Raw genomic sequence first — 115,343 nt, 5'->3', positions numbered from 1 at the left:
GGAATCCATAGTCCAGTTAGCTTGCCTGACGCAAGCTGACCCAGCTTCTTGTGCAGCCATGGTGTCGCAAAACGCTGGATGACCCAGCCAAGTACAGCAACAATCACAGAGCCTCCAAGTAAATATCCCCAGCCCATCCATGCTGCGGATGATGTGTAAGTGGTGTTCAGTTCAAGGCCCAATTCGGTCACAGGTGCTGATATTAATAACGAGACAACACCAGCGATTCCGAGCTGTACGATCCATAATATCTGTTGTACAGGCTTTAGGAATAGGAGTAGCAAAATGAATACAACTGGTAGCATGACTAGCCCTCCGCGCGAAAGCGTCAGCAGAATAGATACAATAATCGGAACTAACATGAACCCATGCATCAACTGGCTATACCATTTCTGAGAGCGCACTAGCGCGAACAGGGCCACGAATAGAAAAGCCATCAGGAAGGCTGCATATGTATTGGCATACTGGAAGATCGATGTTAGCCGCAGTCCGTTGGAGTCGATCATCACCGCTTCTGTATATTTCCCTTCACGCACTGTGCTGGAGAACCAGCCTACCAGCGCACCGGCAAATTTCCAGCTTCCAAGCCAATTCAGCAATCCGAAGGATACAATGAAATATGCAATCGTGAGAATAGCATTCTGCATGACAATATTTAGTTGTTTTTGCTTTAGCAAATATAACGCTACAATGAATATTGTCGCATACATGCTCTGGATGAACATCATATTCATCGCCATATAATGCGACACAGCGACAAACACCGACAAGATATAAGTGATCGGTAGCAATACTGCCGCCACTGTCATTAGATCCCGTTGTTCGGTCAATTTAAACTTGGTGAAATCTAGACCGATCCAAACTAACAACATCAGGCCACTAAGCAGAGCAGCAATATACAGAGGCTTCTCGAAATCTACCGACTGGCCATTAAACAATCCCGCCTGAAATGGAGTCCAACCTAAAAATAAAATAATTGCAACAAACAACGCCCACACCGGGCCTGATATCTTCTCAGCATTTTTCGACTGTACCGTATTTTTACCGTATAGCGGTTTCGACATGTTAGACTCTCCTTTTCTTGTAGGTACTAGAATATTCTAGCATAAACATATTTATATAGTCTTGTACTAAATTACTCTAATGTGAAATGATGGATATGATAGTTAATATATTTAAAGATTTCGGCAACAAAAAGAACCTCTTATCCTCAATCAAATTGGGGATAGGAGGCTCCTTTTTTCATACGGACTGTTTCGATAGTCTCAACTCATCTGTTATTCCGCAGGGGGCGTGAATGAACGCGTTGCGAATTCAGCGTCTAGCATGTAGAATGCGTTGCTGTCTCTTTCAATACGCTTCAGCTTCTGAATGATGTTATCAAAGAGTGCTTCTTCTTCAACCTGTTCGTCAATGAACCACTTCAGAAAGTATATCGTTGCATGTTCGCGTTCATCGGTAGCTAAATCAGCCAAGTCATAGAACCTACTCGTGTTCTGTTTCTCATGTGCATAGCCATGTTCAAAAACATCAAGCATGGAATCATACTCATTCTTCGGTTCTGGTAATGCTTCCAATGTCGCACGCTTTCCGCGATCATTGAGGAATTTATATATCTTCATTCCATGAAACCGTTCTTCTTCGGCCTGAACTGTATAGAAGTTCGCAAATCCATCCAGACTTTTACCCGAACAATATGCAGCCATAGCGAGATAGACATGCGCCGAATAAAATTCAAAATTCATCTGTTTATTTAGAGCTTCCACTAATCCGTCTTTCATTGAACAAGTCACCTCTGCTTCTTCTAATTTGTGATCATTAATAACATGCCATCTCATTAGGAAAAGATCACCATGCTTATCCATCGTAACATGCTAACAATTCATCGGCAAGTATTGATTCGATTACTTTTGGACTGTTGTGTCCATAGCAGACTTAACCGTTTTGGCAAGAGATTCAAGATCGCCAGTACCCTGAAAATGTAGATATAGAACCTGTGGTTGCTGGTCAATCCAATGGTTGTGCAAGGCGGACACTTCTAAATGCCCTTTTCGAAGGGCATCGATAACAGGATTCACTTGCCTTTCTAAAAGCGCAAACTCTCCCGTAACAACCGTTGTACTTCCAACCTTTGCAAAGTTAGCTTCTAACGATAGTCCGATCATTTCTGGAGATACCTTTAAACCCATAAAGGAGCCATTAAGATCTTGTCGAGGAATCGCCACTATACAGATCTTGTCCTCCTGTTTAACGTCTACATTAAATACGCTTTTAAGCGTATTACAATCGTTCTTTTCTGCTCCGAATGTTGTAGTAGCTGGCATAATCATCATTAAACTCAAAATCAAGAACGGTAATATCTTTTTCATGAACTAGACCTCCTCGGTAATCATACTGGTTTAGTATGTTGCCGGATATTGATGTCTATTCATCTTCTATTACTTTAGCTACATTTCCCACAGAACACATTGTTTAACGTCATCTCCCTATTAAACATTCTAGTCAAAAGGTACCCAAATTGCTCTTGTCCATGCCATTTGCAACCCGATACGTTCCATATTATGTTGGCTGGTACTTCCGAAGCCCGCTTGGGCGACCACGAGGTCACAGTTCCCTTTATAAGCTTCGTGCATCCGTTTATGTAATAGCGCTGTTTGCAACCCTTGTTGTCTATATTGAGGAACCGTTGTTGCCAGCGTGAGGGAAGTCGTCTCATTATTCAGGTGCATGACCGCCACAGCTGCCGGTATATCATTCAAATAGGCCAAATAAATCTTCCAACCCGGTCTATTCAACAAACCTATATTATTATTCACAAAATGAGGTTTGTCAGCTATAGACATGCCCGAGCCAATGCAATGTATCTCAGCATACTCGTCGAATTCCTGTTCATTAACAACCTCTATGATCCTAATATTTGAAGGTGCAATGGGTAATTCTGTACTAGGTAACCCATAAAGAACAGAGTGAAAACTATGTTGATATAAACCAAGCTCCGCACATTTGTGTAATAACTGCGGACTACTGTGGATCGGGTCTATTTCTAATTGAAAGATTCGTTTCCTGACACGATAGAATTCAACAATTTCTTCCACATGGTCGATATCCTCAGTCGTTATTCCTTTAACAGCATTAAATAATCCCCACGGCATTGTCTTAATATAGGACGCTGTGGCATGACCAAACTTTTTTATTTCAACACCTTCAGGATTACCCTCACGTTCACCAATCGAGTTCATTCTAGATGTAAAAAAGTCGACCTCCGATTGATGTATTCTTATGGCCATTTCTCCGTTAATTACGGGAAGTTTCATCTTATTCACTCCTTCCTTACATATTAACACTATTTACCTATCTTCTATATTAAACAAAAAAAGCCTCGAAATTCGAGGCTTTCTTCTCTTAACTATAAACCACACTTTTTTTCTCCACAAGAATACCATCTTGTAAATAAAGTACACGATCACACCATTCCAGCATCCGCTCATCATGCGTAACCATGACAGCTGCTTTACCATCTCTCTTTACTTCTTCCGCTAACATTTGAACGACTTCCTTGCCACGATTGAAATCTAGGCTTGCTGTAGGCTCATCTGCGAAGATAATGGCCGGATTGTTCATCCATGCTCGGGCAATCGCTACACGTTGCTTCTCGCCACCAGATAGCTTCTCAGGATAATGACCTCGACGTTCCCAGATGCCTAACCGTTTCAGTAAATAAGATGAGCGCTTCTTGGCCTCACTTGATCCTAGTTTCGCAATTTTACCCACATATAGTAACTGTTCCTCCACCTTCATGTAAGGAATGAGCTGCGCATTTTGAAACATAAATCCTATTTTATCCAATCGGAATTGCGTCAGTTGCGCTTTATCTTTCGCTGCAAGAGATTCCCCATCAATAAGTATTTCTCCACTAGTCGGACTCAAAAGCGCTCCCGCCGTTGAAAGAAACGTACTTTTCCCAGAACCCGATGGTCCTAGAACAGCAACGAATTCTCCTTCATTAACTTGAAGATTTAAATTGTTCAATACGGACAGCGTTGAATCTCCATCACCATAGGTTTTCGTTACATGTGTCATTACTAATTTTGCCGTCATGCTCCAACCCTCCCAATCGCTTCTAAAGCATCAACTTTAGCTACCTTCAGTACTGAAATAAGTGATCCTATCAACGACATTCCTACAAATAAACAACTGGTTGTAATCATCGTAGGAATACTTAATTGGAATGGCATAGATTCGGGTAGAACCATCTTCATTCCGCTTATTAGAATAAGACTGATGCCAAGACTCACTACAGATAACATTAACACTTGCCCAAGAACACTCCACGCAAGGTACGTCGTCTTCGTTCCCATAGCTTTGAGGATCCCGAACTGACTCGTCTTTTGAATGGTAATAACATAAAAGAAGACAGCTAGTACCACTGCAGCAATCGCGAATAAAAAGACAATCATCATCGTTAGTGAACCCTGTTCCTCTGCATAACCAGGAATACTGGCTATAGCTTCTTTTTGCGAAATGACATCTGCGCCAACAAGTTTGTCTTGTAAGCTACTCACTTGATCTGCTGTTGCATGAAGGGCAATCACGTTGAATAGTTGAGCATCCACAGCGTCACCTGTTGGATCAGCACCTAAGGTCATTTCATTCCATTCCTGCTGATTCACATAGATGACGGGAGTGTGACTGTACGAGTTATCTTCAACAAATCCCGCTACGCTCCATGTCATTCCTGTCTGCTGATCGCGAATTTCGCTTCCAATCTTTATTCCTGACTCCTCTAGCTTCCGATCTACAATGACTTGACCTTTCGTATCATTGGTAATCGCTTCTCCTTGAACAACCGAAGGCGCTATTGGACCTGCCATGTCGACTGCAAAGAATGTTACATCAGCCTTCGCATCAAGATCGATTGCCGTAATAGTACTCATTTGAATACTTAATGGCGTTGCATTATCATTTCCAACGATGGCACGAACATCTTGTAATTTCGATTCATCCAGCTGAGAACGTCTAAATTTATGTTCAGCATCATCCTGAACGACGTAGTAATTAGTCGGCAGATTCTCTATCGCTGATATGTTTGCATATGCCAACCCTTTTGCTAGGCCTGTTACAAACAGGACAAGAAAAGAGACCAACAACATAATAACTACAATCAGTGCGTATCTAGCTTTCGAATGTCGTAACTCTCTTAGTGCTAAGAACATGGTATCACTCCTTCTAATCTGTATACACTCAGTTTAGAAGATGAATATGAACGGAGAATGAATAACAAATTACAAATAAGGAAGAGTGATCGTGAATATCGTTCCTTGCCCTAATTCACTTGTGACTTCAACCGATCCTTTATGTGAATGAATAATCTTTTGGACAATGGAAAGCCCTAGACCGGTACTATGCGTTTCTCGAGTCCGTGCACGATCCACTTTGTAGAACCTATCGAATATCATTGGGAGTTCTTCGGCAGTCATGCCTTCGCCTGTATCAGATACACTGATTATGCAATGTTCACCTTCAACTTTTGCAGAAATGGTAACAGTCCCACCTTCAGCTGTATATTTAATAGCATTCGATATTAGATTCACCCACACCTGATATAGCATGTTTGCATCACCATGAATAGTCATATCCGGCAAGGTTAAACGCAAAGCCAATTGTTTATCCGTCAGCTTCCACTCCATCATTTGAATGACTTGCCGTAGTTGCGAGCGGAGATTGATAGATTTCATTTGTAGCGCATTGTCATCATAATCCAACATAGATAAGGTCAGTAATTGTTTACTAAGCATAGACAGACGCTGGCTTTCCTCTTCAATGATGGAAAGATAATGATTACGTTGTTCATCAGATAGCGATGTTTCCTTAAGCGTATGTGCAAACCCCTGTATTGAGGTCAGCGGAGATTCAATTTCATGAGATACATTAGCGACAAATTCCTGCCTTGAGCGATTCGTCCGCTCTAATTCTTGAGTCATCGTCATGAAATGTGTCGCTAACTGCCCAATTTCGTCCCTCCGCCACGTATTCAGTTTAATATCATATTGACCTTTTACAATACTCTTGGTGGCCATCGTAAGTCGCGATATAGGTCTAACAATATGAAGTGACGTAATTAATACGAAACCTAAGCACAGCAGTATAGTAATTCCAATTAGCAGAACAATAAAGACACGGAATTCACCGAATTGTATCTGTGCATCTGGACGAAGAAATAACGCATAACGTTGATCATTTATTTGGAGTGGCACACCTATACTATTCCTTAATTCATTATCAAAAAAACCAGTGATAAACAGCCCACTCGGAAACTCAGCAACGCCATGGTAGACTTCACCGTTTAGAACCCATTGCAAATCATCCTCTTTTAAATCCATTTTTTTAAAGGGTTTGCCATAGAACCACTCTTCCCCTTGAACATTTCTCAAATATACTTTGTACCCTAATGAAGCTACGCTCTCTAGATAATCATCAAGCGTATCCGGATGAGATTCGTTGAATTGTTGTAATTGAAGAGCCATTTCTGTTAACTTCGCATCATTTAAAGACTTAAGCTTTTTTTGATAAAAGATATTTGTTGCCAGGAATCCGAGAACACTACTCACGATAATAACCGAACAAAAAATGAGGCACATTCGTACATACAATGATTTCATGAGGTGATCACCTCCAACTTATACCCTATTCCCCGAACCGTTCGAATCATAAAGTCATCTTGATAATCCAGAAATCTCTCGCGCAGTCGCTTGATATGAACATCTACGGTACGTTCGTCTCCTTCATAATCCGCTCCCCACACGAGTTCAATCAATTCACTACGAGAGAATAAGCGTCCCGGATATTGAGCTAATTGTGCTAGCAACTCAAATTCTTTCACTGGCAATAGAAGCGTTTCTTCTCCAAATGTAATTTCATAATTCTTTCGATCAATCATAAGCCGATTCAAGCGAATCATGTCCTGTGAAGCCACTGAATAACGACGAAATAACGCCGTAATCCGAAATAGCAACTCCTCTGGTTCAAACGGTTTCGTTACATAGTCATCCGTACCTTTTAAATAACCTTGTTCCTTGTCACTTAGCTGTTGGAGTGCTGTAAGTAATATAATCGGGATATCATAGGTTTCACGTATGTATTCACACAGTTCTAGACCATCCACATGTGGCATCATGACATCTACAATCGCCAAATCTACCGTGGTTTCCTTCATCTTATCTATCGCTTCTCTACCATCGCTAACTTCTATCACTTGATACCCTTCTCTTGTCAGAACATGTCTCAATAACGTGCGAATATTCGGATCATCATCCGCGACTAATAGCTTTCTCATCATTTCACTCTCCTGTATCATTCCACATCAAAATCGAAATATTGTTTCGGAAAAGGCTCATTAATTAACGTATAATGCCACCATTCCTTGCTATAAGCCTTGAAGCCATATTTGATCATCGTGTTCTTTAGTAAATTTCGGTTGGATGTCTGCTGCTTGTTGATAAGCTTCGTACCATGCATGGATATATCTCCGAAGAAATCAAAGTTACTTCCCATATCCACTACTTTTCCCGTTGTCTTGTGCACTAATGTTAAATCTAAGGTACTCCCTCTCGTATGTCCTGATTTCATAGAAATGAAGCCAAGCTTAAATAAGTTACGCTTATCCAGCAGCGGATAATATTGTTTCTTCATCTTTATATCTTTGGGATCCTGTGACCATCTCACGAAATGATTGACCGCTTTCTGTGGTCGATAAGCATCCAGAATGAGAAGCTCATAACCCTTCTTACCCAGCTCATCGCCTACTTTCTTTAAAGCTGTTGCCCCTTGAAGGGACATAATAGCATGTGGTGCTTTGTAGCCATCTATTCGTTTACCTATAAAATTATTATTACTATAATACCTCAAGTCGTATCGTGCAGTAGGAATCATCTCGTCTAAATAGACAAATCCCTTTGGCAAGGGCAAGATGTCTTGCTCCGTGACCTTCTCCTGCGTTACTATCTGTGATTGAGCACTCATGGGTTGTCCGAAGGTTAATGAGGCTACGAATAGAATAATCGCCAATGCACCTACAGATAACTTCCATCCCCAAGTCAATGGTCTCATAATTTATAATCCTCCTATATATTCTTCTCACTTATCGTAGGTAATATAGCTATTGTAACATTCATTTAATCTCCTTGAATGCATTGATAAATTCTCTTGGATCAGTCCTTATCGAATAAGGGTACACTCCTTGCTTCGTGTGTAGATATAGAAATCCTCCCTCGCCTCCCATTTTTCGATAAGACATATCAAATACATCTTCAATGGGAAAAGATCGATATTGTGTCATCACTTTATGCTCATACAAATACATGGAACGTTCGTGAACGACCGTTGTTTGTTCAGTGCTGGTTACTTTTCTATGAATTTTGTAATACGATTGTTTGGCTATCCAGGTCATCTTCATTCTCCTTCATTCAAAATTACTGGAATATGTTTCTTCAAATTATGATAGAATAATTATAATCTAATTCGGGGTGGTGTTCAGATGCCTTACTCAATACTGTATATTCTTATAATCGTTGTCGCTTTAATCGGTGGTGTTAGCACATTCATGGTAGGCTACTCCAAGGCAAATAAACAAGCAGACTCTGATTATAGTAAAAAAACAAAAAGAAACCTAACGAGTCTATCCATTTTTTATCTATTCGCATCCATTGCTTCCATTGTAGCTTTTCTGTTATACCTATATCTGAAGGATTAATACATAGATAGAGCAAAGACCCTGACGGATCAATGATCGTCAGGGTCTTTATTATGGTAACTTACATCATACTTTTAGTTCTTTGGAGCATTAACCCAGTCAGCTGCGAATTTCTCCATACCTTGATCTGTTAGAGGATGTTTCGTTAGCTGCTCAATGACACTATAAGGAACCGTCGCAATATGAGCACCCGCCATAGCTACACGTGTTACGTGATCTGGGTGACGTACAGACGCGGCAATGATTTGTGCATCCAAGTTATGAATACGGAACAATTCAGCAATCTTAGCTACCAATAACACACCGTCTTCAGATATATCATCCAAACGACCCAAGAAAGGTGATACATAAGTAGCACCCGCACGAGCTGCTAGAAGAGCTTGGTTCACAGTAAATACTAGGGTAACGTTCGTTTTAACACCTTTTTTAGCTAGGTAACGACAAGTTTCAAGACCTGCAATATTCATAGGAACTTTGATCGTAATGTTCTTATCTCCACCATTGATCTTGATCAACTCATTGGCTTCAGCAATCATTTCTTCAGCAGTTAGAGCATTAGGTGTTACTTCCGCAGATACAGATTCAACGTCAGGTACTAAATTCAAGATTTCTTCAATACGATCTTCAAATTTCACGCCTTCTTTGGCTACTAGAGAAGGATTGGTTGTAACTCCAGATAAAACACCAATCTTATATGCCTTTTTTATATCCTCTACATTTGCTGTATCGATAAAGAACTTCATGAACAATGACCTCCTAGTTTTTAATAACTATTTTATTATAGTATTAAACACGGTTGATTTCTAGGGAATGACCTCTAAGTTACTATCAAACTTATTGATACATATTCTTAGTATCGTTAATAATAACACGCTTGATGAAGAAAGAAACAATCAGACCTATAATAGCGACTATCATAGCGAAGATGAATGCACCTTGTACACCTTGTGTAAATGCCGGTAACATATTTAATGGATCATCAGGATTACTTACACTACTCATGTAACTCTTCTGTCCTGCTGCCATAATACTAACAGCAAGAGCTGTACCGATTGCACCAGCCACTTGTTGTAATGTATTCATAATAGCCGTGCCATCTGGGTAGAGTTCTCTAGGAAGTTGATTAATCCCATTCGTCTGGGATGGCATGAAAATCATAGAAACTCCTATCATTAGTGTGCTATGCAACACAACGACAAAAGCGATAGTTGAGGTTGCTGAAATACTTGAGAAGAACCACAGTGTAACTGTAACAATGGCTAGACCAGGAATCACAAGCCACTTCGGACCATATTTATCGAATAACCGTCCCATGATGGGTGACATAATCCCGTTAATAATTCCCCCAGGTAGAAGGATTAGACCTGCTTTGAACGCAGAATACCCTAGTCCCTTTATCAAATACATCGGAAGAATCAACATAGAAGACAATATAATCATCATACATAGAAACACCATTAATACTCCAATAGAGAACATTGGGAATCTAAATGCACGTAGGTTAATCATCGGCTCCTTCATCGTTATTTGACGAATACCAAACAGGACAAGCGAGACTATCCCCACAGCGATCGTGATGATCACCTTCGGACTAGCCCATCCTGCACTTTCACCAGCACTACTGAAACCGAAGACAATACCACCGAATCCAACAGAAGATAAGAGAATCGATAACGCATCAATTCTAGGCTTTGTAATCTTCGTTACATTTTGCATAAATACAATTCCAAAGATAAGTGCAAATATAAGGACTGGCAAAGCCAACCAAAAGATCCAGTGCCAGCTTAAATTCTCAATTAAAAGTCCTGCAATGGTCGGTCCGATCGCTGGCGCAACCATAATAACAAGACCAATCATTCCCATGGCAGCGCCACGCTTCTCAACCGGAATAATAATCAGTATCGTATTGAACATAAGTGGCAATAACAATGCAGTCCCAATCGCTTGTACGACCCTTGCCATTAGCAAGATCTCAAATGATGGAGCTAACGCTGCCAATAATGTACCTAGAATGGAGAAAATTAGTGATGTAACAAATAGCTGTCTTGTTGTAAACCATTGAAGTAAAAGTCCTGATACTGGAACAAGTATACCTAGCGTTAGCAGGTAACCTGTCGTTAACCATTGTGCCGTTGGCGGTGTAATACTAAGTATTTGCATTAAGTCACTCAAAGCGACGTTTAATGCTGTCTCACTAAACATGCCAATAAATCCACTAAGTAATAATGCGATTAGTATTGGTAAAGCCCTAATAGGCTTATTGTCTGTCTTTGTTGTTCCTTGCATCGTTGCTTCCAAACTTCCCATCCTCCTAATAATCTTGCTCTATATATTGATTTGGTTTGTAATGCTTATAGTACTTTAGCCGATTGAATAAAATGTGTTACGTATTTAGAAGCAGTTACAAGAGGGCTCTTATCTCGCTTGGTTAGGGTAATAATAAGAGCCCCTTCCAGCAGGGATATCACAATGGAAGCTACCTCGGATGACTTCACCATATCCATCTCTTCCTCTTGTAGTTTCTTAGCAATCAGATCTTCCCAGTCTTTAAAAACCGATTGACAAGTTACTCTCAGCTTTTCGCTAATACATGAAGTTTCAACAGACATCCAAAAACCAAACGGTATCAATCCCTCGAACTCGAACTGAACTGCATCTTCACCTACGCTCAATATGAACGCTTGTATTGCTGTGGCTGCATTGCTCTCATTTGTAAAACAGTCATTTAATTTCTGCAAGACTAATACACGCGTACGCTCAATACATTCAGACACAAGCTCCTCTTTCCCATCAGGGAAATAATAATAAAGAGATCCTTTGGGAGACTCACTTTCCTTAATAATCTGATTCAATCCCGTGGCGTGATAACCTTGTGTGAAAAAAAGCCTAGTAGCGGTGTCCACAATCGTTTCGCGTGAATTTGATTTTCCGGACATATTCCTCCCACCTTCTCAATTATAACAAATGGTCTACATAATATAAACATAATGAAGGAAGTGGAGTCAATCATTATTTAATTCAATTTTTTTAATATTACATTGTGAAAATAGAACCCCTGATCATGATAAACCTCTATACACTCCAGTTCTGAGCTCTCTCTTGTATTCACCAAGATGGGGCATATCCGTTTCCATGGCTTGTCGAATAGCTAGTTCAATATCATAAGGCACTCTAATAAACTGAATATTAAATGGAGCTATTGCAGTACTATGCATTTCGCCTTCCATGATGACATAAGATGCTTGCGTCATATCGAGCGGATTCCCTACACTTCCGACATTTATTAGTGTTTTCCCATTAAGATGCTGCATATAGGCATTGTGAATATCCCCGTAGGCTACGACATCTGCTATCTTCTCTTGCACGCAACGATCAGAACTCTCAAATAAAGATTCCCTTTGTTCTTGATCGTCCCAAGGTTGGACTCGTTCATATAGGCTTCTAGGTGAGGCATGGAATAATCTTATGAATTTCCCGCTCATGACAAACTCAATAGAGAATGGGAGTTGATTTAAGTATTGAAGGCGCTCTTCTCCCAGTATAGCTTGATGCCAATGTACAACGTCTAATTCACTTTCCTTTGAAATAAAATCATCCCAATTGCCACTGACAACTTGTTCACAATGGGTTCTGACAGTATCCACAGCTAGGTCCGAACTGGGTCCTTTACCAATCAAATCCCCTAGACAATAAATGCTAGTTATTTGGCGCTCCGCAATGTCTTTCAACACAGCTTCTAAAGCTGGCATATTGCCATGTATATCAGAAATGATTGCAATTCGCTTCACGAAGCCATCTCCATCCTTAGTTTCATTCGGTCTGAACAGAATCATCCGAGAATAAAGGGAAAACACCCTCATTAGAGAGCATTTCCCCTTTGTCGACTTAGAAATTAAAATTATCAGGATCTGAACCTACTCTACGATCCTCATTTAGTCCGTCGATCTGCTTCATATCATCTGATGTTAGTTCGAAGTTAAATATGTCTGCATTTTCTTTAATACGCTGTTCACTAGTGGACTTGGGAATCGTGACAACGCCATTCTGTAGATCCCAACGCAAGATAACTTGAGCCACTGATTTTCCATGTTTATCTGCGATCTCTTGTAGTGTTGAGTTATCCAAAAGTTTACCTTGCATAAGTGGAGACCATGCTTCTAATTGAATGCCTTGTTCCTTACAGAATGTACGTAATTCGATCTGAGTTAGACGTGGATGATACTCGACTTGATTGACCATCGGTTTGATTTGAGCATCTTGCAGCAGATCATTCAGATGATGCACTTGGAAGTTACTTACTCCAATGGCACGAACACGTCCATCATTATAAAGTTTCTCAAGCGCTCTCCAAGTTTCTTTATATTTACCTTTTACTGGCCAATGTACAAGATATAAATCCAATTGCTCTAAACCTAGTTTACTCATCGTCTTCTCAAAAGCAGCTAAAGTCGATTCATATCCTTGCTCAGAGTTCCATACTTTGGACGTAATATATAGATCATCTCGTGATAGTCCCGTTTCTTCCAAAGCTTCATGTACCGCTTGACCTACACCTTCTTCATTATTATATGCAGCCGCCGTATCAATACTACGGTAACCATTCTTAATCGCTATTTTAACTGCTTGAATAACTTCGGCACCCTCTGTTGCTTTGTATACACCTAATCCGAACCATGGCATCTTTACACCATTGGAAAGTGTCGTTGTCGCTTGTAAGTTAGTAATCATATGAATGAACCTCCTAAAAGTTTGGTAGCTATTGCTCCAAGTAATACTTCGTAAAACTACTTCGGAAGCATCAACTAGTAATTATACTCCTATTTATATTACACTTAATTTGATGAACATACCCAATGTTTGCTAAGGTTCATAATAATAACGTTATAAGGCGGTGTACAATATTGACTTCTATTATTTCGAAACAGTGGTTGCTTGCACGATTGTATGAACCAGATCTTATCATTGTAGATTGCCGATTTGTCATGGGGCAACCTCAAGCAGGACGTATGGCTTATGAGGAAGAACATATTCCCGGAGCAGTATACTTCGATCTAGATATAGATCTCGCAAGTAAAGTATCAGATCATGGGGGCCGGCATCCCCTACCTGATATGGAGGAATTCAGAAGAACTCTTGAACGAGTAGGAATTAATAACGATACACGGATCGTAGCCTACGATGATCAAGGGGGTGCCATGGCATCTCGCTTCTGGTGGCTACTTCAATACATCGGACATTCCTCTACATATATTATGAATGAAGGATTTACGAATTGGAAAGGGTCCGGCTATCCTCTTAGTGATAAGCAACCTATTCGAATACCTCAGTCCTTCACCCCACATATTCAACATAACATGGTTGTAACTATGGAAGGTGTGAGTAAGGCTTCGGTTGATCACACCTCCCTCTTGATCGATTCCAGAGAACCTAACCGCTACCTCGGTCTGGAAGAGCCTATTGATTCTGTCGCAGGTCACATACCCAGAGCTATCAATAGATTCTGGAAAGAACTTAAGATGGATAACGGCACTTGGAAATCAACCGAAGAACTACGGAACCATTTCAAAGATATTCCGAGAGATCAAGATATCATCGTCTATTGTGGCTCTGGAGTGACTGCCTGCCCTAACATTCTAGGACTATATGAAGCAGGTTACACCCAAGTGAAGTTGTATGCGGGGAGTTGGAGTGATTGGATTTCTTACAGTGAAAATCCGATTGCTACTGAAGAAGAATAAGTGATGATAACCAGCACAAAGGATTCCGAATACGCGTTCCTGTCTTTCTCTAGTACGTACAAAAGTTCAGTGACCTATTGATCTGAGGTGCTTGATCTTAAGGAAGTCCAATGAGAAAAAAAGGATGGATGAAGGTTTCCATCTTTCAATTGGGTATATTTACAAAGGAATATTTTTGATATTACCCCAGTTTTACACAACGGATATCATGAACTACCTGGATCTCTTCTCCGGAAAACCCTATCTTCATTGGGGGAAGAATAATCGAGTACGAAGGGGCGGTTAGCCCCTAATCCTCTAGCTCATCCAACTTCGCTTCCAGTTCAGCCAGCTGTCGATTTGCTTGATCCAATATTTCCTGAAGCTCTGCGGCTTCTGCTCGTTTTATTTCTTTTTTGACGGCCTTAATCTGCTGTTCCAAATAGAGAATATCGGATTCATTTCCTGAGTTGTTCCAGATCTGTGAATAAGTCATAGCCAGCCTCCTTTTTTCTCTACACATGGGTTTCAAGTCCACGATTCAAGCAAAATCAAGTTTCCACTTATCCAGATTAATCGATGTTACTCTTGGAGTCTAGCTAATCTGCTGTCATGCGATTTAGACCGGTAGCTTTGCGTCTTCCGTCTTTCCAACGGAGTTGCCTTTGTTCATCAACTGGCGCCTCAGAATGAGTTTGTATATAGTGGTTTTATTATATATGAAAAAAGCCCGCATCCGCGGGCTTTTTGTTCTGGATTTATGATGTATCACTGTTCTTGAGGTTCAATCACTTCAGGCGTTACTGTCCGAATCCGTTGTTTCTCCAACTCCTCTTTCAGATCATCCTGCCCACTGTGATTCCATAACGGAACACCGGAGCGATACGCTGCTCTGCCAGTCAGGTGGGAAGATAGTGGCACAGTTATAAATACGAAAAGAATACCTAGTAGCAGCTTGGTGCTAACATGATCGAGAAAAAAGGCAAAGTAGAGAAAGACGCCACTAAGAACACATAACACACCGAGACTAGCACTTTTGGAGGAGGCATGCAATCTCAGATATACATCGGGCAGCCGAATCAGTCCATAAGCACTAACGGCACTGAGCAGTGCGCCAAATAGAATCAACAACGCCAACAGCAGTTCACCGACTGTCTTGATCATTTCCATGTTCAAGTACGACCCCCCTCTCGATATATCTGGCAAAGGCTGTCGTTCCGATAAAGGAAAGAATCCCCATCAGCAAAATAATTTCTATAAAGGCCTGCGTTTGGAGTAAGACAGAGAGAACAGCCACCATTGCTAGCAGATTAATTCCCATCGCATCCAACGCTGCGACCCGGTCCAGTAAGGAAGGTCCCTTCACCAAACGCCAGGCACATATACCAATGGCCAGTGACATGATCGTGAGCGATACTATAAGAATAAAATGGATCATTAGCGGGTCACCTCCAGTATCGCACGTTCAAAGGTATCACGGATATTCGCTCTGAACTGTGCTGGATCATCAACATCCATCGCATGAATATACATTGTCCTCTTATCATCCGACAACTCAAGCACCACCGATCCAGGAGTAAGGCAGACCAACGTCATCAACGTAGCCACTTCCCAATCCGAAGTTAACTCTGTCGTATATTTCAGTATAGTTGGATGTATATTAAGCTCCGGTCTTAGCACGACTTTTACCACTACATAACTAGAAACGACCAGTTCCCGTAGCAGCAAAAGAATAAGTTTAATAAGCGCCCACACTTTTTCAAGATACAACCTAGTCCAGATGCGCCGCATCCCGAGCAGTACAAGAATACCTAGCAGGAAACCAATGACGAAGCGGGACCCAGTCCAGTCATTGTGCAGGAACATCCACAGAAAAGCTATCATGAAATTCAATAATAATTGAAAAGCCATATTCATCTACTCCTTCATGACAGCGTTAATGTATAGTGCTGGATCAGCCAATACGGCTCCGGCTTGCCCGACATATCCGTTTACCTTCTCAGCACCTACACCCAGCAGAATCACAATAACGAACAGGACAGCTGCCGGTGCCATCATAGCTTTATAACGAAGAGGTCGGACTTGCTCCTCCCCCTTTTCGCCCCCCCAGAATACCTGCTGGAAAACCTTTATCAGCGAGTAGAGTACAATCAAGCTGGATGCCAGCGCGATCAGAGCTAGAGCAACGTGATGCTCCCCGAGGCCACTGCGTACCATCATCACTTTTCCAGCGAAACCACTGAGCGGTGGTACACCAACGAGCGCCAGAGTCAATATGAAAAACATCCAGCCGGTCCAAGGGTAACGGCGGATCAAACCACCCATATCCTTTAAGCGTTCGGTACCTGCGGCAGAGATAATTAAACCACCGAGAAAGAACAGTAATGCTTTGGCTACCATGTCATGCATTAAATAAAACACTACACCACTCAATGCATCCTGAGTAGCGATGGAAATACCAAAGGCAATAAAACCCACGCTGATAATGATATTATAATTAAAAATTCGACTGAGATCGTTGTAAGCCATCGCACCGATTGCACCGAGAACCATCGTCGCTCCGGCCATCCAACCAATCAGTGTATGGGTCAGCCCAGGATCGTGAATAAAAATGAGTGTAAAAGTACGCGTAATGGCATACAACCCCACCTTGGTTAGCAATGCACCAAACAATGCTCTGACCGCCAGAGGAGGCGCGCTGTAAGAGTCTGGTAGCCAGAAAAAGAGGAGTAGCCCCGCTTTGATCGAGAATACAAGCAGTAGCAGCACCGCAATGACGTTCAGTACACCGCCCTGCCCTATCTCGGCCACACGCATGGCTAGATGTGCCATGTTCAATGTTCCGGTCGCTGCATACAAATAAGCGATTGTTGCCACAAACAAGGTTGAGGAAATCACGTTGATTAAAATGTACTTTAAGGTTTCCCGCAGTTGAACCTTCGTACCGCCGAGCACAATCATCGCGTAAGAGGCTACCAGCAACACCTCGAAGCATACAAACAAGTTAAAGAGGTCCCCGGTAAGAAAGGAGCCAAATACGCCGGTCAATAGGAAATGGAAAAACGTATAGTAGTAGAAGCGTTCCCGTTCTTCGCCGATGCTCGCGAAGGAGAAAAACAGGCAAGCTCCACCAACAACGGAGGCGGTCAGCACGAGCAGCGCCGAAAACATGTCGGCAACTAATACGATGCCATACGGCGGAAGCCAGCCGCCCATATATAGGGTCTGAATGCCATACGTACTCACTTGGTACACAATGATTCCGGAAACAGCAATATTTAAAAATACGCTGATTGCGCTGATGAAACGTTGCAGTTCAATCCGTTCTTTCAGAAAAATCAGTATAACTGCCGTAATGGCCGGAATCAGCAGAGGCAGCACTAACAAGTTGTTCATTGTCTCTCCTCCTTGATTCCTTCCACATCATCCGTACCCGTCGAGCGGTAAGCTCGGTAAGCCAGAACAATGAAGAAAGCGGTAACCCCAAAGCTTATAACAATGGAGGTCAAGATGAGCGCCTGAGGCAAAGGATCGACATAGGCCTCTGCTTCCTCTCCAAGTAACGGTGCGGCTCCGGTCTTGAGACCCGCCATTGTCAACAGCAGCAGATGAACACCATGGGTTAGCAAAGTAGTTCCTAAAAGGATGCGCAGCAAGCTTTTGGAAAGAACCAGATAAACACCGATGGTAAACAATAGACCAATCGCCAGAGCTATAAGGAGTTCCATTAGTTATCCCTCCCGATCGTAAAGATTATATTCATGGTGACACCAATGACGGCAAGGTATACGCCAAGATCGAATAACATGGCTGTCGTAAGTTCCGTTATGCCAAAAAGGGGCAGATAGAAATAACCGAATGCCTGGCTGAGAAATGGAGCACCGAACAAAAATGAACCCAGCCCTGTAAGAAAAGCTATCGAAACACCAATCGCTATTAGCTTACGATAATTGATAGGCAATACCTTCTCAACCATGTCCATCCCAAAAGTAATGGCGAGTATTACCAGCGCAGCGGAAGCCATTAAAGCCCCGATAAAGCCGCCTCCAGGATTGTTGTGACCGGCAAAAAACAGGTAAATCGAAAATATAAGAATGACAACGAATGCCACTTTGACTACTGATTCCAGCAGTACATCGTTGCCTCGGGAATAACGTGGCTTATTATCGTTAATTGCTCTCTTCAGCGGAGCGGGCGCTTCACCCGTCTCCAACTTCAGCTTGATCATGGAATAAATAGCAAGCGAAGCAAGACCGAGCACAGTAATTTCAAACATAGTATCAAAACCGCGGAAATCAACGAGTAAAACATTTACAATATTTTTACCGCCGCCTAGAGTATAACTATTCTCCACGTAATAATTCGAGATGGATTCAAACGGGCTACTGCCTAGAGCAGCAAGTGCAACAAGTGTCATTGTTACGCCGAATCCGATGGAAATGAGTAGTTTCGGTAAGCTGGTCCGAAGTTTGAACCGTTCTCTCTTCAGCTTAGGTAAATGCCGGAAACAAAGCAGGTACAATGCGACGGAAACTACTTCAACAATCATCTGCGTAAGCGCCAGATCAGGCGCCCGAAACAGAACAAATAACAAGGTAACCATGTAACCTACCATTCCTGTTAACAGAATCGCAGTTATTCTGGAGTGTACAAACGGGATTGCCAAGGCACCCACCAGCATAACCATAACAACAACTACTTCAAAGAAAGAAATTGGGGCATATTGACTCATTCCAAAACTGATTCCGTCTGTGTACAGCATTGTTCCGCCAAGCACAACAATCATGAAAGTGAAAATGTACATTAAATAATGACGCATGGAACCTGTCATATAAGCCCCAGTCAACCCTCTGGACAACTTCTCAACCAGCCGGATTCCTCCGTCATAGACTTGAGTTAAAGTGTAGCCTTCGCCCCATTCTTTATCGACAAGATTCCAGCGACCATAGATTCGGTAAACAACTATTCCGATGACCACGACACCCAGAGTCATAAATATCTCAGGTGTCCAGCCGTGCCAGAAATGAATGTTCACATCAAATGGTTCTCCCGTTTGCATGACAGGGTGAATTGCATTCATTGCAGGGATAATGATCGTATTGGACAACACGTTCGGGAAAAATCCGATTAAAATCGACAGCAGCGCCAGCAGGCATGGAGCTAACAAAAGGCCAATCGGCGCTTCATGTGGTTTTTTATCCAGTTTCTCAGGCTGATATTTGCCGAAAAAGGTTTGGAACACCAAAATCATACTGTATGCAAAGGTAAATATACTGGCAATCCAGGCTAAAATCGGAAAGAGTATAAATAACGAAGGTATAGAAAGTATATCCAGCTGTCTGATATTCAGCACAGCCGTAAAGAACATCTCCTTACTCAAAAAACCAGAAAATGGAGGCAAACCCGCCATCGAGAAACTGCCGATCATTGCTATCGTAAAGGTAATCGGCATAAAGGAAATTAGCCCCCCCAACTTGCGCAGGTCGCGGGTACCCGTTCCATGATCGACTATACCAACCATCATAAACAAGGAACCTTTAAATATGGCATGGTTAATAAGATGAAAGATAGCTGCCGTTGTTGCAGCGGTATAGAAAACCGACTCTTCACCCGTATAAAAGGCGGCCGCTGAACCCATTCCAAGCAATCCCATAATCAGTCCAAGCTGACTGATCGTTGAATAGGCTAACAGAGCCTTCAGATCCGTCTGCTTCATCGCCTGGATAGAACCATAGATCAAGGTGATCAAACCGACGACTGAAACAATCCAAAACCACTCATGTTGCCCCGCAAAAATAGGACTGAAACGAGCGACCAGATAAAGGCCCGCCTTAACCATAGTTGCCGAATGAAGATAAGCGCTGACCGGTGTAGGTGCTTCCATAGCATCCGGCAGCCATATATGAAATGGAAACTGGGCCGATTTGGTGAATGCACCCAGCAGAATCAGCAGCATTGCCGGAATAAACAGCGTTTGTCCACTAATATCGCCAACCTCACTCCAAATTTCACGAATGCTGAAAGTGCCTGTCATCACATAGAGCATCAGAAAGCCGGCAAACATCGCCAGACCGCCGAATACGGTAATCAGCATGGATTTCTGCGCACCATAACGAGACTTCTGCCTCCGATGCCAGAAACCGATCAGTAGAAACGACGAAACGCTTGTCAATTCCCAGAAAGCGTAGAGCACCATCAAGTTATCCGAGAGCACAACACCAAGCATCGCTCCCATAAACAACATCAGATAAATATAAAAAGGGGTTAGTTCTTCTTTGCGCTTGTCCAGATAATAAATAGAATAGATTATTACAAGACTCCCCATTCCAGTAATTAACAAGGCGAACAATAAACTTAATCCATCTAAATGGAAAACCAGATCAATTCCGAGTGAAGGAATCCATGATATGGTTTCATACCCCAAATCCCCTCCCTTAATAAGCGGAATCCGGGTCAAGAAATAAACGAACAGAACCAGTGGACCGAGAAAAACAAGCCAACCTCTATGTAGGTTGGGTGCCCTCTTTCTTAAAAGCGCTATTATTAAGGCCAGTAGAAAAGGGACAAGTATAATTATATGCAGCAAAAGCAAGCCTCCTTTCCCATTTAAACATATCAATTTGTGAACATTAGTACATACTTTTTCACCAAAAGCCAAAAGCCAAAAACATATGGCTTTGGAGAGGTCTTAAGTAATAGGACCTCTTCTAGATAAGGGCACACCCGATTATAAAGAATCGGTCAATGTACCATCGCAAATATGCAAATATCTTAGCTTTCCATCTTCTTGCTCAATTCTGAATAAACCATTCTCAAATTCTGTATGCAGTTCGTGAAAAAACTTTCCTTTAAGCGAATACTCTCCCTTTGGTTCATCACTGAGCTGATATTCATCCCCGTTTTTGACCAGGTAGGAGATAACGCCTTCCTCATGTGTTTCTTCCAGCTCGGCGCGCATCCGTTGAACAGCCACTACATGCAGGTCGATCATATTCATTTTGCCGATAAGTTCATTGATGAAATTACGTTTTGTAAGCTCCTGCCATCGCGTCTGGGCAGATTGTCCAATTATAATCTGTGTAACTTCCTTCTCTTCAGCAGCTTTGACAATAACATCTGTTGTTTTTCGGCCTTCGCGTTTCCGAATCATAAACTCCGCGCCAACTTCCTCAGCAAGACGTTTCCAGACCGTCATATACATTTCTTTGCTCTCATTATATTCATCGCTGTCCGAACTATCGACGTTTAATATAAACAATGGCGCCCCTATCAATTCCGACAACCGGACACCACGCTGGATTAAACGCTCCCCATGTGGACCATAATGAACACAAACCATAATTATTTCATTGTGAATGACTTTCACCCTCCTGTAACATGGCCAAGAAACACAAAAGGAGCCCACTGGCATTAGGCCCCTTATGTATTGCTAAACCGATAAGTATACTTAATTATATCTATTCTTATATTCCTTGTAAAGTTTACTGGTTATCATGGAACATCATTCTTCGTAATACTTGTAACATGCCCTTCTCTTGAAGTTATCATTCAGAGCACTACGGACGCGGGATACTGCTTAAGATATTCAATAAAATATTGCTTACTTACGACTTTCATTTTATTAATGGCTCAGTTCTCCAGAACAAGAACAATATACTTCGTATTATCTGTAACTTTAGGGGATCCCTATAGGTGTATTTGTGAGAATCTAAATTCGGTTAACGACCAAAGTGCATAGGAGAAGATTTTGGAAGCTTTTCTGAGCAGCAGCCTACTCTGGACAGAAGATGATAGATCCATGAACGTGAAGTTGTATGCCGGTAGTTGGAGTGATTGGATTAGTTTGAGTCACTGAACCAAAGTCCTTGCATTTGTCCCATGCAGCAAGTTTATCTTTGGTTAGTAGGACCTTTATCATTTCATATCTTCAATGGTCAGTTTTTTCATGAGCCGAAACCTAAGGCTGGAATACGAATGATAGCTATGCCCCAAATACCCCTTCTCTGCCCACGCATACCAATGATTCACTATTATTTAATTTTGGTTCGTTCTAACCATAATACTTCAATATTTTCAATCTTGTTTTCTATTAAGTAACTTTGTGTGCTATTCTCAATATTTTCAATTAATTCTAGCCATGAAGGAGTTGTTAGTCTGTAATTAAGGTTTTTATCAAATAAGCCTATAGCAGAGTTCCATTCTGAGTTCAATTCTTGAACTTTACTTATGACATGTTCTTTTTCAAGATTAAATATAGCTTCATCCCATTCTAGAAATAAGAGTGCTAACTTTTGTGCATTTAACGTAGTCTGATTATACTGGAAACCTTCTTTTCGCATGTTGAACTCAACTGCAAGGGTTGCATATTTTTGGATTGTACTGCTTATTAACTCATTATTAGTCATTAATGAATTTATCTGAGATTTTGATATTGTTCCTGTATTCAAAATTTCACCATATGAAATATTATTATCTGAAATAGAAGTGACGAGTTCTTGGAAATCCGTGGTCAGTTCTCGGGAGATATGGTCCTCATACATTTTCCTAGTATTATATTGTGAAAAGCTTACTATTATAAGGATAATTATGAAAAGGAGACTAAGTGTTTTACCATAATATTCAATAAGAATCGACTTTAATCTCATCGAAGCACCTCGATTATGAATTGATCTAACCTACGAAAAAATGATTATGTGTCAACTATAAAATATAGACTAAATATTATTCTTTATGAAAAAATCGGCGACCAAATAATCGCTGCTTAAATCATTTTTGTTAGAATAACATTATTTAGAAACGTTATATTGGAATGTGATATCTTTGCTACCGGAATTCATACTTTCAACTACTGTAGGGCTTGAATTCAGTTTAATATTTGAACTACCAAGAATTACAGTTTTAGAGCTTCCCGCATCAACAATCGCATTGATCCATCCTGTAATATCACTAATTGAAGGTGTGGCAGGTAGAGCCAGAGACCATGCCTTTTCTGCAATTTTCAATGTCAAATCGGTACCCGTACTAGCACCTGATATCCTACCATCAGAAATAGCATTTATAATCGTTGACTTAGCTCCAACCCCTACACTAAGTCTTACATTTCTGTACTTAAAGGATTATCAACACTTCTGTTAGTAGTCCTATTTACATCAACATGCTCAGCAATTTTAAAACTGTTTATCCAATTTGATTGATTAGTAACATTTAAAGCTTTCCAAGAACCATATGCTAGAGACTAAGCTTGAACGTAATCGTTACCAACGTAAAATGATACGTTGTACGTTGTACATTGTACTATTTACTCAATAGGAACTGCCGGAACCTTATGTAGTTACATACCAAGGCAATCAATTTTAAGCGAAGAACCTTCATAAATAAGTGGCAGTCAATTTCCTCTCCATATGTGCTCCAAGTATAGGTGAAATTACGTATGAGTTTTGACTTTATCCCACTCCTGATCCATATCACGGATTAACCAGTTTAGAGCACGGTGCCTCTCATATACGACCCCATGATCTAACTGACTTGGAGTCTCCCTGCTATGAATACGACTATCCACACAGACCCAATGATAGCGGTAGATCAGATCGGCAGCGTCCAATATTTCAACTTTACTTCGTAGCTGTGCATTGGTCATAAATCCTTCGTAGCTGTCAAACTGGTTCAGAAGAGAGACCACCTTAGGGACATCACAAAGACCAACCGGGTCCTCCAATTCATCCACGTATCCTAGAGCCCACAGCATAGTAAGGAGCCCTTCATAACACCAGGAAAATGTTGCCCCCTCCTCTTCCTCAGCCTCATCATCTTCAATAAATGCTTTCTCGGCAGGAGAAAAGAACTCCGTTGCTCCATATTGTTGGATCACCCGTTCAACCAGGGACTTTGTCTCCTCTACGCTTTCGTTAGTGCAGATACATTCTCCCTTCAGCGCCACAATGCACAAAGCCACCGATCTCTGCGCGATCTCGTTAAGAATACGAATGCTAGTCCCTTCGTCTCCAATTCTCGCAGGTAATCCTTTGTTATACGGAATTTCTTTTGCAAATAAAATAGTCTCCGAGCGTTCTTTACGACTAATGGCTGATTCCGTGGGGTTCTGATCTCCGTGCAGGAAGCTCGCATGTGCAGTAACAGTGTAATCCTTAACCTCGGAAGCCCCGTTCAAATCCATGAGCAGTTTCCCTCTGGCATCAAGCAGTTGATCACTTCCCCAAAAGATCAGTCCATCCAATGGATCAACGACTCTCAAGAGTTCAGCGAAAAATGTATCGGAGATTTCATCCTCGGTCTCAATACCGATCACCATGTTCAATGTGGAAATCTTGATCAGTATCTTTTCCAGAATCTCTCTGTTCTCCGCTGGAATCTGACTGAAAAAATTGCCCATGCCGTTCATCATCACCGCGAACTCTTCCGGATGGGTATGGCTCGTCATGAGTTTAAAGCCCTTGATCTTTTTGCTGAACCATTTCTTGGTGATCACTTGAATGTATGTCTTGTCATCATTCACTTTAACATGATCTTTCGGATAAATAGATTTCAAGATACTTACGACCTGATCTAGGTCAAAATAAGAGCTATACAACGCACAATTTCTCACAAGGGAACCTTCTTTCATTTATAAATTCAAGTTATGTATCAACATAAGTCCATATTTTATTATCGGTTTTTTATGAAATGAACTTTAATCTTACATTTATTCTATTATCTTCTTTACATTCACAGCCGTCCCATCACTTTTTCTTCTTGGATAGATCACGTGTTCTGGCTGATCGGATGGGAAGATAACCCTATTCCCACTGGATATGAATGATCGAGTAGCCCCATGAATATATTCATGGGGCTACTCGTATACGTCTCCTCCACATTTATCACCTTTGGGGATTAGATCGATGACTTCGTTCTAATGCATTTAACTCACTCTGCCGCTTCTATAGATGTAATTTCAGAATCATTATGAGCTCGGTTGAAGTAGCACTACAATCGATTTATTTCACTCGGAATGTGTGGCTTCCGTGTTTTCGAACGAGAATAAGGGAAATAAGTAAGTAAACCAGCGTAAGAGTAACCACAATGGCAGTAAAAATATCTGCTGGCGCTCGTACGATAATGCTAATACCGCTTGCGAACGATACTAACATGTTTATAACATAATACAGCGGATTCTTCACATTCAATTCGGTAGCATAAGGCTGAAAGATATAATACATGAATAGATGATGAATGGAAAAAAAGACGGACAGTGAGAGTATGCACACCCACATCATGAGTAGCTCTTTGCTTAACCATTCTCCGCTCGCAGCTATCGTAATAGCTGTTAATGCCGTAGCCAGAGTTGTTGCAATTTTTAGATTCAGGACCGTTATTTTAATAAGCCGAATCCGAAAATGCTCGAAGGACGAAGCTCGATAGAAGCTATACCGTAACAAACTGAGATCACAGTTATAGAACATAGCTCTGCACATTTTTTCTCCCACGGACAAAAAATACATAGCCATAACTAGGAAGGGAAAAATAACTCCCAGATTCGGTACTAGGAATTCATCTCTCTGTGATAGCATCATTACGACTGCCATTGCCACCGCTCCAAATGCGCCTAAAATGGCCATCCTCATGTATACCGGCTTGTTAATAAGACTGCGATGCCTGGAGAAGAACAGAACGTTCAGATAGCCGTAGCCTTCCTTTTTTTCGATATTTTCCTGATTCTTCCCATTCAAGGTATAGTCGCTTTCTTTCGATTTCACACTCGTTTTCTGCGCCTCCGACATCATACGCCCTAAATCCAACAAGGGATCATCCCTCTTGGTTGCGGCATCGACGGCCCCTCTGTAGTTGGAATACCGGATAAGTCGAACAACTGCGAAGGTGCCTCCGCCCAAGAGGACGAGACAGACAGGCAGGCTCAGCAAAAGCGTCGAGGTTACCGGTACCAGGTCGAACTGCAGCGGTAGATAAGCGGCTGCATAGCCAAGCCCGATGACGATCCAGACGATCACGTTATTTTTTATCAAGACCATACCTGTTTTGTCAAAGAGCTTAAGATGCAGGTACTCCGTTAGAATCCTCCAGAAGGTGACCGACGCCACTAACAAGATAGTCTCTGTGATGGAGGCTCCTAGCAATGAGGCGAATAGAAGCATCGCAGGCAATAAATAGACCATGAACGTAACATAACGGTAACCAAGAGAAGCCTTCATATATCTTGTAGGAGACTGCCTCATTAGCTTCACAGCTACGTACTTTTCCCTTTTCGGCTCCAATATGGTGGCGTTACTGACACCTGCGACCACAAAGCTGAGTAAAAAATAAATATGTACAAAATGCTGAAGCTGATCTTCCGCAGAGAGTTCCTTACCTAATCCGACTACAGGCAAGTAGATAAGCAGACCTACATAGGCTAGCCTAATTACAAATCCCCATAGTAGACTTATAAGAAATACGGTAACGGTAATGGCCTTTTTCAAGTTTAAATTGGCGTAGATACTATCCGTTACATGCTTGCCAATCACCGGTAGCTTCTGGATGTAATAAATGAACAGATTTGCTAAAGTGGATGTCCTAATGGCAAGAAGCGTACTAAGAGTTCTCAGCATGGCTCTCATCTTTCAGCAAGTTAATAATGTTCTGTTCAAATTCCGCGCTGTGCAACAGCTCTGTCGGTACGGCAGACAACCGTCCATTGTTCAAAACGACCAACTCATCGCATAGATCGGAGGCCAACTGCAGAATGTGCGTGGAGAACACCAGAATATGATTCTGCTTCATCTCCCGCAACATCTCCTTCATCTCTAGCGCTACGATGATGTCAAAAGAGGTAAGCGGCTCATCGAGTAAAATCACGAGTGGTTTCGTAATGAGGAACAATAGCATCTGTAGCTTGTTCTTCATCCCGTGAGAGTAACCCTTAATGAGCCGGTGCCTATCCTCCTCTGACATACTCATCATGTCAAAATAATCGTCTATGCTTTGATCCATTCGCAGCTTATCACGGTTAATATCCATAAAAAACTTTACGAATTCATAGCCAGTCAGGAACTCAGGCAGAATCGGCAGTGAATAGACATACCCAATATCCTGCTCGCTCAACTCCCGAACATGCCCATTCTCCTCTAATAGCGCTTTCCCTCCGTCCATGGCCATCTCTCCGCTCAAGCAGTTGAACAACGTCGTTTTGCCTGCGCCGTTCCGGCCCAGCAGACCGTAAATCTTTCCTTTCTCAAAGGTATATCCAGCTCCCTTGAGTACCTTTTTTCCGTCAAATTCTTTGACAATATCTTCTATGATCAGACGCAATTACAAATCCCCCCATTCGTCTAAAATACCATTTGATTTTTACTTCTATACGTAATAGGAGACAGTATAGTTTCATTAACACATTGACTCAACAACGGAAATAGAGAGGTAGACTTACCAGATGGACTGTGGCTATTGGGGAAGAGTACATACGTAAATAAGTACAGTGGTTTATAAACTCTGAATACAGAGTATGGCGGATTGTTATTGTTAGGCTCAGATTTTCGGATCTACTCTCCATATTTCGGGTTGTTCACCGAAAATGGTAGTCATGTGCTATATTTTGTGAGAACGGTAGCTGAAGTTGCCGATACAAACTTAGAGGGAGGGCATCCGATTATGAGCATACATATGGGCAACATTGACGTAAGCGGATTCATTAGAGCCGATGGGAACAAGATTATCAATGGAGATGGTAAAGAAATTATTCTCAGAGGTGTAGGCTTCGGTAGTTGGTTGCTACCTGAAGGATATATGTGGAAGTTTCCAATAGGCGGAGACCGACCGCGAAAGATCGAAGCGATGGTAAAAGATCTAATCGGGGAAGAGAAAGCAACTTTGTTCTGGGATACTTATGTGGAACGTTATATAGATGAGATTGATATTCGTGAAGTGGCGCAACAGGGCTATAATTCGGTACGGCTTCCAATCAATGCTCGCGACATACTCGTTGAAGGAGACGATATTACCTTTAATGAAAAACGCCTCGCACGGATTCACCAAGTTATCGAATGGTGCAGACAATACAAGATATATGTCATTTTGGATCTACATGGAGCATCTGGTGGGCAGACAGGGGCCAACATCGATGATTCCGAGAATGACTTGCCAGAGCTATTTACCAACCGTCATAACCAAGAGCTAACGATCGCGATTTGGCGAATGTTTGCAGAACGTTATAAGGACGATTGGATTATCGCCGGATACGATCTTTTGAATGAACCCCTTCCCGACTATTTCAGCCAGTACAATGATCTGGTGCTTCCACTCTACAAGGAAATTACGGCAGCTATTCGTGAAGTGGACAAGCAGCATATGATCATTATTGAAGGGGTCCATTGGTCGACAGACTGGAGTATTTTCACAGAAAAATTCGATCATAATCTGATGCTGCAATTCCATAAATATTGGAACAATCCTGATACAGAGAGCATTCAGAAATATTTGGATAAGCGAGATGAGTGGAATGTGCCTATCTTCATGGGTGAAGGTGGAGAGAATAACGCGCAGTGGTACACCGGAGCATTCCAAATGTTCGAAGACCATCTCATATCCTGGAATTTCTGGACATGGAAGAAGATGAATACATCGAATTCCCCCTACTCTATTCGCATGCCAGAAGGCTGGGATCTGCTGACAGCTTATTTGGAAGGTGGCGCTAAGCCAGATGCCGTGACTTCAGAAACTATATTGAATCAATTTCTCGATAATATCAGACTGGAGCAGTGTGATGCTTTTCCTGAAATATCTCGTTCACTACTGCGTCATCTTCCACTCCAGATACCCGCTGAATTTTACGGACAGGGTGAGAATGTCGGCTTCGGTATAGTGCAGAAGAAAGAGAACAAGGTCGGGTTCCGAGCAAGTGACCATGTTCCTATGAGAATGATAACGGGTGAGACTGAAAAGCCAAGCTATCACTCAGAGGGCGGCAAACGATGGGCTGAGAATAATACAGTCTGTGTAGAGCTACACCAGGGTGATTGGCTTGCATACGATGCCTTATGTGTTGAAGCACATCGGTTCGACCTCCATGCTCGATTGCATGTGGCTTCGGAGCAGGCAATACTATCCATAGAATTGGAAGGTCATGAGCCAGTGAATTGTAAGGTAAGCGGTGAGAAATGGCATGAAAGCTTGCTTATGGGGAACATCAATGTAGCAAAGGGAGCCGTTCAAATGATCATTCGCGTCCTTCAGGGTCAAGTAGATTTAGATTGGATTGAATTTTCCTTTATTGAATAAAATGATCAACTGAAACAAGTAGGCAACACGCATTCGTTAAAATCCATTGAGAATTTTGCCTTCCTCTGTTATGATGATGTCATAAATTGACTGTGTGTGACTGGCGGAGCATGGATAACCATGAGGAAGCACATAGATAACTGGCCGTACGCCTGGGCGAAGGTAAGGGGAGATTGATCCCCTTGCCTCTTTATGTTTCTATCAAACTAAAAGGTGATGATGAGATGACAGCAACAACATTAATCTTGGATGGAAATCAAGTCGCAACTAGAATTAAGGAATCTTTGATAGGAAGAATCAATCGTCTGTCTGAAAAAGGTATTGTCCCATGTTTGGCGACCATATTAGTCGGCGATGACCCGTCATCAGCCACCTATGTAAGAATGAAGGGTAACGCTTGTAAGCGTCTTGGGATTCAATCCATTCGTATTGATCTTCCTAAGAACACCTCAACGGATGAATTAATTGAAGTTATTAATCAACTGAATGCTGACACTAATGTGCACGGAATATTGCTACAACATCCCGTTCCAAATCAAATAAACGAAAGGGCAGCATTTGATGCCATAAGTATTAATAAGGACGTAGATGGAGTAACAACATTGGGATTTGCCCAAAACGCTTTTGATTTTGCTAACTTCCCTTCTTGTACACCAGCAGCAATCATTGCAATTTGTGAATATTACAATATACCTATCGAAGGTAAACACGCTGTTGTGATTGGGAGAAGTCCTATCCTTGGAAAACCTGTATCCCTTATGCTGTTAAACAAAAATGCAACAGTAACAGTATGCCATTCCAAAACAACTAATTTAGCAGATTTGGTTCGTTTAGGTGATATTGTTGTGGCAGCGGTTGGTAAGCCGAAATTTGTTCAAGGTGATTGGATAAAACCAGGCGCTGTTGTATTGGATGCTGGTTACAATGAGGGAAACATTGGGGATATTGACTATGATCATTGTATAAAGAATGCCTCCGCGATTACTCCAGTTCCAGCAGGGGTCGGACCAGTAACAATAGCTACATTACTAAAACACACTGTTGAAGCCGCAGAGAAATTAGCTTAATAACCATATCCACCACTCCCATCACATACTTCTAGCCATTACACTTCCTAGATCGGTAGCCCATAAGGTGTACGGGATAGCCAATTCCTTATCTGAGACTCTAACATTGATTATTACAATACCGATGTACCCTGTCTTTTAATAGCATGGAATAACAGGAACAGCGAACGTCAGCATGATAGTATGAAATCAAGAGGAGATGGCAAACATGGAATGGCTTATCCGAATGAAGGAAGCTCTAGATTATATGGAGAGCAAGATGGAGGAACCCTTTAATATTGATGATATCGCAAAGGTTGCTTATTCCTCCCCTTTCCACTTCCAGCGCATGTTCTACATGCTGACCGGAGTATCGGTTGCAGACTATATTCGCAGACGTAGATTGACTTTGGCAGCACAGGAACTGGCAGTATCTAAAGTTAAAGTGCTGGATGTAGCTCTGAAATACGGATATGAGTCTCCTGAATCTTTTGCCAAGGCGTTCCGCAAAGCACATGGTATTGCACCTTCTACAGCGCGAGAGCCAGGGATACAGCTCAAAGCTTTCCCCCGCCTCTCCTTCCATCTATCATTGAAGGGAGATAAGGAAATGGAATACAGAATCGTGGAAAAAGAAGAATTTATCGTTATCGGCAAATCCACTGAGGTTACAACAAGAGAGGGTGAGAATTCTAAGGAAATCCCCCTCCTCTGGAAGGAAGCAAACGAAGACGGAACCTCACACAAGCTTGCCGAAATTGGAGTAAATAAGGATGTACTAGGTATCTGCACAGGGATAGATTATGCCAAAGAAACATTTGCTTATTGGATCGCCGTAGAAGGAAACCTTGAAACCGACCTGCAAGGTTTTGCATCCACCGTTATCCCTGCTGCGAACTGGGCTGTATTCACCTCAGTAGGACCCATGCCGCACGCCATTCAGACGGTGTGGGAACGGATATTCCAAGAATGGTTCCCTGGAACAGGTTACGAGCATACGGGTGGACCCGAGTTTGAACTATACCCGCCGGGTAATCCGAGTGCTGAGGATTATCGCTGTGAAGTATGGGTTCCTATTAAGAAAAAGTAATATGTATTTTTATAGAAAAAGGCAGGCCAAGGATAACCCTTGAGCCTGCCATTCTATTATTCGGTCTAATAACGACGTTTCCACCATACCGATCACTTCTGAGCTGAAATATTAGAGCAGTCATCCGATTACGCGTTATACTAATTTCAGTTCATCCAAACGCACTGCACGATGCTCACGAGCTGAAATATTCGATGCTTCCATCAGCTTCGTTAGCTCAATGGCACATGCAATGTTCTCATCTGCCGATGTATCCTGCTGAATATGGGTAATCCATTGTTCGAAAGCACTCACGCGATTGTCGAATACAGGAATTTCCACCCAATCATCGTTATATTCCTCTCTTTGAGATGTTCGAATGAGCAATTTGTTATCAGGCGTACCGAACAGAAGAGTCCCATCCGTACCATGAACTTCAATCGTAAATGGAGAGAAATTATTCACGAATCCCGCTTCCACCACGCCAACGGCACCAGACGCCGTTGATAACATTGCTACAGCATTATCTTCCACATCTTTGCCCGTGATATAACCAAATTGTGCATTAACCTCAATCGGTTCCTGTCCTAAGAACAAACGTGTCAAATACATAGGGTGACATCCAAGATCAATGAGCGCCCCACCAAGGCATTCTTCCAAATTGTAAAAGTGCTCTGGCAACCAGCCTGCTGTCGCTCCATTATGAGATAAACGAACACGAACGTACGTCACCTCTCCAAGTAGTCCTTGCTTCAATACATCTTGTATTGCAAGTGTGTACCCATCATTTAATCTTGGAAGGGAAACCGTCAATTTCACTTTGTTGTGCTCAATTGATTTGATAATTTCTGTGACTTCACTCAGCGTAGAGGCAATGACCTTCTCTGTGAAAATATGTTTGCCCGCCTCAGCCGCTTTAATCATTACCTCCTTGTGCATGGACGTAGGCGCATCTACAATAACAGCATCGATATCATCACGCTTCAGCATCTCATCCAATGAATCGTAAAAAGGCACCCCTTGTTTATCCGCTGCTTCTTTCCCCCGCGTCGAATTCTCGTCCCAGACCGCAACGATTTCTGCCTCCGGATGCTCTTGAGCTTGCTTGGTGTAATCCCACGCATGCACATGCCAATAACTAATTTTTCCAATTCTTATCATATTCAGTCCACCTCAAGTCTATTAATCAAAATTAATTAAAATATACCGTTTTGCCAGTACGTGCCGATTCGTAAATCGCCTCAAGTACTTCAGTAACAACTAGCGCCTGCTCCGGCTTAACCATTGGCTCAGTGTCATTGATAATACTTTCGAGCCACAATCTGCATTCTCTACCCGCTTGGCTCTCGGATTTCCCGTCGAAATAAGCAACTCCACCTGTATTTAATTCAGGTTTTTTCGTATACAAATGACCCAAATCTTCCCCGTTGATCCGCAGACCATCTTTCATATCTGCTCCACCTTCAGTACCACATAGTGTAGCTTGTGCTTCACCTACATCTAACGTGTTCAGCGCCCAGCTTGCTTCAAGCGTAACGGTTGCTCCATTGTCCATCGTAATAAATCCGAAGGCAGAATCCTCTACTGTGAATAATGCTGGATCCCAAGGTCCAAAAGCATTGGCTGCATCTTTCTTGCTACCTAATTTGTGGTACACATTACCTTTAACACTCTTCACTTTATAATTGTCCATTAACCATAAAGTCAGATCCAACGCATGGGTTCCGATATCGATCAACGGTCCTCCGCCCTGCTCATCCTCGTTTAAGAATACGCCCCATGTTGGCACAGCACGTCTACGAATCGCATGGGCTTTAGCGTAATAAATTTCGCCTAGCTCTCCTCTTTCACATATCTTTTTAAGTAACAAGGAGTCTGGACGATAACGGTTATCGTAACCAACAGATAGTTTTTTGCCCGTACGTTTAGCAGCTTCAAGCATTAATCTCGCTTCAGCAGCTGTCTTAGCCATAGGCTTCTCACACAGAACATGCTTTCCTGCTTCTAATGCATCAATCGTAATGAAGGAGTGCGATTTGTTCGGCGTACAGACATGAATCACATCGATACTAGTGTCCTTCAACAACTCTTTGTAATCCGCGTATATTTGTGCACTCTCAAGACCAAATTTCTTAGCCGTATCTATTGCACGATCTTCGATGACATCGCATAAAGCTACTATTTCTGCATTGGACTGTTCAACCAAATTAGGGATGTGCTTACCATTCGCAATTCCTCCACAACCGATAATACCTATTTTTAGTTTTTTAGTAATATTTGATGTCATATCATAATCCCCTTTTATAAGTTATAGAATTTGTCTTAAATATTGTAGACTCTTCTCAATACTTTGCAGTTGTGGAAGATCGAACTCTTCTTGCTCTACCGTATACCAATCCACATTGTATTGCTTCGCTGCAGCAGTAATCTTATTGAAATCCATTATTCCTGAACCAATCTCAATATTCCGCTTGTCTTCTTCACTCTTCATATCTTTAATGTGCAGAATCCTGCAACGTTCCTTATATCTATGAATAAAATCTATCGATTGAAGACCCGTATGTTCTACCCAGTATGTATCCAACTCCACAAACAAATGATCTGATTGTGTATGATTCACCAGTAGATCGAGCCCATATTCACCCTCAAATTTATTAAATTCAATACCGTGATTATGGTAACCGAATTGGATTCCATTCTCTTTACAGCGTTCACCAATACGATTGAATCCTTCAGCCGTTCGCTTATATGCATCCGCACTATCACGCATCTCTTCTGGAAGACCTGGACAAATGATATACGGGCTCTGAATTTCCAGCGAATACTCTATCGTCTGTTCCAGATTCTCTTCAAGCTCAGAAATGCCAATGTGGCTACCCGCCGCCTGTAATCCCAAATCATCCAACGCTTTTCTCAAATCTTTGGCAGAAGTACCGAAGTATCCAGCGAATTCCACTCCGTCGTAACCGATTCTAGCCACCTTGTCCAGTGTGCCAAGAAAATCTACATTCGTTAATTCTTTAATTGAATACAGTTGCAAAGCGATCTTATTCATATCTTTGCACTCCTTTCTTGTTACCAATAAAGTTACCAAACTTAGTGTAAAAGTAATACAATGAAGCTATCGTATAATATTAAATATTTGTCATTGGAGTGTATTGTCATGTCTGAAGCCTACTTTGAATCCAACCGGTCACCTATAGGAACAATTCATTATCCATATGAATGCATGATTCATTCGTTTGTTGGTAGCCATTGGGTCGTAAATCCCCATTGGCATGTCTATATTGAAATTCTATATTTCTTATCAGGACAGGCGAAAGTATTTCTAGGTGGAGAATCCCATATCCTCAATAAAGGGGATCTGATCCTTATTCATTCGCATGAGACGCATTCTATTTATTCTACGGACGTGGAACAAGTCTCTTATGTCGTGATTAAGTTCGATCCAGAGATTCTATATTCCACCTCAAGAACCATTTTTGAATCTAAATATGTGTTACCATTCACCATGGCGAAATCGACCAATCAACGAGTGTTCACTGAACAAGAGATTATAGGCAGTCCCATCCCTTCTCTCGTTACAGAAATCTATGAAGAATATACTACGCGAAACTATGGGTTCGAACTCGCTGTTCGGACATTAATATGTAGAGTATTTCTATGGTTTTTGCGTAAGTCGCAGGACACTCAGCCGAATTGGGACGTTGCGCATTCACTGAAACAAATTGATTTTCAAATGTTGCAGAATGTGTTCGAATATATTGATGACCATTATATGGAGGACATCAATGCTAATACCGCTGCAAGTATGTGTAACCTGAGTTACAGTTACTTCTCACGAAAGTTCAAAGCGATTATGGGCAAGACGTTTACGAACTACTTGAACTACATTCGAATTACAGAAGCTGAAAAGTTACTACTGACGAGCGATTCAAGTATGACGGAAATCGCTTTGGAAGTTGGATTCTCCAATTCTAGCTATTTCATCCAACAATTTAAGCAATACAAAAACATTTCACCCAATCAATTTCGCAAAAAGAGTACTCAAGAAAATTCAGAATCCGCTGTCCAGTACTCTCAATCTTAACCTATTACGTTTAATTGCGAGTTCAAAAAGTTAAATTTTCAGCACCGAGAAGATTGGATGAAGTAAGGGAGTGAGGAGCGGAGCGTAGGCAGTACCTACGTGAGCACCGGAGGGACCGGCTGAATTCAATCTTCGATGTCGAATACGCTCCTTGCTATACTTCGTGATCAAAAGATGACTTTTTGAACAACCTCTTTAAAGGGAAAAAATAGAGAAAAGCTTAATCTAATGTCTATTACATTAGATTAAGCTTGTTTTTAATACGTATCATGGCTTCTCTCGTTACTACTTCCCCAGCAGCAATACAAATTTTCGAATCGTTGAAGCTAATTTGATTGAATCCAAGGTCAGGACGTAAAACGACATCCGCAAGCTGCAATTCCTCCTTCACCATCTTTGCACTCATCATATCGATGGTATTCATTAGTGAATCCACAAAATGTCTAGCTGTTCCTTTAGCAAATGACTCTGCACATACATTGACAGCAATGACAATATCCGCTCCCATACTTTTCACTAGTGCAGCTGGTACCGGATGGACAACCGCTCCGTCCATAAGTGTCTTCTCCTGATAGTAGACAGGACGCATAATAGCGGGGATTGCTGTACTTGCACTGATCGCATGTGCAAGTGATCCTTCTCGCATAATGTGAGCCTCTCCTGTCGAGGTATCTGAAGCTACAGCAGCAAAGGGGATAGGTAGATCCTCAATAAGCTTTTTACCTAGATACTGTTCGATAAATCCAATCATCGGTGTATTATGTACGAATGAGCGTTTCGGTATGGTTGGTCGGACTAATTGACTCCAGCGAATCGTTGAGAGAACACGAACACAGTCCTCCACAGGCATTCCGGCCGCATAGGCACCACCAACTAATGATCCAACACTCGTACCCGCTATCATATCGATAGGTATGCCCTCTTCCTCCAACACTCGTAATACTCCAAGATGAGCCATTCCTCTAATAGAGCCACTACCTAACGCTAACCCAATCGTGGGTCGATCTCCTGCTTTACGTGCTCGACCAAAACGTAAATGATTGCTATAGATCATACGACCCTGACTTAAAATATAGGCTTCCTTAATTACCCCTTGTAACTCCTCAACATTATTAGTTAAGTATGGAAAAAGACTAAGTAGACGTAGTCCATCTTGCGAGATCGCCATTTCAACATCCTCAGCCCCTTCCTTTCCTACAAAGTATTGCGCTAATAAGGGTATATCCTCCAACCGTTCGCGAAGAGGTGGTACTGATAGCGTTGTTACGTTGGGTAAGTTTATGGATTCTGAGGCGATGATAACGATTCGAGTCTGAACATCCGTTTCTATGATTTGTTTCAGAATATGAGTAGGGAATTGTTCGACTTGTTCAACGACAATCGTACCGCCTTTAGCCGCACGTACTCTCGTATCCCAAGTTAGTAAGTCGAAGTCATAGCCACTGATAGTAAGTATCGGATAATGGCCTTGTGTCGTTATGAAATGAAGCTTTCTAGCGATGCTTCTCTTTCCTGTACCAGCTTCACCTACAATGACAACGTGCTCTTGTCTTGTAGACAGGCGTTCTACATTCTCTAGTAACTCTTGCATGGCTGGACTTGCCCCGATGAGCTCGCCATATCGCTCCTGCTCCTCCGTCTCATGCTGCTTCAAAATAAACAGACTCTTAGTATGCTCTTCTAACACGCGCTCATTGGAATTCTGAATTCGTTTGATCATGGCTTCAATAATCTGCCTGCGGAAATCAGCGTTTCTATCCATCAATAGCAACATGCCTGTACGAGAAACGCTTATCGTATGAACATCATCAACCGCTTCAACATAAGCACTGACAGGGTCTCCAGTCAAACAAGACATTTCTCCAAAAAAGTGTCCTCTTTGCAGTGTAGCTAATTCAACTTTCTTTTCATGCTGTATAAATACTCTTGCTTGACCTGACACGATAATGTGGACGCGCTGGCTAACCTCACCTTGCTCCATGATAAGTTGATCGGACAAATATTGTTGTTCCTGTATTTCTAAGTTCAACTGCTGCAGTTCTTCGGCGGATAGTTGATCCATCAGCGGATATGACTCGTAGGGATGTTGCAATCAAATTCCTCCTTTTATATGTATGATTGTAATGTGCTTTTATATTGTTGTTACTAGTTTCCTCTAACCACTATATTCTACAGGTTCTTTACAACATTTCAAACCACTTCATGCGAATTCATGCGAAATACTTTGATATATCTTCCACTCGCTTCATATTTCTTATTCTATTCATTTATAGAATAAATCTCATTAACAACAAAGACCGAGTCCCTCCTATTTTGGAGAAAACCCGGTCTTGTGATCTGTATTTAATTCTCGATAATGATTCTGTCTAACTTAAGATTAACCGGATGTGCGAGTGAGTCTCCAACGGGGCACTTACTCTCTAAAAATTTCACGAATTCCTCAACCTTTTCTTTAGGTGAATCGGTTTTGATTCGGAATGTATATCGGATATCAGAGTAGCCAGGACGAACATCAGATTTATTGAAAAATCCATCGAGATCAAGGTCACCTTCAACATCCACGCTGAAACCATCTAGTTTAACATCAAACTTTGGCGCATAGATTCTTGCAACAATAGACTGACAAGCTCCTAGGGAGGCAAGCAACACTTCGACTGGATTCATTCCAGTATCTGTTCCGCCCAAGCTCTTTGGCTCGTCAATTGTTAATTCGAAATCTCTAGAGGTAGCTTTTACTTGAACTCCATCTTGTAACTGTGCAGTTGCTTTGAACGTTTGAATAGCCATTGTATAATCCCCTTTAATTATGTAGTTCGTTGCCTGTGTGCAACACTTAAACCAACTATCTTAATGGGTATTATATGAATAATATTTAATATTGTCAATACTATTGAAGTAGTGGCTCTACAATTTCTAATTTTTGATTACGGATTTGAAAAACCTGATCACACAGTAGATCAATATCTTCCTGATTATGGCTTGTCAGGATGATCGTTTTCCCTTCTTGCTTATAATTCAGGAGCAGCTCGCGAATAATCTTCACACTATCGATATCTAACGCATTAAAAGGCTCGTCCAGAATCAGCACTTCCTGATTCTCCATAATCGCTTGGGCAAGCGCAATTTTTTGCTTCATTCCTAACGAATAGCTTTTCATCTTTTGGCGAGCAGTAGGATCTAATCCAACAAGACGCATCGTACTCTCAATATCCTGATCAGTAATCTTGTGCTGAATTTCTGCCCATCTCTTTAAATTCTCAAAACCAGTTTGCCCCGCTAAGTAACCAGGACGATCGATTATAATTCCAAAGTTACTTGGGAAATCAGCGTGCTTACTGCGATATTGGGGATGAATATACACTTCCCCCTGATCCGGATTGATAAATCCACAGATTAGCTTAAACAAAACGGATTTCCCCGAACCATTCGGACCTGTAATTCCATATATTTTCCCTTGTTCAAAAGTTGCATTTGCCTGATTTAGCAATAGGTTTCCTTTGAATGATTTACTAACATTCACAACCTCGATCAACTTCATCTCATCGTCCCCTGTCCTTAGAAATTTCCTATCTCCGCATTTCTCTTACTAAACAAATACAGTATCACGCCTAATTCGATTAGAAGATATACGACAAGCAATCCTGTAATCCGAAGTAAATCCTCCCACTGTCCACTAACGTATCCCATACTATTGAGTCCTGCCGGTAGCCAGCTCCCGACATTGATCATCGGTAAAATGATAAGTACCAACACAGCCTGCGCAATAAGACTATAGGACGCATCCTTGGACAGCCAGGCAGTGATAAATACAATCATGATCCCATTCATGATTTGCAACCAGCCATTGAACAGAAAATGATACAATACTTGATTGAAATTCACATCAGGTTGTACCGTGATTTTCAGATCAAGGGTTTGCCCAGAAGTTAGACCGACGACTATGGTCAGAACAATTAATCCAATAAGCAATGTAACGGCACCCAGTGCAATTCGGCTTCCTAGACGAGCGAACCAATGGCGAAGTGATCGATGTCGGATCGCAATGTAATAGAAACGACCAGACAAATATTCCGTAATGTACACCTGGAACAGATACACAAAGCCCATAAATACAACAACATAGAACATAAAAGATAATAAAGAAAACCCACCTTCGGGCGAAACACCATAGAAACGAAGATATAGAGTATCCCACACCGTAACCGATTTCTCCCACGGATTAAGATATGGACTGGTGATGCCTAGCAGACATAACAATGCATAACCTACATAAGGATAGCGTGCTTTAATCCATATTTCGATCGACAACAACCGCCATTTTTTTAGCAGAGGTACAACATAGATACTAGTTATTAGAATTCCAATTAAGATTACAAATGCTGGATAAACAGCACGGTACGCACCGTAAGTTGAATGAACTGTCATATAGTTAAAGGCATTCAGCTTCGGAAACTCACGTAAATATCTAAAAGCTGCCAAAATATAAAATAAAATAATAAAACTACTAATCCCTAAATACAACAGATTGGAGAAATAAAGATACATAGCCGCAATGAAAGCGTGTACGGATAGAAGAAAAATAATAAGTAAGCACAGTTGAAGCATCAGAACTACGTAAGGTGGCAAACCGGATTGCTTGGAAAACGAACTTATATAATTAAAAGTAGAAAGATCTGCTGAACTATAAGAGCTCCAATTCGTATCATAAGGTAGCCCTGCAGTCAGTAAAATTGAGATAATCAACAACAACGTTATACAGACCAGAACGAATGGACTATAACTTTTTACCGAATACATAACCCATTTCCACCAGCTTTGCACACGTACCAGGTAGTTTAACTTCCAGGTCTCCCTAATCGTAAGACAAGATAAGAGAAGCATACTAGGCAGAATCAGATAAAGTAACAAAAAAGGATCACCAGTAATGCCGATTATAATATCCCACTGATTTAATCTCGATTGAATGAATAGGGAAGAATCAATGATATGTTGCCGCTGGCTTCGGGCAAAAATAAACATAACAATAAAAAGAATTGACCATTTCCAAGTTAGCAATTCATCAAGAATCTTTTTGCAATACCTCATGTGATGCTGTCTACTTTAGACGAATTTCGCTTTACATATATGATTAGCCCAACAAGAACAACAGTAAGAACTAGAAACGGAACAAACGCAGTCCATATCGGATTTTGCACACGATCGAAAGGGAAGATAACATAGTTGGGTCGATAATCTTCTATCCCCCATGCAGAGAGCGTGAAGCTACCAATTAAATAAATGATAAAAGGCAGCGTCAATGCCAAAAAACGATTTCTTATAAGTAGTACTAGGACAAGGCTTATTGCTGAATATAAGGCTGCATTCATTCCAACCCAAAGCGAGTATAGGATGCTGTATGTAAAAGTGCCGTATTGGAGGAGTTGTGTGAATGTGTGACGGGTGTAGGTGTCTGCTGCGATATTATCTTTTGTCAATCCAAACCCTTCTGGATCATATTTAGCAATTCCCAAATGAGGTTCAATATAATAAGCAAACAGGAAGGGAATAAAAATGAGCATAAAAAAGAATAAACAAGTTAGTACTATATTAGCAGTAAGTTTGATATATAACGTTTCCATTATTGGTCTACGCATACGAGTATAGGTCAGATAACGATTGCTAACTTCTCCCGAAAAGGAAGTTGCGTACACCAAAACGGCAATAATCGGAAAAGTAATGGGCAATACTCCATTCAATGTAAATGTAAAATAATCCTGTGAATCTCTTAATTGATATCCCTGACTTCTATATACGGCAACAGAAATCAGAGCTACAGTCGTAAAAATCCAAAGAAATAGAAACATTGGTGTTAACTTACATCTGACTTCCTGAATTACTTCTCTGAGCATTTTTTTCATCCTTTCTTTTTCTATTAATATAACATAAAAAGGATTTTGTTCCCTTCTTTTGTAATCTATAGTAATGGAGGTGGATAAAGTGAAATAAATCAAAATTAATAAAGGCGACAATCCATTTGATTCTAAATGAAAAGTCGCCTTTATTTATGTTATTCACTATCTTTTTTTAGATGGAACCTGTTCATACACTCTGCTCACTTACTCCCAAATTAGGGTCAAAGGTTAGCATCTTTGTCGCGATTTTGTCTATGAAGAATCGATCATGGCTGACCGTAACTACTGCACCAGGGAAATGAATCAGTGCCTGTTCCATAACCTGTATACTTGTCAGATCAAGATGATTGGTCGGCTCGTCCAATATAATGACAGCAGCCCCCGAGAGTAAGCACTTAGCCAGTGCTACTCTAGCCTGTTGTCCACCAGACAGATTACCTATCACTTTACTCAGATCCATTTCCGAGAATTGCAGCATCGATAGAAATTTATTCACTTTTTTTCTAGTAGCATTTAAACCAAGTCCAGAAATATTAACCGCATGGCTAACGGTATCCTTAAGATCAAGCTCATCCCACATTCGGTTGAAATAAGCGTAACTAACGCCTCTCTCCCAAATGACCTCGCCTGATTCTGGTTGCTCCTGGCCAGTAAGCACTTTAATAAGCGTAGACTTCCCACTTCCATTTGGACCGACGATAGCTATCCGATCTTCCTTCTGAATATCGAAGCTTATGTTTTGGAATATCGATCGGTCGTCATACGTCTGTCCGATTCCCTTCACTTGGCATAGATTGTCTGGGAAACGTAAATTCTCATAAATATCGGTGATAAGCACGTTCACAGGATGAGGCTCAACCCGCTTCTTCATATCAGCCAACTTCCGCGAAAGTCGGTCTTTTGAGGTTTTCTTGTTTGCGCGGCTATCAATGACTTCAGACTCCATAATGAGAAGTTCTTCCTCCCATTCGAACTGGCGATCTAATACTTTTTTACGCATCTTCTTCTTCCGTATGTAATCAGTATAATTACCTTCGTATTCTTGAAAATGATAATTCTCAATTTCAATCGTTCGCGTAACGACTCTATCGATAAACTGCCGATCATGGGACACCAGAATCATTGCTCCATTGAAGCGGTTTAACCACTGCTCTAACCACACCAGTCCTTCCAAATCCAAAAAGTTTGTTGGTTCATCGAGCAATACAACATCGGGTAACTCAATTAAGATTTTGGCGAGCGCGGCACGATTTCTCCAACCACCAGATAACTCATCAACGGGCTGATTCCGCGATCTATCATCGAAACCCAACTTGGTTAGTACCGTATCGATCTCGATGGATACATTCCATCCATCCAAATGTTCCATTTGTTCAAAAAGCTCTGCTTGCCGCTCTAATAGTCTATCCATCTCAACATCATCGGTTACTCGGCCTAGCTTCTCCCCTAATTCTTTGAGTTCCTGCTCTATAAGTCCAACCTGCTCGAAGCACAATTCTAACTCTTGCTGAACAGATAACCCTCCACTCAGTTCTGAGAATTGAGAGAAGTAACTGATCTTAACCTGGGGATCTACCTCCACTTTTCCAGACGTAGGTTCTTCTTTACCCATAATCAGCTTAAAAATAGTCGATTTACCCGCACCATTTCGTCCGATTAGACCAATACGTTCCCCTTTGCTTACACGAAAATAAATATCGCGAAAAATCAGTGTATCCTCATATTTCTTAGTTACATTCTCCATACGAATAACGCTCAACTCTATCACTCCTCAAACGTGATTATAACACTGGATCGCTATTGGTACATCACTACCCTAACTAGATACTAACGGACATTCATGAAATGGATCAGCAAAAGGTAATGATCCTAGTCTTTTAGTGTAGCGTATGCTGCTCCATAAGTTGCTTTAACTTGGATTCAGTATTCGAATCCCCAGCTGGAGTATAGATGCTACAACGTAAATCTGCAGTGCCATGAACCTGTAACGAGGTTAAGTGAAAAAGCATTTTCCCCGCCTTGGCATGTCTGAACTCGAGCAACACGTCCGGAGCAGAGCTTACCTGGCTTTGCTCCCATAGCTCGTTAAAATCAGGATGTAGTGTCTTAAGTTCTCCGATAAAGTCGTCGTACCAGCGATCCTCCACATACTGCCCGTAATAAGCCCGAAAAATGGATAAATAGCCTCCGACGAACTGTTCCCAGTTAACCGCCAGCCGTTGAAATTCCTTACGCACAAATAGTAATCGAATCATGTTTCGTTCCTCTATCGGCAGCTGGGCAAAGTTCAGGAAAACATGCGCTGCGGCTTCATTCCAGCCAACAATCCCACAGCGCCGGTCCGATATAATCGTAGGACAATATTTGAGTTCCAGTAAAATTTTCTGTAGCGCTGGGCTGATTACAGAGAACTCTTCCTGTTCGAACGGAGCACTTCCAGAACCGGTCTCTAGTGCCAAAGCGAAGAGATAATTACGCTCATCCTTCGTCAGTTGCAATGCCGCTGCTATACAATCCAGAACGGATGACGATACTTTGATATCTCGTCCTTGCTCAAGCCATGTGTACCATGTATTGCTAACCCCTGCGAGCTGAGCGACCTCTTCTCTTCTTAACCCAGGAGTCCTTCTGCGCGTGCCTTCCGGCAGCCCTACGGACGCAGGTGATATAGCAGCACGACGTGCCTTTAAGAAATACGATAATGCCTGAAGCCTCGTCTGATTAGACATCTATTCTATCCCACCTTCCTGATTGAGGCCTTAGTATAGTACTGTTTATACTAGTATAAACTATAACTTGTAATAGGATAAGTAAAGTGAAAAGATACCTGTATACATTATTCTGAGGAGGAACATCTATGGAACGAGTAGTCATTACTGGCATGGGATTGATATCACCGCTTGGAAATACTGTAGAACAATTTTGGGATCGTCTACTTAAAGGTGAATCGGGCATTGCTCCGATTACTTCATTTGATACATCAGGGTTTAAGACTAAGATTGCTGGGGTTGTTCATGATTTTGATCCCGAAGCCAGATTTGGTCGCAAAGAAGCACGCCGGATGGACCGTTTCAGCCAGTTTGCGCTGGCTGCAGCCGAAGAGGCATGGGATCATTCCGGGCTACAGCTCAATAAGATTGACAGAGAGAGACTCGGTGTATACGTTGGTTCCGGTGTAGGGGGAATCCAGACCTTGATGGATCAAGGTGCACTGCTTAGCGCACGAGGTTCCGAAAGAGTGAGCCCGACCTTAATTCCAATGCTCATATCTAACATGGCCGCAGCGATGATTAGCATTAAACTGGGAGCATTAGGACCCTCTATGTCACCGGTTACGGCATGCTCTATCGGTAATACAGCCATTGGCGAAGCATTCCGGCTGATCCGCTATGGTGGTGCCGATATTATGATTGCCGGAGGTTCTGAAGCTGCGATTACCGAAATCTCATTGGCCAGCTTTGGGAATGCGACCTCTTTATCTACTCGAAATGAAGAACCGGCTAAAGCGAGCCGTCCTTTTGACGGTAAGCGGGATGGGTTTGTAATCGGTGAAGGTGGCGGCATTATTATCCTTGAGTCACTTTCTCACGCTCTGCGTAGAAACGCCCTAATTCATGGCGAAGTGATCGGCTATGGAGCTAGTTCCGATGCTTATCATATGGTTGCCACTCATCCCGAGGGTATTGGTGCTTATCAAGCTATGAAGCTCTCCCTACGTGAGGCCGGAATTCAGCCGGAGGATGTGGACGTAATCAGCGCACATGCCACGAGTACCCTAGTCGGTGACCGCTCTGAAACGCTGGCGATTAAAAAACTATTTGGTGAAGATGCCTACCGCGTTCCCGTTACAGCGAATAAATCTATGACCGGACACGCACTTGGAGCTGCTGGCGGTTTAGAAGCCATTGCCTTGGTCAAAAGTATTCAAGATGGCATTATTCCTCCTACCATCAATCAGTACGAGCTTGATTCCATCTGTGATCTAGATTACGTACCCAATACCGCTCGTAAAGCTGATCTTAATATTGGGATTTCTAATTCCTTTGGTTTTGGGGGACATAATGCTGTGATTGTAATCCGCAAATATGAGAATTAACATATCATGTTTAAACACATCATATAAGCTTTGAAGTTTTCCCTACATCTAACGAAGAACAATAGATGAATAATGACGGAAGTAGCGACTCTGACTCTCCGTCTTCCAATGCATTAAAAAGAGCCCAGTTTCCGAGAAACTGAGCTCTTTTCATTACGGAACCTTTACAACGAATGGAACAGTAAACACTTTACCATTTCGCTGGAATTGTCCCCAAATCTTATACACACCACTTTGCGGGAAAGTCGTCATAAATTCGGCATCTGCTCCCGAAGTTTGTTCATCTGTAGGATGCACGTGCAAATAATTTTCTGCATCTGCACTTAGGATGACAACATGTCCTACTGCCCCAAGATAAGGCTGTAAGTCTGTTACAGGCTTATTTGACTGAGCATGTTTAATATTGAAGTTCAACTTAAGTTCCATGTTCGCCATAAGGTGATCTATCGAGAGTGTAATATGGTTACCGTCCACCACTTGAGACAATGTAGCTTCCGGTTCAATCAATTGTTGGGCAACCGGCTCACCATGTACCGTAATCCATTGACTCTTATTCATCGCATTCATACCCGTAGGTGTAATATCCGCAATGATCTTGAACTCACCAGATGTTGGAAATTGCGTAGTAACCATAAACTGGCCTTTTCCTTTATACTCAGGGTGGATATGATTGAAATAAGACAAATCCTTACTCACAATAATAACGTGCATCTGCTGTTCATGGACGGTATCAAATTCATTAATCGTCTTACCTTCTTTGTCCTGTATTGAAATCTTCATCGTCGTATCTTGGTTCGGTACTGTCTTATCCCCAGATAGCTTGAATATGGCTTTAACATTCTCTCTTTCAGTTGAACCCGCCTCTTCTGCCATCCCACTATGATCCATTCCGACCATATCGACATGCTTAGCATTGTTCGCTGATCCTAAGATTCCGCAACCTGTTAAGAGCACAACTGTAAGTACAATTGAAATGGTGACTTTTTTCATGGTGTCCTCCTGTATGTATTTCATAACTATATGTAGCTTCGCCATTTCAGTTCGTTTTATTCAATTAAGGAATCGGATCAATCCGTACAAGTAGAAACGGCTTCGCCGTCCTTTTTCAAGGACAGCACCCGTTTCAGCGGAAATATAAGGATTAGAGTATCAAGAATCAATTTCATAATTACGCAACTCGATTTAGCTGCATCGGCGATTATGAAATTGATTCTTGTGAATCTTATACTTTCTTATATTTCAAAAAGACGCTCATCAATGAGCGCCTCCAAAATCAATTTATCACTTGTTTAATTCAGTACATCACAATTTAACTCGCAGATTCAGCGATCTGACCTCTTTTTGCCCTCATGGATAAAAAGAAACATAACACTAGAATGATGGCTGCCGATATATATGGATAATTAATATCAATATCAAATAAAAAGCCCGCAACGATTGGTCCAGCGATATTCCCCAGACTTGTGTAAGCTGAGTTCAGGCCTGCAACATACCCTTGCTGATGTGGGGCCACCTTAGACATCTGAGTGCTAATGGCCGGACGCAATACATCCATCGCTAAGAATACAATAAAAGTGACTACTAGAATCAACCAGTATTTGTGTACAAAAAGAGTTAGAAATATGAATACACCCGCCATGATCAGACTAAAAGAGATGACATTCCTCTCTCCAAACTTGTTCAATATCCATCCGAATATCGTTGCTTGCACAACAGCACCGGCTATAGATCCGAACGTAATAATATAAGCAATATCTTTCGGTGTAAAACCGAACTTATGATCAACAAACAAACCGAAAACAGTCTCATAATTGGCAAGACCAAAAGATGAAACAAACACGATAATCAGACTTAAAAAGTAAGGCTCACGGTATGAACGCAATAACTGAACCGTCAGGCTTTGTTTCACAGCGGGCTTACGGGCTTTACGCTTGTCTGATGGTAATGATTCAGGTAGAATCAATGCGGTAATTATTGCCGCTATCCCCCCAGCTATTGCCGCCGCGTAGAAGGGTACACGAATACCATATTCGGCTAGAATTCCCCCGATCCCAGGACCGATGATGAATCCCGTTGTGATCGCCGCAGTAATGAACCCCATACCTTTCGCTCTCTCTTCGGTAGAGGTAACATCTGCCGTATAAGCCATAACTGAAGGCATGATGAGCGCGGCACCGATCCCCCCTAGAAATCTAGCTACAAAAAGAAGATACGTCGTACTAACAGCTCCAAAGAGCCCTTCTCCGAGTGCAAAAACAACCATCCCTGCAACAATAATCTTTTTCCGTCCCATAGAATCCGACAATCTTCCAGCTAAAGGTGAAAACAGTAGCTGCGTTAATGAAAAAGCAGCTACTAGCATACCTACAGTACTTCCGCTTATATGAAGTTCCGTCATGTAAGTAGGCATGATTGGAACAACGAGACCTATTCCTGTAAAGACCAGAAATATATTAAACATAAGGAGCAAGAGTGCTCCCCTATTTCTTAATAATAATGACATGAAAAATCCCCCGAAATACCCATTCTTCTGGATGTAATGTAGTGTAAATCTATTTAATCAGAATCAGATGGGGTCTTTGCAATCCCGTACAGGAACACTTTAATTGCTAAATGATATAATGCTAGTGCGTCCTTTTGGTTTGATTTTCGAGACATCTGACTGAGCCCTACTGTTAAACTTTCAAAAATAACGGAAAGGCTCTCCACATCACTTTGCTTGAATTCTCCATCATCAATACCTTGTTGTATTAACATTTGATAGAATTTAAGATGCCCAGTCACCATCTCGGCTATTCGTTCTTCAACATCGTTTGCCTTCTCCTCGTTATTGAAGAACTCATTCGCGGCTTTGGTCAGTGGATGGTTTAAATCTTCAAGAACCATTTGCTCAGCAACCCCGTACATCTTATCTGTCGTTGTTTTGTATAGCGGCTCCTTTTCTCTCCATTGTCGTTCCCATTCTTGATCCCATTCGTTAAGCAAAAAAAGAAACAACCCTTCTTTGCTTTTAAAATGATAATAAATATTTCCCTTACTACTACCTGTTGCACTTACTATATCTTCAATGGAAGTTGCCTTGTACCCCTTTTGAACAAACAGACCTCTAGCAGCGTCCGCGACTCTCTTTTTGGTACTTTCGCTTTGCAACTGCTTCTTGTTCACATACTTCCACTCCGATTCAATGTATTATTTATCAAATTGGCATTGATCTATACTGAACGTTCATTCAGTATAGTAACATGAATAGCAGTCACTTTCAAGAAGATTGATTAATAAATCCATACAAAAGACAGCCGATCTCAATTGAGATCGGCTGTCTTGGCTTGATACAGTTACAATCACACTATCATTATTTAGGCGCTACTATACTTTCATCATGAGTAATAACTACGATTTCTGCATTCGTGATGCCTGGTAGTGATTTCGTCATCATTGGGGAATGGTAAGCCGTAACTTTCATGCCTGCTTTCAATTCTGCTGCTCCCCCGAACATGGAGATCACTTTCGTATCTTTCGTGATGTTCAGAATGACATCCTTATATGGTGATTGGCTAGAGCCCATTTTTACATATACTTGACCTTCGGTCAAATCATCCGAAGCAACGATTGTACCCTCAACTTTATTCGTTTCTGTTGCTTTCACAACAATTTTATCAGCATGTGTCTGCGCTGGGAAGATCATTGTCATTACTGGACCATAATATGCATCAACACGAACATCAGCTTTCAATGCATCTAGCGTTAATGATTTGCCGTCTTCGTCGACGATTTCAGTCTTCTCGTCTGCCGTTAGGATGACATAATCAATACCGCCTTGCTCCATCGGGCTCCCAATAACAGTGAACTTGTTATCTGCTACATTTGTAATGATACCATCTGTGCCTGGATTCGTTTCTTGTACTGATTCTTCCATTGTCGTATTCACTACGACATAGTTCGTTGTAGATTGAGGTGGAAGGCTCATTGTAACTGCTGGACCGTAGAATGCTTTGACGCTCATCCCTTTTTGGATCTCACTTGCTTTGATAACTTTGCCATTCTGGTCTAAGATCTGAGTTTTGTCAGCAAAGTGTAACACAACCGTATCCTCGAATGCAGAGTAAATATCTTTACCATGCACGACAATTCCAGTGTCAGTCAATTCGGATACAGTACCGTTAATCGCAGTAAAACTTTGATCTTGAACTACAAGTGTTAGTGCCGTTCCACGTGCTGGAATACTCTTCGTCAACATGGGACCGTAGAATGCTTTAATAACCTTTTTCTCATCCATGATCGTTTTCAAAGGAACTCTCTTCCCTTTGGAATCTACAATTTTAGTATCTTTAGTGATAGATAATACGATTTCGCTTTGATCCGTCGTAGCAAGACCGCGGCCTGTTACTGTAATGAATTTACCCGTTTTATCGTTCACCAGATTTGTGATCTGACCCATTGTACCTAGAACTATTCTCTCTTGCTTCTGAATAAGTGCTTGTCCATCTTTATTAGATACCGATGTAGTGTCTTGTGCACTTACGGCCAACGGCATAACTGCCATCGCTAGAATAGTTGCTGTCGTCAATACTTTGAACATGTTTTTATTTGTCATCTGTAATTCCTCCAATAGTTCGTATGTGTTTTTTGTTTGTCGTCTACCAATTCTTGCTTACATAGTTCTAGACGGTGTAGTTTCTGAAATGTTGCAAGATTTGGAAAAAAGATTACGAACTTTCACAATTCTACTATATTACGTGAACTGAAAGTACTCAATAATACTGATGTATGAGGGGATTTTGCTAATATGGATTCTCTAAATCTACAAGTAATGAAGCGATATATTTTTCGCTTATACTCAACTGCTCGAGTTCCTTGATACTTCTTTTATTTTTTTTATCCTGTGCTTCAACAACGATGTTCCTTATTATTCTTCTATTAGATTGTCAGATAAATTCACACACTCCAAATGAGGCATTTGCGCTAAAAATGTAGGCTTTTTCCTTATCAAGCTATTACTCACATTCAAATAGCGAAGCTGAGTTAACTTTTCCAGTTCAGGAGGCAATTCTTTAATACCTGTGTAACTGATATTCAAGCATTCTAACTTCTTTAATTGACCCAACTCAGGGGGAATACGATTTAACAACAAATCGAACTTGGCTTTCGGAGCCCACCCTTGTACTGTGCGATCTGAGCTACCGCAATATATCGTTAAATCTTTCAACTGCTGAAGATTGGCAATTTCCTTCGGAATACATTCCAGATCGGCTGTCATAATCTGCAGTGTCGTAAGCGTGCGCAACTCAAATAGTGCGGGAGGAAGTCTGGTGATATCCTGTTCGAATATTTCTAAGTATTTGAGTTGCTTCAATTCACGAATGCGATCTGGAATTTCCACAAGTCGATATGAAGAGATCGACAAGGAGTCCGTTTGATGTTTAATGGCGTCGTCTAAGAATCGTTCGAAGTCATGATGAGATTCTAGCTCAATGAACAACCCTGGAATAAGATCCGTCAGTTTTTTCGCTTCCTCTTCGTTCAAATGGATTCCACACATTTGTTCATGGGCAATACTGTACAGATAGTCCGCTCCATTCTCATCCACAAAACACAAGTCTTCAGGCATTTCCGGATGGCACCAGTCAAATAAGCCATTAACCGCCTCTTTCAACACATTTCCTGCTTCCTTGCAGCATCGATATATATAATATGTACCTTCGGAATAGTTGGCCCCAATCTTTGCTTGCATTTCCTCCATACTGCATTGTTCCAACAAAAAAGGCTTTAATTTATTCATGACCTCTTCGTAACTTTTCCCGTCTCCAAAAGAGGCTTCTACAAGAACGAATTTAACTGTCCGCTCAATTACATAATCAATGAGGCGTTCGTAAGCCTCTCCCTTGGGGTCAGTATAAAATCTCATTTACAATCCATCTCCTTGACATAAAATCCCTTGCATGTTATTTTGACCATAACCCAATTCTAGTCGACATTTGGAAATAAATCACACCGAATCTTAGGTGAACTCATTATTCTTAGCGTAGGCTTTCATACAGAAAGAGGTAAATAAGTGTATTCAACAATAAAACTTCTAATTATTCAATTAAGACCGAAGCAGTGGACCAAAAATCTACTCATTTTTGCAGCCCTTCTATTTTCCTTCGAAAAGATCAACATCACAACGTTTTTGGATACGTTATTAGGATTTTTTCTCTTTAGCTTCATATCTGGATGTGTCTATATATTAAACGATTATGTAGATAGAGAAGCAGATCGGAATCATCCTACTAAGAAGAATCGACCGATGGCATCTGGTGCACTTAACCCTTATGTGGCTTTAACATTTGGTGGATTTCTTTTATTTGCTTCATTGATTATATCGTATTTTCAGAATCCACTGTTCACCGTGCTATTAATAGTCTACTTCGCATTGAATGTTGCTTATTCCTTCATTCTTAAGCATGTGGTCATTATTGATATCATGGTCATTGCTGCTGGATTCGTGCTACGTGCCATTGCAGGCGGACTCGTTATTCATGTACCTTTTACACCTTGGTTTTTAATTTGTACGATGCTACTCTCCTTGTTCCTGGCCATAGGTAAGAGAAGACATGAATTATTTCTACTTGAAAATGATAAAGGCACACACCGGAAAGTACTAGAAAAGTATTCATTTCCGTTGCTAGACCAGCTCAACAGCATCGTTACCACGGCCACTATTATCAGTTATTCCTTATTTACCTTCACTTCAGGACGCACGATCCACTTAATGTGGACCATACCACTAGTGATTTACGGCATTTTTAGATATCTCTACTTAATTCATATTGAGAATAAGGGTGGTTCTCCAGACAAAGTATTATTCGAGGATAAGCCCATTTTGGTTACCGTTATCTTGTATGTCGTCAGCGTCGTTTTTATTTTAGCATTTTTCGAATAAACTTTTTAAAGCATAGAGGGATTAATCATGCACACCAAAATTGCAATTTTTGATATCGACAAAACGATTATTAGAAAAGATTCGATGTTTCTGTTCGTATGGTATGGAATCAAGAAAAGACCTTTAGCATTTGTAAAACTGTTTGAAATCGGGTTAAAAACATTGTTGTACAAACTTAGGCTTATACAAGTAGAAAAAGTTAAATCATCCTATTTTCATGCCATCTCTTTTTTGGAAGAAACCGATCTGGAACACTTCTATGATTCTGTACTAGTACCCTATATCTATCAAGATGCCTTGATGGAATTGAAGAAGAGAAAAGAGAACGGTTACCACGTGCTACTCGTGTCTGCCTCCCCACATGCTTATTTGAAATACTTCAAGAAGTTGCCCTATGTAGACGAAGTTATCGGAACCGAACTCATCCGAAATAATGGGCGTTATACCCATGTAATCGAAGGTAACAACTGCAAGGGAGAAGAGAAAACGATACGCATTAGCCATTATTTAAAAGACTCAGGACTCCAAATTGATTATGAGAATTCCTGTGCGTATTCTGATTCGTTGTCGGATTTACCGATGTTTCGGTTAGTAAAGAATAGATACTTGATTAACCTACATAGTCCGGACTTGGAGGTGCTTAGATGGAACAAATAGGTAACCGCCATGCTGGTAAAGTCTTGATGATCATCTCCGCATTTCTCACAGCCACAGGGCAGCTTTTCTGGAAATGGGGTCACACCCACCTCCTATACATGGCAATCGGATTTCTGTGTTACGGATTAGGTGCTGTATTCATGCTCAAAGCCTTTTCTTTGGAAAAACTGTCTGTAGCCTACCCTTTAATGTGCATTAGTTATATCTTTGCTTTGATTTATGGACAACTGTTTCTTGGTGAGGATATTACCTTGAAGAACACAGCGGCTATTGCATTATTAGGGATAGGAGTGACATTGACATCCTATGATAAATAATTGGCTTGTCGGCTTACTACTTATGATGACATTGATGGGGTCACTAGGTAGCGTTTTTTTCAAATATTTCACACTCCGAAGAAAAGTCTTCTATCTTTTAACCGGTTTTATGTTCTATGGTATCGGTGCGCTGCTCAATATTTACCTCTTAAAAGAGCTTCCCCTTACCTTTGTACTTCCGGCCAATGCCTTCACATTTATCTGGACTTTGATATTTGCCAAATGGATATTTAAAGAAACCATTGGAATTTATAAAATCGCTGGTGTTGCTTTTATCATTTCTGGTTTAATCTTATTGATTTTGTAACAGCTTTTCCAAAAATAAACATGATCGGTGGAAACTTATGGTATTTTCGAGTTATTTATTGAAGAACAAGAAGGATAATTACAAAGCCTGTTGGTTGTTTATCGGCTTTCTTCTTTTTTATTTGGGAAACAATGTTCCGTTTTTGATGTATATGAAACAGAACATAGCTGATCTCGCAGGCTATAGCCCTTTTTATGGTGCACCCTTCGTATTTAATATTTTTAATTTCGATCCTTCTATGTATTACGGTTCGGGTAATTCTTCCATTATCCATCCATTAATGAACTTTTTATCCGGTCCACTATTGTATTTTTCTAAATTTTTATTCGGAAATCTATTCTTTTTGGTGATCCAATCCGTTATCAATGCGCTCAGCGTTATCATGATTTATTATTACTTACGTAAAAGCGGATCTGACAATGTATTGGCTGTGCTCTTCGCAGCTTTTTTCGGCGTAAGTTCATACAATATTTTCACGGCCATGATTCCAGACTCTTATTCTTATGTCCAATTTATCATCATCTTGTCCGTACTGTATTTGCAATACAGCAGAGTTCTTGCCAAGACGAATGTTCTACCAAACGCTTCATTCGCACTCGTTAACTTTGCCGCAACTTCGACCAACATCGTCCCATTTATAGGAGCTTTGTTCTTTAACATGATCGACAAGCGCGATAACAAGACGATCAAAAAGTTCATCTCTATACTTTTAACATTCCTGCTTTTGGTTGTCCTATTTACTTTATTGCAGTCTGTATTATTCGGTGGAAATACATGGATTAATAACTGGATAACGGGTCTCAATAACGGTGGATTTAGCTATGCTGCCCCTTTTTCATTCAGTCAACATTGGAAAGCCATATATATGTTAGTGATCAGTCCTATACTGTCACCCGACATGATGCTAGTTGATCAGGGAATCATGGCATTCGTGACCGACCTAACGCGTCCTTATCCATTCTATGTAACTATTATTGGCTTCACTCTTATTATTCTGGCAGGACTTGGATTTATCAAGGGAATCAAATCTAGAGAAACATGGACGCTGGTCCCTTACATCTTCTTCGCCATTCTTCTTCATATTATTGTGGGCTTCGGTCTTGCTGTGTTTAAGTTTGACTTGTACTTATATGCCGGTCATTATTTATTCGCCTTTTTCCTGCTCGCTGCAAGGTTCATCATGCAGATCAATCACGACTTTATAAAAAAAGGATTGATAGCGATTATTTTAATATTTGTTCTTACAACACTGGGTAACAACGTCATCAAACATATCGAAACTCTGAATTATATTGAAGACACCTATTCGGGTTTGAATAATACAGGTGCAGTGAAATGATGATGAACGCAAATGTGACAGCGGCAAGTCCAACGTTAAATTTAATATAATGGGATAAAGTGATTCAGTCATGAATACTTATAAGGCTTATCCAGAGGCTGGGCAGACCCAACTCGCAACGATCCAGTATTGGTTGCACATGATCGGATTACCGCTTCTTATCATCAGCATGTTCATCTTCACTACAGACAATAAATCAATCGGAATTCCTATTGCATCAGTGGGTGGATTAATGATCATTGCATCAGCACTGTTGTTAACGATTAATGTATATAAACGGATAAAATAGAACACTCCTCTCACAAAAAAAGAGATGTATATTGTCATTTAATCGTGACATATGCATCTCTTTTTATTTTAGTCGGTTAAGAAATTGTAGTGCGCGGGTGCTTTTCGGATGCTCAAGTACATCCTCCGGAGTTCCTCTTTCTAATATAAGACCATCGTCCATCAAAATAATTTTATCCGCCACGTCAGCTGCAAATTTCATCTCATGGGTGACAATAACCATAGTCATGCCTTCTGCTGCCAACTGCTTGATGACCTTTAGTACTTCCCCGACCAGTTCAGGGTCAAGTGCGGACGTTGGCTCATCGAATAGTAGTACCTCCGGATCAACAGCCATCGCCCTAGCAATCGCTACCCGTTGCTGCTGTCCACCAGATAGTTGGTGTGGATAGAAATCCGTCTTTTCAGCAAGGCCTACCTTATCTAATAGCGCCAAAGCTCGTTTTCGAGCATCCCCCTTAGATCGCTTCTGTACTGTGACCTGTCCTTCCATCACGTTACCGAGCGCGGTCATGTGCGGAAACAGGTTGTACGACTGAAAGACCATGCCTGTTCTTTTACGCAGTGCCAGAACGTTATGTTCCGACACTTTCTTCGTATCTGTGAAGTTCAACTTAGTATCACCGAATACAATACATCCCCGGTCAGGAACCTCTAGTAGGTTGAAACAACGTAATAACGTTGTTTTCCCTGAACCTGAGGGACCAATAATGACAAGTACCTTACCATGCTCAAGCTTCAGATCAATCCCCTTTAATACAGCAAGTGGACCATAGGATTTATGCAAATCAAGTATCTCAATCAAGCGTATCCCCTCCTTTAATTCGCAGAGTATCTAGCAAGCCTTCTCTCCAGGTAATTTTGAAAAGTAGACAGTACGGAGCAGAATAGCAGATAGATAACGCCAACTTCGCAATACAGCAGCAGGGGTTCGTAGGTTGTAGCTACGATTTGTTGTGCAGTTCTGAACATTTCCATATAAGTAATACTTGCGGCAAGCGATGTGTCTTTAACCAGACTAATGAAGGTGTTCGTCAGCGGTGGAACCGACACTCGTGTGGCTTGCGGCAGTATAACACGGCGTAGTGCTTGTCCACGAGTCATACCGACTGAGAAGGCAGCTTCCCATTGGCCTTTAGGTATCGAAAGAATTGCAGCACGTAGTATTTCTGAGGAATAGGCTCCGACACTTAGCGAGAATCCAATGATGGCAGCCGTTAACGGCTCTAGAATAATTCCAATGGCAGGTAATCCATAAAAAATGATAAATAACTGTACCAATAGCGGAGTTCCCCGAATGACCCATACATAAAAGCGGGCGATCATCTTTGGAATAGTCCACGGGGAAATACGAACAAGTGCGGTTAATACAGCCAGCAATAATCCAATTGCAAATGAAATCAAAGTTAGTGGAATGGTAAAAGCCACCCCCGCTTTAAGAAGAGGTAGCAACGAATCGATTACTATCTGTATTTTACGCTCATCCATTCATCAGACATCCTTCTTGGACCTTTTGGCAAACATTCACCGATAGTCCCCTGTTATTTGGAAACGTCCGCACCAAAGTATTTATCAGAAATTTGTAGATATGTTCCGTCACTCTTCATTTCGGCAAGTGCTTTGTTGACCGCTTTGATCAGCTCATCATTGCCTTTTAGGAATACCGCTGCACTGTGAGAGCCATTTTCTATTTCGTCAACCTTTTTGATCTTCACGTCCGGCTTTTGTTTCTTCAAGTCCAAATAAGATAAGCCGTCATTAATGGTTGCATCAATACGTCCTGAGGTGAGTAGATCAATCGACTGATTGAATCCATCCGTAGCTACAATCTCCGCACCATTCTCACGAGCTATACCAGATAGATTACTTGTAAGCGATTGACCAGACTTTTTACCCTTCAGATCAGCAAAGGACTTAATATCTTCGTTGTCTGATCCTACGACCAGAACAGCCTTAGAGACAATATAAGGGTCTGAGAAGTCATATTTGACTTTCCGTTCGTCAGTAATGGATACCTCATTAAAAATAACATCAAATCTATTAGCATCCATACCTGCAAAAAGCCCGTCCCATTGTGCCTCAATAAACTCAGGTTGTACGTCCATACGCTTGGCTATCGCCATTGCAATTTCAACGTCGAAACCCGTCAACTTGCCATTTGCATCATGATAGGAGAATGGCGCGTAAGTCCCTTCTGTCCCGATACGAAGCTTACCGCTTGCTTTGATGGTATCCAAGCTGTTATGTTCCTTCTCAGAAGTCTTATTATTATTGACATTGTTCCCGCAAGCAACTACTAACACCACAATCAGTACTAGCAGAAAATTTATGTATCGTTTGTTCATCATTATTATCCTCTCTATATGTCCTAGTTATGAATTGCCGGTAAGTAAATGGTAAACAGTGGTTGTACAAAAAGTCACTTCATTACACCTCTTGTTTTGTCCTTCTAGGAACAAAAATATCCCCGAACTATGAATTCATAGTTCGGGGATATAACATAGAACAAGCAATGAACGATTATTTACGTGAGCAAAACACAGCGAATTCATTATATTCGTAAACACAATCTGCTTCCGCGAACCCGGCGTCGAGCAACCATTTCAGCTGATCTTCTACAGATGCATTTATATCTAGTTTTCTTCGTTCTATTGCAGATTCAACCATTTGGATGGATAGTCCACTCTCGCGAATCGTAGCTTCCCATTCTGCTTTATAACGATGGTCGAGATCGAATGACGCACCAGCTGCCTGATCGGCGTTAACGAAAATTCCACCATCTGTTAAGAGATGATATACGGTGTGAAAAAGAGTTCTTTTATCTTGATGAGATAAATGGTGAATAGATAGCGATGAAATAACAGCATCATAGCTCTGCTCGTCGAAAAGATACGTCCTATAATCCGCTGAAATATATTGCACCTGAGGATCATCTCGGAATCTTAGCCGTGCCTCCTTAAGCATCTCCTCACTTAAATCTATCAATGTCAATTTTGCTTCTGGGTATCGTTGTCGAACATAAGATGCGAATAGTCCTGTTCCTGCACCTAAATCCAAAATTCTAGGAGTCTTCTTGTCAACATGAACGCATCCCGTAGCCACGCTATAGAACTCATCGAAACAAGGAATTAATTTCCTGCGTTGTAAGTCATAGTCCTTTGCCACTTCATCAAATTTCTTTTTAACTGAATCGCTCATCTTAGAACCCCCCTTTTTCGAACAATCCGTCAAATTCCGCTTGTAGTTATCCTGCATGTTACAGTTATTTTATGACAAATGGAAATATATAAAACAGATCATTCTAATAGGTTTTTCCTATGCGGTATTCTCATGATCATTAAGAACAGACATACATGCTTCCGCAAAGCTTTTTCCAAATTCGCGACAAAGGACTTTTTCGTCCTTGTTCGGACCATACTCAATTTTAAGGCTTTCCTGAAGCAACATTGCACCACAGGTTCTTAGCTTCTCCTCCAATTGATCCACAGCTCCACAATAGATATCGTAACCAGAATCTCCGCTTCCGAATACAGCTGCTCGGCTTCCCTGTAAGTCAACCTCATCCATTTCATCACAGAAATCTAAGAATTCATCTGGCAATTCACCATCACCCCACGTATAAGCACCTAATAAATACCCTTTATATTGAAGCAGTTGTTCCGCATGACTATTCTCAACAGTTTTCAAATCAACTTCTGCACCTGATGCACGAATTCCATCAGCGATCAGTTCGGCGATTTCTTCCGTATTTCCTGATACACTTGCATAGATAATTGCGAACTTATTTATCATTTCTGTTCACCTCATGAATCAATCGTTTCACTTATTATAACTGATAATGATTATCATTGTCAATTAAGGCAACTGTTTTACTTTTTACTCATAAGGACTCACAACTATAATTATTACCTATCTAATGATAGAATAGATAAATATAAACTTACTTGTAAAGGAAACATTATAATGAAATTACATTTTCTGCGGAAATTAAAATATAACTGTTTGAAATTGTTACGAATTAAACAATCGGATCATCAAGTAGTCGTTGGTTTTATAGCGGGATTCTTTCACTGCTGGTTTCCTACATTCGGTCTAGGGCTGTTGATTTCTGTTGGGCTTGCTAAATTACTACGTGGCAATCTCGTTGCAGCTCTTATAGCGGGGACATTTGGAACTGTCATATGGCCTTTATTGTTCTACCTAAATTATGTAACTGGTACTATCGTGATGAGTTTATTCTCATCCCCATTGATTCAACTTGATGAAGTCATTGAGATACCGATTACGGAACTCGGTTATTCTGAATCAGCCCATCAATATAGTAAACTTGGCAACATGAGTCTTTATTTCATTGAAGGATCTATCATAAACAGTATCCTATTCTCAGTAATATCATATTTTATACTACGTTTTATCTTAAAGCGGTATCGTAGACCGTTACTTAAATTAATAAGAAGTACATAATTACTATTTTCAAAAACAAGATATAACTATCTATAGAAGACTTATTCTATTTGAGGAGGAAATGATGAAGCATGCAAAAGTGACCCCATCCATTGGCTTCCTCAAACAATTATATAGCAAAATTAAAGAAAATGATGTGCAATCAGTCAGCGCGCAATTAACCTTTTATCTCATCTTATCCTTTTTTCCTTTCATGATATTTATTATGACACTGGTTGGTTATGCCAATATTTCCGTGGAAGATAGAATCAATGATCTGAGAGAGATTATGCCTGCTGAAGCAATAACAATCATAGAAGAAATTCTAAAAGAGGTCTCAGTGGGAAGAAGTCAATCGTTGCTTTCTTTCGGTATGTTAGCTACGTTGTGGGCAGCTTCTAGAGGTATCAATGGGATTATTAAAGCTTTGAATAAAGCCTATGATATTGAGGAGAATAGAGCTCTTTGGAAAGTAAAAGGTATTTCATTTCTTGCAACACTGGTCATCGGAATTGTTGTGTTACTCAGTATCCTTTTGCTTGTATTTGGTAGTTGGGTAGGAGACCAACTGTTCCTTCTATTCCATTTGCCTGAAGGTCTTCATCAACTCTGGAATCTACTTCAATATATGGTGCCATTACTAGTTATGGTTATTGTTTTCACTTTAGTTTATTGGATTGCTCCAAATCGAAAGATGTCTTATAAAGAAGCACTTCCAGGGGCAATATTCACAACCTTTGGTTGGATTGCTACATCCATGCTCTTCTCTATTTATGTCAGTCGATTTGGAGAATTCACCAAAACTTATGGAAGTCTTGGTGGAGTTATTGTCCTTCTTATTTGGTTATATATTAGTTCCATGATCATTCTGATTGGGGGAGTTATGAACGCCACCCTAGCATTTCGCCGAGGGAAATAGGTTGTGCTATTGATTATTAAATGCTTTCCCACGCTTGATCTTCTTCGTCTCATACATACTCACTGATGAGCTTATTATATACTCAGGCGTAACATTCCCTTTCTTTTGGCGATGACCTTGGATATGGACATCACTTTTCTCCCAATTCTTCCATGCTTCCTCTGATTCCCAGCGAATCATGACCATAACCTCTTCATTTTCTTTACTTCTTTTTTTCACAAGAATACTAATATCTATTAGCCCATCCATACCTTCTACTGGACTTTCTTGGCTAAATCTTTCAACAACCTTCTCTGAGTTACCCTTCTCTACCACGATCGTTCTAGTCTGAATAAGTACATGAATCCCTCCATAATTATATTTTATTCACTATATAAGATTGTTCAAAAAGTCATCTTTTGATCACGAAGTATATCCAGAAGCTTACTCGAACTCGAACTATATAAGTGGTTCAAATCGTCATACATCAAAATTGAATTGAGCATCATGCAATCTACTATACGTACCGCCAGCTGCTACCAGCTCTTTGTGATTCCCTTGTTCCGAAATTCCTTCTTCTGTAACGACAACAATACGGTCTGCATTCTTAATCGTCGCCAGACGATGCGCGATGACTAATGTAGTACGACCAACTGATAATTCAGCAAGGGATTGTTGAATCGCTGCTTCGGTCTCCGTATCAAGCGCTGAAGTGGCTTCATCCAGAATGAGAATAGGCGGGTTTTTAAGGAACATTCGTGCAATCGAAAGTCTTTGCTTCTGTCCACCAGATAATTTCACACCACGTTCACCAATCAGTGTATCTAGCCCTTCACTCTGTGACAGAATAATCTCTTCCAATTGCGCTCGTTTAGCTGCAGCCCAAATCTCTGTTTCAGTTGCATCAAGCTTTCCATAGGCAATGTTCTCCCGTATGCTTCCATCAAATAAGAATACATCTTGCTGGACAATCCCAATCTGCTTACGCAACGATTCAAGTTTCATTTCTCTTATATCCAACCCATCTACTGTGATACTTCCAGACTTCACTTCATAAAAGCGGGGCAATAGACTGCATATCGTAGTCTTACCCGCTCCAGATGGTCCAACAAATGCTACCGTTTGTCCAGCAACAATGTTTAAACTAATATCATTCAGAACATTCTTCTTGTTCTCATAGCCGAATGTCACATGCTTAAATTGAATGTCACCTTTTAGATGATCAACATGGACTGCACTCGGACGATCAGCTACATCTGGCTCTGTATCAAGTAAATCGGTGTATCGTCTGAAGCCTGCAATCCCTTTGGGATACGTTTCGATCACTTGGTTAATCATCTTAATAGGATCTAAGAACACATTGGACAACAATACAAAAGCAATAAATTCACCATGTGTCATCTGTCCTTCAATGACAAACCAGGTACCACATCCGAGGACAAACAATGAAACCGAACGCATAAGTATGTAACTTACGGATGAATTCAAAGCCATAATGCGATACGCAATCAACTTCGTCTGACGGAATCGCCCGTTATTTACTGCAAACCGACTTTTCTCATGAGCTTCATTCGAGAATGCTTGTACGACACGAATACCACTTACATTGTTCTCAACACGAGCATTAAAGTCAGCAATATCTGCAAACATACGATTAAAAGCTCGTGTCATTTTTTTACTGAAATAGATAGACAGATAAATAAGAAATGGAACAATCACGAATGTAAGCACTGCTAATTGCCAATTGATAGAGAGCATTAAGAGGAACGCACCCACCAATGTCATGACAGCAATAAATAAATCCTCAGGACCGTGGTGAGCAATCTCCCCAATATCCATCAAATCATTCGTCATTCTGGATACGAGATGGCCTGTCTTCGTGTTATCGAAGAACCGAAAAGAAAGCTTCTGGACATGATCAAATAATTTTTTTCTCATATCAGTTTCAATGTTGATACCCAACATATGACCCCAATAGGAAACAACATAGCGTAGTGCAGAACTCAGGATATAAATTCCTAACAAGACGGCACACGCCCAAATGATAGTATTCCAATTCCCCCCTGGAAGATAATCATCTAACACCTTATTCACAGCAAGTGGAAAAACTAATTCCAGCAACGCTGCAAAGACTGCACAGCCAAAGTCCAATATGAAAAGTCCTTTATATGGCTGATAATATGAAAAAAATCGACGTAACACTGAGAACCACCTTTCTTTACATGATATTGATTATCATTCTCGTAAGTATCTATACTATATTCAATTTCACATTTTGGCAATGACCAAATCCAACTTAATAACTAACCTTCCTCCATCTGTCTACATATTAATTGAAATTACGGGTATTCTAACCAGCAGGAATAAGATGCTATGTATGAAGGGGATACAGAAGTGAATTCTTCAATCGGTAAAATAAGTTTTATACAAGTAGCTATGATCTTGTTGTTAATGAATGGACTAATGACCCACATCATTCTCAATCCAATGCTCTTAGATGTATCGGGAAGAGATGCATGGATTACCGTGTTACTGTCCTCTCTTGTTTGTCTGCCATGGTGTGTAATTATTGTCATCATCATGAAGAAATCAGGACAACAGAAATTGCTTCCATGGCTTATTCAACGTACGAATCCCATCATAGCCTGGATTAGCGTGATTCCTATCTGTATACAACTATATTTAATTGGTGGAACGACAGTAATTCACACCGTGACATGGATCTTTGTTGGCTATTTGCCTGCTACTCCAAGACTTGTACTCATTGTCCCATTAGTTCTTACGTGCTTTTACTGTGCTAAATTAGGAATCCAGACGATTGCCATAGGAGCTGGAATCTTACTACCGTTTGTCATGGCTCTCGGGATATTTGTATCCGTAGCAAATACGCCCCGGAAAAACTACGCTTTATTGAAGCCTTTCGTAGAACATGGATGGGGACCTGTATTCGAAGGTATGGTGTATATGGGAGGAGCATTCACAGAATTAATTGTCCTCGTAGTGTTACAACATCATTTAAAAACAAAGATTCGTTACTGGCAGCTCATGATACTCGCAGTTCTCCTACTTGGCATAACCCTTGGACCAATCATTGGAGCCCTCACAGAATTTGGACCTATCGAGGCAGCCAAACAATTTGCGTCACCTTATGAACAATGGCGTCTCGTCAAATTAGGTGAGTATATCGAACATATAGACTTTCTTTCCATATTCCAATGGTTAGCGGGTGCCACCATTCGAATTAGTCTTGTTCAATTTCTACTGTCTGATCTACTTCCCTTTAAAAATCAGGTCATTCGAACTCGTTTCCTTCTTCTCATTGCGACAAGTTATATACTACTAAGCCTTTTACCCATTAATCAGGAAACATTTTATCAGTGGGCCTATAAAGTATATGTTCCTGTTTCCTTATGGATAAATGTGATTCTCTCGATCATATGGCTCTATATTGCGTTATTTACTAAACCACCAAAGGGGGAAGTAACTTGAATTTCTCTAAGGAAGAAGAAGCAGAATTGAATTGGTCTGAACAGAAATTGAGAGATTTATTTGAAAAATCAAAAGATATTATTACTTTCACACATCAATTTGATGAGTCTGAATCATCTACTGTCGTATTGATATATAGTGAGGGCACGGTAGAATCTAGTCTTATAAGCCGTACTGTCCTGCCAGAACTACAGTCGTTGTATCGAGAAAATAATGAGTTTGTAGTTCATAAAGGTAAAATGTTTGGAGAGTTACAACTTGAACCACTTGAGAACAATGCTTCAGAGGATACCCTCTGCGGGTTATTATTTGAAGGAAATCTGATCATTCTAGTTCCACATGTTAATTCATTCTTCACTTTCAATATGAGTAAACTTCCACAAAGATCTCCTGAGGAATCAAGCACAGAAATATCAATTAAAGGTCCTAAAGATGGTTTTGTAGAAAGTATTGTTGTCAATATTGCCCTTATTCGCAAGCGAATACGGAGTAAGTCTCTATGCTACGAAGGATATGTTCTGGGAACAAGAACTAAAACCAAAGTTGGTTTACTGTATTTCGATGATATTATCTCTCCCAAGATTCTGAAGGAAGTCAAACGAAGATTAGACAATATTGATGTCGATGGAATATATAGTATTGGTCAGCTTGAAGAAATGTTATCTGATTCCAAATATTCTCTCTTTCCATTACTTGACTTTACCGGTCGTCCAGACTTCACGGTTAATTGTTTACTGAATGGGAGATTTGTCATTATTATTGATGGCAGTCCTATGGTTTTAATTGGGCCCGGAACATTCACATTGCTATTAAAATCGCCAGAAGATATCCATTTCAATTTTTATTATGTCTCTTTTGTTCGGATAATCCGTGCGATTAGTTTCTTCTTGTCGATTCTACTTCCAGGGTTTTGGGTAGCTTTAACAGCATCACATCAGGATCAGATTCCTTTCTATTTAATGGCGACTATAGCCACTGCAAGGTTAGGAATCCCTTTCCCAGTAGCCTTAGAAATGTTCTTACTTATCATCCTCCTAGAGATTTTTCGTGAAGCAGGCGTCCGTTTACCTAGTTCAATTGGACAGACCCTGACTGTCATTGGTGGGTTAATTATTGGTGATGCTTCTATTCGAGCTGGTCTAGTGTCGCCATCTGTCGTTGTCGTTGGGGCGATTACAGCCGTGTCAGGTGTAGCCTTAGTTAATCAAACTTTAAGTTCCATGGTTAGTATTGTGCGATTGGGATTATTCTTTTTAGCAGCTTTACTAGGTTTATATGGACTGATCTTAGGATCTATCCTTCTCGTAATTTATATGTCTAGGCTAAAGAGCTTCGGAGTCCCATATTTGTCTCCTCTTTCACCTCCAATTTATAAAGATATGATAGCCACTTTGTTTCGTTTACCATGGATTAAAACTAAGGACAGACCCACTGATTTACACACGATAGACTCTGATCATCAAGGAGATGATCCCGTATGATTTATTGTAGAAGGATTGTATGGCTAATTACGATGATGGCATTGTTACCAGGATGCTGGGACTCCTATCAAATTCAGAATATGGCCTATGTCACAGCTATTGGTTATGACTACGTCGATGGGCAGTATGTCTCTTATGTACAAGTTCTTAACTTCAGCAATGTTGCCAAGACGGAAGGAGCAGAACTGGGGAAGAATATACCTGTTTGGATTGGAAAAGGGGAAGGAAAGACCGTCACAGATTCCTTAATCTCACTCTATCAAACATCACAGAAGAGATTGTACTGGGGTCATGTCAAAGCCATTGTCTTTTCGGAGAATGTATTAAAACATGGCATTAAAGACGTGGAGGATTCTATGCTCCGCTATCGAGAATTCAGGTATAACGTTCTGATATATGGTACAAAAGAGCCCATTCAGGATATCCTTACTCAGAAATCCATTCTCAACCATTCCCCGATCGAGACGATCATGAGTACCCCAGAGGAAGTCTACTCCCAGTGGTCGTTTATTAAACCAATCTATATTAATACATTGATTGCTAGCTTAAACGAACATAACCTATCTTCAAAGATACCATCACTTTCTATAGATAAAAGTGCATGGCATGAGGATACCAAGGATAAACCAATGTTGAGAATTAACGGAATATATTTTATAAATAATTATAAATTATCAGGTTGGCTGCATGAAGATGATCTAAAGGGATACCGTTGGCTACAAAAAGGACTTATAAGAACGCCCATTAGTATTCCTTCTGAAGGTCCTCCAACGGCAACGATCATATTACGCAAACCCCGTTTCCAAATTACTCCACAAATTGTAGGTGAAAAAGTTAAATACAACATTAAGGTTACAACAAAAGCCTATATTGAAGACATGCAAGAACCACTCACGGATCAAAATTTGGATAAAGAAGTGGAAAAGGCGATTGTATCCGAAATAAAAGACACCTATAAAAAGGGTCTGAAGCAACAATGTGATGTATTTAGATTGGAAGAATCTCTTTTTCGTTCAAATCCTCAAAAATTTAAGGAGATATATCAAAATACGGATAATAAATCCTTGTTGACAGAAGATAGTCTCCAAAATATCGATGTTAAAGTTCATTTACTCAGTTCTGGGCTATATAAACAAAGACCTTGATATTCATTTTCCTTCTGGGATCTTCAACGGAGGGATCTTAGATACACCGATCATTTGAGAAGTATATATCCCAGAATGGCCGGAGAATAAGTAACTTACCAAGCATGCGATAAACATAAATAGGGCACCCTCAGAACCAAATAACTCGATCCCCATTAGAAAACAAGCAAGTGGTGTGTTCGTTGCTCCGCAAAATACAGCAATGAATCCTAATGCAGCTAGAAAAGGGGCATATAGTTGAAGCACCCCTGCTAATGAATTCCCAAGTGTGGCACCAATCGCGAATAATGGTGTCACTTCACCACCTTGGAATCCTGCTCCGAGAGTAACCGAAGTGAAGACTAGCTTCCCAAGGAATGCGAAAGGTGGAACGTTTCCCTCGAAAGATTGAGATATTAATGGAACTCCTAATCCCAAATAATCTCGAGATCCAATCGCATAAACCATGAGGATAATGATTATTCCACCAACAGCAGTTTTGAGCATCGGATTATGAAAGAAGAAAGCAAAGGTTTTTTTGAAAAAGTGAGTTAACTCGCTGAAGATCATACTGGTTAAGCCAAAACAGACAGAAGCAACAATAACTTTCAGTAGTACCATTAATGTAAGTGAAGGAACAGTGCCCATTTGAAATGGTACATGTGTGACTCCCCATAAATTCATCGCGACCCAATTTCCTGTGAAACTTGCTATAAAACAAGGAATTAACGCATCATATCGCATCATGCCTAAGACGATCACCTCTAATGCGAAGACCGCACCTGCTATCGGTGTTCCGAATATCGATCCAAAGCCCCCACTAATACCGCACATAAGCAGGATTTTCCGATCCAAGGGTCCTACCTTTATCCATTTGCCGAACTGCTCTGCTAAGCTCCCACCCATCTGGATTGCTGTACCTTCTCGCCCTGCCGAACCACCCAAAAGATGTGTTACTAACGTTCCAAATAAGACAAGCGGAGTCAGTCGTAAAGGGACAGTCTCATAATCCTTCTCTTGGATTTGTTCAATGATCAGATTGTTGCCTTTAGCGCTATTCTTGCCATATTTATAATACAAGTAACTTACGAACGCTCCACCTAATGGGAGTAAGAATAACAACCATGGATTTGTTATTCTTACATTGCTTACATATTCAAGGCTCTTCAGAAATATCGCTGAAGCACTACCTGTTAATAAACCAACTACACCACCAAAGAATATCCATTTAAGGAAGGAACGTAACAACGACACCTGAATAAATCGTTCCGAGCCATTCAACCCAATCTTCCGTATCCAATTCATTCCAGTATGACCTACCTTCTCACGTCCAAATAAGCTCTATTCCCGAAATTTTAGATCATATAGAATTGCATGTCAATTATATTTAGCCATATCTTGGTGAAGGTTGATTTATTGATCTGTAATCATTATGATGATAGATAGAAAGTATAGAGGAGGCTACGTTATGACAATGAAAGTAGAGTTCTGGTCTGATATTGCATGTCCATGGTGTTATATAGGAAAAAGAAGGTTTGAAAAAGCATTATCTCAATTCGAACATCGCGATGAGATCGAGGTAATCTGGCGTAGTTTCGAGCTTGACCCTTCCACACCACGTCAAGGTAAGGATCTTATTGACTCCTTATCTAAGAAGATGGGTAGATCGGTAGATGAGGTGAAACAAATGATGGCTCAAATTACAACGCTTGCTGCGAAAGATGGACTTGAGTATCGATTTGATCTCATGAAATCCAGTAATACCTTTGATGCCCATCGGTTAATCCACTATGCTGCCACTCAAGGGCTTGTGGACGAAGTTAGCGAACAACTGTATCATGCCTATTTCACTGAAGGTTTGCTGGTTAGTGACATCAACGCTCTTCTTCAAGTGGCTGTGAAGGCGGGTCTTAAGGAGACTGAAACTCGACAAATGTTAGAGAGCGACAAGTATTCTGATGAAGTGCGATCCGATGAGAGTCGGGCACAATCTCTACAAGTGAGTGGTGTTCCGTTTGTACTTGCTAATGAAAAATATGAAATATCTGGAGCACAACCAACCGAAGTATTCCTCGATGCCCTTCGTCAAGCATGGAATGATGCTCACCCAATTACCGTTGTAGGCGGTGCTGGGAATAGTTGTGATGATGGGAATTGTCTTATATAACATACGCTTACCAAAAAAGTTCCTCATGTTTCTCTACGAGGAACTTTTTTTGGTTACGCTATTTGGGATCGTTAGATCAATACAACACACTAGGTTGCCGGAGATTAGAAACGGCAGTCTTTATTGAAGTATTCGGCAAGTTAACTCGTTATTTTGCGTTTTTCATAATCCAATCGCGGACACGATTGCTTTTAACCGGATGAACAAACATAAACTCTCCTTTTTTCAGCGCCTTTTTCACATCTTTTTTTCTAAGCTCAGGCTTCCAATGATTATATTGTTTGAAAGATATGGGATATGTGCGTGTTTTAGCACCACATTTATTTGCTAATGTTGGATAGATCATCTCGCCCAATGATTCTACCGGACTTTTGGCTAATAATTTTTCTAAGTTCTCTCCATCAACTATCTTCAGGATCTTCTGGATTATTGTATAACTATAGGTTTGAAATGGGTTCGATGTTTTGCAGAAATATTTTTCTTTAAAATATTTCTCCCACCGCTTCCAATCTTTAAACATAGACTTCGTTCCCGGAGATCTTGGGTAATCTTTTTTAGGATTATATTTTCTCCAATGCTGCCCCATAAAGTCGTACCCTTTCATTTTTTTATAAAGATATCTACTAAACCCATCTTTTATAAACATCGTATCTGATTCCAAGTAGACCAGATAGTCATAAGAAATATTCAGAGACTTCAGCCATCTGGTGACATCATATAAGACTCTCCCGGTTTTTCTGTATTTTAAGGGACTGCTATAAGAACATAACTTTACTTCCTTGTACTTTAGGCAGACCTCATTGCCGAATTCTTTATTCGGGCCCCCGTTATATAATACAATAAAGTAGTCTCCTTTAATAAAACGACGAATATTTTCTATTTGATCCATCACAGCCTTCTCGTTTTCATGTGCTACCAATGAAAAACAGATCATGAGTTTCATCCTCCTAATTATACTTTTTGTTAACAACCATTATCATGAAGCCATGAAATTAAATGCTCTTTTCTGCTATTTGTTTATACAGTGTTAACGCCCGTGCTACAGCCTGATCCATATTGTAGTATTTATAATCTGCCAGCCGCCCTGCAAAAAGCACTTTATCTTTGATTTGTTCCGCTTCCTTTACATATTCGCTATAGAGCTGACGGTTCTCTGCGCGCGGAATGGGGTAGTAGGGTTCGTTATTTGGATTGTCTTCCATCGGATAAACAGTGGTTATTGTTGTATGCGGCGAGATTTGACCAGTGAGGTGCTTTGTTTCAAGAATGCGTGTAAATTCATACTCATTAGTGTAATTGATAGTTCCGGCCTCCTGATAATATTCTTGATTTAAGGTCTCGAACTCGAAGCGAAGACTACGGTAAGGCAGGCGCCCATGCTTGTAATTAAAGAAGGCATCTATAGGTCCGGTATAGATCATACGATTAAACTTGATATCTTCTATGACTTCACGATAGTCCGTGTTCAAGAGAACGCTAATATTAGGATGTTTTAGCATTCGACTAAAGAGATCTGCGTAGCTATGCTTCGGAATGCCTTGATAGGTGTCTTGGAAATAGCGGTTATCCCTGCTGATATAAACCGGTACTCGCGCAGTGACTGAAGGATCCAACTCATCCGGCTTCAACTGCCAATGTTTAAGGGTATAGTGATAAAATACTTTTTTATAAATATATTCAGCCAATAAGATGAGGTCTCCGCTTGCGCTTTCCCGAAGTTTTAGTATGGGTACCTTCACGCCGTAACCGTAATGTTGGATAAGCAAATCCTCAAGCTTTTCCGCGTACTTGGGGGGGAAAAGAGCATAGATGGAGTTTAGATTAAATGGAACAGGAACTTTCTTGCCATCCACTACGGCTAACACATGATGAAAATAAGGTCTCCACTCCGTAAATTTCGAAAGATAGTTCCATACCATATGGGAGTTGGTGTGAAACGTGTGCGAACCATATTTGTGGATCAAGATGCCGTCCTGATTATAGCAGTCGTAAGAGTTTCCCCCGATATGATCTCTCTGCTCTATCAATAATACTTTTTGATTCAGTTCAGAAGCGATCCTCTCAGCCAATGTAGCTCCAGTAAATCCAGCACCGACAATCACCCAATCTACTTTCACGTATATCACCCCTCTATATCAATTAGTCTGGTACATCTACAATTTAATATATTCAAAATAATATAAGAGGTGCTGTGCAATAGTTTGTTTTTACAAAACTATGTAATATCTGATTTTCCCCCACAATGGTTGAAGTCATTTAGTTGGATAAAACCATTGCCCGAAAGGAAGTAAATATTTGAAAACGCAATATCATACGAAAATCGAAGAAGCTGGAAACAAGCCGGACTTCCAAATTGCCCATAGGATTCACAACGTATCCTCGTCTGAATATGATACTATTAATAGTTTGTTTTTCAGAAAGGATGGTAGCAATGAGTGAGAATTATATAAAACCAAGTGATCTGGATGTCATTGTGAAGTGGATCAAAAAAGTAGAGGAAATGGATGCTATTCAGAAGAAATTCAGTATTAGACATGCCACTCGTAAATTAAAGCTTTCATATAAAGTCATTGGTACAGGAAAAAGCAGGATTGTATTTGACCTAAAAAGCGGATTTGTATTGAAAATTGGCTATTCGGTAAAAGGTATAAAAGATAATGCATCAGAAGCCGTATTATATGAATCCTCAATACCGACGATCAAAGATTATCTTTCTAAAGTAGTTGACCATGGTCATGGCTGGTGCGTAATGGAGAAGATTAATATGTCGGTAGTTTCAGATACGAAAAAAAACAGGGATTTAGTTTACAAATTGCGAGATGAATTTTTAAGAGAGGGGATAACACCAAATGATTTAACTAACAGAAGAAATGATGAACCAAGATGGAAAAATTTCAACATCGATAAAAATGGTCGAATTGTTGTTATTGATTATGCAAACTTTAAAAATAGTAGGTAACTCCATCAGGGAAAGGGGCATCTATTACCTTAACTAGAAGCACAACAAAAAAACTGTCCGTGATGAGACAGCCCTGCCCCTTGCCATATAGGTGTGAAATATAGTTTTAATAAATTAGAGGCTCAGTAAGTCTGATACTTTAAGGACACCGCTAAGTTTTCCTTGCTTTGTCATCATGATATATTCCCCAAGACTATGTTCCTGACGTCTATCTAACTCCTCGCGTATGGATTGAACATGAGTTCCCTCCTCTACAATGAGTGGGTTCCGATTCATCAGCTTGGTTACAGGTTCCATATACAGACTATCCATTCCCATAGGACCGATTAATCGCAAATAAAATTTACTGCAGTTCACAAGTCCTACAGGCTGATCTGCTTCGTTACAGACCACAATGCATTCCGCTTCTGGATGAGCGAACAAAACGCGTAATGTATCTTTACATTTCTGATTCGTATAAACGTGGGGACTATCTTGAATGAACTTGGAGAGTAGATAAAAGGAGAGGCTTTGATCATCCTTAGTCACTAACTGTGGACGTTTATAAAGAACAATGGCTGTCATGGTGAATCACCCTTTCCTTTTTATGCTTACAGCTCTATTTTAAACTTGAATTATCAAATCTAATACTAGTATTGATTAACTTCATATTAAATCTTATCTCAGCAAATAAAACAAACTACAGAGGAAATGATTTGATGGAACAAGAAGATATCGATCAGGTCCACTTTAAGATATCTCAAATCAATATTAGGTATTCTGAGGAATCTAATCTTGATGAAGTCTCACTAAATACAGCTAGAGCTGAATACATCGTGTCTTTGGAATAAAGCCTACAATAATCAAATGAGTATGTCCGGATCATCTTAGAAATTGCACCCCAAAGAAGCTACCGAAATTTCGATAGCTTCTTTGGTATACATCTATTCCGGTATGAATCATGTTGACTCATTATTTAAGTGAGTTCAATATTATTCTTCACCAATAAACTTAACTTCTGTTTCCAAATCGATATCAAATTTAGCTTTAACGGTGTCTCTCACATGATGAACTAGACCAATATAATCGCTTGCAGTAGCGTTATCTACATTAACTATAAATCCAGCATGCTTCGTTGATACCTCTGCTCCACCGATTCTTACACCTTGTAAGCCGCTCTCTTGGATCAACTGACCTGCAAACCGATTAGGAGGACGCTTAAATACGCTCCCGCACGAAGGGTACTCTAAAGGTTGCTTCGACTCTCTCAAGTGTGTTAATTCATCCATCTTTTCTTTTATTGAGGTATAATCACCGGATTGCAAGGCAAATCTTGCTTCTAGTATGGTATACAGTCCACCCGCAAAAATACTCTTTCTATAACCCAGTGCCATGTCCTCTCGCTTTATGGTCAATAAGTTCCCGCTGGAATCCACCACAAGAGCGTCTATGAGCACATCAGCAACTTCTCCTCCATAAGCTCCAGCATTCATATAAAGTGCCCCACCTACGGTACCCGGTATGCCACAAGCAAATTCTAGTCCAGTCAAGTGCTCACCCAAAGCCATTCGTGATGCTTGTATAATAGATGCCCCACTTTGAGCACATAATATATGTTCAGAAACCGTCATTTCCTCTAACTTTGTCATCTGAAGAACAATCCCTCGAATGCCTCCATCGCGAATAATGACATTCGATCCATTTCCAAGGGTTGTCATCGTAAGATTACGCTCTGCTGCATATTTAATGATACATTGAACTTCGTCATATGTAGATGGTTGAACACGAATATCCGCATTCCCACCCATTTGGGTATATACATGATCCTTTAAAGTTTCATGACACTGAATTTCCGCTAACGGGATTAGTGACTTCAATTCCTTGTAAACCTGACTTATCTCCATTTCTGTACTCCTCTTCCAAGTTATAAGATCTTTTGCCTATGTTATATCTTATTTTAACATAACATGATAAATGACGTTAATCTATGCCCGCTTTCACAGCTTCTTGATTCTAACCAAATACATTCATAATAGACAGCCCCTTCTTTCAAACTACATAGATAGCTTTTTTCGCATAAAATAGTCCCCACCTATTGACAGGCTGGGGACCTAAGTATGAATAACTATCACTGTTCATTCCGATTCAACGGCACTAAATACAATCGCTCTATTTCACTGGCAGGTATCGGCTTGCTGAAATAATACCCTTGAATTTCATCACATCCGTTCTCCATTAACAATTGCAGCTGTTCCTTCGTCTCAACGCCCTCCGCAATAACATTCATCTTGAGATTATGCGCCATAGCAATAATCGTTGCTACGATCGCCCGATCATCATCATTTATCGTGATATCCTTAATGAAAGAACGGTCAATTTTGAGCTTATGAATAGGAAACATTTTTAAGTAGCTAAGTGAGCTGTAGCCGGTTCCGAAATCATCCATACTAAGTCGTATGCCAAGACCCGACAGCTCACGCAAAATTTGACTAGATCGAACAACATCCATCATCATACTTTCCGTTATTTCAAGTTCCAGGAACTCCGGCGATAATCCGGTCTCGGTCAATATGTTCTTTACCTCTCTTACGAGATGCTTCTGATGGAATTGCTGAGTGGAGAGATTTACCGATACAGGAATCTTCCAACTATATTGCTGCTCCCACCGCTTCATTTGCAGGCATGCTTCTCGCAATACCCAAGCACCAATTTCATCGATTAATCCCGTCTCTTCAGCAATAGGAATAAATATTCCCGGCGCAATGATTCCTTTCTCAGGATGATTCCATCTTAATAAGGCTTCTATTCCGATAATTTGCATCGTTCTTTGGTTCATCTGAGGCTGATAATGGATTAGGAGCTCATTATGTTTAATCGCTTTGCGTAGATCTGCTTCAAGCTCTACTTTCGCCATCATATGCTCATCCAATTGACTAGAATAAAACTGATAACCATTTTTTCCGTTTCGCTTCACTTCATACATTGCCGTATCTGCATTTCGGATTAATTGCTCCGCATCCTCCCCATGCTCAGGGTATATCGCGATGCCTATGCTAGCAGATACGTAGAAGTCATTGTCTTTTAGGCGATAAGGAATTTGAATGACCTCGATTAATCGCTGTGCAATCTGGGCAGGCGTATCCGCGCTCGAATCTCCATGGCAGATCAGAGTAAACTCATCTCCCCCCATCCTAGCAATCGTAACATGCATACCTATCATCGCTTGCTGCAAACGCTCTGATACCATCAGTAGAAATTGATCGCCGTAAGCATGCCCCAGCGAGTCATTAATGATTTTGAAACGATCAATATCCATGAATAGCAGAGCAAACGGAGAGTTCTCAAGACGGCATTGATGGATCGTTTCCACGAGTGTTACTTTCAAAAGCCTACGATTGGGTAAGCCGGTCAATTCATCGTGATAGGCCATCTGCTGAATCTTTTCCTTCGACCGTTTCTCCTCGCTGATGTCCCTGAATATAAGGTAAGTTCCTTTAACGTCTCCATCGACAATAACTGGAACGCTTAACGAACTCAGATGAACATGATGACCCTCACGATGAATGATTACGGTCTCCATCGTCTGTAATTCCCCTTGTTGCAAAGACGACAAGAATAATCGCCTAGCTTGCTCACGATACTGCTCAGCATGAAGCTCCAATAGAAAAGCAGCAGGCTTATTGAGATAATCGTTCAAATTGATTCCCATAATTCGATGTGCCGATGGATTGGCATCAATAATATGACTGTGAATATCAATAGTAATAATCCCATCCTGATGATTATCGTATAGCGACTTATACCAATTCTCATGATTGGTGATCTCGTCGTCCTTGCTAGTAAGGCGCTTATCAAGATATATACCGAACAAGACAAAAGCCAGAATAATTAACGTGCCTAAAGCGATTATGTAGGCAAGAACCTCTTGTTCCATCTTTATGCTCGATATTTCTACGCTCTTCCCATGACGGTACCGGGCTGCTGCCATTCCCGTATAGTGCATACCAGCAATTGCTGCCCCCATCACTAACCCGCTGCCAAGCTTATAAAGTACACCTTTCCAGGATTGTTCTTTACGAAAATAAAACGAGAGCCATAAAGCCGCAACTGAAGCAATAAACGCGATAGCTATCGACAAAGAAAACAACCAAGGTTCATAATAAATACGTACACTCATTGCTGTCATTCCGATATAATGCATCGTAGCAATACCGATTGCCATTAGTGTTCCGCCTATTAATAATCTCTTGAGACCCAGTTGATCTCGTCCAACAATATGCAGTGCAATGAACGATGCCATAACCGCAATAACGATGGATATAACGACCCATACCAAGTCATAAGAGACTGGTGCAGATAATTTGAAAGCGAGCATCCCAACAAAGTGCATCGACCAAATTCCAAATCCCATAAAAAATGCGCCGCTAATGAGCCATAGCATTCGGTTATTTCTACTTTTGGCTGCACTCACTCGTCCAGCTAAATCAAGCGCTACATATGAGGCCGCGACCGCAATAATGTAGGACAACGCTACAATCGACATATTATAGGTGCCCTGTAAATGATCCATTGAATGATCCATCGACTGTTCCCTTCCTTCGGGTCTAAGATGTGAAACTTACCTGTGAAAGCCTATACTAATTATCGGCCATAGATGAACGAAAATGAATGAAAATTTCTGAACGGATCGACGTGATTCAATTCAAAAAAAGGAAAACCACATGTAATAACCTGACGGTCATATCCAAGTGGCTTTCTTATATTTTTATATCTAGCTTATTTGTAGGTTTTTTCACCATTGTAGTTAACTTATTTCCTGAATAATCTTCAGTTAATTTATTATAGGCTTCTGACAATAACACTGTGTATTCTTCATCCTTACTGGAAAAGGCTTGATACACCTCGACTCTTGCATTTGAAATAATTTCTCTTGCTTCCTGTTTACTTCTAGCACTTTTCAATCTTAAGGCTACTTCCATTCTTCTCGTATTTGCTATCTCCGCTTTTTGTAGCTTTTCTGGATTATGTTGTATTAATAAAGACTTATCTTTCCCACTTACAAAATCACCACGAGCAATCCTTCTTGCAATACTATCTAACCTATATCCGAGGCTGGTATCTTCCATTTCTTTTAACTTAGCACTCCAAATATTTTCTGTGGAATTTTCATCTTTGGATTTAAACATTTGATTTGAATTTTTAAGCGCTTCCAATAAAACGGCCATTTCAGAACTATTATTAACTTTCATGATGATCACCTCATAAGTTATATTCTTATCCTCATTATCGGCATTATAAGGTAATGAATTGAGTGTCATCTATCTTTACGTCCTTGAAACATTAATTATCGCATCTCCATTCGATTGCTGTAACAGGAGCAGGAGGACATCTAATCTCCTGTTTACAAATCGTTGTCGGACACTTAATACACGCACTCTCGTGAGAGTGCGACTAAGTATCGCGAGGTTAAACGTAAGGCCAACGTAGGCATTTCAATCCACGCACTCTCGTGAGAGTGCGACCATCAAACTATCAACAACATAAACTCCTGCAGAAATTTCAATCCACGCACTCTCGTGAGAGTGCGACGTGGCTTTTGAGAAGGCTATGATGCAGGATGTAATTTCAATCCACGCACTCTCGTGAGAGTGCGACTTTATCGATGGGATGAATTATGTTGAAGCCATGAAAATTTCAATCCACGCACTCTCGTGAGAGTGCGACTTTTAAGCGGCCAATATTCGAACATCATCCCATTATTTCAATCCACGCACTCTCGTGAGAGTGCGACGGACGGATATCCATTACGTAGCCGATCGGTATTTCATTTCAATCCACGCACTCTCGTGAGAGTGCGACGACCCCGGCAAACGGACAATGGACACCGATTATAAATTTCAATCCACGCACTCTCGTGAGAGTGCGACCTACACCGGATCCGGTAACAGGATTTAACGCACAATGATTTCAATCCACGCACTCTCGTGAGAGTGCGACAGGATTATGCAGAACGAGATACTTATGTATCTACGATTTCAATCCACGCACTCTCGTGAGAGTGCGACAATACCGTACCCTTCTTGGCGAACTTGAATTGAAATTTCAATCCACGCACTCTCGTGAGAGTGCGACGTAGGATTGCATATCACCTCCGTTTTGTGGAATGCATTTCAATCCACGCACTCTCGTGAGAGTGCGACTGCGAAAAAGCAATATAAAAGCGTGTTTTCAACGATTTTTTAGTGTAAATAAACAAATCAACACCTTTTTATTTGCACTAAATTACAAATTCAACTTCAAAATGGTTATTTTTTTAATAATTTTTGGTGCGAACCTCCCAGGGAATTCATGTGTGCTTCGGGTTCGCACTAGAAAATCAACGACCATTAAACATGTAAACTCGGCTTTATACCTAGATGCTTGCTCTTATGTCTTTCATTGTTTCCTAGTATATCATACCTACCTATTAACCAAAATAAGGTATTGATGATGTGGAGCAAATCATTAATAGATTGGGCTATAAAGCTAATAGTATTACTAAGAAGGCTCAACACCAAGGCCGTATGGTATAAAGCCTGCAATCGCTTCCGCAGTATTATGGGCGCAAAATAAAAAATCACGCCAATAGACGTGACTTTTCTCAATATTATGGTGGAGCCGCATATGTGAGATTTTGAAAATCCGAACTCCTATGCTACTCAGAAGAAAAAGAGCTGAAGAGCACCCAATACCACTGATGCGGCTACGAATACTTTTGCGATCATCTCTTTTTTCATATACTTCAGAATAATTCCAATCACTAACAATACTCCAAAAGACGCTGCCACAATTCGCGGAATAACGAAGTTGCTCGCAAGAGCAGTAACATTCATATAGCTGATAAGAACCCCTATTACCGCTGTAATTGCAAATATCATATTACTTCTCTTGGGGTCTTGTACTAGAAACAACAACGCAATACTGGTAATACTGACAACCGCAATAACAATAAACATGATGAATAAAACTCCAAGTGCCATGATGTCGTCCCCCCCTTCGGGATTTAATCCATTATAAGAATAATTGGGCAGTGATCACTTCCCATAATTTCAAAATCGATTTGAGCATCCGTTAAGGATGACCCCATTCTAGAAGAGACTAGGAAATAATCAATTCTCCAGCCAATATTCCGCTCTCTTACCTTTGACATATAGGACCACCAAGTATAGGCATCTGTCTGATCCGGATAAAAGTATCTGAATGTATCTATAAATCCAGATCCCAACAATTCAGTCATTTTACCACGTTCTTCTGTGGTGAAGCCAGAGTTACCCCGATTGGATTGTGCATTCTTAAGATCAATCTCATGATGGGCAACATTCAGATCACCACATATAATAACAGGCTTGAGCGCGTCCAATTGCTGAATGTAGCTACGGAATCGTTCTTCCCAGCCTAGTCTCAACTCGAGTCGTGACAGATCACGCCTTGAATTGGGAGTGTATACATTCACAAGATAGAAGCTTTCGAACTCCAGCGTAATGATTCGTCCCTCAGGCTCCTCATCCTCTTCTAGACCATAGCGTACAGTAAGTGGCTTGATCTTCGTAAAAATAGCAGTGCCAGAATACCCCTTCTTAACAGCGTAATTCCAATACTGCGAATATTCATCGCCCAATTCCAGTGCAATTTGATCTTCTTGTAATTTTATTTCTTGAACACAGAATATATCCGCGTTCACTTCCCGGAAATAATCGTCAAACCCTTTTTTCACACAGGCTCTAAGCCCATTTACATTCCAAGATACCAACTTCATGACAATCTATCTCCTTACATTTCTCATTAAAGTTCACGAATTGTCTATCCCAATCCAACAGAATCTGACAAATACCAACTCGGTACGTATGTACGAAACTCATCATACCACTCCAACACACTTCCAGCTTGTTTGAGCATAATATCAATTTCTTCCTGTCCAAATGGAATCGCCCAGTGAATGGTTGAAAGTTGGTTGCTAGCAATATATAAAGCCATCACTCTGAAAAACTCATCAGGTACCTCATGATTAAAATATCCGTTGATACGACCCGATGCGAAATATCCACTTAGGCTTGCATCCCACGTAATACGATTGAACTCCTCCCATGGATCACCATCATCAACTCTATTGAAATCAATAATTCCAAGTTCACCAGAAGTAGTAACAATCATGTTTCCCACGTGATAGTCACCATGTTGAAATGACATAGTGCGCTGCTCCAATAGATATCGATTGTGTTCAATAAAATTGAATATTAATTCTACTCCATTTAAAGGAATACCACAGGCTTTATAATTGGTTATATATTTGTCTATTTTGATATTATAATATTCAGCCCATGACATTTGATTGTTCTCCGCAGGAATATCATGCATTTCTCTTAAAATCGCTCCCGCTTTTACTCCGAGTTCATATTGCTCTCTATTACTCATTGTAGGGATGACAACTGCTGCATCTTCACCAGCGACCCAAGTCAGCAAGGAATACACGGACTGGCCATGATTACATATTCCAAAATCAATCGGTCTGGACATTAAAGCATCGATATGATCAAGCTTTTTGATCGATTCATATTCCTTCTTTTTTCTCTCATATTGAGTGATATCCGACGTTCTAAGCAGCAATTTCCTACCTTCATTCGTTTTAATATAATATTTTTTGTCTTTGGACCAACCTTTATTGACCTCTTCCACCACATCCCATGTACTGGATTCCGGTATTTCACTAAAGACTTCGTTCATCATGTTACACCTCCAGATTAGACGATTCTTCCATAATTACTCTCATAAACATGTTAACTTTAGTATAGCATTGTTCGGAAAATGGATCATTGACGCTTACTCTAAATTTTTTTTTGGTTGGTCTTTTAAGTAACTCCATTTATTGTCATTTTGAGCATTGCTTTCATATCGCAGATTTCGACAAGGAGAACTTTAGCGAGTAGCTTTATTTAGGTGGGCTACAAATGATTCCCGACGATCATCACATAGAAACGAACAAAACTCCCCATCCATCATCGGATAGTGAGTTTCGTTTAACCATTATGCTGTTCACAAGTACTCACTTCTTTATGAAAAATTGAGCTCCACCTTGCCGTTATCCAAGGCTACCATTTCATTTTTGGTCGATGCAACATGCTTGTACAATTGATGATTGTCCTTATTTGTCATCCTTTCGTCCCGCCTTGTAGACCGAATCCTTTAGACATATACTGCTGCGAGAGAATATACATTACAACCGAAGGAATCGCATAAAGCACAGAAAACGCTGCTAATTTACCATAGTCCACCATACCGTATTGTCCGAAAAACTGATACAGTTTCAAAGAAGCTGGGAATTTCTCAGGTGTCTGCAATAAGATATAGGGTACAAAAAAGTTACCCCAACTTCCAGAGAATGTGAATATAGCTACCGTACAAATGCCAGGAACCATTAAAGGTGCAATCACCATACGAATACCCATTAAGACAGACGCCCCATCGATCCATGCTGCTTCTTCCAAGTCAATCGGCACCGAATCCATAAAATTCTTCAGCATCCAAATTCCATACGGCAAGGATGATGCGATAAAGAATAAAATAACCCCAACAATATTGTCATATAAGTTTAAGCTTAAGAACAATTGATATACGGGTACCATAACGGCAGTAATCGGCAAAGAAGTCATAAATAATATGGTCAGCATGAACGACTTCTTATATTTCAATTGATAACGTGACAAAGGATAGGCCGCAAGCAATGCCAATATAACGACAAATATAGCTTGGCTACCTGACATAATAAGGCCGATGATGTACGCACGCTGATTTACACTATTGGTGATCACATCGACATAGTTTGTCCCAGTTATATGATTAGGCATTTTAAGTGATTGCATCGCATTGGGATCGATCGACGCAACAACAACCCACAGAAGAGGCAGGATGAAACAGATTCCGATCAAGATAAGAATTGTATACGGCATGACTTTATAAATCATTTTACGCTGTTTCCCATTCATATGGATTCTCCTTAAAGTTTTGTGAGCATCGCTACTATTGATATACTTCGATCAAAACTCACTTCGAAAGCACTCACTTAAGTTTTGTGAGCATCGCTACTATTGATATACTTCGATCAAAACTCACTTCGAAAGCATTCGCTCGTATTTGAATTTATTCTTTCATCGATCGAATATAGAACAAACTCAACACAACACCAATAAACAGTAGTAATAAAGATATCGCAGTTCCGTATCCAAGCTGATAATTGACAAAAGCTTGATTATACATAAAGATAGGCAACGTTGTTGTCGAAGTTCCCGGTCCTCCGCCTGTCATCGCATAGATAAGTCCGAATACCCCCAGCGTCTGTAGTGTAACAAGCATCATATTCGTTGTAATGGTATCTTTAATATATGGAAGTGTAATTCTTGTCAAAATTTGCAATGTTGTCGCTCCGTCCACGACTGCCGCTTCTTCAATCTCATTCGGCACATCATCTAACGCTGCTTGAAACACAAGCATAGAGAATGCCGTACCGTGCCAGATGTTCGCGAGTATGATGGTGACCATGGGAACGGTATACAGCCAAGTGACTGCTGGAATACCGAAGAATGTAATGATTGAATTGAGTGTACCTTCATCCCCGAAAAAGCTATATAGACATAGAGCACACACAATTTCAGGGGTTACCCAGCCGGCTAGCACTATCGTTCCGATGATGCGTCGAAACATCTTCTTTTTATGTTTCATCAAGAGAGCAATCAGAAATCCTAACACTTGCTGACCAATAACAGCAGAACCAATCAAGAAGATCAGCGTATTCCATATGCTAACTCTGACCGTAGGGTCTTCAAACATGCGAACATAGTTATCAAACCCGATAAATTTCAGTTGCTTGGCAGCTTCTCCTGTTAATGCTAGATTCGTGAAGGAATAAAAAATTGTTAACAAAATTGGATATATAAAAAAAACCAACATAATGGCTATGGAAGGAAGTAAAAAATAGAGCCACGTGTATGTTTTCTTTTTCTTATATAGAACATTAGCCGTCAAACTGCTCATGCATAACTCTCCTCCCTCACGCTAGAAAACAAAAAGGTTGTTTGCCCAAGCACTCCTCAACTCACTAGGATATGCTTGAGCATTCTTCATGCCTTTATTTTTCCGTCACATGATCCTTACTAACAATTCTTGTTACATCTTGCGCATATTTGTTCATCGCGTCTGCAGGAGACGTACCCGTTGTCACTGATTCAACCATAGTTTGTATTTGTGCGGACACTTCAGGGTATTTATCCTGTGCTGGTCTAAATTCAGCATTTTTTAAATATTCCGTCGCAATTTCATTGAACGGCATTTCGGTATATCCAGGATCCTTCGCAACATCTGCACGAACAGTTATATTACCTGATGCAACAACAAGCTTTTGGGTATTCTCTTTATTGAGTGCATATTGGATAAAGTCCCATGCCTCATCTTTGTTTTGCGAATTACTTGGAATGGATAATGCCCAGCCTCCGGCAAGTGTGATCGATCCAGGTTCCTGACCTTTGCTTGTCGGCATTGGCGCGAAACCCAACACGTCTTTATATTCCGGCCAAGGTGAGGCTCCATCCGCAAAATAATTGCCTGTTATCCAAGAACCATCTAGCGAGATGGCAAGCTTACCTTTCGGTAAATATTCACGTGAAGATGTATTTCCTGCTTGACCATTCAATACTTTAGACAGTGGTGGACCGAGTTTCTCTTTATTAACTGTCTCGATAAAGGTCAGCGCATCCAAAATTCCCTGGCTCTTAATCGTCCATTTTCCACTCTCATCATCATAGAGTCTATCCCCTGTTCCAAAGAGTAGCATTTCATAGGTCTGCATGGATGTAGCTTCCCCTGTGGCCTTGCCCATGTTCATCCAAATAGGAACAACATCCTTAGCTGCCTTTTCTTTGATCGTTCTCGCTGCATTTAAAACGTCATCCCAGGATTTCGGTTGCCAATCTTCCGGAAGACCTGCTTGTTTGAAGATCTCCTTGTTATACCAGAGTCCTCTAGAATCGGTATTATAAGGAACGCCGTATACTTTGCCATCACTCGCTGTGACCCCTTTTTTCATAGCCTCAATAAAGGAACCATTGGTCCAATCTTCCCAACCTTTTAATTTGTCATCCAGGGGTTCAAGGTAGCCTGCGCTTGCATCCGAATTCAATATAAAGGTGTCTTCCGTTACAATATCAGGCGCCGTATCCTTGGATTTCAGCGCTAGAGCAATCTTGGCAAAATAATCTCCTTCGGATGCTTGAATAGGCGTTGGCTTAATTTCCACATTTTTATTAGGATAATTAGCAGAGATTTCCTTAATCCATTTATAGAATGTTCCCTCTTCCCCAACCCCATCATCTCTATAGGTAATCGTGATCGTTTTCTTTGCAGTCTGGGTTTTCCCCTCTCCTGTCCCTGTATTATTGGAACCGGTTGTGCTTTCCTTACTGCTAGTACAACCAAATAACAAAGAAACGCACAATATTGTAGTTGTGATGAGTAAAGTTTTTCTTTTACTGGTTGCCATTCTTTCCCCTCCTCTTTTGTTTGTTGCTAATTGCCCATGAAGTCAACATTTTTGTATGCGCTTACATAGATGTTGGTGTTATTAATACATATTTTAACGACCAAATATTTATTCCAACTTTTCATCTACCAAACTACAAGCTTGCATCAAAAAAGACCTCGACTTCTCGAGGGTTTACCACTGTTTATTGGGTAAATGAAACCTTTTTCTAATTTCGTTTTTAAACTTCCATAATGCCTTGTAGTTATACAAGATCCTTTTGACAATATCATATCTTTAACAGCTACAAATGTGTATACAAGTCCGGTCGTCATGATCGCTGACCGCAAGTACGGAGTAAATTTCACCGTGAACATTGGAAATCTATCGAATACCGTATCGGCGGCGCGTTGCAGCACATCAGCATCTATCCGATTTTTCACTACGGCCGAAATACGATAAACAGACGTATTTTTTGTATTTGTAAAGGATGGAATTACTCCGGTTATCGGCTACCCCCTCTTCATGTAACCCTTATTTAGTAACCTTTCGTAGTACATTACGTCTAATACATATAATAGAAATCCCCAAAGGAGGAGAAATGCAGAAATGAAAAAGTGGATACTTACGTTCGGAATTCTCTTCACTGCTTTCACCCTTAGCTCAAGCTCAGTGCCGGTGTCGGCTACGAAAGAAAAATCAATTTTGTTAAATTACAAAGATACAGGACTGAGCGTCAATCAGGTCATTCTAGAAGGCACAACTTTGGTTCCACTGAGGTCGCTTGCGCCCTCCATGGGTTATACACTAACCTGGAACCAGACAACCAAGATAGCCAAACTGATTCGTCCAGAACGGGAGGTTATCTTCACGATGGGTTCTACTGTCGCGAAAGTGAATGGCTCAGCGGTATCCTTAACGAAGACACCTCGCATCCTCAATGGCGCTATGTACGTTCCTTTGGTCTCTGCTGTAGGTGCTTTAGGTGGAAAGATAGGGTACAACAATAGCGATGGTAATTTGCATATTGTGGATAAGCCAAGATTTATCGTTTCCTCTACGCAGGGGCGAACCTATTGGGTTTCACAGAAGAATGGTGACGTGTATTACCTCGCATCCGTTCCGGGAACACCTGAGCTAATCGGGGAACTGCCACTGAGTGAATCTCCATATAGCCATCAGCTTGAAATCAAAGAGGCAGGGAATGGAACAGATCTATTGCTTTTGAACGACAATCATTATGCCATGTTCAATGATTTCACTAATAGCTACCAGGCGTTGATCCAACACAAAGAAATTCAGAAGAAAATGGAGTATCACTTCGTTACCTCTTCCTATATGCATACCCCCCAACTGAAAACAACGCAACTCTACATGACCGATGGGCGTAATGTTCAATATATTACTCAGAATGGCAGTCTAGGGAAACTATTTGAGTTGGAGAAAATCACCGGTCACACGGGGGATTTCATGGTGGAATATGTCGCGGATGATGTAGTTCTAGTTCGTGCAGTGGATACAACTCAGCTGTTTGCGATTAATGCCACAACAGGAGAAAGTACCAATCTTAGCTTAAAACTGATCAGGTTAGATGACCAAAAGGAATGGAATCAGGCCGACTCTAGGGATCCAAATGTTTTATCCAAAATGTTGATTTTAAAGAAACGCACAGGGAATGACTTCACGTTCACCTATACTCCCCTACCAGAAGGCAAGGTACAAACAGTGATCTACACGCTCATCTCCAATTAAATTCATTATGTTTCATAACATTTCGAAATTTAATAACCCTCCAATTCATGGTATAATAATAAAGTTGTCTTTCAGCAAATCGTACAATCACGATACACTAGCAAGACAATAACCCAAAATTTGAATATACTTAATGTAAGAAAGATATTTTCAAATGATAAAATGAAATGCTGTATGAAAGAGAGGATATGATAACCCCATGATTATTAAACCGAGAACACGTGGCTTTATTTGTACGACATCGCATCCAATAGGATGTGCCACTCAAGTACAACAGCAAATAGAATATGTACAAGCACATCCAGAAATAAAAGGTCCTTCTAATGTATTAGTGATTGGAGCTTCCACCGGATATGGACTGGCATCTCGTATTGTCGCAGCCTTTGGATCACAGGCAAATACAGTTGGCGTCTATCGCCCTAGCAGCGGAAGCGAGAAACGTACAGCTTCAGCAGGCTGGTATAATTCCGCAGCATTTGAGCAAGCGGCTGATGATGCTGGTCTTAAATCATTCAGTGTAACGGGTGATGCCTTCTCTTCAGAGACAAAAGCGAAAACAATCGAAGTTATTCGCACTGAACTGGGCCAAGTTGATCTAGTCATCTATAGCGTTGCTTCCGCACGAAGAACAGATCCTCAGACAGGTGAAATGGTCAATTCCGTGCTTAAACCCATTGGTAAACCATTTACGAACAAAACCGTCAACTTCCATAGCGGCGAAGTAAGTGAAATCACGATTGAGCCTGCCACGGAAGATGAAATTCGTGATACGGTTACGGTCATGGGTGGTGACGATTGGGAACTGTGGATCACTGAGCTTCGCCAAGCGGGCGTACTAGCCGATACCGCTAAGACGATTGCTTACTCCTATATCGGTTCAGAAATCACACAAGCTGTCTATAGAGAAGGTTCTATTGGTCGTGCGAAAGATCACCTTGAGGCAACTGCCATACGAATGAACGACCAACTTGCTATATCTGGTGGTTCAGCATATGTCTGTGTAAGCAAAGCCCTTGTGACACAGTCCAGTTCAGCTATTCCTGTTGTACCATTATACGTATCCGCTCTATATAAAGTCATGAAAGAGAAAGGTCTCCACGAAGGTTGTATTGAGCAGACCTATCGTCTGTTTACAGAACGCTTATACACAAATGATGGCACAGGAACACCAGTAGATGAAAAAGGACGCATTCGCATCGATGATTGGGAACTACGCGAAGATGTACAAGCTGAGGTTACACAGATATGGAATCAGGTAACGACAGAGAACATCCACGCACTTACGGATCTTGATGGCTATCGGCGCGAGTTTTTCCAACTATTTGGTTTTGAATTCGATGGTGTTGATTATGAGGCTGACGTTAATCCCGATGTTCAGGTCTCTCACCTCCTGTAATCGATATTCCTAAGTATAAGGTTCGTCATTGACGAACCTTATTTCTGTATATATGATTACTAAATTCTGAATCACAACAGGAGCTACAATCCGCCTTCTTTGAAACTTTAGCTAGCTTGTTATTTGGGAGAAAAGGATTATATTTGTTTGCCTCATAGGAACAACGTATAATGGTATCGAGTCCAATAATTCATAAGGTTTTCGCTAGGTCTACATGTCCGATTTCACACTAGGAGGAATGAATGTTATGCGTTTGGAAAAAGACTTTCTTGGTACCAAAGAAGTTCCATCCAATGCTTATTATGGCATCAATACCATTAGGGCAGCGGAGAATTTCCCGATTACAGGAGAACGAATCCATCCCGAATTGATCCGTTCGATAGCTATGGTCAAGAAAGGTGCAGCTATAGCTAATATGGAGATTGACCAGTTACAAGCTACCGAAGGTGATGCCATTGTTAAAGCTGCAGATGAAATTATTAGAGGTAAATGGTTCGAACAATTCATTGTCGATCCTATTCAAGGTGGTGCTGGTACTTCTATTAATATGAATGCCAACGAGGTCATTGCTAATCGTGCACTTGAACTAATAGGTAAGGAAAAAGGAAATTATGAAGACATCAATCCGAATAATCATGTCAATATGGCCCAGTCCACGAATGATGCTTTCCCAACTGCAGTACATTTAGCAGTACTGACGATGATTGAGAAACTACTTGGGACTATGAAGGACTTACATAAAGCATTTAACGATAAATCTACGGAGTTTGACGGTGTTATCAAAATGGGTCGAACTCACCTGCAAGACGCCGTACCTATCCGCCTTGGTCAAGAGTTCCAAGCATACGCACGCGTGCTTGATAGAGACATAAAACGTCTTTACGCCACGAAGAATAACTTACTTCATATTAATATTGGAGCAACAGCCGTCGGCACTGGACTTAATGCCAATATACATTATATTAAGCGAGTTGCAGAAATCCTCGCAGATTTAAGTGGCTTTCCATTAGAACCTGCCGAAGATCTGGTAGATGCAACACAGAACACGGATGCCTATACAGAAGTCTCCGCCGCTCTGAAAATTTGCATGATGAATATGTCCAAAGTAGCTAATGACATCCGTCTAATGGCCTCTGGTCCAAGAGCAGGATTAGGCGAAATCACACTTCCCTCCCGCCAACCAGGTTCATCCATTATGCCAGGTAAAGTGAACCCTGTGATGTGCGAAGTGATCAATCAGATTGCGTTCCAGGTCATCGGAAATGACCACACTATTTGTCTTGCGTCAGAAGCCGGTCAATTGGAACTGAACGTTATGGAACCAGTCATGGTATACAACTTACTACAGTCATTGGAAATTATGAATCAGGGCTTCCGTGTCTTTAGAGAGCATTGTATCGAGGGCATTCAAGCGAACGTCGAGCGATGCCTTGATTATGTCGAGAATAGCGTAGGTATTATTACTGCACTAAGTCCACACTTGGGCTATGAGGTGGTAACGAAGATCGCCCGTGAAGCTATTACAACGGGTCAATCGGTGCGTAGTCTATGTCTATTTTACAATGTGCTGTCAGAAGAGCAATTGAACATTATCCTCGACCCGTATCAAATGACGAACCCGGGCATTGCAGGTGAAGCATTACTACACAAGGAGCCACATACTTAATTAAATAAAATAAAAACGAAGAGCAACTTTGATGTTGCTCTTTATTTTTTCATATGGTGTAACCTTTTAACATTCATAGGCGTTTGAATATAGATTAAAGAGTAAAGGAGAGATTCAGAAGTCTATGAATATGCAGAATCGTAATCCAAAAAATAAAATACTGCTGACAGCCATTGCTGTTATTACTGTACTAGGAACATATGAGGGACAAGTAAATTCACAGGCTGCCATCATTAGTACATCTTCAGCTGTAACGACAACACAAACTGTGCCCATTGTGCCTTCAGTTGGGATTTCACCTGATATTTGGACATTTGATACAAAGCACACTGACACTGACTTTTTTGTCCAGAATGGAACGACTTATTTATCCTATGAACATGCTTCTGAGATATTCCGGGACTTGGTTTGGTCCTATGATCAGAAGTCGGATCCGAAATGCCTCATAACATTGGCCAGTCCGCTGTTAGAGCGAATCAATATGTAGGAATGTCTGTAATACATGCGGATGTTCATTCTGTCGTCTTGCAAGTCAAACATAACTACGGGGAGCCAAGTCTCGGGAATGACATATATAAGTTGTATATATATAACGGGAAGCTTGGAGGCCTTGATGAAGCCTATACAGTCGAATATGTTTCCGCAACGGAAGGTATACTGCTTATCCGACCTTTTGAATCACGAACTCTACTACTTGTCGATCCAAATCTTGATGCTCCAATCCTGCTGTACAAGGCACTTCTGTCCAAGGAAGAACAGATATCTTTTGAAAAGTGGGAAAAGAATCCGACCATTCCGCCTGAGGATGGACTCCAATTAGTAAAAAGAGCAGGGAATACGTTCATTTTCAAACATTCAGCGTTATCAGGCACAGTTGATGAGCTGACATACACGTTAACACGTTAATGAAGGAACTCATTTAACTCCGGTCTAATTATTTAAATGAATTCGATCAAAAAACGAATGGCTATCCTATATCTATCGTTTACCATTCGTTCAACAAACTCAGTTAAAGCTTTTTATGTTGTCTTTATTGTACAAAAGGTCTAGACTTCTTCATTTATCAAATAATAGATACATGGATATGATGCATTTATGATAAGGTATCTAGAAATATTTATTCATTGTTATGAATTTTTCATATGGTGAAATTTTATAATATAATTAAATTGCTTCTATGGCTTCAGGGCAAAGTGTAAAGCCCTACTAATTAACGCGGGCAATACCGACACATGGCCTCCGCCCGCTAGCTCTATGAACTCTACTTTTACTCCAAGATCCGAGAGAATCGAGAGTCTATCTGACAGATCCTTCGCATGAGCACTATGTTAGATGATTCTATCCCACGATAGACCGCTTCGAGCCTCAGATCCTGATAGAGCACGTCTTCTATCCCACGGTTCCAGTACACATGGATGCTTTGTCCATAGATACGTAACACCAGATTCTTATCATTTCCCAGCACATGACCAATCTGCTTTCTAGCTGACTGGACCCTGAGATCATATCATTGTATCCATTGCTCTGCCTTTTCCTTCCTATCCAAAAATTGAGCAATCATCTTCAATTGATCTCTCCAACCGATGTTCTCTGTCGGCACAAAATAAGATGGTGCGATATCTATCAGTTCCGCCTTCTCAGAGGAATCAAGCTGGTCCGTTCCGATAATGGCGTCAGGACGATCAATATACCCGCAATAACTCATCGGATTCTGCCAAATAACGTTTGGGCTGATTGATTCTAAGACCTGTCAAATAATTCATCGCGCTCTGCCCAAATGTTATTTGAACGCAAAAAAACGCATCTCATCCACTAAAGGACGAGTGCGTTCAGTTCATATGTTCATTCTGAAGAAGATTGAAGAGCTGTAGAACCTAATGCGAACCTCAGTGCTCTGTTGATCAGAACTGGTAGCACCGAAATATGACCTTCCTCCTCAAATTCTTTGAACTCCACGTGTACTCCACGACTTGCTAAAGTTGCTAGCCGTTCTGAAAGCTCCTTAGCGTTCTCGTACAAACGACTTTTATGGTTCTTCTCCAATTCCCCCACTCCAATTAGAACATCAACATGGAGTTGTTCATTCTTCAAGCGGGACTCGAAATGCTTCTCCTCTTCAATAATGAATCGCTCGTTCCAATGAATAGACGGGCTACCAGCGACATATGTCTGGAATGCTTCTGGCTTAGTAAAAAGAACATGCAGCACGAACAGCCCCCCAAGGGAATGACCAAAGATCGTTTGCCTAGCGCTGTCAATCTTAAATTCACGCTCGATTTCCGGTTTTATATCTTCCTCTATACACTTCAGGAACGCTTCTGCCCCACCTTGTTTCGGCCAATGGGTTCCGTCAGGGCTTATAGGCAACTCTGCATTAGGCATATACTGCGTATAATCATAATGACGGGCAGGATCGAACGGCTCTTCCGTCGGATAACCAATACCGACGATAACCGCTGGAACAACACCTGTCTTCTCGGGCCTACGTCCTTGCACACGTAGTGCTTCAACCATCGTTCCGAAGACGGCATTCGCATCCAATAAATAGATAACCGGATATCCTGTGGGAGGCGGTTCTTCAGAAGGTCTTGCCACAAAGATTCGGTATTCACGATTTCCAGCACGCGAGTACAGCACACGCTGTTCTGTACGGGGTATTATAACTTCTCTGCTATGGCTACCCTGATCTTTTATTACTTTCAACTCGATTAGTTTGGGTTCCACCGTATCACATTCCTTTCTACTTCTTATCATCTAGCTCACAGATCAATCCCATATCAGCTCCGAACTTTATTCCTGTAAAGCAAATAAATGAAATAGGGAACACCGATAATGGCTACTACTATACCCACAGGTAATTCAGCCGGGGCAAAGAGCACTCTACCTATATAATCGGAGATCATGACTAGCAATGCGCCAACGACACCACATGCCGGAATAATTCGTTTATGTGTTCCACCGACAAGCCGTCGCGCGATATGCGGAGCCATTAGTCCGATAAATCCGATTCCTCCAGATACAGATACGCATGCACTCACAATACCAATGCTACATAATAGGAGTATGGCCTTTTCTTTCTCAACAATCACCCCTACACTTATGGCACTATCCTCATCCAACTGGAATAGATCAAGAATATAAGATTTCCTAACAATAAGAGGGATTAATAACAACATCCACGGTAGTATAGAAACGATATATCTCCAATTGGCATTGTAAATGCTGCCCGAAGTCCATACAGCCGCCATCTCGAAATCATTCACATTCATTTTCAAAGTCAAGAAAAGTGAAATCGCTCCCAGGCCTGAACCTATTGCTAGACCCGTCAACAGAAGACGCTGAGATTCCAATCTTCCATTCTTCATTGCAAAAAGATAGATCAACAGTGCTGCGGTCAATCCACCAACCAATCCAAACATAGGCATGGCAAGAATGGATAGCCATCCTGTTCCTTTCATTTGTCCTTGATAAAAGAACATAAATATAACCATAGCCACACCGGCTCCAGCATTAATTCCCAGAATACCAGGATCGGCCAGCCCATTTCTCGTTATACCCTGAATTACCGCACCTGCGATGCCTAAACCCATTCCGACAAGTACTGCAATAATGATTCGTGGTAAGCGAAACTCAAAAATAACAAGATCCTGGTCTGGGTTCCTATCTATTCGTAATAGGGTCCGAATTACTTCTTGGACCGTTATGTCGAAGGTCCCACTCGTTAGACTCATATACATCGTAATCAGTATAATTCCTATGCCAATAGCCATTACTGTGAGAAAACGTCTCTGAGAAACACTATTCACGCTTCCCGCCTCCCTTCATTCTGATTAAATAGAGAAAGAAAGGAACTCCAAGGATCGAAGTGACGACACCAATTGGCATCTCGAACGGGTAATTGAGGAAACGACTGAGTACATCACACAGTGCAAGGAATATCCCGCCGATCACACCGGAACATGGAATAATCCATTTATAATCTTGACCTACTAAATAACGAGCGATATGAGGAATAATAAGTCCTACAAATCCGATTTTGCCTGCTAAAGCTACGGATATACCTGTCAGAATAACGACGCTTAATGTAGCCATAAGCTTAATAAGAAGTGTCTTTTGCCCCAATCCAACGGCTATTTCTTCTCCTAAAGATAAAATCGAGATGGATCTAGATATCAAGACTGCAATCAGAATACCAATGACTGCAAAGGGAATTGCTAGTTTAATAAGGCTTGGATCCATCTGGTGCAAGCGAGCATTGTACCAAAAGCTGATATTCTGAGATATTTGGAAATAGGTGGATAGTGCTGCAGAAACACTACTCAGAAACGTACCCATAATCGTTCCTAGAATGGCCATTCTAACGGGTGATAGCCCTCCAGGTAGAAGAAATGATAACCCGAAAACAATGACAATGCTGAACGCCGAGCCTATGAAAGAGTATAAAATCATGTCCATAGAGGAAGAATTCGGCATGAAAATCATACAGAGCGTGATCGCAAAAGCCGAGCCATCAGAAACTCCCATAATAGAAGGGGATGCAAGATAATTTCTTGTCATCCCCTGCATAAGAGCCCCCGAGATTGCCAGAAAGGCACCTATTAGTAGCGCCCCGATGACTCTTGGAAAACGGGAGTGCATAATAATCTGATGATTTACATTTCCCGGATCAAAATGAAACAGTGCATCGCCAATAGTGTTAATCTCTATATGTTTGGCGCCATAGAGGATTGACAGTAGTATCGTAAACACAATGAGCACAGGTGAGCTCCATAAGATCAGGGCACTTGTATAAATTCTTAATCGCATATTACTCGACTCACTTTTCTTGAATAAATTCTATATTTCCCACGGCCTTCAGAAAGGCAATTTTACTATAAGCCGTACCGCCCTGAGCGATCGGATCTACTAAATTGATATACAAGTTATTGTTCTTCACCGCATTAATACTTTGCCATATTGGATTACTTTGCAGGTCTTCAAGAGCTTTTGGATTATCTGCATTCTCATCCTCAGCAAATTGAACGAAAAGATAATCTGGATTAATCTCTGATAATTTCTCCAAGGAAACAATTTGTTGAGCCTTAGCCAGTTTCACTTCTTCAGGGACTATGGCTCCTAATTCGGCATAAATGGATGGATTAAAAAAGACATCCTCAGGATAAATGGCAATATTTCCTGCTCGAACTCTAACAAAGAGAACATTTTTATCTTTAAAGGTTGTACCTATCTTTTCTTTGAATAATTTGACATCATCCTTGTACTTTAGCAGTACCTGCTTCGCTTCTTCCTGCCTTCCTGTAAGCTCAGCAAGTAAATTCAAGTTCGCTTCCCAATCCGTTGATATATGGGATACTGGGATTGTCGTCGCGACCTTTTTGAACTTCTCGATCGACTCAGCTGGGAACTTTGTGCTACCAAGTATAATATCAGGCTTCAGATTTAACATGGTTTCAACATTGGGTTGCGTCTTTTCCCCGATCCCTTCTACGCCATCAGTAATATCTGCAAACATCGAAGGGAAGTCTCCTCCCACAGTTGTAGCTCCAATCGGTTTAACTCCAAGCACCAACGCATCCTCCATCGACTCCTGTGATCCTGCGAAGATGATTCTTTCCGTAATAGCTGGTACCGTATATTCTTCACCTAGATAAGTTATTGTTCTTGCTTCTACTGAAGTACTTGCTGGACTATTAGAGGAACTATTACTAGTGGCAGTCTCATTTTGACTCACCGCTACACTGTTTGTAGATTTAGCCTCCTCCTTATTTCCACAAGCTACTACAACCAACATCATGATAGATGCCATTACTAATACGCATACTCTCTTATTCACGTCTTTATTAAACCCCTCTCATTTAGTCTTTCTGAATTATTCAATCAAAAACGACTCTTCTAATTGATAACAATTCTCATTAAAAGTATAAACTACATTCTTTTCTTATAACATGGATAATATCTAGAATCATTATGGACGATCTCCATCCATGATTCTCAGCATGTCATCAACTATACGCTCACAAGCATATGCAGAATATTCTCGCCATGGATCTGATGAAATGTAATACACGTGATTTCTCCTTACTGCTTTTAAGTTCTGCCATAATGAAGAAGTTTGAAGCGATCGCCAATGATCCAATGATTCCGGCTCTTGACAAATATTCAATAGAATCCGATCCGCATCTAATTCTACAAGTTGATCTATTGTTAGGGGCTGCTTGCATTCGAATGGATGTACCTGGGGCACTAATTTCAATTGTAAATCATCATACAATACCTCTTTCATCCCTCGAGCAGGACACAGAAAATAGGTTTGCTTATAAATACTCATAATCAGAATAGTATCATCTCTCAATTCCCTATTCAGACGCTCACGTGCAAACTTCACCTTCTTGTCATAGTTAAGTATCCATGCTTCTGCTTCTTGAGATACTCCTAGGTATTCGGCCGTTAGTTGTAATTGTTCTCGCCAATTTTTGTCGATCCAGGGAATGTAGATTACAGGTGCAACACTTTCCAACCTTTCCTTTTCCACAGGTTGTAAAATATCTATGCTTATAATCATATCTGGTTCAGCATGGGTAATCGCTTCAATATTAGATTCCCAATCCTCATCATATCGATATGCACTAAGATGTAATTGAATATCTGCTCGGTACATCTTATAATAATAGCCTGACCATTTCGGGTGAAGCGGTGCACCATACGGAATGATATCAAGTGCTAGTAACTGACCGAGAACACCAGATGAATAAGCTACGATTTTACGACGGCGATTTTTCATATAAGCCTTGGGCGATACACCGACCACCTTCTTAAATATACGACTGAAATAAAACTCATCATTATATCCAACTTGATGAGCAATATCTCTCAATCTGACATCTGAATGAACCATCAATTTCTTTGCATTGTTGATCCTAACTTCCGTAACATAATCAATCGTGCTTTTATAGTAAATCTTTTTAAATAGATTCACATAATACTTAGGGCTAATCTCGGCCATACGAGCTAAGAGCTGAATCGTTAGGCTCTCATGATAGTGACTTTCAATATAGGCCTTGGTGCGATCCATAGCTCCTCGTGAGTCTAAATCAGGCAATTGTCGAATATTTTTAATAATCAAATATAACAATTCCTGAAAAACCGACTGTCCTCGGAATCGCTCTAGTGATTGTTCACTACGGTAACAGCTGTTCATTAATTCACATAGAATAACCATCTCTGTTTGGGGATAAATTAAGAGTTCCCCCTTCATCGGAAATATTTCAACCGACATTCTATCCCTAAATACATCGAACTTAATGACGTAAAGATCCAATTCATCCGCTTCTGCTCTAGAAACTCCAATCGTTTGACCAGGCACAGCGATATGAACAGCATCTTGTTTTAATATGTACTCATTAATCCCCATCATTAACCGTCCCATGCCGCTCTTTACTATGATCAGGACATGTGATTCAACAAGTTGTTGCTCCAGCCATCCATCGTGTAGTAACTCGATACTTCGAACATTTATCAATAGATTGTCCAGAGAGACATATACAGTTTCATTATGAATATATGTATTAGGCAAGAAGAACACCCCTTCGCTTCATGAAAATGATAATCATTATCAATAGAACTTATCACAGTGTCCGAACTATGGTCAAGATCATTTATAGTAATCATAACCCTCAAATTAACGTATCCCGATTGGAATTGGATCCCTCTTACGCTAAATCATACAAAAAAAGAATGACATTCGCCCATAGATGGGATTGTCATTCTCTTGGATCACTTTCCTAATAATTATATGGAAACTAAATTCATCCATTCCCACAAATTCAACAGGTTCAACCAATCTGTATTTGGATTTCTCCATTCACCATATCAATCAGTTCTGTTACACTTTTAATACCCAAATCACCTTCGCCGCGTTTTCGAACGGATACGCTAGTTGACATCTTCTCATTCTCACCAAGAATGAGCATGTAAGGTGCCTTCTCTAGCTGTGCCTCGCGAATCTTGTATCCAAGTTTCTCATTACGTACATCAACCTCTACTCTAATTCCTGCCTTTTGTAACGTTCTCTTCACCTCATAAGCGTAGTCGTTATAGTTCTCGGACACCGGCAAGATCTTCGCCTGCACTGGCGCGAGCCATAATGGAAATGCCCCACTATAATGCTCCGTTAGAATACCGATAAATCGTTCCACGGAACCAAATATAGCTCGGTGGATGACAACCGGTCGATGCTTCTGGTTGTACTCTCCCACGTATGTCAGATCGAATTTCTCCGGCATCTGAAAGTCCAACTGAATTGTCCCACACTGCCAACTTCGTTTGAGCGCATCCTGAATGTGAAAGTCAATTTTAGGACCGTAGAACGCACCATCACCTTCATTCACACGATAATGTATGCCACGCTGATCTAGCACATTTCGTAAAGATTGCTCAGCTGTATCCCACAGTTCCTCTGATCCCATGTAATCTTCAGGGCGAGTTGATAACTCAATCTTATATTCAAATCCGAAGACCTTGTAAATATGATCAATCAAAGCAATTGCACGACTAATCTCTTCTTCAATCTGATCCGGACGTGCAAAAATGTGGGCATCATCTTGGCAAAAAGTACGAACTCGCATCATGCCATTCAATGCTCCTGAATATTCGTGGCGGTGTACTTGACCAAATTCAGACAGACGAATCGGCAAATCCCGATAGGAGTGCAGACTATTTTTATAAATAAGCATATGCCCTGGACAATTCATCGGTTTGAGCGCAAATGTTGGGTAGGTAAAATGGCATTCCAGGTGCCTCTTCTGAGAACATGAACAATTCGAGTTCTTTACCCAGCTTTCGGTGATCACGTTTCCTGGCTTCCTCCAACATATAAAGATGTTGCTCGAGATCTGCCTTTTTTGGAAAAGAAGTGCCATAGATGCGCTGTAGCATTTTATTATTGGAGTTCCCGCGCCAGTAAGCCCCCGCTACGCTTAATAACTTGAACACTTTGATTCGTCCAGTAGACGGTAAGTGGGGTCCACGGCACAAATCTACAAACTCCCCTTGCTCATAAATCGAAATGACCACATCCACGGGTAGATCGGCGATAAGCTCTAGCTTCAACGGATCTTCCAACTCCCTAAAAATCTGAATAGCTTCCACTCGGCTTACCTCTCGACGCAGAATAGGCAGATTCTCTTGAATAACTCTCTCCATCTCCTTCTCAATCGCTACAAGATCATCGATAGATAAGGGGTGCTCCATATCAATATCGTAATAGAATCCATCATCGATGACAGGCCCAATCCCAAGCTTAACGGCTTTCGAACCGTATAGGCGTTTAATCGCTTGCGCCATCACATGTGCAGTAGTATGTCTATATATACTCAATCCTTCTCGGCTATCAAGTGTGACCAGCTCAACGAGGCAATCATCCTCAATCGAGTGATTGAGATCAACGAGTGTACCGTTCGTTGTTCCAGCCACCGCATTCTTTTTCAAACCTGTACTGATTGATTCTGCCACTTCTAATATTGTGGTCCCTTGCGGATACCTCCTAACTGTTCCTTCTTGCAGCGTTACGTTAATCTCATTCATCTTGATTAGCCTCCATTTCTTATAAGTTATTGTATTATCTATTTTTTGAACGCAAAAAAACGCATCACATCCCCAAAGGGACGAGTGCGTTCAGCTCGTGGTTCCACCCTAATTCAACCCGTCACATCACATGCTAAAGCTTTCGCCACAACGTGTTAGAAACAAGGTCCTTCATTAATAATTAGTATCCTGTAACGTAGATAAGACGGTGATACGTACAACCGAAAGTCCATCTTCAGATCAACGGGTTCAGTACAACAGCTACAAAGGGGTAATTTCACAATCGGCACAGTAGAAGCTTGCAGCAATCACTTCTCTCTCTGGGCAGTCCGTAAAAGGAAATCTTGTCTTTGGTCAGAGCCTAACTTTTATTAGATTGCTCCAATCTATCTTTATGATCCAGCTATATACGCATACATCCATTACTCCCATGAATACAACGTTATATAGATTTCTTTTATTAATAACTTCCGCTCACATCCACGTTTGTACGCAGAGATTGTGATTTTTCCGTGATTTTCTTTTAGTGAAATCGCTCCACTAAGATCAATCAGACTCCTTTACTTTTCGTCCTTTATATTATAGTTACTTCTATAGTAAGAATAATTTGATTAGTCTGTAATTATTCTGGTCCACTTTAATAACTACTCCAGTATTCTGTACCCCGTGAAGGCGGTGCATGGCGACTGCTCTCTTGTTCCCAGGCTTGCAAAATTATTATGCTGTCTATACCACTTTTATCTTCCCAGCTAATGTAGCCTTTCTTCTCTAACTCTGTAAGGACGTGTTTAATGCGTCCTTCATTCTTACCGGTCTTTATTTGCAACTCTCTAAGTGTTGGCAACGCATTATGCATCGAATAAAAATTACAAAGTATCCTCAATATCTTACGCTCTAGATCCTCAAGCATTTCCTCACCTCTAAGCTGTTTTATTAGTAGGCTGCCATGCCAGCACATTGTTCAGGCTAAATGTCCGTGGCGATCCAGTCTTAAAACAGGTCGCTTTAATCAAGCCATTACGGATAGCGTTGACCTGGATCCTACGCTGCGTAATCTTTCCTGATTGGTCCATATAGATAATTTCGACTACTTGACCGATGTATTTAGCTGGCATGACATTCACTCCATTCAGAACATTTGTTCTTATTATATGCAAACAAATGTTCTTTATTCAAGTGGGAAATCAAACAATATCGCATGTATGTGGTAGTATATACCTAAGGGTAATAGACTCTAAATGTCCTTTATTATAAAAATATAGAAGGGATTAGTGCATGTTGATGTTTGTGAGAATAATGAGATTTTTTACTTTCATTGTATTGTTTGTACTGGGAATAGTTTCTTTGGCTAGGAGAAGGGAAACTCTAAACGGATGTTTCTAGGTTCAGTAGCAAGCTTTGTCTTAATTATAGTAGCATCGTCAAGATCATTTTTTCGCCAAGTTCTTGGGGATCAAGCAAGAAGAAAATTCGGATTTCACTTTTGTTTATTGGAGGTTGAATAACGCCATGGAAGATATGAACAGGTTTATAGACACATTCTTAATTCACCTACACAGACGTCTCGAACGTTATGAGACCAACGATTCCGACATACTCGACGAGATAAGCCAAATTTTGCAGGTGTGGCCTGTGGTGCCAAGCTCCGGAAAACTTCCTAGTCCACAAGGATCACCCGTCGCTAAGTATCTCGATATTGCATTGACACTTGGTGATACCGGCGCCGAGTCAAGCCTTGTGGCAGCTATCAGGCCCTTGGCACCATTCCTCCACTGGGCCTTCGGTTATCCACCACATCCGCTACATCCAAACCTAGAATCACATGTATCTTTCGCGCAATTTATCGGACCGGAAGATCTGGGAAGGGCTGACCACTTACTCATGGGGCTTACCTTATTAGCTCCTGAAACGCTTTATCCAGCACATGTGCATCCTGCTAATGAAATATACATACCCATTGGTGGGACAGGGGTTTGGATAAAAGGCAGCGAACAGCCAACGCCAAGAGCACCCGGATCTATTATTCTTCATCAGAGTGGGATTGTTCACACAACTGAATCGAAGTTCGATCCAGTCTTGGCGCTCTATATCTGGCGAGGTGACCTTATAACGTCATCAAAATTCTTAACAAATCCAGAAAAGTCATCTGGATAATGGATTACTCGTTGCAAGCCATTTTTGTTCGTATCGATAATTCAAGCGATGAACAACTACCTCCTACTTCGCCATGAAGCCAAATATATTCGGCATTGTCATCCGCTTATAATGCTCTCTTGGAATTATTAAACATTAGTTTTTTACTTCCAATTGATAGAAGATGTGCTCTGACAAATTATGAAGAACGAATTACAGATAGTCGTATCAATCAAAGAATGCCCGCAACATTCCATAGCGGTGAGGTAATAAACGGAGTGGCGGAAGTGTCAACCGACACTAAACGCGCTAAGATACGAACAATTAAGGGTCCAGTGTGGGTAGCGCACAAAGATATAGAAAAGGTATCGAGGGTAATAGATATGTTTCATTAAACGCAAAAAAGCCCACCGACCAATTGAAGGTTAGTAGAATATGATTTTCACTATTGGCAAATGTTTCATGTTAAGATATTTAATACTGTGCTAGTATCCAATTGAGGGGTATCTCCCCTTCACAATACCCACTCAACTAAACGTCTCCGCGTCCGGATGAGTGGGTATTTGTTTATTTCTAGGCAATAGAGTAATAAATATGTTTCATTAACGCACTAAGGCCCCGCCAGTGATTATCCTGCTCATATTATTCACTGATAAAAAATGAGGAGGCATAAAAGGTGGACTTATTATTTTGGATATCTGTTGGTTTCATCGTAATCGGATTTGTCGTTCTCGTTTCTATGAAAAAAAGTATGGAAAGGAAGGTAGCTTTAATAATAGAAAACGAGGAAAGTATGGAGAGTAAACAGATTTCAAATAAACCCGTTATCTGGTGGATAGTGGGAGCCACGGTATGGGGACTAGCAAGTATGTTTTTAATCGTACGGTCTTTTTCTGTTTATATGTAAAATGGATTTAGGACGAAGTAATTCATTTAGGAAAATTAAGAGTGGCTGCGGCTAACATCATAAATAAGAGGTACCTTTATAGTAGGTGATGAACCTTAAAGGGATATTATATTGAGGTTAGAAAGAGATAAAAGCTTCGTTAGCTTATTATATAGAAATCAAATAAGACCACTTTGGCGAAATGCCTTAGTGGTCTTTCGTATAGCAGGGATATATCAAAAAAATAAATAAAGGCCCTGCCAATAGGGGTTATTACAAGAATAAATATCTCTTTAAATTAAGAACGCTTTGGAGATTATAACTAGCAAAATGAACAATACTAATATTGCTCCTACACCCATACCACCAACACCACAACAACTGCCAATTCCACCAATTCCACCAATTCCACCAATTCCACCAACTCCACCAACTCCACCAACTCCATCAATTCCATAACCCATAGTAATTCCTCCTTTTAATTGAGTACACCATACTATATGGGGAATTATTAAATGAAGATTGGGTTTAATGGCAAGTAAGAGTTAGACCTTGAATCATACCCTATGTTTTTTTCTTGCTCAGGAAATGTTTCCTTACCGAAACAAGAAGACCACTATGGCGTTATGCCTTTGTGGTATCTTTTTCACTATCGTGTCCGGTTAGCTGAATACCGTTTTTATTATAACTTCAGTAAATCCATTAAAGCCTTCGTATTATTGCTTGTCAAAACGGGAATAAATTCAGTTATTTTTTCAATATCCCAATCCCACCACTCCATAGTATTGAGAATATCAATCGTTTCCTCTTCAAATCTATAACGTATTAATTTAGCTGGGTTCCCTCCTACAATTGAATAAGGTGGAACATCTTTGGTCACTACAGCATTTGTTGCGATAATCGCACCATCACCTATATGAATTCCAGGCATAATTGTAGCATTATAGCCTATCCATACATCGTTTCCTATTACGGTATCACCTTTGAAACCACCACTTAAATTCTCTAAACCGATTTCCCATTTTCCCCCAAAAGCCCCAAAAGGAAAAGTTGTAAAAGAATTTGTATTATGATTCGCACCATTCATAATAAATTTAGCATTGGATGCAATAGCACAGAATTTTCCTATTTTTAGTTTATCCCCTATAAAGTCAAAATGATAAAGGACGTTTTTCTCAAACCCTAATGGATCATTATTATCGTCATAATATGTGTAATCCCCAATTTCAATATTGGGGTTAACCACTATATTTTTCAAAAAACATAGGCTTCTGACATTTTTCATTGGAAAAACACTTTTTTTATCTGGACCAATCATTTAGCAACACTCCTAACTAGTTCCTTTTTATATTAAAATTTATTCTTTAATTAATCTGCCCGTTAGCTTAATCTATAACATAAACTACGCTGCCAATACTGGCAAGGTACGACGTTTACATTATAACATCAACAAGGTGCCATTGTGATGGGAGTTATGTCTCCCATTACAGGTAAATTATTCGATAAGTTCGGACCTCGTATTCTTGGGTTTGTCGGTTAATCCCCTAATATAAAGGTACCTCTTCTAAGAAATATAAGGTAAGGCCCCGCAGGATAATCACTGGCGGGGCCTTAGTGTGTTAATAAAATATATTTATTACTCTATTGCCTAGAAATAACAAATACCCACTCAACCGGACGCGGAGACGTTTAGCTGAATGGGTATTTATTGTGAGGGGGAGATATAAACGGTTCTTTACTTCACGAATTTTAAAATTAGATTTTTCTTTGACTTATAATAGTCCAAATATGTTATTTTTCCACAGATATGAAAACTATTGATATACTACCACTTAAAGGATGTTAAATTACAGACGTTACAGAAATCATTAGCCTGTAAAACTAATTCTGCTTTTTGATACTTATCAAAGACTGATTAAACTTGACTGACTCTTCCCACTGGGGAAAATGACTTGAATTTTCGAACCAAATGAGTTTTTTTGTCGTTTTTATTGTGTGATAGTAATCCTCTACTAATGAAGAAGAAACATGCCTATCATGACGCCCCTCAAAAAACGTAATAGGGACATCGAAACTCTTGTATTCACTAAAATCAATTTCCATGAGCTCTTGCCACAAATATTGTATAGATTGTAGACTCCCTTTTTCACGATTGATTAAATCTTTAAATGTGTACTTTGATGAAAAAATGAAATCCCATACCAGTTGGTTGTAATTGCTTTTTCCATATAAAGAATGTCTGTATCGAACCACTAATTTAGTAACAAATAATAAATCGTTTAACCAATCTTTTTGAGTCAATGAAAGGTCAATATTTTTCAATCGCTGAACAATCTTTTTTTGATTTTGTTCTTGACTTTCTTTCAGAACAAATTCATATTGACACTTCAACCCTTTTTTCATGTTAACTACTTGACCACATCCAAAATAACTATGTACTAGCTGTGGATATTTTTTAATGAAAATTAAGCCTAGGACACTTCCCCACGAGTGCCCTAAAAGGTAAACTTTTTCTTGTTTAAACGTTTCTAACAAATAATGAATTAAACTGTATAGGTCTTCTATATAAGTTTCAATAGATATTTGTTCCTCTTTCGAAAAAGTATAGTAAGATTTTCCAGCCCCTCTTTGTTCCCAGACTACAACATTAAACGTTTTTCCAAGTTCTGAGTTATATTTATAAATCAGTGGTAAAGCGGCATCACCTGGACCACCATGCAAATACACTAAAAGAGGAAGATTGTTATTTTCACCAAAAATAGAAATATATTGTTTTGAAGAGCCTATTTTTATATAGTTTGACAATTGAGTTTTCATTTTCTTCTCCTACCTTACTATCGTTTTTGAGATTCAAGATAACATCTTTATATTTGTTCCACTAATTGTAATTACCTCGTTGTTTGAAATAAGGAACAATTTCCTTCGTTAATTGATTAGCCTGACACCAAGCAGACATGGTAAGACCGTTAGCTTTGTAGTCTGCGATACGCATATTCCATTCTTGATGTTTCTGTTCTTTCTTAGTCATATGAGACAGCCCCTTATTCATTAGGTTGACTGTATCTTCTCATGAATAGGTTAGGAGATGAAGGTGGGCTGTATTTGACGCTTACGTAGAAAACCCTACTGGCCCTATCCCAGCAAGGTATCATATGTATTAAAAGGGGGTTTTGATATATTAGAGAATGAACCTTAAAGGAGATTATATCGAGGTTAGACCTTGATATAACTCTGTTAGCTTATTATATAGAAAACAAATAAGACCACGTTGGCATTATGCCTCTGTGGTCTTTATTATGCACTATCATGTCCCGTTAGTTCAATCCTTGGTACGCTATTCCGTCAATCATCATAAGACAATCTGAATCGATGAACTCTGTTGTGGATGTCATTCTTGCAGGGAAATTGTCCTTCTCAAAATACTCACAAAAAACTTGTTCCATTTCGGGTAAGTCCTTAATATTTTTGAGGTAAACATTAACTTTTACAACGTTTTGAAGTGGTAAGTCGAGTTGATTGAGTGTGTCTTTTAAGTGTGAAAAAGTATTGTGAATCTGCTCGGTAAAGTTTACTCCAAAACCTCTATGTAATCCTAGAAACACATAATCTCCAGCCTCAACAGCAGACGAATAGCTAAACGGCGTTGAAATTCGATTTATCATTTCCATGAGCCTCCTATGTAATAAGTTCGCTCTTCTACAGTAGAACATTTGTTCCTAATTGTAAATATTTTCTTTTAATTAAACTCCACGCTATTCTACCCGTTAGCTGAACAAAGGGCTACACTCGACAGCCCTTCGTTTATCGAACTATCGCGTTCCGTTAGTACAATAAGTTAGGAATTTATCTTCATCTAAAAACACCTTATAGCTTATTTCCATTCTTCTTCCAAAATAGCGTAATAGTATTCATCCCACCATTCAACACCATCTGGTATACATTTTTTAAAATATCCTTCTCTCCTCATTCCAATTTTCTCCATTACTCGATATGATGAAATATTCTGAGGCTGACATGTAGCAATAATCCTATGTAATTTCATTTTCTCAAAACCGTATTTTAATATAGCTTGTGCTGCTTCATAAGCATACCCTTTTTTGTGATATTTAGGATTAAACACCCACCCGATCTCATAAGTATGATCACCAAAATACTTATAAAAAACAATGTGACCAATGAGAAGATTTTCTTCCATTAATATAACAGGAAAATTCCCGGCGTTATCACCCGTGTTTTTATTTATAAACTCCTTAGCATCTTCTTCAGAAAAAATCCCAGTAGGTAAATATTTCATAACGTTAATGTCTGATGTATACTCATGTACAGCCTGCCAATCTATAACTTCAAATTTGCGTATCAATAATCTATCTGTTTTTATATACATTCTTCACTCTTCCCCTATCAAAATTATTAATCCATTTATATTTGTTTCGATAATAGATGTTAAATACCCTCTAAAATAAACAGTCCTTCTTCAACTATCCTGTCTAATGGTTCATTCTTATAACGTAAAATACCCTGCCAGCACTCTAGCCAGCAAGGTATCATATGTAGTGATGGCTATATTAGAGGTTAAGTATATGTTACAAGAATAATTTAGTTGTCTACTATAACTACACATAAACGTTTATCTAGCTTTTAAGGGGTAGGATCTAATGGCTTTTCAGGCTTATTCCTTTCAACCATATATTCTTCATTTATCTGATCATATCTCTCTTTAAATTTTAGATATTCGCTGAAATCAGTATCGTCGTTTCCTTGTGAGTATAACAGTAGATCCTTCAGCAAATTAATTAATTTGCTGATATTTCGTTTCTCTTGCTGTGACCGCTCATGGTAATTTACAAATGCATCCCATGTATTCAGTCCTGTTAATGCTGCACTTAGCAGAATAGCAGTATATTTACCAGCATCTCCAAGAAAACTCCAACCGAGGACCACTGCTATTGAGGAGGAAAATACTATTATCACAATTTTTAGAATGGTTGATTTTCGGGTTAATCTTGATCCAGAAGTAACCCCTTCCTCAATATCAATAGTGATAAAATCCGTTAGTGCCTTCAACTTTTCATTAACTTCGGTATTCGTTGGCCCACTCATCTCTCTCACCTACTAGCTCCGCATAAAACGAGCAAAATTTCTAAGTATTTTATTATTCAATTCCGAAGCACTTTCCGCATGCGAATTAGATTCAAGAATACTTTTCAAAGTAACTGAAGGCTCCTCCCCCTTATCTATCTCTATATCATCTAAAGGTAAAGGGGAGTCTGGCTTTAAACTATCAGGTAACTCCATTAGCACTTGAAAGGTTGAATTAGGATCTCTTCTTTTATTCGTTTGAGCCTTTGTGACTGGTGTTAAGAATATCTCTGGACGAACGGTAGAATTAAATATCCTAAATCACTAACCAATTCCCCTACCTCCGTCAATATAAATCCCCTCTCATTCATTTGGTTTAGTAAAAATGAACCGATTAGGGCGCTCTATCAATTACTTCTTTTTAGGAAGAGACTTCCATGCGCTTTCTAACCATGAATCGAATCGTGATTCCTTGTCACCTTCATAAGTATCGTATTCAACGGGTCGATTTTTCTGAAATGCTTCTTTGAACTCTGCGTATGAATGCTCTTCTGGAAGACTATTCTTAACTGATCCAAGGTATTTATGTATAGCTTTTATCAAATTACCTCTTTTTTTTCTCGGAATTCTAGCCCTTTCACCAAATGCCTGAAGACCAAGGAATGCTGCGTGCTGAACTTTATAAACGTCGTCACTCATCATCCTTTTCCACAGAATGTCAATCGACTGACGACACTTCCATCCACTCAATTCTCGAACAGCTTCTATCCGAACTTTCCAGCTGCTCTTGTTATTTGCATCGTTTTTCAATTGTTCATAGTTCGTAGGAATTCCTTCTTTAAAATTACTAGCCATCTATATCCCTCCCCTCGACATCACAATTCGACATCAAAAGAGATTTCCCTTTATAAGAGCAAAAGAAAAAGCACCGGTTAAGGTGCTGCGCTGAATCCTATTTGCCCCTTAGGTTCTTCGGGTTCTCTTCTTTGCACTGCCATCAGCAAAAAGCTAATTTGCGAGACATGTTGAACTAGATTTACTGGATCGCCATTTTCCAAATAACCACTGAACATTATTAAACTTGGGTCGTCATAGCTGACATCAGTAATATGAAATGTTACCGTTTGTCCAAAAGAAACCAATCTAACTCCTACTTCTTTGGTTTCATCCAAGCTTTGATCAAATTTATTGATCATTTTAACAATTTTCTTGTAAAACTCACTTGCGGTGTTTTGAGCCGGTGAGTTCACAATTTCAGGAATTTTAAACTCTGGCATTCTGATATTCGGAAATTGAAAGTCCATCCTCATCCCCCCTAACATCACAATATTCGACATCAAGAGAGACTTACCTCCTACACCCTTCGCCACCACTTAACACAACGTTCATACCATCCCAGCGACCCCAATCGCATCCCTTGCACTTAACCGGCTGCTTATACACCGGTGGATCCTTAACCCTCTTTAACTTCATCACTATTCCTCCTAAATTCTAAAATATAAAATAGAAAAAGCCGCTCCATAAGGAACGACTTCGTCTGAATATGTACGTTATTTCATGATTTTATTACGATAATTGATACTTTTGTTACGAATCTAAAGATTGGCGTCCGTAACGTCCGCAGCAAAAATGCTTTGCTCTTTGCTTTAAAGCATGCGTACTTTGTTACAAAGAAGGACAAGACCATTTTAACAAGCTCCTGAAATCAGAGTCAACCGATACAAACGTTATGAACGTTCATTTTTGTTAGTATTTATTAGTTTTCCTCACTAATTCTATATTTGTCGACGTCCTATATACCATTAAATAAAACCTTACTGTAATATTAGATAAAAATGAGAGGTGATTTATCTTGTCAAAATCATTACATCAGAGTTCTATTATTATTTATATTGGTGTGTCTGTTTTCGTCTTCCTATTTATAGTTATTGGTACAGACGATATGAGTAAACTAAGCAATATTTTCGAAAAAATGGCAACTGTTAATTTTACAATCTCCATTGGTTACGGAGCATTACTGGCTGCTATAGCGGCTCTTGCTTCCCATAACACTAGTCAAGACAATAAAATCAAAAATGAACTTGTGACATTTGTACACGTAACGATTTTTTATGTTTTATTAAATATCATAATTTTTCTTATCTCATTTCTTTTAGATGATAATTATATTGCAGTAGTTGGTCGATTACTTATTGGTTTCCTTGTAGTAATATTAACTCTTTATTCACATTTACTTTTGAAGCTTTCAGTTAAATTAATCTACTAATTGTAAAACGGCGAGAAGATTTACGCCCCAGTTTAACGCTGCATGAGCAGCTGTGCGTGTCATTCTCGCCTATTTCTATGTTCCTAATATACCATGGAAAAACTGTCATGTGGTGCTCAACTTAGGGTCAGCTTACGTTCAGGTTGTGCTCACTTTACAGTCAAATAATAATTAGAAATCGTTAACACTTTAAATCCTCGAACTGTACCGATAAAACTTATTGCGTACATATTCAAACGCTTGTCTCAAATTCATATGAGTAGTTAACCTAGTCTGTTTAACTTGTTTTATAAATTCAGCCGCATCAAAGGTTAACCCGTGTATTTTGTATTCCTTTTCTCTTTTCATCGCATATCTTTCAATCTCTTTCATGATCTCTATAGCAGGATTATTATATTTCACTTTAAATCTCTCCCTTTACTTCGCTTAATTTTCGTACTGCGACATTAATCTTCTTCCTCACAATAACTGTGAGTTTGACGAACAGATAATTCGTTTGTTACAATCTCAACAACAAATAGGAAAAGGATGAGGACGATGGTTCGTCGTTTGAAACGGTTTAAGAATGTTGCTACCGCATTAAGCTTCTAAGTAAAAAATGATCTATACTACTTAGAAGCGAGGGAAAATAATGAAAAAACATCGATTTGAACACTGGTCTGAAATTAAGTATCTAAAGGATATTGTCACCAACCCAATGATTAAAGTAGGGGAATACTCTTACTATTCTGGTTATTACGATAACCATGATTTTGAAGATGGGTGCGTTAGATACCTATGGGGGGATGAAAAATCTAGAAAGCTATTTAACCCCATTGAAGATCACGGTTGGCATATAGATAAGTTGATTATTGGAAATTACGTATGCATTGCAAGTGGTGTAATTATTTTAATGGGTGGAAATCACAATCATCATCCTGAATGGATTACTGTGTATCCGTTTGTGGAGAAGATTGAAACTTCTTATGAACCAAAAGGGGATACCATCATCGAAAGTGATGCCTGGATTGGCATGAATGCAATGATTATGCCAGGTGTGACAATAGGTGAAGGTTCCATTGTTGCGGCTGGATCGGTTGTAGCAAAAGATGTCCCACCATATACGATAGTGGGCGGTAACCCTGCTAAAGAGATAAAGAAACGCTTTACAGACAAAGAAATCGAAAAGTTAAAGGAAATGCGTTGGTTCGATTGGGAACGCGAGAAAATTGAACGGGCCAGTCATATCTTGTCAAGTTCTTCTATTAATCAATTATATGACTTTTATCAAAGGGAAATAAAACCATAACTTTTAATTCTAGATCACCTCATTGAATAAAAAAATAAGTTTAATAAGCCATAAGCCCTTCTTAATTAGCTAATTAAGAAGGGCTATTTTTTTAGAGATAATTACAATTCTTTGAAACTCATCCTGCACAGTTTGTGTCTAATACCTACCTAAAACTGCGCATCGTCTTGCTGGAAAAACCCCATAAGCTTAAGTGTATTAGCCATACTCTCTTCACCCTCAGCAATCTTCCTGCGGATCGTGCTGTCGCTCAAGCCATGTCTCTTTATATGAATATCCCTGGATATATCGATAATCAATAGCCTTCTTTGAATCGTCATCTCGTATGATCCCCCACGCTCTCCTTAGTTGATGAGTATAGAAGTTATATTGTTGATACACCCAGCGTTGCTTTTCGATTAGAATGGCTGCATTTGCTGTCTTGTCAGCATGCATGTCCTCCTGACCGATCCGTCTTGCCGATTCCCCATCTATGGCAACTTGTTTCAGTTCTTGTCCGAAATTTTCAAAGTCGCTCATAAGTGAAATCATGCTTTTATATTTACCGAGCAAGAATTTTGTTCGCTGGATCTCTGTTTTGTTCGCTTCTGGAAAGAGCTCCCCTTATCCCCATGCCATCGCCATTCCCCTCATTCCCCTTTGTGTTATAATTGGATGAGGATGAAGGAAACATTTACCGATTGACCCCCGCGCCGGCCAGGTATTGGGGGTCTTTGATTTCAAACTACTTTTCATTCACTTTATCCGTGAGTTCGTTGACCTTATCAACTAGTTCGTTGCAAAACTTTGCTAAGGCAGCCACGTCCTCACGAGTATTGTGAAATAAGCCTCCACCATTAGATGGTCTGAAACGTTTTATTATTTTCTTGATCATGTTTTTCTTCCTCTCTCCCCTTATCAACTTTGCGAAGAGCTACAACCGCCTGTTTATATGCATGAATTTCATCATTAGCCTCTGCTAGCTTGGTCTGAGTGCTTTCGTCCTTTATATAGCACCAGTTACCGTCTACCTTAATCTGAGGATGTAGCACCTTTAGAGTTGATGGCGGTTTTGATGGTATCAAGTAGGTGTTTTCTTTGAGTCTGATTCTAGTATTCAATTCATTCCCTCCTTTTTATTGCGCTATATCTTCGAACTGTGACATAACCAAAATCTTTAAACTTTCTTGTTTTATCCTTTTTAACTTGTATAATAATATTATCTTGAACCATGAAGGGACTGGACTATGCGCAGATATCAATATCTTGACCCCAAAATAAAAACATAAATGGAGGTAAAATATTGATTACAAAACTACAAACCCAAAGATTAGTTTTAAGAAAAATGAAAGCATCAGACTCGGCTAGCTTGTTTACAATTTGGTCTGATCCAGAAGTTACAAAGTTTATGAATATCAATAGTTTCACTGATGAAAGCCAAGCAGTAGATATGATTGAAATACTTGATAAGTTATATCGGGAAAACCGAGCTATTCGTTATTCAATAATTGAATTAGAATCAAATGAAATTATCGGTTCTTGTGGTTATAACTCCTTAGATTTCTCAAACGCCAAAGCAGAAATCGGTTACGATATTAGTAAAGATTTTTGGGGCAAGGGATATGCGAAGGAAGCCATTCTCTCTCTAATGGATTATGCGTTTAGCGCTTTAGAATTCAATAGAATAGAAGCAAAAGTTGAACCTGAAAACATCAATTCCATAAAAGTCTTACAAAAGTTAAACTTTACATTCGAAGGAACAATGAGAAAGTGCGAAAAATCAAAAGAAAAGTTTATTGATCTAAGTACTTATTCGAAATTAATAACAGATTAACTTATATTGCTTAGCCTACATTTTAATGAATGTAGGCTATTTTCTATCCTGTATTTCAACGTTTAAATAATTTAATAAGTTGAACAGTTTGTGTCTACTGCGCATTTGTACTTGCTACGTCATGACTGTGCCTCCCAATTCCAAAGACCTTGCTGCCCTTTGCTTGGGATCGGATCCTTTAAAGGTTTTATATCAGCGAGTTCCCAGGCATAGCGGCCATCGGTGTAATCTCCAAAATAGTACTCATCAGGGAACTTCCCAGCCCAACCTAACGTTATACCCCCAGCAGTCGTACTCTTAAGCCATACAGGTCCACTATCTTCTTGTTCAGATGCCTTCCTTTCAACCTTGTAACAATCTGATAAGTTACATGTTGCTAGGATTGCACCCGTAGGCAAATCATTAATGGTCAGGATTCCATGCTTTCGTAATGCATCGTAGATTTCAGGTTCCATCCATGCATCCTTATCCACTTTCTTCCCGGCATGAATTGCCAATGGTCCGCGGTGTTTTGTTACCCAGCTACGCGTTTCAAATTTCTTTTATCCGAGCGCAATCAGCGTTGCCCATGGCTGAATGATGGTTATAGCTTTCATATTTGATCTACCTCCTTCAGAACAATCACATCAAAGATCAGTTCAATTCGTCCGGCCCGCCGGTTATCAACGACCTCATCCTCGATATCCGTTACTTCCGCTTGAGCGTCAATCCCATGCTTTTGTAAAATCCCAATGATATGCTTCTCTAGTTGGTCCTCGGTCCATTTAGAGAAATCAGGCGTGTCTTGCTTAGTAACGACCTGAATCATTCGCGGACCTACACCCTTTTTGACGTACCCCTTGCTAACTAGCTGCTCAAGTAAACAAAACGCTATGGAATGTGACTCCAAATCAAGATGCTCTGCAATCTCCCGGACAGTTTGCGGATACGTATTTTTAATAATGAATGACTTTATGAAGTCCATTGCCTCAGTTTGACGCCAGGTTAACGGTTTGGTTGTCATGTATTTCCCCCTTTGGTTTGCGCTTAATCTTCAAATTACGCAGCATTGAGTTTATCCGCAATTAAATCACACCATCCTGTCTACTTATTAAGTAAGTATTATTCCACCTTTGTTTATCCGCCTATATTTCAGGTGATAATTAGCTATATATGAAAGGAGGGGTTTTTTGAAGATTTTATTAGTTATTGCCAGCGTTTCTTTTCCAATTGTTATGTTTTATATACAGAATAAAAGTAAGAAATTCCAAATTATTTTTAATATTATAGCTGTTATGTCAGCAATTATTTTCGGGATTATTGCATCAACTTCCATATTTCAAATCCTAATCGACAATACTGTATTTATGACTGCAATTCACGGCATTTTTCTTAATCCTTTTTTTCTGATAACTGGAGCTTATCTTGGTGTATTCATCGTTTATAGACTACTGATTCTGACAATGGATGAAAGATAGCATCATACTCCATTGTCTCAGCTTCCCTTTACTACACATATAAGCCCTAACGGCTTTTATTTTTACCGTCACACCAAACATACATTCTACCTTTAGCAAATACCTCAACCGATGGGGATAGATAAGGTGATCAATATGAGCGACCTTCTTAAAAGATTAAGAGTGCAATTAATTAAAGATAATAAGCCACCCTCAAGATTAATCATTACTTCTCAAATATCGAAGTTAACAGAAGAAGATCTAGCGCTATTACAAAAGGCAGTACAAGTGGTTCTAAAGGCGAAGAACGCTTCCGTTTCTATTCTTCAAAGACAAATGAGACTTGGATATACTGAATGTGCAGGGTTAATTGACACGATGGAGCAGATAGGGATAGTTGGTCCATATGAAGGAAGCGCACCACGAGAAATATACGTGGAACCGCTATCGACTTTGGTAGAATCACCTTCTGAAATTACGGTAGAACAAACACTTTGTACAACAACTACCAATAATATAAGCCCTCCTCCCGACAAATATAGGAGATCTACCGGAGGTGGTTTTATGAGTCTATTCGATATTTTTAAGATTACAAAGTTTAAAGATAAAATATTAACTCTTCAAAATGAAAATGCTGAACTTAAATCGCTTTTACAACCTGAACATTACGAATTACTTGATTTAAAAAAGGAAATCGCATCTTCAATCAGTGAGAAAGAAAAAATTGAATATGATACCCAGACGGCAAATTCGATTCTTTTAACTCTAACCACTCAATACGAAGCCCAAAAACAAAAACTATTAGTTATAGATGAACAACTATTGCTAGAATCCTTTGCACATTATGAGCCGAAATATGAGTTACAAAATAGTTCTGACTACAATATCAAGCTGGATTCGATTAGAGTACAGCAAAAAAATATGATTAAAGCCGGAACCGCTTGTACAGGAAATATGGGTTGGACCGTCAACAATAAAGCTTCTGAAGGCAAAAAGATGGTTAACGATATGATTAAGCTCGTACTACGGTCCTTCAATAATGAATGTGATGTATGTGTCTCTAATGTCAAATTTAATAATATTGAAACTCATGAAAAGAGAATTAACAGTTCATATGATGCACTAGAAAAACTCGGGAAAATCATGCAGGTATCTATCTCCTTCGAATATAAAAAATTGAAATTTGAAGAACTCTACTTGGCCCATGAAT

The 115,343-nt window shown here is 40.3% G+C and carries 117 protein-coding genes, 2 pseudogenes, 1 CRISPR repeat array and 1 riboswitch (2 of these 121 running past the window's edge); of the genes and pseudogenes, 33 read left to right on the top strand and 86 right to left on the bottom strand.

Annotated features, from left to right (window positions below; translation table 11 throughout):
• The 10 genes from ACP8HI_RS07715 to ACP8HI_RS07670 all read right to left on the bottom strand — a co-directional run.
• Positions 1-1,064, bottom strand: the 5' portion of a protein-coding gene (locus tag ACP8HI_RS07715; RefSeq protein WP_438350525.1) for an O-antigen ligase family protein. 1,723 nt of this gene lie to the left of the window's left edge; the window shows 1,064 of its 2,787 coding nt (coding positions 1-1,064); its start codon is at positions 1,062-1,064; its stop codon lies beyond the left edge, outside the window.
• A 213-nt stretch (positions 1,065-1,277) separates the two neighbouring features.
• Positions 1,278-1,781: a ferritin gene (locus ACP8HI_RS07710; RefSeq protein WP_438350524.1), complete on the bottom strand. Its 504-nt coding sequence runs from the start codon at positions 1,779-1,781 to the stop codon at positions 1,278-1,280.
• A 123-nt stretch (positions 1,782-1,904) separates the two neighbouring features.
• Positions 1,905-2,369 carry a DUF1259 domain-containing protein gene (locus tag ACP8HI_RS07705; RefSeq protein WP_438350523.1) on the bottom strand — a complete coding sequence of 155 codons (465 nt, stop codon included), beginning with the start codon at positions 2,367-2,369 and terminating at the stop codon, positions 1,905-1,907.
• A 129-nt stretch (positions 2,370-2,498) separates the two neighbouring features.
• The gene (locus ACP8HI_RS07700) at positions 2,499-3,314 is read right to left on the bottom strand and encodes a GNAT family N-acetyltransferase (RefSeq protein ID WP_438350522.1); all 816 of its coding nucleotides are present in this window, start codon (positions 3,312-3,314) and stop codon (positions 2,499-2,501) included.
• Positions 3,315-3,402: 88 nt separating this feature from the next.
• Positions 3,403-4,098 (bottom strand): ABC transporter ATP-binding protein, encoded by a 696-nt coding sequence (locus ACP8HI_RS07695; RefSeq protein WP_438350521.1) that lies wholly within the window; start codon positions 4,096-4,098, stop codon positions 3,403-3,405.
• Positions 4,095-5,213 carry an ABC transporter permease gene (locus ACP8HI_RS07690; protein ID WP_438350520.1) on the bottom strand — a complete coding sequence of 373 codons (1,119 nt, stop codon included), beginning with the start codon at positions 5,211-5,213 and terminating at the stop codon, positions 4,095-4,097. The genes ACP8HI_RS07695 and ACP8HI_RS07690 overlap by 4 nt, the downstream gene beginning before the upstream one ends.
• Before the next feature lie 69 nt (positions 5,214-5,282).
• On the bottom strand, positions 5,283-6,659 hold the full coding sequence (locus ACP8HI_RS07685; protein ID WP_438350519.1) for a sensor histidine kinase: 1,377 nt from the start codon (positions 6,657-6,659) through the stop codon (positions 5,283-5,285).
• Positions 6,656-7,333, bottom strand: a complete 678-nt coding sequence (locus ACP8HI_RS07680; RefSeq protein WP_438351746.1) for a response regulator transcription factor — start codon at positions 7,331-7,333, stop codon at positions 6,656-6,658. Before ACP8HI_RS07680 ends, ACP8HI_RS07685 begins: the two co-directional genes overlap by 4 nt.
• A 17-nt stretch (positions 7,334-7,350) precedes the next feature.
• Entirely contained in the window at positions 7,351-8,106 is a 756-nt protein-coding gene (locus ACP8HI_RS07675; RefSeq protein ID WP_438350518.1) for a M15 family metallopeptidase, read from the bottom strand.
• 61 nt (positions 8,107-8,167) lie between these two features.
• Positions 8,168-8,446, bottom strand: coding sequence for a hypothetical protein (locus ACP8HI_RS07670; RefSeq protein ID WP_438350517.1), 279 nt, complete (start codon positions 8,444-8,446; stop codon positions 8,168-8,170).
• 87 nt (positions 8,447-8,533) lie between these two features.
• Here ACP8HI_RS07670 and ACP8HI_RS07665 point away from each other — a divergent pair, with 87 nt between their 5' ends.
• On the top strand, positions 8,534-8,749 hold the full coding sequence (locus ACP8HI_RS07665) for a hypothetical protein (protein WP_438350516.1): 216 nt from the start codon (positions 8,534-8,536) through the stop codon (positions 8,747-8,749).
• Positions 8,750-8,823: 74 nt separating this feature from the next.
• Here the strand turns inward: ACP8HI_RS07665 and fsa are convergent, their stop codons facing one another.
• The 5 genes from fsa to ACP8HI_RS07640 all read right to left on the bottom strand — a co-directional run bounded on the left by fsa (position 8,824) and on the right by ACP8HI_RS07640 (position 13,474).
• Entirely contained in the window at positions 8,824-9,492 is a 669-nt protein-coding gene (gene fsa / locus ACP8HI_RS07660) for a fructose-6-phosphate aldolase (RefSeq protein WP_438350515.1), read from the bottom strand.
• A gap of 91 nt (positions 9,493-9,583) precedes the next feature.
• The gene (locus ACP8HI_RS07655) at positions 9,584-11,035 is read right to left on the bottom strand and encodes a DHA2 family efflux MFS transporter permease subunit (RefSeq protein ID WP_438351745.1); all 1,452 of its coding nucleotides are present in this window, start codon (positions 11,033-11,035) and stop codon (positions 9,584-9,586) included.
• Positions 11,036-11,100: 65 nt separating this feature from the next.
• Positions 11,101-11,685 carry a TetR/AcrR family transcriptional regulator gene (locus ACP8HI_RS07650; RefSeq protein ID WP_438350514.1) on the bottom strand — a complete coding sequence of 195 codons (585 nt, stop codon included), beginning with the start codon at positions 11,683-11,685 and terminating at the stop codon, positions 11,101-11,103.
• A gap of 123 nt (positions 11,686-11,808) precedes the next feature.
• Complete coding sequence (locus ACP8HI_RS07645) at positions 11,809-12,537, bottom strand: metallophosphoesterase family protein (RefSeq protein ID WP_438351744.1); 729 nt, start codon at positions 12,535-12,537, stop codon at positions 11,809-11,811.
• A gap of 97 nt (positions 12,538-12,634) precedes the next feature.
• Positions 12,635-13,474 carry an aldo/keto reductase gene (locus tag ACP8HI_RS07640; protein ID WP_438351743.1) on the bottom strand — a complete coding sequence of 280 codons (840 nt, stop codon included), beginning with the start codon at positions 13,472-13,474 and terminating at the stop codon, positions 12,635-12,637.
• A 176-nt stretch (positions 13,475-13,650) separates the two neighbouring features.
• Here ACP8HI_RS07640 and ACP8HI_RS07635 point away from each other — a divergent pair, with 176 nt between their 5' ends.
• The gene (locus ACP8HI_RS07635) at positions 13,651-14,487 is read left to right on the top strand and encodes a sulfurtransferase (RefSeq protein ID WP_438350513.1); all 837 of its coding nucleotides are present in this window, start codon (positions 13,651-13,653) and stop codon (positions 14,485-14,487) included.
• A 289-nt stretch (positions 14,488-14,776) separates the two neighbouring features.
• Here the strand turns inward: ACP8HI_RS07635 and ACP8HI_RS07630 are convergent, their stop codons facing one another.
• From ACP8HI_RS07630 to ACP8HI_RS07570, 13 genes are all read right to left on the bottom strand, one after another.
• Positions 14,777-14,962, bottom strand: coding sequence for a hypothetical protein (locus tag ACP8HI_RS07630; protein WP_438350512.1), 186 nt, complete (start codon positions 14,960-14,962; stop codon positions 14,777-14,779).
• 272 nt (positions 14,963-15,234) lie between these two features.
• A complete protein-coding gene (mnhG, locus tag ACP8HI_RS07625) occupies positions 15,235-15,636 on the bottom strand; it encodes a monovalent cation/H(+) antiporter subunit G (RefSeq protein ID WP_438351742.1) in 402 nt (133 codons plus the stop codon).
• Positions 15,611-15,904, bottom strand: coding sequence for a Na(+)/H(+) antiporter subunit F1 (locus tag ACP8HI_RS07620; RefSeq protein WP_438350511.1), 294 nt, complete (start codon positions 15,902-15,904; stop codon positions 15,611-15,613). The genes mnhG and ACP8HI_RS07620 overlap by 26 nt, the downstream gene beginning before the upstream one ends.
• Positions 15,904-16,377, bottom strand: coding sequence for a Na+/H+ antiporter subunit E (locus tag ACP8HI_RS07615; RefSeq protein WP_438350510.1), 474 nt, complete (start codon positions 16,375-16,377; stop codon positions 15,904-15,906). The genes ACP8HI_RS07620 and ACP8HI_RS07615 overlap by 1 nt, the downstream gene beginning before the upstream one ends.
• 6 nt (positions 16,378-16,383) lie before the next feature.
• Entirely contained in the window at positions 16,384-17,862 is a 1,479-nt protein-coding gene (locus tag ACP8HI_RS07610; protein ID WP_438350509.1) for a Na+/H+ antiporter subunit D, read from the bottom strand.
• Positions 17,859-18,194, bottom strand: coding sequence for a Na(+)/H(+) antiporter subunit C (locus tag ACP8HI_RS07605; RefSeq protein WP_438350508.1), 336 nt, complete (start codon positions 18,192-18,194; stop codon positions 17,859-17,861). The genes ACP8HI_RS07610 and ACP8HI_RS07605 overlap by 4 nt, the downstream gene beginning before the upstream one ends.
• Positions 18,194-21,058 (bottom strand): Na+/H+ antiporter subunit A, encoded by a 2,865-nt coding sequence (locus ACP8HI_RS07600; protein ID WP_438350507.1) that lies wholly within the window; start codon positions 21,056-21,058, stop codon positions 18,194-18,196. Before ACP8HI_RS07600 ends, ACP8HI_RS07605 begins: the two co-directional genes overlap by 1 nt.
• Before the next feature lie 135 nt (positions 21,059-21,193).
• Positions 21,194-21,832 carry a universal stress protein gene (locus ACP8HI_RS07595; RefSeq protein WP_438350506.1) on the bottom strand — a complete coding sequence of 213 codons (639 nt, stop codon included), beginning with the start codon at positions 21,830-21,832 and terminating at the stop codon, positions 21,194-21,196.
• Between the two features lie 664 nt (positions 21,833-22,496).
• On the bottom strand, positions 22,497-22,913 hold the full coding sequence (locus ACP8HI_RS07590; protein WP_438350505.1) for a hypothetical protein: 417 nt from the start codon (positions 22,911-22,913) through the stop codon (positions 22,497-22,499).
• A 339-nt stretch (positions 22,914-23,252) separates the two neighbouring features.
• Positions 23,253-23,468, bottom strand: coding sequence for a hypothetical protein (locus tag ACP8HI_RS07585; protein ID WP_438350504.1), 216 nt, complete (start codon positions 23,466-23,468; stop codon positions 23,253-23,255).
• Between the two features lie 422 nt (positions 23,469-23,890).
• Entirely contained in the window at positions 23,891-25,087 is a 1,197-nt protein-coding gene (locus tag ACP8HI_RS07580; RefSeq protein WP_438350503.1) for a DUF4272 domain-containing protein, read from the bottom strand.
• Between the two features lie 370 nt (positions 25,088-25,457).
• Positions 25,458-27,074, bottom strand: a complete 1,617-nt coding sequence (locus ACP8HI_RS07575; RefSeq protein WP_438350502.1) for a hypothetical protein — start codon at positions 27,072-27,074, stop codon at positions 25,458-25,460.
• Entirely contained in the window at positions 27,049-27,765 is a 717-nt protein-coding gene (locus tag ACP8HI_RS07570; protein ID WP_438350501.1) for an ABC transporter ATP-binding protein, read from the bottom strand. The genes ACP8HI_RS07575 and ACP8HI_RS07570 overlap by 26 nt, the downstream gene beginning before the upstream one ends.
• A gap of 339 nt (positions 27,766-28,104) precedes the next feature.
• Between ACP8HI_RS07570 and ACP8HI_RS07565 the strand changes: the two genes are divergently transcribed.
• The 3 genes from ACP8HI_RS07565 to ACP8HI_RS07555 all read left to right on the top strand — a co-directional run bounded on the left by ACP8HI_RS07565 (position 28,105) and on the right by ACP8HI_RS07555 (position 31,866).
• A complete protein-coding gene (locus tag ACP8HI_RS07565; protein WP_438350500.1) occupies positions 28,105-29,730 on the top strand; it encodes a glycoside hydrolase family 5 protein in 1,626 nt (541 codons plus the stop codon).
• A gap of 86 nt (positions 29,731-29,816) precedes the next feature.
• Positions 29,817-29,895, top strand: a riboswitch (ZMP/ZTP riboswitch).
• A gap of 59 nt (positions 29,896-29,954) precedes the next feature.
• Positions 29,955-30,797, top strand: coding sequence for a bifunctional 5,10-methylenetetrahydrofolate dehydrogenase/5,10-methenyltetrahydrofolate cyclohydrolase (locus ACP8HI_RS07560; protein WP_438350499.1), 843 nt, complete (start codon positions 29,955-29,957; stop codon positions 30,795-30,797).
• A 208-nt stretch (positions 30,798-31,005) separates the two neighbouring features.
• Positions 31,006-31,866, top strand: a complete 861-nt coding sequence (locus tag ACP8HI_RS07555; RefSeq protein WP_438350498.1) for an AraC family transcriptional regulator — start codon at positions 31,006-31,008, stop codon at positions 31,864-31,866.
• A gap of 135 nt (positions 31,867-32,001) precedes the next feature.
• Here ACP8HI_RS07555 and ACP8HI_RS07550 read toward each other — a convergent pair whose 3' ends face one another.
• Genes ACP8HI_RS07550 through ACP8HI_RS07540 form a run of 3 tightly spaced genes read right to left on the bottom strand, consistent with a single transcriptional unit; the run spans position 32,002 to position 34,900 of the window.
• On the bottom strand, positions 32,002-33,006 hold the full coding sequence (locus ACP8HI_RS07550; RefSeq protein WP_438350497.1) for a Gfo/Idh/MocA family protein: 1,005 nt from the start codon (positions 33,004-33,006) through the stop codon (positions 32,002-32,004).
• 31 nt (positions 33,007-33,037) lie between these two features.
• Entirely contained in the window at positions 33,038-34,120 is a 1,083-nt protein-coding gene (locus ACP8HI_RS07545; RefSeq protein WP_438351741.1) for a Gfo/Idh/MocA family protein, read from the bottom strand.
• 33 nt (positions 34,121-34,153) lie between these two features.
• On the bottom strand, positions 34,154-34,900 hold the full coding sequence (locus tag ACP8HI_RS07540) for a sugar phosphate isomerase/epimerase family protein (protein WP_438350496.1): 747 nt from the start codon (positions 34,898-34,900) through the stop codon (positions 34,154-34,156).
• A gap of 108 nt (positions 34,901-35,008) precedes the next feature.
• On the opposite strand from ACP8HI_RS07540, the gene ACP8HI_RS07535 reads away from it, so the two are divergent.
• Positions 35,009-35,935, top strand: coding sequence for an AraC family transcriptional regulator (locus ACP8HI_RS07535; protein WP_438350495.1), 927 nt, complete (start codon positions 35,009-35,011; stop codon positions 35,933-35,935).
• Positions 35,936-36,170: 235 nt separating this feature from the next.
• Here ACP8HI_RS07535 and ACP8HI_RS07530 read toward each other — a convergent pair whose 3' ends face one another.
• From ACP8HI_RS07530 to ACP8HI_RS07500, 7 genes are all read right to left on the bottom strand, one after another.
• A complete protein-coding gene (locus ACP8HI_RS07530) occupies positions 36,171-38,027 on the bottom strand; it encodes a patatin-like phospholipase family protein (RefSeq protein WP_438350494.1) in 1,857 nt (618 codons plus the stop codon).
• A gap of 251 nt (positions 38,028-38,278) precedes the next feature.
• Positions 38,279-38,722, bottom strand: a complete 444-nt coding sequence (locus ACP8HI_RS07525; RefSeq protein WP_438350493.1) for an OsmC family protein — start codon at positions 38,720-38,722, stop codon at positions 38,279-38,281.
• A 100-nt stretch (positions 38,723-38,822) separates the two neighbouring features.
• Positions 38,823-39,473, bottom strand: coding sequence for an ABC transporter ATP-binding protein (locus ACP8HI_RS07520; RefSeq protein WP_438350492.1), 651 nt, complete (start codon positions 39,471-39,473; stop codon positions 38,823-38,825).
• A gap of 17 nt (positions 39,474-39,490) precedes the next feature.
• Entirely contained in the window at positions 39,491-41,020 is a 1,530-nt protein-coding gene (locus ACP8HI_RS07515) for a hypothetical protein (RefSeq protein WP_438350491.1), read from the bottom strand.
• Positions 41,017-41,823, bottom strand: a complete 807-nt coding sequence (locus ACP8HI_RS07510) for an ABC transporter permease (protein ID WP_438350490.1) — start codon at positions 41,821-41,823, stop codon at positions 41,017-41,019. The genes ACP8HI_RS07515 and ACP8HI_RS07510 overlap by 4 nt, the downstream gene beginning before the upstream one ends.
• 190 nt (positions 41,824-42,013) lie before the next feature.
• Positions 42,014-43,585 (bottom strand): ABC-F family ATP-binding cassette domain-containing protein, encoded by a 1,572-nt coding sequence (locus tag ACP8HI_RS07505; protein WP_438350489.1) that lies wholly within the window; start codon positions 43,583-43,585, stop codon positions 42,014-42,016.
• A 118-nt stretch (positions 43,586-43,703) separates the two neighbouring features.
• Positions 43,704-44,555 carry a helix-turn-helix transcriptional regulator gene (locus tag ACP8HI_RS07500; protein WP_438350488.1) on the bottom strand — a complete coding sequence of 284 codons (852 nt, stop codon included), beginning with the start codon at positions 44,553-44,555 and terminating at the stop codon, positions 43,704-43,706.
• A 128-nt stretch (positions 44,556-44,683) separates the two neighbouring features.
• Between ACP8HI_RS07500 and fabF the strand changes: the two genes are divergently transcribed.
• A complete protein-coding gene (gene fabF, locus ACP8HI_RS07495; RefSeq protein ID WP_438350487.1) occupies positions 44,684-45,922 on the top strand; it encodes a beta-ketoacyl-ACP synthase II in 1,239 nt (412 codons plus the stop codon).
• A 153-nt stretch (positions 45,923-46,075) separates the two neighbouring features.
• On the opposite strand, the gene ACP8HI_RS07490 is transcribed toward fabF, so the two are convergent.
• The 5 genes from ACP8HI_RS07490 to ACP8HI_RS07470 form a co-directional block, all read right to left on the bottom strand.
• Positions 46,076-46,912 (bottom strand): hypothetical protein, encoded by an 837-nt coding sequence (locus ACP8HI_RS07490; RefSeq protein ID WP_438350486.1) that lies wholly within the window; start codon positions 46,910-46,912, stop codon positions 46,076-46,078.
• A gap of 319 nt (positions 46,913-47,231) precedes the next feature.
• Entirely contained in the window at positions 47,232-48,425 is a 1,194-nt protein-coding gene (locus ACP8HI_RS07485) for an MFS transporter (protein ID WP_438350485.1), read from the bottom strand.
• Positions 48,426-48,478: 53 nt separating this feature from the next.
• Positions 48,479-49,087, bottom strand: coding sequence for a TetR/AcrR family transcriptional regulator (locus tag ACP8HI_RS07480; RefSeq protein WP_438350484.1), 609 nt, complete (start codon positions 49,085-49,087; stop codon positions 48,479-48,481).
• Between the two features lie 187 nt (positions 49,088-49,274).
• Entirely contained in the window at positions 49,275-50,516 is a 1,242-nt protein-coding gene (locus ACP8HI_RS07475; protein ID WP_438350483.1) for a peptidase, read from the bottom strand.
• 312 nt (positions 50,517-50,828) lie between these two features.
• A complete protein-coding gene (locus ACP8HI_RS07470) occupies positions 50,829-51,827 on the bottom strand; it encodes a leucine-rich repeat domain-containing protein (protein ID WP_438350482.1) in 999 nt (332 codons plus the stop codon).
• Between the two features lie 147 nt (positions 51,828-51,974).
• Between ACP8HI_RS07470 and ACP8HI_RS07465 the strand changes: the two genes are divergently transcribed.
• The 6 genes from ACP8HI_RS07465 to ACP8HI_RS07440 all read left to right on the top strand — a co-directional run bounded on the left by ACP8HI_RS07465 (position 51,975) and on the right by ACP8HI_RS07440 (position 55,753).
• The gene (locus ACP8HI_RS07465; protein ID WP_438350481.1) at positions 51,975-52,844 is read left to right on the top strand and encodes a decaprenyl-phosphate phosphoribosyltransferase; all 870 of its coding nucleotides are present in this window, start codon (positions 51,975-51,977) and stop codon (positions 52,842-52,844) included.
• A gap of 27 nt (positions 52,845-52,871) precedes the next feature.
• Positions 52,872-53,501 (top strand): HAD family hydrolase, encoded by a 630-nt coding sequence (locus ACP8HI_RS07460; protein ID WP_438350480.1) that lies wholly within the window; start codon positions 52,872-52,874, stop codon positions 53,499-53,501.
• A complete protein-coding gene (locus tag ACP8HI_RS07455) occupies positions 53,489-53,818 on the top strand; it encodes an EamA family transporter (protein WP_438350479.1) in 330 nt (109 codons plus the stop codon). Before ACP8HI_RS07460 ends, ACP8HI_RS07455 begins: the two co-directional genes overlap by 13 nt.
• A 22-nt stretch (positions 53,819-53,840) precedes the next feature.
• Positions 53,841-54,125 (top strand): EamA family transporter, encoded by a 285-nt coding sequence (locus tag ACP8HI_RS07450; protein WP_438350478.1) that lies wholly within the window; start codon positions 53,841-53,843, stop codon positions 54,123-54,125.
• 151 nt (positions 54,126-54,276) lie between these two features.
• Positions 54,277-55,464: a DUF6080 domain-containing protein gene (locus tag ACP8HI_RS07445; RefSeq protein WP_438350477.1), complete on the top strand. Its 1,188-nt coding sequence runs from the start codon at positions 54,277-54,279 to the stop codon at positions 55,462-55,464.
• Between the two features lie 70 nt (positions 55,465-55,534).
• Positions 55,535-55,753 carry a hypothetical protein gene (locus ACP8HI_RS07440; RefSeq protein ID WP_438350476.1) on the top strand — a complete coding sequence of 73 codons (219 nt, stop codon included), beginning with the start codon at positions 55,535-55,537 and terminating at the stop codon, positions 55,751-55,753.
• Positions 55,754-55,816: 63 nt separating this feature from the next.
• On the opposite strand, the gene ACP8HI_RS07435 is transcribed toward ACP8HI_RS07440, so the two are convergent.
• The 5 genes from ACP8HI_RS07435 to ACP8HI_RS07415 all read right to left on the bottom strand — a co-directional run bounded on the left by ACP8HI_RS07435 (position 55,817) and on the right by ACP8HI_RS07415 (position 59,541).
• Complete coding sequence (locus ACP8HI_RS07435) at positions 55,817-56,557, bottom strand: amino acid ABC transporter ATP-binding protein (RefSeq protein WP_438350475.1); 741 nt, start codon at positions 56,555-56,557, stop codon at positions 55,817-55,819.
• A gap of 14 nt (positions 56,558-56,571) precedes the next feature.
• Positions 56,572-57,240: an amino acid ABC transporter permease gene (locus ACP8HI_RS07430; protein WP_438350474.1), complete on the bottom strand. Its 669-nt coding sequence runs from the start codon at positions 57,238-57,240 to the stop codon at positions 56,572-56,574.
• A gap of 53 nt (positions 57,241-57,293) precedes the next feature.
• Positions 57,294-58,100: an amino acid ABC transporter substrate-binding protein gene (locus tag ACP8HI_RS07425; RefSeq protein WP_438350473.1), complete on the bottom strand. Its 807-nt coding sequence runs from the start codon at positions 58,098-58,100 to the stop codon at positions 57,294-57,296.
• Between the two features lie 172 nt (positions 58,101-58,272).
• Positions 58,273-58,950 carry a class I SAM-dependent methyltransferase gene (locus ACP8HI_RS07420; RefSeq protein ID WP_438350472.1) on the bottom strand — a complete coding sequence of 226 codons (678 nt, stop codon included), beginning with the start codon at positions 58,948-58,950 and terminating at the stop codon, positions 58,273-58,275.
• A 117-nt stretch (positions 58,951-59,067) separates the two neighbouring features.
• Positions 59,068-59,541, bottom strand: a complete 474-nt coding sequence (locus ACP8HI_RS07415) for a flavodoxin (RefSeq protein WP_438351740.1) — start codon at positions 59,539-59,541, stop codon at positions 59,068-59,070.
• Between the two features lie 174 nt (positions 59,542-59,715).
• Between ACP8HI_RS07415 and ACP8HI_RS07410 the strand changes: the two genes are divergently transcribed.
• Both ACP8HI_RS07410 and ACP8HI_RS07405 read left to right on the top strand, forming a co-directional pair.
• Positions 59,716-60,216: a DUF2062 domain-containing protein gene (locus ACP8HI_RS07410; protein ID WP_438350471.1), complete on the top strand. Its 501-nt coding sequence runs from the start codon at positions 59,716-59,718 to the stop codon at positions 60,214-60,216.
• A 61-nt stretch (positions 60,217-60,277) separates the two neighbouring features.
• Positions 60,278-61,114, top strand: coding sequence for a YihY/virulence factor BrkB family protein (locus ACP8HI_RS07405; protein ID WP_438350470.1), 837 nt, complete (start codon positions 60,278-60,280; stop codon positions 61,112-61,114).
• Positions 61,115-61,120: 6 nt separating this feature from the next.
• Here ACP8HI_RS07405 and ACP8HI_RS07400 read toward each other — a convergent pair whose 3' ends face one another.
• Complete coding sequence (locus ACP8HI_RS07400) at positions 61,121-61,459, bottom strand: antibiotic biosynthesis monooxygenase (protein WP_438351739.1); 339 nt, start codon at positions 61,457-61,459, stop codon at positions 61,121-61,123.
• A gap of 114 nt (positions 61,460-61,573) precedes the next feature.
• A complete protein-coding gene (locus ACP8HI_RS07395; RefSeq protein WP_438350469.1) occupies positions 61,574-63,295 on the bottom strand; it encodes an ABC transporter ATP-binding protein in 1,722 nt (573 codons plus the stop codon).
• A gap of 192 nt (positions 63,296-63,487) precedes the next feature.
• Here ACP8HI_RS07395 and ACP8HI_RS07390 point away from each other — a divergent pair, with 192 nt between their 5' ends.
• The 3 genes from ACP8HI_RS07390 to ACP8HI_RS07380 are packed head-to-tail and all read left to right on the top strand — an operon-like array spanning position 63,488 to position 67,208.
• A complete protein-coding gene (locus ACP8HI_RS07390; RefSeq protein WP_438350468.1) occupies positions 63,488-64,582 on the top strand; it encodes an endospore germination permease in 1,095 nt (364 codons plus the stop codon).
• Positions 64,579-66,063: a spore germination protein gene (locus tag ACP8HI_RS07385; RefSeq protein WP_438350467.1), complete on the top strand. Its 1,485-nt coding sequence runs from the start codon at positions 64,579-64,581 to the stop codon at positions 66,061-66,063. The genes ACP8HI_RS07390 and ACP8HI_RS07385 overlap by 4 nt, the downstream gene beginning before the upstream one ends.
• Entirely contained in the window at positions 66,060-67,208 is a 1,149-nt protein-coding gene (locus tag ACP8HI_RS07380; RefSeq protein WP_438350466.1) for a Ger(x)C family spore germination protein, read from the top strand. The genes ACP8HI_RS07385 and ACP8HI_RS07380 overlap by 4 nt, the downstream gene beginning before the upstream one ends.
• A 3-nt stretch (positions 67,209-67,211) precedes the next feature.
• Here ACP8HI_RS07380 and ACP8HI_RS07375 read toward each other — a convergent pair whose 3' ends face one another.
• On the bottom strand, positions 67,212-68,492 hold the full coding sequence (locus ACP8HI_RS07375; protein WP_438350465.1) for a voltage-gated chloride channel family protein: 1,281 nt from the start codon (positions 68,490-68,492) through the stop codon (positions 67,212-67,214).
• A gap of 163 nt (positions 68,493-68,655) precedes the next feature.
• Here ACP8HI_RS07375 and ACP8HI_RS07370 point away from each other — a divergent pair, with 163 nt between their 5' ends.
• The gene (locus ACP8HI_RS07370) at positions 68,656-69,354 is read left to right on the top strand and encodes a DsbA family oxidoreductase (RefSeq protein ID WP_438350464.1); all 699 of its coding nucleotides are present in this window, start codon (positions 68,656-68,658) and stop codon (positions 69,352-69,354) included.
• Between the two features lie 148 nt (positions 69,355-69,502).
• On the opposite strand, the gene ACP8HI_RS07365 is transcribed toward ACP8HI_RS07370, so the two are convergent.
• Both ACP8HI_RS07365 and glf read right to left on the bottom strand, forming a co-directional pair.
• On the bottom strand, positions 69,503-70,297 hold the full coding sequence (locus tag ACP8HI_RS07365) for a hypothetical protein (RefSeq protein ID WP_438350463.1): 795 nt from the start codon (positions 70,295-70,297) through the stop codon (positions 69,503-69,505).
• Between the two features lie 49 nt (positions 70,298-70,346).
• Complete coding sequence (gene glf / locus ACP8HI_RS07360; protein WP_438350462.1) at positions 70,347-71,471, bottom strand: UDP-galactopyranose mutase; 1,125 nt, start codon at positions 71,469-71,471, stop codon at positions 70,347-70,349.
• Positions 71,472-71,785: 314 nt separating this feature from the next.
• On the opposite strand from glf, the gene ACP8HI_RS07355 reads away from it, so the two are divergent.
• A complete protein-coding gene (locus ACP8HI_RS07355) occupies positions 71,786-72,313 on the top strand; it encodes a hypothetical protein (protein ID WP_438350461.1) in 528 nt (175 codons plus the stop codon).
• A gap of 114 nt (positions 72,314-72,427) precedes the next feature.
• Here ACP8HI_RS07355 and ACP8HI_RS07350 read toward each other — a convergent pair whose 3' ends face one another.
• From ACP8HI_RS07350 to ACP8HI_RS07305, 10 genes are all read right to left on the bottom strand, one after another.
• Entirely contained in the window at positions 72,428-72,877 is a 450-nt protein-coding gene (locus ACP8HI_RS07350; RefSeq protein ID WP_438350460.1) for a CBS domain-containing protein, read from the bottom strand.
• A 407-nt stretch (positions 72,878-73,284) separates the two neighbouring features.
• Positions 73,285-74,196 carry a UDP-N-acetylmuramate dehydrogenase gene (gene murB / locus ACP8HI_RS07345; protein ID WP_438350459.1) on the bottom strand — a complete coding sequence of 304 codons (912 nt, stop codon included), beginning with the start codon at positions 74,194-74,196 and terminating at the stop codon, positions 73,285-73,287.
• 224 nt (positions 74,197-74,420) lie between these two features.
• On the bottom strand, positions 74,421-76,862 hold the full coding sequence (locus tag ACP8HI_RS07340) for an EAL domain-containing protein (protein WP_438350458.1): 2,442 nt from the start codon (positions 76,860-76,862) through the stop codon (positions 74,421-74,423).
• Between the two features lie 187 nt (positions 76,863-77,049).
• Positions 77,050-77,541 carry a hypothetical protein gene (locus tag ACP8HI_RS07335; RefSeq protein WP_438350457.1) on the bottom strand — a complete coding sequence of 164 codons (492 nt, stop codon included), beginning with the start codon at positions 77,539-77,541 and terminating at the stop codon, positions 77,050-77,052.
• 170 nt (positions 77,542-77,711) lie between these two features.
• A CRISPR array of direct repeats spans positions 77,712-78,492; the repeat unit is 33 nt; unit sequence ATTTCAATCCACGCACTCTCGTGAGAGTGCGAC.
• Positions 78,493-78,990: 498 nt separating this feature from the next.
• Entirely contained in the window at positions 78,991-79,311 is a 321-nt protein-coding gene (locus ACP8HI_RS07330) for a hypothetical protein (protein ID WP_438350456.1), read from the bottom strand.
• A 23-nt stretch (positions 79,312-79,334) separates the two neighbouring features.
• Entirely contained in the window at positions 79,335-80,087 is a 753-nt protein-coding gene (locus ACP8HI_RS07325; protein WP_438350455.1) for an exodeoxyribonuclease III, read from the bottom strand.
• A gap of 44 nt (positions 80,088-80,131) precedes the next feature.
• Positions 80,132-81,052 (bottom strand): aminoglycoside phosphotransferase family protein, encoded by a 921-nt coding sequence (locus ACP8HI_RS07320; protein ID WP_438351738.1) that lies wholly within the window; start codon positions 81,050-81,052, stop codon positions 80,132-80,134.
• Between the two features lie 425 nt (positions 81,053-81,477).
• Entirely contained in the window at positions 81,478-82,311 is an 834-nt protein-coding gene (locus ACP8HI_RS07315; protein WP_438350454.1) for a carbohydrate ABC transporter permease, read from the bottom strand.
• A gap of 154 nt (positions 82,312-82,465) precedes the next feature.
• Positions 82,466-83,356 carry a carbohydrate ABC transporter permease gene (locus ACP8HI_RS07310; protein WP_438350453.1) on the bottom strand — a complete coding sequence of 297 codons (891 nt, stop codon included), beginning with the start codon at positions 83,354-83,356 and terminating at the stop codon, positions 82,466-82,468.
• 94 nt (positions 83,357-83,450) lie between these two features.
• On the bottom strand, positions 83,451-84,857 hold the full coding sequence (locus tag ACP8HI_RS07305; RefSeq protein ID WP_438350452.1) for an ABC transporter substrate-binding protein: 1,407 nt from the start codon (positions 84,855-84,857) through the stop codon (positions 83,451-83,453).
• A gap of 588 nt (positions 84,858-85,445) precedes the next feature.
• On the opposite strand from ACP8HI_RS07305, the gene ACP8HI_RS07300 reads away from it, so the two are divergent.
• The 5 genes from ACP8HI_RS07300 to ACP8HI_RS07280 all read left to right on the top strand — a co-directional run bounded on the left by ACP8HI_RS07300 (position 85,446) and on the right by ACP8HI_RS07280 (position 90,556).
• Entirely contained in the window at positions 85,446-86,588 is a 1,143-nt protein-coding gene (locus ACP8HI_RS07300; RefSeq protein ID WP_438350451.1) for a copper amine oxidase N-terminal domain-containing protein, read from the top strand.
• 199 nt (positions 86,589-86,787) lie between these two features.
• Positions 86,788-87,984, top strand: a complete 1,197-nt coding sequence (gene fabV / locus ACP8HI_RS07295; protein WP_438350450.1) for an enoyl-ACP reductase FabV — start codon at positions 86,788-86,790, stop codon at positions 87,982-87,984.
• A gap of 247 nt (positions 87,985-88,231) precedes the next feature.
• Positions 88,232-89,650 carry an aspartate ammonia-lyase gene (aspA, locus tag ACP8HI_RS07290; RefSeq protein ID WP_438350449.1) on the top strand — a complete coding sequence of 473 codons (1,419 nt, stop codon included), beginning with the start codon at positions 88,232-88,234 and terminating at the stop codon, positions 89,648-89,650.
• Positions 89,651-89,774: 124 nt separating this feature from the next.
• Positions 89,775-90,137, top strand: a complete 363-nt coding sequence (locus tag ACP8HI_RS07285) for a hypothetical protein (protein WP_438350448.1) — start codon at positions 89,775-89,777, stop codon at positions 90,135-90,137.
• Positions 90,089-90,556, top strand: coding sequence for a hypothetical protein (locus tag ACP8HI_RS07280; RefSeq protein ID WP_438350447.1), 468 nt, complete (start codon positions 90,089-90,091; stop codon positions 90,554-90,556). Before ACP8HI_RS07285 ends, ACP8HI_RS07280 begins: the two co-directional genes overlap by 49 nt.
• Before the next feature lie 601 nt (positions 90,557-91,157).
• Here ACP8HI_RS07280 and ACP8HI_RS07275 read toward each other — a convergent pair.
• The 9 genes and pseudogenes from ACP8HI_RS07275 to ACP8HI_RS07235 form a co-directional block, all read right to left on the bottom strand.
• A complete protein-coding gene (locus ACP8HI_RS07275) occupies positions 91,158-91,355 on the bottom strand; it encodes a hypothetical protein (RefSeq protein WP_438350446.1) in 198 nt (65 codons plus the stop codon).
• A gap of 137 nt (positions 91,356-91,492) precedes the next feature.
• Complete coding sequence (locus ACP8HI_RS07270) at positions 91,493-92,404, bottom strand: alpha/beta hydrolase (protein WP_438350445.1); 912 nt, start codon at positions 92,402-92,404, stop codon at positions 91,493-91,495.
• 23 nt (positions 92,405-92,427) lie between these two features.
• Positions 92,428-93,420, bottom strand: a complete 993-nt coding sequence (locus tag ACP8HI_RS07265) for a FecCD family ABC transporter permease (protein ID WP_438351737.1) — start codon at positions 93,418-93,420, stop codon at positions 92,428-92,430.
• A gap of 28 nt (positions 93,421-93,448) precedes the next feature.
• Positions 93,449-94,456 carry a FecCD family ABC transporter permease gene (locus ACP8HI_RS07260; protein ID WP_438350444.1) on the bottom strand — a complete coding sequence of 336 codons (1,008 nt, stop codon included), beginning with the start codon at positions 94,454-94,456 and terminating at the stop codon, positions 93,449-93,451.
• 10 nt (positions 94,457-94,466) lie between these two features.
• A complete protein-coding gene (locus ACP8HI_RS07255; protein WP_438350443.1) occupies positions 94,467-95,483 on the bottom strand; it encodes an ABC transporter substrate-binding protein in 1,017 nt (338 codons plus the stop codon).
• A gap of 132 nt (positions 95,484-95,615) precedes the next feature.
• Entirely contained in the window at positions 95,616-97,232 is a 1,617-nt protein-coding gene (locus ACP8HI_RS07250) for an AraC family transcriptional regulator (protein WP_438350442.1), read from the bottom strand.
• Positions 97,233-97,482: 250 nt separating this feature from the next.
• Positions 97,483-99,238, bottom strand: a pseudogene (thrS, locus tag ACP8HI_RS07245) (threonine--tRNA ligase).
• Between the two features lie 631 nt (positions 99,239-99,869).
• The gene (locus ACP8HI_RS07240; protein WP_438350441.1) at positions 99,870-100,088 is read right to left on the bottom strand and encodes a hypothetical protein; all 219 of its coding nucleotides are present in this window, start codon (positions 100,086-100,088) and stop codon (positions 99,870-99,872) included.
• A 64-nt stretch (positions 100,089-100,152) separates the two neighbouring features.
• Positions 100,153-100,347: a hypothetical protein gene (locus ACP8HI_RS07235; RefSeq protein ID WP_438350440.1), complete on the bottom strand. Its 195-nt coding sequence runs from the start codon at positions 100,345-100,347 to the stop codon at positions 100,153-100,155.
• Positions 100,348-100,867: 520 nt separating this feature from the next.
• Between ACP8HI_RS07235 and ACP8HI_RS07230 the strand changes: the two genes are divergently transcribed.
• Both ACP8HI_RS07230 and ACP8HI_RS07225 read left to right on the top strand, forming a co-directional pair.
• Positions 100,868-101,386: a dimethylsulfonioproprionate lyase family protein gene (locus tag ACP8HI_RS07230; RefSeq protein ID WP_438350439.1), complete on the top strand. Its 519-nt coding sequence runs from the start codon at positions 100,868-100,870 to the stop codon at positions 101,384-101,386.
• A gap of 655 nt (positions 101,387-102,041) precedes the next feature.
• Positions 102,042-102,272, top strand: a complete 231-nt coding sequence (locus tag ACP8HI_RS07225) for a hypothetical protein (protein WP_438350438.1) — start codon at positions 102,042-102,044, stop codon at positions 102,270-102,272.
• Between the two features lie 272 nt (positions 102,273-102,544).
• Here the strand turns inward: ACP8HI_RS07225 and ACP8HI_RS07220 are convergent, their stop codons facing one another.
• The 9 genes from ACP8HI_RS07220 to ACP8HI_RS07180 all read right to left on the bottom strand — a co-directional run bounded on the left by ACP8HI_RS07220 (position 102,545) and on the right by ACP8HI_RS07180 (position 108,634).
• Positions 102,545-102,715: a hypothetical protein gene (locus tag ACP8HI_RS07220; RefSeq protein WP_438350437.1), complete on the bottom strand. Its 171-nt coding sequence runs from the start codon at positions 102,713-102,715 to the stop codon at positions 102,545-102,547.
• Between the two features lie 218 nt (positions 102,716-102,933).
• Positions 102,934-103,536: a CatB-related O-acetyltransferase gene (locus ACP8HI_RS07215; protein WP_438351736.1), complete on the bottom strand. Its 603-nt coding sequence runs from the start codon at positions 103,534-103,536 to the stop codon at positions 102,934-102,936.
• A 596-nt stretch (positions 103,537-104,132) separates the two neighbouring features.
• The gene (locus ACP8HI_RS07210) at positions 104,133-105,068 is read right to left on the bottom strand and encodes an alpha/beta fold hydrolase (RefSeq protein WP_438350436.1); all 936 of its coding nucleotides are present in this window, start codon (positions 105,066-105,068) and stop codon (positions 104,133-104,135) included.
• A gap of 61 nt (positions 105,069-105,129) precedes the next feature.
• Complete coding sequence (tnpA, locus tag ACP8HI_RS07205) at positions 105,130-105,279, bottom strand: IS66 family insertion sequence element accessory protein TnpA (protein WP_438350435.1); 150 nt, start codon at positions 105,277-105,279, stop codon at positions 105,130-105,132.
• Positions 105,280-105,565: 286 nt separating this feature from the next.
• A complete protein-coding gene (locus ACP8HI_RS07200) occupies positions 105,566-105,913 on the bottom strand; it encodes a RidA family protein (protein WP_438350434.1) in 348 nt (115 codons plus the stop codon).
• 209 nt (positions 105,914-106,122) lie between these two features.
• Complete coding sequence (locus ACP8HI_RS07195; RefSeq protein WP_438350433.1) at positions 106,123-106,635, bottom strand: GNAT family N-acetyltransferase; 513 nt, start codon at positions 106,633-106,635, stop codon at positions 106,123-106,125.
• Between the two features lie 254 nt (positions 106,636-106,889).
• Positions 106,890-107,351: a hypothetical protein gene (locus tag ACP8HI_RS07190; RefSeq protein WP_438350432.1), complete on the bottom strand. Its 462-nt coding sequence runs from the start codon at positions 107,349-107,351 to the stop codon at positions 106,890-106,892.
• A 390-nt stretch (positions 107,352-107,741) separates the two neighbouring features.
• Positions 107,742-108,185 (bottom strand): HEAT repeat domain-containing protein, encoded by a 444-nt coding sequence (locus ACP8HI_RS07185; protein ID WP_438350431.1) that lies wholly within the window; start codon positions 108,183-108,185, stop codon positions 107,742-107,744.
• 77 nt (positions 108,186-108,262) lie between these two features.
• Positions 108,263-108,634: a DUF6173 family protein gene (locus tag ACP8HI_RS07180; protein ID WP_438350430.1), complete on the bottom strand. Its 372-nt coding sequence runs from the start codon at positions 108,632-108,634 to the stop codon at positions 108,263-108,265.
• A gap of 548 nt (positions 108,635-109,182) precedes the next feature.
• Between ACP8HI_RS07180 and ACP8HI_RS07175 the strand changes: the two genes are divergently transcribed.
• Entirely contained in the window at positions 109,183-109,596 is a 414-nt protein-coding gene (locus tag ACP8HI_RS07175) for a hypothetical protein (protein WP_438350429.1), read from the top strand.
• Between the two features lie 189 nt (positions 109,597-109,785).
• Here ACP8HI_RS07175 and ACP8HI_RS07170 read toward each other — a convergent pair whose 3' ends face one another.
• Positions 109,786-109,998, bottom strand: coding sequence for a hypothetical protein (locus ACP8HI_RS07170; protein ID WP_438350428.1), 213 nt, complete (start codon positions 109,996-109,998; stop codon positions 109,786-109,788).
• Positions 109,999-110,227: 229 nt separating this feature from the next.
• Between ACP8HI_RS07170 and ACP8HI_RS07165 the strand changes: the two genes are divergently transcribed.
• A complete protein-coding gene (locus tag ACP8HI_RS07165) occupies positions 110,228-110,884 on the top strand; it encodes a CatB-related O-acetyltransferase (RefSeq protein WP_438350427.1) in 657 nt (218 codons plus the stop codon).
• Between the two features lie 219 nt (positions 110,885-111,103).
• Here ACP8HI_RS07165 and ACP8HI_RS07160 read toward each other — a convergent pair whose 3' ends face one another.
• Positions 111,104-111,403 carry a hypothetical protein gene (locus ACP8HI_RS07160; protein ID WP_438350426.1) on the bottom strand — a complete coding sequence of 100 codons (300 nt, stop codon included), beginning with the start codon at positions 111,401-111,403 and terminating at the stop codon, positions 111,104-111,106.
• 317 nt (positions 111,404-111,720) lie between these two features.
• A complete protein-coding gene (locus ACP8HI_RS07155; RefSeq protein WP_438350425.1) occupies positions 111,721-111,984 on the bottom strand; it encodes a hypothetical protein in 264 nt (87 codons plus the stop codon).
• 182 nt (positions 111,985-112,166) lie between these two features.
• Between ACP8HI_RS07155 and ACP8HI_RS07150 the strand changes: the two genes are divergently transcribed.
• Entirely contained in the window at positions 112,167-112,697 is a 531-nt protein-coding gene (locus ACP8HI_RS07150) for a GNAT family N-acetyltransferase (protein ID WP_438350424.1), read from the top strand.
• A gap of 119 nt (positions 112,698-112,816) precedes the next feature.
• Here ACP8HI_RS07150 and ACP8HI_RS07145 read toward each other — a convergent pair whose 3' ends face one another.
• The gene (locus ACP8HI_RS07145; protein WP_438350423.1) at positions 112,817-113,194 is read right to left on the bottom strand and encodes a 2-oxoglutarate dehydrogenase E1; all 378 of its coding nucleotides are present in this window, start codon (positions 113,192-113,194) and stop codon (positions 112,817-112,819) included.
• 95 nt (positions 113,195-113,289) lie between these two features.
• Complete coding sequence (locus tag ACP8HI_RS07140) at positions 113,290-113,700, bottom strand: hypothetical protein (protein WP_438350422.1); 411 nt, start codon at positions 113,698-113,700, stop codon at positions 113,290-113,292.
• Positions 113,701-113,866: 166 nt separating this feature from the next.
• Between ACP8HI_RS07140 and ACP8HI_RS07135 the strand changes: the two genes are divergently transcribed.
• From ACP8HI_RS07135 to ACP8HI_RS07125, 3 genes and pseudogenes are all read left to right on the top strand, one after another.
• Positions 113,867-114,154: a transposase gene (locus ACP8HI_RS07135; protein ID WP_438350421.1), complete on the top strand. Its 288-nt coding sequence runs from the start codon at positions 113,867-113,869 to the stop codon at positions 114,152-114,154.
• Positions 114,155-114,400: 246 nt separating this feature from the next.
• Positions 114,401-114,565 (top strand): annotated as a pseudogene (locus tag ACP8HI_RS07130) (DNA translocase FtsK); the annotation flags it as partial.
• Between the two features lie 132 nt (positions 114,566-114,697).
• Positions 114,698-115,343, top strand: the 5' end (the start) of a protein-coding gene (locus tag ACP8HI_RS07125) for a DUF4041 domain-containing protein (protein WP_438351735.1). Its footprint extends 713 nt past the window's final position; only the first 646 of its 1,359 coding nucleotides appear in the window; it begins with the start codon at positions 114,698-114,700; its stop codon lies beyond the right edge, outside the window.

This window comes from Paenibacillus sp. FA6 (genome assembly GCF_051550225.1).
Taxonomy (GTDB): Bacteria; Bacillota; Bacilli; order Paenibacillales; family Paenibacillaceae; genus Paenibacillus_AQ.
This window is presented reverse-complemented; position numbering and strand designations above follow the sequence as displayed.

What these genes read in the sequence shown, in the direction of transcription:
- ACP8HI_RS07710 (WP_438350524.1), bottom strand. Translation starts at nt 1,781, where the DNA reads ATGAAAGACGGATTAGTGGAAGCTCTAAATAAACAGATGAATTTTGAA.
- ACP8HI_RS07705 (WP_438350523.1), bottom strand. Translation starts at nt 2,369, where the DNA reads ATGAAAAAGATATTACCGTTCTTGATTTTGAGTTTAATGATGATTATG.
- ACP8HI_RS07700 (WP_438350522.1), bottom strand. Translation starts at nt 3,314, where the DNA reads ATGAAACTTCCCGTAATTAACGGAGAAATGGCCATAAGAATACATCAA.
- ACP8HI_RS07695 (WP_438350521.1), bottom strand. Translation starts at nt 4,098, where the DNA reads ATGACGGCAAAATTAGTAATGACACATGTAACGAAAACCTATGGTGAT.
- ACP8HI_RS07690 (WP_438350520.1), bottom strand. Translation starts at nt 5,213, where the DNA reads ATGTTCTTAGCACTAAGAGAGTTACGACATTCGAAAGCTAGATACGCA.
- ACP8HI_RS07685 (WP_438350519.1), bottom strand. Translation starts at nt 6,659, where the DNA reads ATGAAATCATTGTATGTACGAATGTGCCTCATTTTTTGTTCGGTTATT.
- ACP8HI_RS07680 (WP_438351746.1), bottom strand. Translation starts at nt 7,333, where the DNA reads ATGAGAAAGCTATTAGTCGCGGATGATGATCCGAATATTCGCACGTTA.
- ACP8HI_RS07675 (WP_438350518.1), bottom strand. Translation starts at nt 8,106, where the DNA reads ATGAGACCATTGACTTGGGGATGGAAGTTATCTGTAGGTGCATTGGCG.
- ACP8HI_RS07670 (WP_438350517.1), bottom strand. Translation starts at nt 8,446, where the DNA reads ATGACCTGGATAGCCAAACAATCGTATTACAAAATTCATAGAAAAGTA.
- ACP8HI_RS07665 (WP_438350516.1), top strand. Translation starts at nt 8,534, where the DNA reads ATGCCTTACTCAATACTGTATATTCTTATAATCGTTGTCGCTTTAATC.
- fsa (WP_438350515.1), bottom strand. Translation starts at nt 9,492, where the DNA reads ATGAAGTTCTTTATCGATACAGCAAATGTAGAGGATATAAAAAAGGCA.
- ACP8HI_RS07655 (WP_438351745.1), bottom strand. Translation starts at nt 11,035, where the DNA reads ATGCAAGGAACAACAAAGACAGACAATAAGCCTATTAGGGCTTTACCA.
- ACP8HI_RS07650 (WP_438350514.1), bottom strand. Translation starts at nt 11,685, where the DNA reads ATGTCCGGAAAATCAAATTCACGCGAAACGATTGTGGACACCGCTACT.
- ACP8HI_RS07630 (WP_438350512.1), bottom strand. Translation starts at nt 14,962, where the DNA reads ATGACTTATTCACAGATCTGGAACAACTCAGGAAATGAATCCGATATT.
- mnhG (WP_438351742.1), bottom strand. Translation starts at nt 15,636, where the DNA reads ATGGAAATGATCAAGACAGTCGGTGAACTGCTGTTGGCGTTGTTGATT.
- ACP8HI_RS07620 (WP_438350511.1), bottom strand. Translation starts at nt 15,904, where the DNA reads ATGATCCATTTTATTCTTATAGTATCGCTCACGATCATGTCACTGGCC.
- ACP8HI_RS07615 (WP_438350510.1), bottom strand. Translation starts at nt 16,377, where the DNA reads ATGGCTTTTCAATTATTATTGAATTTCATGATAGCTTTTCTGTGGATG.
- ACP8HI_RS07610 (WP_438350509.1), bottom strand. Translation starts at nt 17,862, where the DNA reads ATGAACAACTTGTTAGTGCTGCCTCTGCTGATTCCGGCCATTACGGCA.
- ACP8HI_RS07605 (WP_438350508.1), bottom strand. Translation starts at nt 18,194, where the DNA reads ATGGAACTCCTTATAGCTCTGGCGATTGGTCTATTGTTTACCATCGGT.
- ACP8HI_RS07580 (WP_438350503.1), bottom strand. Translation starts at nt 25,087, where the DNA reads ATGAAAGAAGGTTCCCTTGTGAGAAATTGTGCGTTGTATAGCTCTTAT.
- ACP8HI_RS07575 (WP_438350502.1), bottom strand. Translation starts at nt 27,074, where the DNA reads ATGAGAGCCATGCTGAGAACTCTTAGTACGCTTCTTGCCATTAGGACA.
- ACP8HI_RS07565 (WP_438350500.1), top strand. Translation starts at nt 28,105, where the DNA reads ATGAGCATACATATGGGCAACATTGACGTAAGCGGATTCATTAGAGCC.
- ACP8HI_RS07560 (WP_438350499.1), top strand. Translation starts at nt 29,955, where the DNA reads ATGACAGCAACAACATTAATCTTGGATGGAAATCAAGTCGCAACTAGA.
- ACP8HI_RS07555 (WP_438350498.1), top strand. Translation starts at nt 31,006, where the DNA reads ATGGAATGGCTTATCCGAATGAAGGAAGCTCTAGATTATATGGAGAGC.
- ACP8HI_RS07550 (WP_438350497.1), bottom strand. Translation starts at nt 33,006, where the DNA reads ATGATAAGAATTGGAAAAATTAGTTATTGGCATGTGCATGCGTGGGAT.
- ACP8HI_RS07540 (WP_438350496.1), bottom strand. Translation starts at nt 34,900, where the DNA reads ATGAATAAGATCGCTTTGCAACTGTATTCAATTAAAGAATTAACGAAT.
- ACP8HI_RS07535 (WP_438350495.1), top strand. Translation starts at nt 35,009, where the DNA reads ATGTCTGAAGCCTACTTTGAATCCAACCGGTCACCTATAGGAACAATT.
- ACP8HI_RS07525 (WP_438350493.1), bottom strand. Translation starts at nt 38,722, where the DNA reads ATGGCTATTCAAACGTTCAAAGCAACTGCACAGTTACAAGATGGAGTT.
- ACP8HI_RS07520 (WP_438350492.1), bottom strand. Translation starts at nt 39,473, where the DNA reads ATGAAGTTGATCGAGGTTGTGAATGTTAGTAAATCATTCAAAGGAAAC.
- ACP8HI_RS07515 (WP_438350491.1), bottom strand. Translation starts at nt 41,020, where the DNA reads ATGAGGTATTGCAAAAAGATTCTTGATGAATTGCTAACTTGGAAATGG.
- ACP8HI_RS07510 (WP_438350490.1), bottom strand. Translation starts at nt 41,823, where the DNA reads ATGCTCAGAGAAGTAATTCAGGAAGTCAGATGTAAGTTAACACCAATG.
- ACP8HI_RS07500 (WP_438350488.1), bottom strand. Translation starts at nt 44,555, where the DNA reads ATGTCTAATCAGACGAGGCTTCAGGCATTATCGTATTTCTTAAAGGCA.
- fabF (WP_438350487.1), top strand. Translation starts at nt 44,684, where the DNA reads ATGGAACGAGTAGTCATTACTGGCATGGGATTGATATCACCGCTTGGA.
- ACP8HI_RS07490 (WP_438350486.1), bottom strand. Translation starts at nt 46,912, where the DNA reads ATGAAAAAAGTCACCATTTCAATTGTACTTACAGTTGTGCTCTTAACA.
- ACP8HI_RS07485 (WP_438350485.1), bottom strand. Translation starts at nt 48,425, where the DNA reads ATGTCATTATTATTAAGAAATAGGGGAGCACTCTTGCTCCTTATGTTT.
- ACP8HI_RS07475 (WP_438350483.1), bottom strand. Translation starts at nt 50,516, where the DNA reads ATGACAAATAAAAACATGTTCAAAGTATTGACGACAGCAACTATTCTA.
- ACP8HI_RS07470 (WP_438350482.1), bottom strand. Translation starts at nt 51,827, where the DNA reads ATGAGATTTTATACTGACCCCAAGGGAGAGGCTTACGAACGCCTCATT.
- ACP8HI_RS07460 (WP_438350480.1), top strand. Translation starts at nt 52,872, where the DNA reads ATGCACACCAAAATTGCAATTTTTGATATCGACAAAACGATTATTAGA.
- ACP8HI_RS07455 (WP_438350479.1), top strand. Translation starts at nt 53,489, where the DNA reads ATGGAACAAATAGGTAACCGCCATGCTGGTAAAGTCTTGATGATCATC.
- ACP8HI_RS07450 (WP_438350478.1), top strand. Translation starts at nt 53,841, where the DNA reads ATGATGACATTGATGGGGTCACTAGGTAGCGTTTTTTTCAAATATTTC.
- ACP8HI_RS07445 (WP_438350477.1), top strand. Translation starts at nt 54,277, where the DNA reads ATGAAACAGAACATAGCTGATCTCGCAGGCTATAGCCCTTTTTATGGT.
- ACP8HI_RS07440 (WP_438350476.1), top strand. Translation starts at nt 55,535, where the DNA reads ATGAATACTTATAAGGCTTATCCAGAGGCTGGGCAGACCCAACTCGCA.
- ACP8HI_RS07430 (WP_438350474.1), bottom strand. Translation starts at nt 57,240, where the DNA reads ATGGATGAGCGTAAAATACAGATAGTAATCGATTCGTTGCTACCTCTT.
- ACP8HI_RS07425 (WP_438350473.1), bottom strand. Translation starts at nt 58,100, where the DNA reads ATGATGAACAAACGATACATAAATTTTCTGCTAGTACTGATTGTGGTG.
- ACP8HI_RS07420 (WP_438350472.1), bottom strand. Translation starts at nt 58,950, where the DNA reads ATGAGCGATTCAGTTAAAAAGAAATTTGATGAAGTGGCAAAGGACTAT.
- ACP8HI_RS07410 (WP_438350471.1), top strand. Translation starts at nt 59,716, where the DNA reads ATGAAATTACATTTTCTGCGGAAATTAAAATATAACTGTTTGAAATTG.
- ACP8HI_RS07405 (WP_438350470.1), top strand. Translation starts at nt 60,278, where the DNA reads ATGATGAAGCATGCAAAAGTGACCCCATCCATTGGCTTCCTCAAACAA.
- ACP8HI_RS07380 (WP_438350466.1), top strand. Translation starts at nt 66,060, where the DNA reads ATGATTTATTGTAGAAGGATTGTATGGCTAATTACGATGATGGCATTG.
- ACP8HI_RS07375 (WP_438350465.1), bottom strand. Translation starts at nt 68,492, where the DNA reads ATGAATTGGATACGGAAGATTGGGTTGAATGGCTCGGAACGATTTATT.
- ACP8HI_RS07370 (WP_438350464.1), top strand. Translation starts at nt 68,656, where the DNA reads ATGACAATGAAAGTAGAGTTCTGGTCTGATATTGCATGTCCATGGTGT.
- ACP8HI_RS07365 (WP_438350463.1), bottom strand. Translation starts at nt 70,297, where the DNA reads ATGAAACTCATGATCTGTTTTTCATTGGTAGCACATGAAAACGAGAAG.
- ACP8HI_RS07355 (WP_438350461.1), top strand. Translation starts at nt 71,786, where the DNA reads ATGAGTGAGAATTATATAAAACCAAGTGATCTGGATGTCATTGTGAAG.
- ACP8HI_RS07350 (WP_438350460.1), bottom strand. Translation starts at nt 72,877, where the DNA reads ATGACAGCCATTGTTCTTTATAAACGTCCACAGTTAGTGACTAAGGAT.
- murB (WP_438350459.1), bottom strand. Translation starts at nt 74,196, where the DNA reads ATGGAGATAAGTCAGGTTTACAAGGAATTGAAGTCACTAATCCCGTTA.
- ACP8HI_RS07340 (WP_438350458.1), bottom strand. Translation starts at nt 76,862, where the DNA reads ATGGATCATTTACAGGGCACCTATAATATGTCGATTGTAGCGTTGTCC.
- ACP8HI_RS07335 (WP_438350457.1), bottom strand. Translation starts at nt 77,541, where the DNA reads ATGAAAGTTAATAATAGTTCTGAAATGGCCGTTTTATTGGAAGCGCTT.
- ACP8HI_RS07330 (WP_438350456.1), bottom strand. Translation starts at nt 79,311, where the DNA reads ATGGCACTTGGAGTTTTATTCATCATGTTTATTGTTATTGCGGTTGTC.
- ACP8HI_RS07325 (WP_438350455.1), bottom strand. Translation starts at nt 80,087, where the DNA reads ATGAAGTTGGTATCTTGGAATGTAAATGGGCTTAGAGCCTGTGTGAAA.
- ACP8HI_RS07320 (WP_438351738.1), bottom strand. Translation starts at nt 81,052, where the DNA reads ATGAACGAAGTCTTTAGTGAAATACCGGAATCCAGTACATGGGATGTG.
- ACP8HI_RS07315 (WP_438350454.1), bottom strand. Translation starts at nt 82,311, where the DNA reads ATGAATGGGAAACAGCGTAAAATGATTTATAAAGTCATGCCGTATACA.
- ACP8HI_RS07310 (WP_438350453.1), bottom strand. Translation starts at nt 83,356, where the DNA reads ATGAGCAGTTTGACGGCTAATGTTCTATATAAGAAAAAGAAAACATAC.
- ACP8HI_RS07305 (WP_438350452.1), bottom strand. Translation starts at nt 84,857, where the DNA reads ATGGCAACCAGTAAAAGAAAAACTTTACTCATCACAACTACAATATTG.
- ACP8HI_RS07300 (WP_438350451.1), top strand. Translation starts at nt 85,446, where the DNA reads ATGAAAAAGTGGATACTTACGTTCGGAATTCTCTTCACTGCTTTCACC.
- fabV (WP_438350450.1), top strand. Translation starts at nt 86,788, where the DNA reads ATGATTATTAAACCGAGAACACGTGGCTTTATTTGTACGACATCGCAT.
- aspA (WP_438350449.1), top strand. Translation starts at nt 88,232, where the DNA reads ATGCGTTTGGAAAAAGACTTTCTTGGTACCAAAGAAGTTCCATCCAAT.
- ACP8HI_RS07285 (WP_438350448.1), top strand. Translation starts at nt 89,775, where the DNA reads ATGAATATGCAGAATCGTAATCCAAAAAATAAAATACTGCTGACAGCC.
- ACP8HI_RS07280 (WP_438350447.1), top strand. Translation starts at nt 90,089, where the DNA reads ATGCCTCATAACATTGGCCAGTCCGCTGTTAGAGCGAATCAATATGTA.
- ACP8HI_RS07275 (WP_438350446.1), bottom strand. Translation starts at nt 91,355, where the DNA reads ATGAGTTATTGCGGGTATATTGATCGTCCTGACGCCATTATCGGAACG.
- ACP8HI_RS07270 (WP_438350445.1), bottom strand. Translation starts at nt 92,404, where the DNA reads ATGATAAGAAGTAGAAAGGAATGTGATACGGTGGAACCCAAACTAATC.
- ACP8HI_RS07265 (WP_438351737.1), bottom strand. Translation starts at nt 93,420, where the DNA reads ATGGCTATTGGCATAGGAATTATACTGATTACGATGTATATGAGTCTA.
- ACP8HI_RS07260 (WP_438350444.1), bottom strand. Translation starts at nt 94,456, where the DNA reads ATGCGATTAAGAATTTATACAAGTGCCCTGATCTTATGGAGCTCACCT.
- ACP8HI_RS07240 (WP_438350441.1), bottom strand. Translation starts at nt 100,088, where the DNA reads ATGCATAATGCGTTGCCAACACTTAGAGAGTTGCAAATAAAGACCGGT.
- ACP8HI_RS07235 (WP_438350440.1), bottom strand. Translation starts at nt 100,347, where the DNA reads ATGCCAGCTAAATACATCGGTCAAGTAGTCGAAATTATCTATATGGAC.
- ACP8HI_RS07220 (WP_438350437.1), bottom strand. Translation starts at nt 102,715, where the DNA reads ATGGGTTATGGAATTGATGGAGTTGGTGGAGTTGGTGGAGTTGGTGGA.
- ACP8HI_RS07215 (WP_438351736.1), bottom strand. Translation starts at nt 103,536, where the DNA reads ATGAAAAATGTCAGAAGCCTATGTTTTTTGAAAAATATAGTGGTTAAC.
- ACP8HI_RS07210 (WP_438350436.1), bottom strand. Translation starts at nt 105,068, where the DNA reads ATGAAAACTCAATTGTCAAACTATATAAAAATAGGCTCTTCAAAACAA.
- tnpA (WP_438350435.1), bottom strand. Translation starts at nt 105,279, where the DNA reads ATGACTAAGAAAGAACAGAAACATCAAGAATGGAATATGCGTATCGCA.
- ACP8HI_RS07200 (WP_438350434.1), bottom strand. Translation starts at nt 105,913, where the DNA reads ATGATAAATCGAATTTCAACGCCGTTTAGCTATTCGTCTGCTGTTGAG.
- ACP8HI_RS07195 (WP_438350433.1), bottom strand. Translation starts at nt 106,635, where the DNA reads ATGTATATAAAAACAGATAGATTATTGATACGCAAATTTGAAGTTATA.
- ACP8HI_RS07190 (WP_438350432.1), bottom strand. Translation starts at nt 107,351, where the DNA reads ATGAGTGGGCCAACGAATACCGAAGTTAATGAAAAGTTGAAGGCACTA.
- ACP8HI_RS07185 (WP_438350431.1), bottom strand. Translation starts at nt 108,185, where the DNA reads ATGGCTAGTAATTTTAAAGAAGGAATTCCTACGAACTATGAACAATTG.
- ACP8HI_RS07180 (WP_438350430.1), bottom strand. Translation starts at nt 108,634, where the DNA reads ATGGACTTTCAATTTCCGAATATCAGAATGCCAGAGTTTAAAATTCCT.
- ACP8HI_RS07165 (WP_438350427.1), top strand. Translation starts at nt 110,228, where the DNA reads ATGAAAAAACATCGATTTGAACACTGGTCTGAAATTAAGTATCTAAAG.
- ACP8HI_RS07160 (WP_438350426.1), bottom strand. Translation starts at nt 111,403, where the DNA reads ATGAGCGACTTTGAAAATTTCGGACAAGAACTGAAACAAGTTGCCATA.
- ACP8HI_RS07140 (WP_438350422.1), bottom strand. Translation starts at nt 113,700, where the DNA reads ATGACAACCAAACCGTTAACCTGGCGTCAAACTGAGGCAATGGACTTC.